The sequence below is a fragment of the Candidatus Tremblayella endosymbiont of Pseudococcus viburni genome, from assembly GCF_964031255.1.
In genome coordinates, this window is sequence record NZ_OZ035015.1 from 1 (window position 1) to 113,861 (window position 113,861).

Below are 113,861 nucleotides of genomic sequence, written 5' to 3' on the forward strand. Positions count from 1 at the left end.
TGACGGATGGTTGCTCTACAGCACCGCTGGGCTGCTCTTGCGGCGTAGACTTTGTTCATCTGAGGATGCACTCTGAGTACTCTATGCACGACGGCATGGTCAGGGTAGAGGATGCGGTGCGCGCAGCGAGGGCAGACATGCAGTGCTCGCTTGCGCTAACAGACTTAAACAACGTCTGCGGAGCGGTTAAGTTCTACAAGGCTGCCGTAAGGTCGGGCGTAAAGCCCATAGTGGGATGCCACCTGCTACTACGAGGGGCGTTCGGCGATACTTCGTCCGTGCTAGCCCTGGCCAGAAGCGGTGGAGGGTATCGCAACATGTGCCGGATACTCACAGCGGCCTGGTCAGATGCTGCGACGTGCGTTGAGGCTCGTGTTGACATGCGCTGGCTTGCCGGAAGCCCACGCATTCTAAAGGGCATCGTTGTTCTTTCTGGAGCGCTTGACGGCCCAATTGGGCGCCATATCATCGACGGCAACTATAGTGCAGCACGGCGCTCAGTGGATGATTGGCTCACAATGACCCAGGGTTCCTTCTACCTAGAACTCCAGCGCTGTGCCCACAGCGGCACTGAGGCTTACGTACATAGAGCCCTAGAGCTATCGATGTACTCAAGGGTACCAGTGGTTGCAACGCACCCCATACAGTTCATAGCGCCATCAGACTACCCTTTGCATTGCGTTCGGTGCGGCATGGCTGCTGGTGCGCTGGGTGCACGCGCTACGGGCATGTTCACAAGAGAGCAGCACTTCAAGAGCAGGGAGAGCATGTCTAGGATTTTCAGAGACATACCCTCTGCCATCTCGAACACGTGCGCTATAGCGAGGATGTGCAACCTGGACATGGATATTGGCAGGCTAAGGCGACCAGTGTTTGCCGGTTGCTCACCTTGCAATGAGGCTTCAGCGCTAGCATGCACGCTTGGCTCAGGCCTGCGAACGCGGATGATGGATGGTAGGATGCCACGATTCACGGGCCCGCGTCGTGAGTATGCTGCTAGGATTAGGGAGGAGTACAGGATAGTCGCTGGCATGGGCTTCTGCGGTTACTTCCTCATAGTTTCTGATTTCGTGGGATGGGCCAGGGCTCGTGGCATACCAGTGGGGTCTGGCAGGGGGTCTGGTGCCGGATCTCTCATGGCTTACGTGCTTGGCATAACGGACATAGACCCCATACAGCATGGGCTGCTATTCGAGCGTTTCCTTAACCCCGAGCGCGTTACGATGCCAGATCTCGACATCGACTTCTGCCAGGATGGCCGGGACAGGGTCGTGCAGTACGTCAGGCGTCGCTATAGCAACGGCAGCGTGGCTCAGATAACCACCTTCGGCACTATGGCAGCCCGTGCTTCGGTGCGCGAAGCGGCAAGGGCAATGGGCGTGAGCTACACCTTGGCAGACAGCATAGCCAGGCTGGTTCCGATCAGGCCAGGCGCTAGGGTCACCATACCGAATAGCCTCAAGGAGGTGCGCATGCTGAGGTCAAGGTATGCCTCCGAGGGAGACGTGAGGCTCCTTATTGACACGGCTTCTAGGATGGAAGGGCTGGTGAGGAACATGGCAGTGCACGCAGGGGGCATCATAATATCGCCAGCAGACATACAGGACCTGTGCCCGCTGTACCAGCAGGCGGGCAGCATTGTTCCAGTAAGCCAGCTAGACAAGGACGATGCAGAGTCTCTTGGGCTGGTGAAGTTCGACTTCCTGGGGCTTACTACGCTCACCATACTGAGCTGCGCCGCACGCTGTGTAGTTGGCACAGGGCGCGCTGTAAGCCAGCACTCCCTGTGCGGCCCACCGTGCGATAGCGCAACCTTCGGCCTACTGCAGGCTGCAGATACTGTGGCGGTCTTTCAGCTAGAGGGCATAGGCATGCAGGAGGCGCTTAGGATCACCGTGCCAGACAGGCTGGGAGACATAATAGCTCTGATATCACTGTACAGGCCTGGACCAATGCACCTTGTGCGCAGCTACTGCAGGCGCAAGCATGGCGTCGAGGCAGCTTTTGTGGTGGACGAACGCCTGCTGCCTATCCTTGGTGAGACGTACGGCGTTATGGTGTACCAGGAGCAGGTAATGAGGATAGCTCAGGCAATGGGTGGATACACTCCCGGGGAGGCTGACCTGCTACGTCGAGTGATGAGCAGGAAGCAGCCCCGGGATATGGCAGCGCATAGGATATCATTCGTAAACGGGGCGTCAAGGCTCGGCATAGGAGGATCTAGCGCTGTGGCGGTCTTCGAGCACATGGAGAAGTTTGCCAGCTACGGTTTCAACAAGTCGCACGCAGCAGCCTATGCCACCATGTCTTACCATACTGCCTGGGTAAAGGCACGCCATCCAGTAGATTTCATGGCGGCCAACATGAGCTGGTCTCTAAGAGACTACGACAGGCTCAGGCTGTTGCGTTTGGACTGCGCACGACGTGGCGTGCCACTCAGAGCCCCTGACGTAAATAGGCCATCCTATAGATTCACACCCATCTCCTGCTATGGGAGCGAAGGGCATGGGTACATAGTGTACGGGTTAGGTGCAGTTAAGTGCGGCGGTGAGGCTGTGGTGCGGGACATTGCCAGGTGCAGGGAGGATAGGCCGTTCAGAAGCCTGTATGACTTCCTTGCACGCATCAACAGTAGGATCGTCAAGAGGAGGGCTGTGGAGTGTCTGATCAAGGCCGGGGCATTCGACTGCGCTCATGGTGGCGCCAGGGCGACCATGCTGGCAGTACTGCCTGCCGCTATGCGCAATCGCCATGAGCCTACTGCACTGCTGTGGCGCATTCAGCAACCCACCAGCGCAGCTTGCCTGATTGCTGCAAGCGCCTGGCGCTTTGCTGTGCAGCACGAGAGTGAGGCGCTCGGATACTACTTCTCGATCCACCCATTCAGCAGGTGCAGGGGTGCGGCACGGGCTATTGCTGCTATGGGTATCGATGCCATAAGGCGACGGGCGCGCCCGCATGCCACTCTCACACTGTGCGGCGTAGCTTTAAGCATGGGGGCAAGGTCTGGCCCAGAGGGGCATAGCGCCATGGCTGCTATAGAGGACGACTCAGATTGCTGCACCGTATACTGCACTACGGGCTCCGTCGCAGGCCCTGTGTTGATTAGGAGCCCGCTGGTCGTAACTGGCCGGGTGTACGTTTCTAAGGATAGGGAGAGGCTGAGCGTGACTACTCTGAGGCTGGGGGTCACCTGCACTGGCGCAATGTTAGACCGGACGCCCGTGCAGGGCATCTATCGCATACCTTAGCCTCATATATGGCGTCATAATGCAGATTATGGCGCCCTGGCATGCAACGGTGCACCACTCTGACCCTGGCTCTATGTCAGAGGCGACATTGCTGTATGTGTCCTTCGCATACCGAGTCACGCCTATGGCAACGTGCCTGACGTGCGTAGGCTGCGTTGCCTGCGTTACTATTACGCACTCATAACCTAGCCTGTGCCCTGCGTATACCCTGGTGTTCGTGCCGCCGAGGCTATCTATTACACCCGTAATGCTGTGCGGTATGCCGCACTGTACGCACGCATTTGCTTGCGTGCCAGCAATGTCTAATATGTTTCCCCTACGTGCGTCACGCGCAGAGGGCACGTGCTTCATGCTAGCGGTGCGCTTGGACTGATATGGACTCTGAGTAGAATGGCCATACTCCGGTTGTGGGGTTATCCTGGGGGCTCAGTGCTTGGGTTGTACGACGAGATATACAGGTGTGGCCTTTTGAGGCACATGCCCGTAAGGTGCGAGCCTGCTGCAGCTTATGCTGCCTGCTCATCCTATGCCGCAACGCGCGCGCTAGGCTCGTGCCTCGTCACATCTGGCCCAGGAATAACCAACGCCATAACTGGCATAGCAACGGCGGATGCAGACTCGGTGGCTGTGCTGGTAATAAGCGGGCAGGTGCCATTGGCAAGCATTGGGAGGGGTTCATTCCAGGAATGTGATGCTGTAGGGCTCGCATCGCCGTGCACCAAGGGCTGCTATAGCCTGCGCAGGGTGCTTGACATAAGGAGGGCGGCATGGGAGGCTAGCCTTGTTGCCGTAACGAACAAACCATCCCCAGTCCTCCTTGACTTTCCGAAGGACGTGGTAAGGCTTACCCTGCCATGCGTTACTGCACTCAAGCTGCGGCATAGGCCCAACCACACCGCACCACTGGATGTGTGGTCAGAGCCTTGCTTGTACGTTTATGCCCATGTGGCCGCAAGGTATATAGCCTCTGCTGCAAGACCGCTGGCTTATGTAGGAGGAGGCTCTGCGCACAGCGCGCAAAGGCTGGCACATATTGCTGGGGCTGCCTGCATGCCTTTTGCAGGTAGCCTGATGGGACTCGATGCCACACCTACTCTGGGCACCGTAGGCATGGTAGGAATGTATGGCCGTCTGGGTTCAAACCTTGCGCTGCAGTACTGCGACCTTGTGGTGGCAATGGGGGCCAGGTTTGACGACCGGGTTGTGACAAGCCCGGCACGGCTTGTCTGGCGCGGCAGGGCTGTAGTATCTGTTAACGTAGCGAGCTCACTGACTCGGAACGTAGGCGTGTCGCACATGGCAATGGCTAATGTAGAGCACTTCATAGGCACGCTGTGCAGGTTGCTCTATGCCAGGGGCGCGCTTAATGGATGTTCTTTGCGCCACTGGACCATCCTACGGCGGAGCTGGCGTATACACCAGAGGCATTGCCGAATGGGATACGTCCTGTATGGCAACATGTTCAGGCGTGCAGTGATCGGCGCTTGCTCCGTTTGTTGCGACGTGGGGCAGCATCAAATGTGGTCCGCCCAGTACAACACGGCGGGCATCACTGCGCGGAGGATAAACTCAGGCGGCCTAGGCACCATGGGCTGTGGCCTACCATTCGCAATGAGTGCACAGACCCTGTCGCATGGTCTGTACTCCCTGTGCATTACTGGCAACGGATCATTGCAAATGAGCATGCACGAGCTCCCAACCCTGCGCGACATGGGTTCGAGGGTAATGGTCATCGTGCTAAACAACGGCAGCCTGGGCATGGTGCGGCAATGGCAGCAAGTAGAGCACTGCGGCAGGTACTCGCAGTCTGCTTCAGCAATGTACGCCTGCTCCTCTTCCATTGCCGAGCAGCAGGGTCATGTGGGGGTGGATGTGCTAGGTCCAGTCCATGCCTTCGCCGCCTTTGCTGAGTCTAGAAGCAGCGTACGGCACACGGCGCTACTGAACGTGCGGCACAGTAGTCATGAGTGCGTTTGGCCAATGGTGCAAGGTGGTAGGAGCATTACTAACATGATGACCAGCTATAGGGATATCAACTAGCTACGGAGGCGTTGTGAGGGTTCTTTACGAGCGCGATGGAGATGTTTCCATCATTAGAGAAAGGGTTGTGGCAGTGGTGGGATATGGATCTCAAGGCAGGGCTCATGCAATGAACCTACGGGATAGCGGTGTTGAGGTTGTGATTGGCCTCAGGCCGGGGCCATCCTTCGATGCGGCAATGAGCGATGGCTTCATGCCAAGGAGCGTACAGGAAGCAGTGAGCATTGCTGATGTGGCAATGCTCCTTACGCCCGACGAGTGCATGGCTGACGTTTATGCCAAGGCAGTTAGGGATTACCTAAGGCCGGGGGCCTCGGTAGCGTTCGCTCATGGTTTCAACGTTTGCTACAACCAGATACCCATCGGCAATGGAAGAGGAGCATTCATGGCAGCACCGAAGGCTCCTGGCCATATGGTAAGGGAGACGTACATTGCAGGGTGGGGGACCCCTCACCTTGTGGCAGCTAAGCCACAGTGCGAGCACCTAAGGGCTCTTGCGGTGTCGTATGCCATAGCAAATGGCGGTGGTGCTGCAGGCATCATTGAGACTACGTTCGTGGATGAGACTGAGACGGACCTATTCGGTGAGCAGGCAGTCCTATGTGGCGGCCTGGTAGAGCTGATCAGGGCAGGCTTCGATACTCTGGTTAGCTCTGGATATGAGCCTGAGCTGGCGTACTTCGAGTGCATGCATGAAATGAAACTCATAGTAGACGTCATGAACCGCGGTGGAGTGGCAGCGCTCAACGAATCCATATCGAACAACGCTGAGTATGGTGAGTACGTGTCAGGCCCAAGGGTAATAGGGGCAGCAGTGCGCAGTGCTATGAGGCGAGTACTGAACGACATACGTACTGGCAGGTATGCGAAGGACTTCATCATGGAGGGCAGGTCCAACTCACCCACTCTCACGGCATGCCGTAGGGCAGTTGGAGAGCATCCCATTGAGGCAGTGGGTGCTAGGCTGAGGTCACGCATGACCTGCGTACATGGCTCGTAGTAGACGTAGGCGCCTAGCCATCCTAGACACGACGCTCAGGGATGGCGAGCAGGCGCCCGGCATAGTAATGGGGCCAGAAGCTAAAGCAGAGATGGCTAGGCGCCTTGAGCTAGCGGGCGTGGATGTCGTCGAGGCTGGGTTCGCAGCAAGTTCGTCCTCAGACTTTGATGCAATCCGTCGCATATCTTGCTGCGTACGGGGTTGCGTGGTGTGCTCGCTAGCCAGAGCAGTCGGGCATGATGTCAGGAAGGCAGCCAAGGCTCTCGAGTTCGCGAGGCACCCTAGGATCCATCTTTTCATAGGGTCATCTAGTCTGCACATAGAGGAAAAGCTAAGGATGCATCCACTTGATGTGGTTGACAGGGCTGCGGCGATGGTGCGGCTGGCCCGGGCATATTGTGACGACGTTGAGTTCTCACCAGAAGATTCCAGCAGGGCTGATCCTTCGTTCCTATGCAGCCTAGCTCATGCGGCCGTAGAAGCTGGCGCCACAATAGTGAACGTAACTGACACTGTTGGCCATGGCATCCCGGAGCAGCTTAGCGACGTTGCTGGTATGCTGTGCCGCTCTGTGCCCATATCTGACAGGGTCACGCTTTCTGTGCACTGCCATAACGACGTTGGGCTGGCTCTCGCTAACACTATGGCAGCAATAGCATGCGGCGCAGGACAGGCGGAGTGTACTGTGACCGGCATAGGAGAGAGGGCTGGAAACGCTGCACTTGAGGAGGTCGTGGTTGCCGCTGGGCTAGAGTACTCGGGCGCTGGGATGGACGTTCGCGTGGACGCTAGGCACATGAGGTCCATTGCACAGCTTGCGTCCGCGATAGCACGACGGCGTTTGCCTGCAACTAAGCCTGTGGTTGGATGCCATGCCTTCGCACACGCCTCAGGTATACACCAGGACGGAGTTATAAAGAACCGCAGGACATACGAGGCACTAAGGGCTGAGGACGTTGGTGGAAGAGGCGGTAGCATAGTGCTAGGGAAGCTTTCCGGGGCGCATGCACTGAAAAATAGGCTCGAAGGCGGTGGGGTCACCATCGGTGCAATTGGTGTCCCTAGGCTGGCTACTATGATGAAAGGGCTAGCCAGCCATTTGCCCGTAGTATATGGCTCCGCACTGGCTGCGCTCCATGCCATTGCATCCCGTCCTTGCTAGCGCTGCGCCTGCTCTCTGTGCCGGCGAGCTGATGCATGGCATCTTTATAGCAACATCGCCAACATACTCCAGCACTGCAGAATATGGCGGAGGCGCTGGCAATACTGGGTGCGCTGCAGTGCAGGTAGCCTTAATGACTGAGCGTATAAACAGGCTGCGTAGGGGGCACTTTAGCATGCACGCAGGGGATAGGCATGGCCATAGGGGGCTCCAGTGCCTGATATCCAGGAGGAGAAGGCTTCTTTCTTACCTCAGGAAAAGGAGGCTCATAATGTACGCGATGGTTGTCAATCGTCTGGGCCTTAGGCGTTAGAGCAGGCTAGCCCTATGGTACAGCTAGCCATGTAGCAGCGCGGTCGTATTTGTTGCTGTGGCAGTCATAGCAATGCCGACGTGGTGAAAAACAGTAGAAAGCCATCTTGAGGTGGTGGTGGCGCATGCTGTATGAGTTCAAGTCTCATCGTCGGCATGGCAGCGTAGGCTAGCGCTGTGCGCAGCTGGTGCGGGCAGTGGGGGCGAAATGTGGCAGCCCACTTCGTAGGCTGCGTTGCTGTTGTGCACTGCCCTGCTAACGTAGGGTGAGCATGGTAGGGCATTGGCATTGCGGCATTGCAGCAGATGGAACGAGCGGTGCATGCCCAGCGCTAGTGCCAAAGCCAACGCTAGCCTACGCTGCAATGCACGAAAAACAGCCCCAAAAACAGCCTCAGCGTAAACTGGACCTTCATTGGAGCTGTTATAGGCTTAGGTTCCTCAAGGTCTGTTTAGCCTCACCGCAACACCAGACAGAAGTACTGTATAGAGTTTGATCCTGGCTCAGATTGAACGCTAGCGGCATGCCTTACACATGCAAGTCGTACGGCAGCACGGGTTTAGGCCTGGTGGCGAGTGGCGTACGGGTGAGTAACGCCCCGGAACGTGCCTTGTAGTGGGGGATAGCCTGGCGAAAGCCAGATTAATACCGCATGAAGCCGCACAGCATGGCGCGGTGAAAGTGGGGGATTCTAGCCTCACGCTACTGGATCGGCCGGGGTCTGATTAGCTAGTTGGCGGGGTAATGGCCCACCAAGGCTGAGATCAGTAGCTGGTCTGAGAGGACGATCAGCCACACTGGGACTGAGACACGGCCCAGACTCCTACGGGAGGCAGCAGTGGGGAATCTTGGACAATGGGCGCAAGCCTGATCCAGCAATGCCGCGTGTGTGAAGAAGGCCTTAGGGTTGTAAAGCACTTTTGTTCGGGATGAAGGAGGGCGTGCAAACACCATGCCCTCTTGACGATACCGAAAGAATAAGCACCGGCTAACTACGTGCCAGCAGCCGCGGTAATACGTAGGGTGCGAGCGTTAATCGGAATCACTGGGCGTAAAGGGTGCGCGGGTGGCTTGCCAAGACCCCTGTAAAATCCTACGGCCCAACCGTAGTGCAGCGGAGGTTACTGGTAAGCTTGAGTATGGCAGAGGGGGGTAGAATTCCAGGTGTAGCGGTGAAATGCGTAGATATCTGGAGGAATACCGAAGGCGAAGGCAACCCCCTGGGCCATCACTGACACTGAGGCACGAAAGCGTGGGGAGCAAACAGGATTAGATACCCTGGTAGTCCACGCCCTAAACCATGTCGACTAGTCGTCGGGGGAAGCCCTTTTTCCTCGGTGACGAAGCTAACGCATGAAGTCGACCGCCTGAGTAGTACGACCGCAAGGTTAAAACTCAAAGGAATTGACGGGGACCCGCACAAGCGGTGGATGATGTGGATTAATTCGATGCAACGCGAAGAACCTTACCTACTCTTGACATGGCGAAGATTCTGCCGAGAGGCGGAAGTGCTCGAAAGAGAATTCGCGCACAGGTGCTGCATGGCTGTCGTCAGCTCGTGTCGTGAGATGTTGGGTTAAGTCCCATAACGAGCGCAACCCCCGTCTTTAGTTGCTACCACTGGGGCACTCTATAGAGACTGCCGGTGATAAACCGGAGGAAGGTGGGGACGACGTCAAGTCATCATGGCCTTAATGGGTAGGGCTTCACACGTCATACAATGGTTGGAGCAAAGGGTCGCCAACTCGAGAGAGGGAGCTAATCCCACAAACCCAGCCCCAGTTCGGATTGCACTCTGCAACTCGAGTGCATGAAGTCGGAATCGCTAGTAATCGTGGATCAGCATGCCACGGTGAATACGTTCTCGGGTCTTGTACACACCGCCCGTCACACCATGGGAGTAAGCCGCATCAGAAGCAGCATCCCTAACCCTAGGCAGGGAAGGAGGCTGCGAAGGTGGGGTCTATGACTGGGGTGAAGTCGTAACAAGGTAGCAGTACCGGAAGGTGCGGCTGGATTACCTCCTTACAGTTCTAAGGGCTATCAGCATTGCTATCGTGCCGGCGCAGCGGCTCGCATGCCGCTGGTGTAGGATTAAGGACTTAAGTGCGCGCAATGGATGCCTTGGCGGTTGAGGGCGACGAAGGACGTGCCAATACACGAAAACACCGGCGTGCCTATTGGGGCTGCAACCCGGGGGTGTCCGAATGGGGAAACCTGGGCTCTAGGTGAGCCCGTCCTGACCTGAATATATAGGGCCAGGTCGCGTACGCGGCAAACTGAAACATCTCAGTAGCCGCAGGAGAAGAAATCAAAGAGATTCCCATAGTAGCGGCGAGCGAAACGGGAGGAGCCTGCGTAGGCGCCCCCATAGCAGCAGCCGAATGCCATGGAACGGGCAACCGTAGACGGTGACAGTCCGGTAGGCTAAGCTGCATGGGGTCAGACAACCTGCGCTTTAGAGTAGGGCGGGGCACGCTAACCCTGTCTGAATATGGGGGGCCCATCCTCCAAGGCTAAATACCCACAACCGACCGATAGTGAACAAGTACCGTGAGGGAAAGGTGAAAAGAGCTCTGGGGGAGCAGTGAAACAGACCTGAAATTGCGCGCACACGAACAGTCGGAGCCCCATAGGCTGGGGTGACGGCGTACCTTTTGTATAATGGGTCAGCGACTTATGTTTGGCAGCGAGCTTAACTCCATGAGGGAGGCGTAGCGAAAGCGAGTCTTAACTGGGCGCCGTAGTTGCCGGGCATAGACCCGAAACCAGGTGATCTACCCATGGACAGGATGATGGTGCGTTAAGCCGCACCGGAGGTCCGAACCCACTAACGTTGCAAAGTTAGGGGATGATTTGTGGGTAGGGGTGAAAGGCCAATCAAACCTGGAGATAGCTGGTTCTCTCCGAAAGCTATTTAGGTAGCGCCTCGTGTTTTTGCTCCAGGTGGTAGAGCACTGTAGTGGCCTTGGGGTCCGAGAGGGCTACCTTGCCATAGCAAACTCCGAATACCGGGGCAGCATTAGCACGGGAGGCAGACGCTGGGTGCTAACATCCTGCGTCTAAAGGGAAACAACCCAGACCACCAGCTAAGGTCCCAAAGCATGGCTAAGTGTGGAACGATGTGGGCAGGCTCTGACAATCAGGAGGTTGGCCTAGAAGCAGCCATCCTTTAAAGATAGCGTAATAGCTCACTGATCTAGCCGGCTTGCGCGGAAGATGTAGCGGGGCTAAGCCATGCACCGAAGCTGTGGACGCACGGAGTGTGCGTGGTAGGAGAGCGTTCCGTAAGCCTGCGAAGGGAGGCCGGTAGGCTTCTTGGAGGTATCGGAAGTGCGAATGCTGACATGAGTAGCAAGAAAGGGGGTGAGAATCCCCCTCACCGTAAGCCCAAGGTTTCCCACGCCATGATCATCAGCGTGGGGTCAGTCGGTCCTAAGGCGAGGCAGAAGTGCGTAGCCGATGGGTTGGCAGGTTAATATTCCTGCACCACGGTGCGCAAGCGATGGGGGCACAGGCCGCGTGTCGCAGGCTGCCCAGCGAGAACGCAGTTGCTATGCTGTGGGGATGCATTGGCAAGCCCGTGCTGGTACTAGTGCGAACTCCCCTGGGCATGGCACTCAAGCTGCGGCGTACGGCCTCAGGAAACACCCCTAAGCACCACAAAGCGCACCGTGTCCGTACCTCAAACCGACGCAGGTGGGCGTGATGAGCATTCTCAGGTGCATGGGATAACTCGGGAGAAGGAACTCGGCAAATTGATACCGTAACTTCGGGATAAGGTATGCCAGGGCGAGCCGAGCCGTAAGGCACGGTGCGGCAGCCCGGGCTGCAACGAATAGGTAGCTGCGACTGTTTATTAAAAACACAGCACTCTGCAAACACGAAAGTGGACGTATAGGGTGTGACGCCTGCCCGGTGCCGGAAGATTAATGCAGGGGGTGAGAGCTCCCTAGCAAAGTCCTGGTAAACGGCGGCCGTAACTATAACGGTCCTAAGGTAGCGAAATTCCTTGTCGGGTAAGTTCCGACCTGCACGAATGGCGTAACGATGGCTACACTGTCTCCTCCCGAGGCCCAGCGAAATTGAAGTGGTTGTGATGATGCAATCTACCCACGGCTAGACGGAAAGACCCCGTGAACCTTTACTGCAGCTTTGTACTGAGCTTTGAGGCGGGGCGCGTAGGATATGTGGGAGACTATGAAGCCGGGCAACAGCCCGGCTGAGTCGCAGGTGAAATACCACTCACCCCGCCTCAACCCTCTAACCAGCGCCATTACCTGGCGCTGGGACAGTGCATGGTAGGCAGTTTGACTGGGGCGGTCTCCTCCCAAAGTGTAACGGAGGAGCACAAAGGTACGCTAAGCACGGTTGGCAATCGTGCCGAAAGTGCAATGGCATAAGCGTGCTTGACTGCGAGACAAACGTGTCGAGCAGATGCGAAAGCAGGTCATAGTGATCCGGTGGTTCTGTATGGAAGGGCCATCGCTCAACGGATAAAAGGTACTCCGGGGATAACAGGCTTATACCGCTCGAGAGTTCTTATCGACAGCGGTGTTTGGCACCTCGATGTCGGCTCATCTCGTCCTGGGGCTGCAGCAGGTCCCAAGGGTATGGCTGTTCGCCATTTAAAGAGGTACGTGAGCTGGGTTTAAAACGTCGTGAGACAGTTTGGTCCCTATCTACCGTGGGCGTTGGATACTTGAGGGGAGCTGCTCCTAGTACGAGAGGACCGGAGTGGACAAACCTATAGTGTGCCGGTTGTCGTCTCAATGGCATCGCCGGGTAGCCACGTTTGGCAGGGATAACTGCTGAAGGCATATAAGCAGGAAGCCTACCCCAAGATTAGGTATCCCAATAATGAAGGGCCGTTCAAGACAAGAACGTTGATAGGCTGGGTGTGTAAGCGTTGTGAAACGTTGAGCTGACCAGTACTAATGCGCCCGTGAGACTTAATCCTATGTTCTATGCAGTCCTGACGCGCAATGATGCTGGACCCACAGCTGACCATTCCGAACAGTTATGTGACACAGCACGCGGCTGATGATAGTGCCGGCGTGCCCGGTGCGAAAGCAGGTTACGTCAGGACCATGGTGCAACGCGAGCACAGGAGCGTAATGATTCAGGAAGTTGTGGACAACCTCCTGACCAACACATCAGGCCTGTACATAGACGCAACCTATGGCGCCGGAGGGCATAGCACGGCTCTCCTGGGGTGCCTAGGGCCTCAGGGCAGGGTAATAGCCTTGGACTGCGACCAGAGCATAAGGTTCGAACGTACGTCCGATCCTAGGGCAGCCGCAGGTCATGCCAACTGAGCTGGATTCGCTGTAAAATGGGGCCGGCTGTAAGGCCATTCGCCTTCGTTGGTTCGAATCCAACCCCCTCCAGGCATAGCAGGACTGCGGGCGTAGCTAAATGGCAGAGCATGAGCCTTCCAAGTTTAAGGGTTCGACTCCCTTGGCCCGCTACGCCCTGTAGCTCAGCTGGCAGGCGTCTGTAGTGGTTAGCAGTGTAATCTGCTATTGGTATACATGGCACAGGGATATAGTTGATGTGGCAAAACACCAGGATCCCAAACTGGTAACAGAGGGTTCGAATCCTTCTCTCCAAGCACTAGGCTATTATCACCAAATGCAAATTTGCGTCGGTGCCATGCCATACGATTGACCACATCATGCATCAGACAAGGAGTGTTCAATCCAAGGTCAGGCTTACCATACCGGCAGGGAAAGCAAGCCCTGCCCCGCCTATCGGTCCAGTACTTGGGCAGAGGGGAATTAACATCCAGCAGTTCTGCAAGGCCTTCAACGCTGCAACATCAGCGCTGGCAGAGGGTGTTCCTGTTACAACTCGGGTAGTAGTATACGACGACAGGACTTTCGACATGAGCATAGGCACTGTGCCTACGTCGTACATGGTCAGGGAGGCGATGAGGAAGGCAGGCCGTGGTTTTATAACCCAGTCAGATGTTGCTGACATCGCCCGTGCAAAGCTGCCATCGCTGAACACAAACAGCCTAGATGGCGCAATTAGGACCATAGCAGGCACGGTAAGATCAATGCACACCGCCATTGCAGATGCAGGGCACTAAGCAATGTCAACGCGCGGCACTCTCAGTCTAAGCAATGGAGGCAAGTAATCATGAGGCTGTGTAGTAGGAAGAAGGCAGCAGTGTCGAAGGCAATGACGCTTATACAAGGCAGCGCAGCGCTAGTGCCTTCAATGTACGCCGGAATTAGCGCGGTTGACATTGCCGGGCTACGTAAGCACTGCTCTAGCTGCGGCGTTACGCTACGCGTTATGCGCAACAAGCTGCTCATTACAGCCCTAGCTGCCTCTGTGAACCGCACGGTGCTTGCACGCCTACCCTGCACGCTAAGAGGCCAGCTTCTGTACGCATTCGGACCTAGCATAGAGCGCATTGCGGGTGCCCTATCAAGCGCAAACGCCAAATGCCTAGAGCCAGTGTATGGAATGGAGCTCCCTGGAAGGATCGTTTCGCAGTGTGAAATTGCCGCAATGATGAACCTTCCCCCAATCGATGCGCTATGGGCAAGAGTAACCCACCTTGTAGCATATCCGATCACACAGCTGACCAACACGCTACGTGCAATAGCAAGCAGAGCAGAGGCACAACTATGTCGAACGATGACATAGTATCACGCATAGCGTCAATGACCGCCCTCGAGCTAAGCGACCTGGTTGGGCTACTCGAGCAGCGGTTCAACATATCGCGCCTGGCCTTGGCACCATGCCAGCCTGGCTCCAAGGCCGTCGAAGCAGAGCAAGATAGAAGGGACCGCAAGGTATTTATCACCAACTCCGGCTCCAACAAGATAGCTGTTATAAGGGCAGTAAGGGATGTTACCAAGCTGGGTCTAAAGGAGTCTAAGGGGCTAGTAGACAGCGTGCCATCTCTTGTAGCAGAGGGCCTATCAGAAGCAGAAGCAGAAGATATCAGGTCCAAAGTCGAGGCCGCAGGCGCAAAGGCAGAGGTCAGGTGACGCTACAGCACACTGCATGGCGCCTTAGGCTGGCACCCTACGCCCCATCGTCGCCATACCCCGACCTCCTTGGTGTTCAGAGGTCTGCATTCCATAGGCTCACGCAGCACAGCATCCATCCCTCAGCAAGGAATCCTTACGGCCTACAGCGGCTGCTATTCTCCATGTTTCCTATGATGTCCAACGATGGTGCTGCTCTCATAGAGCTCGTCAAGTACACAATCGGCAAGCCATGCTCGACGGATGCGGAGTGCTTACGCAGTGGGCTGACATACTCTGCCCCGCTATCGCTCACGCTGAAAATAACTTCCCGCACCCCTTCCAATGACGGCACATGGCACGTAAGGTATGCCAGATCGCACCAAGTATACCTTGGTGACATGCCAATGATGACCCGTAAGGGCAGTTTCATCGTACGCGGCACAGAAAGGACACTCCTAGTACTACAAACTCGTGCCTACGGAGTGTTTGTAGTACCTGATTTAACCTATTATAGGGCCGATACACCAACCGTTTGCAGCCTTAGGATAGTTCCGCATAGAGGCACGTGGTTGGACCTAGCAATACAGGATGGCGCAGTGCTTTTCAGGCTCAACGCTGGCGTTTTCATGCCAGCAACAATTCTACTCAAGGGCTTTGGTGCTTCGACAGATGCCATTGCAGGCATGCTAACACCAAGGGCAGGCATTGCTATAAGCCCAGGTGGCGCAAGCATTGCCATAGACTTGTCGGACATAGCTTTCGATGTGCAGCACTTCGACACAAGGCTAGGCCATGCGCGCCTAACACGTAGACTAGCAAAGTCTAGGGGCAGCCTGGAGGGGCGGCCACTCCATATTGAAGATGCGGACGTTGTTAATAAGTTCGAGCTGGCAAGCGATGCCAGCATCGGAGGACGCACAGTAGTAAGCGGCACACTGCTATCCCAGAGGGTCATATCAATGGCGAGGGCAGATAGAGAATCTTATCTTGCAGTAGTCAACCGGTGCCACCATGGAGCCTACCTGCGCCACATAGCACGTACGCTTCGCATGGACAGGACGGTCGACCCGCACGATGCAAGGGCGTGTATTGCGGGACACATTGGCATAATGCGCCACCTGGACCCAGCATCGGCGCACAGCATATTTCAAGGCATCATGGAGAACGCCCGCGCGTACTGCCTCTCGCCATGCGGGCGTAGCCAACTTAACGCCAGAACAGGAAGGCACATCAGCCAAGGCGGTGACACGTTGGACGCACGTGACATAGCGCTATCACTCAAGCTACTAATCAACGCCACAAGGCGTAACGTACGCCCTGACGACGTGGATGACATGAGTAACCGCAAGGCTAGGGATGCTTGCGATGCGCTGTGCGATGCGCTAAGGCCTGCGTTCCTTGGCTTGAAGCGCCGGCTAAGGTCCCATACCGCGAACAGTAGGCCAGGTGAGGCCATTGCAATCCTCCTGGGACTGCATGCAGTCACGCACCAAGCCTACGACGAGCTAACAAACTCCAGACTAGCACAGCCACTCGATCAGACTAATCCACTTGCAGAGGTTACGCACAAGCGCCGCGTTGCCATAATTGCAGGTAGCGATAGTGGCCCTCGTCGGGCGCCGCTGGGAGCACGCGACGTGCATGCAACCCACTACGGCAGACTATGCCCGGTAGAGACCCCAGAGGGGCAGAACATAGGCCTAATTGCCTCTCTAGCAGCGCGTGCAAGGATCGATGCGCAGGGCACTATCCTTGCGCCGTACGTTGTAACAAGACGCAATGCCACAAGGGCCGCGGCGCGTTACATTTCGCCGCAGGAGGAGGTGGGTGCAATGTCAGCTCCATCGGCAATCGTGCCGCACACTCGGCGCAGGACCATCATGGCACGCATAGGCCACGGGGTCGCAATGGTACACCCATCGGAGGTTATACTAGTCGATGGTGCGAACGAAATGGCGCTATCTGCTGCCACTGCTACGATTCCTTTCCTAGAGCACAACGACGCATGCCGAGCTCTTATGGGCTCTAACATGCAGCGACAGGCAGTCCCATGCTGCTATCCACGTAAGCCGCGGGTCCATACTGGCATGGAGCAAGCTGTTGCGCAGCATGCCATGGTCGCGATACGTGCACGGTATGCAGGTCGCGTGGCTTACGTTGACCCGCTGCACATAGCCATAGTGCCGATATGCTCGAACCAAGGGCATGCGTGCACTTACCGCCTAGCAAGGAACGCACGAACAAACCAGGGCACGCAGGCAGACCATAGGCCAACGGTAATTCCAGGCTCGTACGTACAGGCTGGCGACGTAATAGCCGACGGCCCTGCCAGCGAAGGCGGAGTGCTGGCGCTAGGCAGGGACGTGCTGGTTGCCTTCATGCCATGGGAAGGTTACAACTACGAGGACTCGGTGGCAGTATCTGAGGCGTTACTGCGCAATGGCGCCTACACATCAGTGCACTTGGACGAGGTCTCTGTAGACATGGACGGCGATGATGGCTGTGGCACGGTGCTGTCAAGGTGCGTGCCAGGCATAACGCAGTCGCAGCGCGACAGGCTTGACGAACGCGGCATAGTGAGGGTGGGCTCGAGGGTATACCCAGGGGATATTATCGTAGGCAAAATATCTCCACGCCATGCCGGCATTGCACCAAAGGGCAACAGTCTTCTACGCACAGCATTGGCAACCAGCGAGCAGGCGAACAGGGACTCCAGCATAAGGGCAACGCAAGGCATGACCGGCACCGTGGTATATGCTAGGATCGAGCCATGCAACCAGCCCGATGTGCATGACGATCTACCGGGGCAGTGCGCAGGAGAGCAGTCATTGCTGCGACGCATCCAGCACGGCGCTCGAGCAACGTACTGTTGGGCATCAGCGCGCGATCCGTACTTCTGGATGCCGCGCAACGGCCTAGCTGCTGCTCCCTATGCCAGGTCGCAACAAGCATCGCCCAAAGCAGGCCTGCACCCGTATGATAAGGCAACGCGAACACTCAAGGTCGCCATAGCATCACGCATCAATCTACAGCCAGGGGATAAGGTCTCGGGGCGGCACGGAAACAAGGGCGTCGTGTCTAAGGTTGTGCCCATTGAGGACATGCCTTACATGAAGAACGGCCGTTCCGTTGACGTTATAGTAAACCCGCTTGGAGTGCCATCAAGGATGAACGTGGGGCAGCTTCTAGAGACGCACATAGGCCTTGCATCAATCGCGCTCGAGGCACGGGCAAACACCGCAGAGCGCCTGCTGTGCTCATCAGCCTATCACGACGCTATGTGCCATGGCCTTATGGCCTGCGATGGGCGATGCTACCCTGCATGCAGCGTGGCGGACGGAGGGTCACCGGGGCATAGAGTTACGCTTTGCACGCTGTGCCCTGCGTTCGACGGCCCTAGCGAAGCAGAGATACGCAGCCTGGCTCGGGCTGCAGCAACCCAGGGCGTTAGGTTCAAGCACGGCCTGCATAGGAGGCACCAGGCGATACTATACGATGGCAGGACGGGTACACAGTACGACAGGCCAGTGACAGTTGGTTTTATGTACTACCTAAAGCTAAACCACCTGGCAAGGAACAAGGTGCACAGCAGGTCAACAGGTCCCTATTCGTCGGTTACCGAGCAGCCTCTTGGTGGCAAGGCACGCAGGGGTGGGCAGCGTGTTGGAGAGATGGAGGTGTGGGCGCTAGAGGCACATGGCGCTGCGTTCACGCTGCAGGAGATGCTGACCATAAAATCTGACGACGTAGGAGGGAGACGTAGGGTGCACGACCACATAGCGCAGGATGTGCGGCCACTGAGCTACGGCACGCCGGAGTCCATAGGTCTACTGGTAAGGGAGCTTAGGTCGCTGTGCGTGGACGTAGTGGCAGAGCAGGCGCCGGCATGAATGTAGCCGAGAGGTTCGTGCTAGGCTCTTTAAGAGGGGCTATGTCCGCACCATTCGACAGGGTAAAGGTATGCATGGCGTCTCCGCTTCAGATTAGATCCTGGTCGCATGGCGAAGTGCTGACTGCAGCAACAGTTAACCAAAGGAGCATGATACCCGAGGCGCACGGCCTGTTCTGCACAGAGATATTCGGCCCTGCAATGTGCCATGAGTGCAAATGCGGAAGGTACGCCGGTGCACAGCACAGTGGCATAATCTGCGAGTGCTGCGGGGTTGAGATAGCGCCTTCGTACGCAAGGAGGCTAAGGATGGGCCACATAGAGCTTGCCAAACCCGTAATGCACGCTTGGTTCTCTAGGCCATCCTCGCCCCATGTTGGCACTATACTTGGCTTGCCGCACAGGGAAGTCGTGCGCGTAGCAAGGCGACAGGCACGCCTGATACGCCCGCCTGGAGCCTTGCTATGCCGGGACCTGACCATGGCTTCGCTAGAAGACAGCATCGCACGCCCCGTTGGCATGCAGCATGGTCGGGCGTACTCCGGCTGTGATGGTCTGCGTAGGCTGCTTGCATCGATAAGCATGGAGCGCGAGGTGCACGACACGACGGCGCGCATAGCCTCACCGCGCGTAACTGACAGCCAGCGCGGTAGTATGATCTGTAGGCTGCGCATGCTATCGTCGCTACTGGAGTTCGGCGCCAGGCCAGAGTGGATGATCCTTACGGTAATCCCTGTGCTACCCGCCGGCCTTAGGCCCATGATAAGATCCGCAGGACGTGATGCAGCCTCCTCGGACCTGAACGACTTATACCGCGGCGTCATAAACTGCAACAACAGGCTAAGGAGGCTCATTGCACTCCGCGCCCCGCAGTCCATCGTGGCAGCCGAGCACGACCTATTGCAGAAATCTGTGGACGACCTAATCGACGGCACTGCGCGACAGGGCAACGCGCGGTCGCACTGCCGTCCAAGGTCTCTATCTGAGGCGCTGCGCGGTAAGACTGGCCGGTTCAGGCAACATATGCTGGGGAAGAGGGTCGACTACTCAGGCAGGTCTGTCATAGTTGTGGGGCCAGACCTAGGGCTACACCAGTGCGGAATACCTATTTGCATGGCGCTAGAGTTGTTCAGGCCATTCGTTGCTGGTGCCCTGATTAGGGGCGGCATGGCGGCGGAGAGGGCGAGGGCAGAGGTTTCAGCTGGGTCTACTGCTGCTGTGGCAGCGCTTAGGCATGCGATAAGGCACCATCCAGTTCTGCTCAACAGGGCGCCCACGCTGCACAGGCTGAGCGTACAGGCTTTCTACCCGACGCTGGTAGAAGGCCTGGCAATAAGGCTCAACCCACTCGTCTGCGCACCATTCAACGCTGACTTCGATGGCGACCAGATGGCAGTGCATGTTCCTTTGTCAGTTGAGGCAGCGACGGAGGCCAGGATGCTACTGCTGCCCTGCAACAACCTGCTTCTACCTGCAAGCGGATACCCAGCGTCAGCTCCCACCCAGGACATGGTGCTGGGTATATACTACCTGACATGCGGGCCTGAGGATGACTACCATGGCGAGCTGGGCATAGCAGACAGCGCAGCGTTACAGATGGAGTCAGGGTGGTCGCGTTCGCACACCAGAGCCATGGTAGTCGTAAGAGAGTCGCTAAGGCACAGGGGGTCGTACAGTGAGTTCTCAGTGCTGCACAACACGACGGTAGGCAGGGCCCTGCTGTCGCACGCTCTGCCTGCAGGAACGCCGTTTCATAGAGTAAACCGCACCATTAGCAAGGGCGTGCTGGTAGAGGTGATGAACGAGGCTGCACGCCGCTGCGCTCCGCTATGCCTTAAGGGTATGGCTGAGTCGCTAATGGTTGCTGGGTTCAATGCAGCCACGCGAGCAGGTATTTCCCTGTGCATTGACGACATGTGCGCGCCTGTCCGCAAGGGGGTTACCATAGCCGGCGCATGGCGCCTGAGCTCTCGACTTCACAGGTCGCACAATTCGGGTGTGCTGACAGGCACAAGGCTGGATCATGCAACGACAAGGCTGTGGCAGGAAACGTCGGAGCTAGTTAGCTCCATGCTGGCCTTAGAGCTGGCGAGGCAGGGCAGCACTACTCTAGCCGCAACAAACGCCGTGCATCTAATGTCCGCTTCTGGTTCAAGGGGCTCTACAGAGCAGGTAAAGCAGCTGTCAGGAATGCGGGGGCTGATGGTAAGGCCGGACGGCACGATATTAGGCACGCCTGTTACGTCGAGTTTCCGCGATGGGCTCAATGCCGTGGAGTTCGCCATGTCAGCGCATGGTGCTAGGAAAGGGCTTGCAGACACAGCGCTTAGGACTGCAGACTCAGGATACCTCACGCGCAGACTGGTGGACGCATCGCACGACGTAATAATAACAGAGCTAGACTGCGGCACGTGCGCTGGCGTAACGGTGGGCAGGCCGAAGCTTAACAGCACAGCCGTTGATAGAGCGCTAGCTTGGTGCATAGGCAGATATACTGCCTCGTCCGTGCAGTCCGATGCCGGTGATGTGCTATACCAGCGCAACACGTCCATAACTAGGGACGTGCTAGAGGATTCGCTACTGCGATCTGTAGCAGGCATAAACATAAGGTCGCCGCTGCACTGCGACTCGCAGCATGGGGTGTGCGCCATGTGCTACGGGCAAGACCTTTGCACGCTGTCACGCGTTAACATGGGCGCTGCGGTTGGGGTAGTTGCTGCGCAGTCAATAGGAGAGCCAGGCACACAGCTGACCATGCGCACGTTTCACATTGGCGGCATAGCATCCTCAAGGTCGCACGACGTAATGGCGTGCCAGCCAGGCGTAGTGCGATACAGCCCATGCACGCATAGCGTTACGCCGCACGGAGTAAGGGTAGCCTCCTCGCACAATGGAAGCGTTCAGATACACGACGGGCGCGGATGTGCCAGGGAGTCCCACGCCATACCCCATGGTTCCATACTGCACCATGCAGGCGGCGATATAGTTGCAGCAGGCGAAGTACTGCTATCTTGGGACGCCGTAACAACACCAGTTATAGCGAAGCACGACTCCCTAGCAACCAAGTGTGCAGAAGGCATACGCCTAACGCGCAGCGACGGAAGGTGCTGCACGGTGATGCTAAGTGCAGGGGCAGAGGTAGCAATAGGTGCGACGCAGTACGTTAGGCGTGGGCAGGTAATAGCAACAGAGCCAGCGCATGCCGAAGGTAACACAGACATAACGGGAGGGCTTGCCCGCATGGCAAGCCTGTTCGAGGCGCGTCAGGCGCAGCGTAGGCACAACGAGCCTGATTCCTCATGCTGGTTGCACGGCATCCTGCGTAGTAATGGTCCAACGGCGCTCCTTCAGCGCCTGCAGGACGACGTGCAGTCTATACTCGAGCCTCAGGGGGTTAGGGTTAACAACAAGCACCTGGAGATCATAGCAAGGCAGATGCTCAGGTGCGTTCGGGTGGTGAACCCAGGAGACTCAGCATTCCACGAGGGCGAGCACGTAGCCAGATTGGAGGCAGCGAGAGCGAACGCTGCGCTGCGTCTACAGAACAGGCGCACGGCAGCTTATGAGCACACGCTGCTAGGCATAACAAAGTCTGCACTAAGCACTGAGTCCTTCATATCAGCGGCCTCGTTCCAGGAAACCACCAAGGTAATTGCCACCGCGGCGGCAAGCGGCAGGCGTGACTTTCTGCGTGGGCTTAAGGAGAACGTCATAGTGGGCCGCATGATACCTGCAGGGACTGGGTTTGTCTACCACGCGCACAGGAGGCTCAATGCCGACGCTGAACCAGCTAGTAAGGCAGGGGAGGAGGAGGTTCGAAGCCAGGAGCAAGAGCCCAGCACTCAGGGGGAGCCCCCAGCTTCGCGGGGTGTGCACGAAGGTGTACACAACGACGCCAAAGAAGCCAAACTCAGCGCTCCGAAAGGTAGCAAAGGTACGGCTGTCAAACCGTCTGGAAGTCATATCCTACATCGGCGGCGAGGGTCACAATCTACAGGAGCACTCAATGGTGCTAGTACGCGGCGGTAGGGTGAAGGATCTGCCAGGGGTGCGCTACCACATAGTCAGAGGCGCACTCGACGCGGGAGGAGTAAGGGAGCGCAGGAGGTCACGCTCGAAGTACGGAGCAAAGATGCCGCGTTCAGCAGCGTAGGCATGGCCAGAAAGTGCGGTGCAGTAAGGCTTCGCGCTTGTTGTGATCCCCTGTTCGAGGCGCCGGAGGTTGGCAGGCTAGTTAACCTGGTGATGGTGTCCGGAAAAAAGACGGTTGCGGCAAGGATAGTATACACTGCGCTTGCAATGCTGAGCCCAGACAGGCGCCGTTCGTACGATATGCTCATGCAGGCGCTTCATAACATAAAACCATCCGCTGAAATCAGGACGCGACGAATGGGCGGAGCAAGCTACCGCGTTCCTGCTGAGATCTGCGCTAAGCGCAGGATGTCCTTGGCACTAAGGTGGCTCAAGTCAGCCGCGATGCGCCGGAGGGAGAGGTATGCTCACGTCAGGCTATACAACGAGATTCTAGACGCCCTGTGCCGGCGAGGCGGGGCAGTTAGGCAAAGGGACGAGGTGCACAGGCTAGCCCACGCGAACAGGGCATTCTCGCACAGCAGGCGCGGATAGCATGGCCAAGGCAACTCCCTTGGAGCACTATAGGAACATAGGCATCAGCGCTCACATAGACGCAGGCAAGACAACAACGACCGAGCGGATACTGTACTACACCGGCGTGAACCATCGGATGGGCGAGGTGCACGACGGGACTGCTACCATGGACTGGATGGAGCAGGAGCAGGAACGAGGCATAACAATTACCTCTGCTGCCACTACTACCTTCTGGAGCGGAATGGATGGCGGTAGGTGCAAACATCGCATAAACATCATAGACACGCCAGGCCACGTAGACTTCACCGCCGAGGTAGAGAGGTCAATGAGGGTGCTAGACGGAGCCTGCATGCTGTACTGTGGAGTAGGAGGCGTACAGCCACAGTCCGAGACAGTGTGGAGGCAGGCCAGGAGGTATGGCGTGCCCATGGTGTGCTTCGTGAATAAGATGGACAGGAGGGGCGCAGACTTCGACATGGTTTGCGCCCAGATGCGTGACAGGCTCGGTGCAAACCCCGTGCCCATAGCGTCCCCACTGTACAACTGCGACGCTTTTACAGGCGTAGTCGATCTAATGAGGATGAGGTGCATTGAGTGGAGCGACGCATCCAAGGGTACCGTGTTCAGATGCTGCCCCATACCGCAGTCCTCAATTGAGAGCTCAGTGCAACGTCGGCGTGCGATGCTAGAGGCAATAGTCGAGCATGACGAACGTCTCATGGAGAAGTACCTTGAGGATAACGGTAGCCCCATACCAGTTGATGAGCTAGTTGCATCACTTAGAAGGAGCACCGTCGGGTGCAAGACCCAGCCCGTACTATGCGGCAGCGCTTTCAAGTACAAGGGCGTACAGTGCCTGCTGGATGCGGTCATAGACTACCTGCCATCGCCGCTAGACTGTCTACCGGTGACTGCTGAGACCACTACAGGAGTTCCTGTAGAGCTAAAACCAACGGACAGCAGGTTCGTGGCGCTGGCCTTCAAGATAATGACGGACCCCTTCGTTGGACAGCTAGTGTTCCTGAGGGTGTACGCAGGGAGCATTAGCGCAGGAAGTGCTGTTGTTAATGTTACGAAGGGCAAGAGGGACAAGATAGCACGCTTACTGCAGATGCACGCTAACGCCAGGGAGGACATAGGGTGCATATCATCGGGTGACATTGCTGCAGTAGTTGGTCTGAGGGAGATATCTACAGGAGATACCCTTTGTAGCCCCGGTACAGACTTGGTGCTGGAGCGCATATCATTCCCCAGCCCTGTCATATCCCAGTCCGTGATCCCCGCGACCAAGGAAGACCATGACAAACTAGGCGACGTACTTGGCAAGCTGGCCCAGGAAGACCCATCGTTCCGAGTACACACAGACCAGGACACAGGTCAGACGGTCATATGCGGCATGGGGGAGTTGCACCTGGACATAATGGTTGAACGCGTGCGCCGAGAGTTCGGGGTAGATGTTAGAACAGGTAGGCCGCAGGTTGCATACAAGGAGACCATAAGGTCATCAAGCGACAGGGTAGAGGGTAGGTACGTAAAGCAGACTGGAGGGCGCGGACAGTACGGCCACGTTGTTATAGTGGCACACCCAAACCCCGGCAGTGGTTACGAGTTCATGGATAGGATAAAGGGTGGGGTGATACCAAGGGAGTACATACAGTCAGTGAACCGAGGCATTCAGGATGCGCTCAGGGCCGGAGTCGCAGCTGGGTTTCAGGTTACGGACGTGAGAATAGAGCTGGTGTTCGGGTCGTACCACGAGGTCGACTCAAGCGAACATGCTTTCAGGGCGGCCGGCGCCATGGCATGCAGGCGGGCTATACAGGAAGCTGGCCCTGTGATACTGGAGCCCATAATGGCGGTGGAAGTGGAGACGCCTCCGGATTACCTTGGGGCGATAGTAGGCGACGTGCTGGCACGGCGGGGCCTGGTCAAATCCACAGCACACCAGGGCTATTGCACCAAGGTCGTTCGGTCCGAGATACCGCTTGCGACTATGTTTGGCTACTCGACGTCCCTAAGGTCTATGACACAGGGGAGAGCCACGTATTCAATGGAGTTCAGCAGGTACGGAGAAGTAAGGCGCGAGGTGTTCGACAGGGACAGCAGCGCGCACAAGTAACCCCTACCCCTTACGCCAATGGCCAAAGCTAAGTTCGAAAGGAAGAAGGTACATATCAACGTGGGCACCATAGGCCACGTGGACCATGGCAAAACCACGCTGACTGCAGCAATGACGAGCGTGCTATCTAGTCACGGGTGCAGCGTTAAGAGGTACGAGGACATTGATGCCGCACCAGAGGAGCGAGCACGTGGCATTACCATAAACACGGCACACATAGAGTACGAGACTGAGACACGGCACTATGCCCACGTTGACTGCCCAGGCCATGCTGACTACGTCAAGAACATGATAACAGGCGCAGCACAGATGGACGGCGCCATCCTAGTATGCTCGGCAACTGATGGACCAATGCCGCAGACCCGGGAACACATCCTGCTGGCAAGGCAGGTGGGCGTACCGTACATAGTGGTATACATGAACAAGTGCGACATGGTGGAGGATAAAGAGCTTCTGGACCTGGTAGAGATGGAAATCCGGGAGCTGCTCTCAAAGTACAACTTCCCTGGAGACAGCGCTCCAGTAATAAGGGGCTCCGCAAAGCAGGCGCTCGATTGTGTGGATACAGAGCTTGGCACTAGGTCTGTGCTAAGGCTGTCTGAGGTGCTAGACAGCTATATACCAGAACCAACCCGCCCGATAGACTGCCCATTCCTTATGCCAGTTGAGGATGTTTTCTCAATATCCGGCCGTGGCACAGTTGCTACAGGGCGCATAGAGCGTGGCACGGTAAAAATAGGCGACGAGCTTGAGGTGGTTGGACTCAGGCCCACAGCAAAGACAGTGTGTACTGGAGTGGAGATGTTCCGGAAGCTCCTGGACAATGGTCAGGCTGGAGATAATGTGGGCGTATTGCTAAGGGGCCTGAGGCGTGAGGACGTAGAGCGTGGCCAGATACTCTCCAGGCCTGGCACAATAACCCCGCACACCAGCTTCGTAGCTGAAGTGTACGCCCTGACAAAGGACGAGGGCGGAAGGCACACCCCATTCTTTGCAAACTACAAGCCCCAGTTCTACTTCCGCACGACAGACGTCACAGGAAGCATAGTGCTCCCTAAGGGTGTTGAGATGGTTATGCCTGGCGACAATGTGCAAGTCGACGTCACTCTGATAGCTCCAGTGGCCATGGAGGAAGGTCTGCGCTTCGCGATCCGCGAGGGGGGCAAGACAGTTGGCGCAGGCGTTGTAACCAAGATCGTACGGTAATCCTGAGCATGAGGCTGGTGCTGAAGTCATTCAGCCCCCGCGCCGTGCAGGACACAGCAGCACGCCTGACGCGCACAATAGCAGCAGCCTGCATTGGTCGGGTGTGCACTGTGCCCCTCCCAATGAGGCGCCGCAGGTTCGACCTCCTAAGGTCGCCGCACATCGACAAGAGGGCCATGGATCAGATGGAGGTGCGCACTCACAAGATGCTCATACACATGCCTTGCCCTACGACCTGGTTAGCAGAGGAACTAATGAGCGCAGACGTTCCTGCAGGAGTAGCAATCCGAGTGAGGCCGTAGGGCAAGATGAGCGTAAGCATCATGCTGGGCGTCAAGGTAGGCATGACCCGCATATCGAGCGGGAGCGGAGGCGTTGTACCAGTGACCATCCTAGACGTAAGTGGAAACACGCCGCTGCGCAATGCGTGCCGTAGCTCTGCGCAGCGCGTCGTCCTGTATCGCAGCGCGCACAGCAAGCGTCTGTCCCGACCACAACTTTGCGCATGCCTTGGGCGTAACATGGAACCAGCGGCGTATGCTGCTTTGCCTGCGCAGCATGGCATGGCGCAGCACGGCATACTAGCATGCGGCAGGCCACATGCCAAGGCGATATTGCGAGCAGGGCAACTAGTATCAATCAAGGCAAGGTCTGTAGGCAAGGGGTTCAGCGGCGTCATGAAGAGGCACGGTTTCAGTTCGGGCAGGGCCTCTCACGGCAGCTCGAAGGCCCATCGCACCCTCGGATCCACAGGAATGTCGCAGGATCCAGGCAGAGTATTCCCAGGCAAGCGAATGCCTGGACGCATGGGGTGCAAGTACGCAACGGCAAGAAACCTGATGGTGGAGCATGTTGCACACGACTTCGTTATGGTCAGGGGCGGGATCCCAGGGCATGCAGGGAGTATCGTCGCCATACTGCCATAGGCCATCCCATGGCAGCCATGCCGGTTACCCATTACTGAGGCAGGTGCTAAACGCGTACCATGCTAGCCTCAGGCCGTCATGCAGCGCTCAGAGGAGCAGGGGCGAAGTAAGCCACAGCACGAGAAAGCCATGGAGGCAGAAGGGGCTTGGCAGGGCAAGAGCTGGCATGACGTCAAGCCCACTATGGAGAGGTGGGGGAAGGGCATTCCCCTCCAGAACCGCAGCATCCAGGCTAGTCAGGATTAACAAGCGCATGGCACGCCTGTCGCTTCACGTCCAGATAGTACGTGCGGCGCAGCAAGGACGGCTGGCTATCGTTGACGCCCTGCGGCTAGCGCCCAGCAAGACAAGGGAGCTGCGGTGTGCCAGCGCACAGCCTAGCACCATGGTCGTTGTAGGCAACAGCGAGCTATGCTACCATGCCTACCGGGCTGCAAGGAACGTCAGTGGGCTGAGCATAGTGGCACAGAGGGGCATTAGCCCAAGGGCGCTCCACCTATCGTGCCGGATCGTAATGACACGCAAGGCGGCCGAAGACATAGCAACCATGCACTCACTATGCTGAACGCAGGGCTGCTAAGCGCGCTACGAGCCAGGGGACGCGCGAGCAATGGAGCCAACTGGCTATCCCAAGGTGTGGTCATCACACTGCGCGCCGGTCCCATGGCCAGTGGGGTCATGCGCCTGGCCATGTTCATGAGCGCAGGCGCTTCTGAACGCCTCGCATGCGTTCAGGCAACGCGACATATACGCACGGCGGTACGCTTAGCCTGCCGTGCTAGGAGGGACGGGTGGCGTATAGGAATAACCCGCTGAGGTCTCTGCTAAGGAGGCACCACAGGAGCTCGGGCAGGAACAATTCGGGCGTCATAACGGTACGGCACAGGGGCGGAGCGCACAAGAGGCGGTACAGGGTCGTTGATTTCCACTACCGCACCGGGTGCTATAAAGGCAGGCTGGAGAGGGTAGAGTACGACCCCAACCGCAGCGCTAGCATAGCTCTGGTGCTGTACGGAAGCGGTAGTAGGAGGTACATCATATCGCCCCAGGGTGCCATGGTAGGCATGGAGGTAGCATCAGGAAACGATGCCCCAGTCAGGCAAGGCTGCAGTCTGCCTCTGTGGAAGGTTCCAGTGGGTACCTGCGTACACAACCTGGAGATGCGACCTGGTGCAGGGGCGCAGCTTGCTAGGGCTGCAGGCGCTTATGCCACAGTAATATCTGCTAATGGCGCCAACGTTACAGTAAGGCTTAGGTCTGGTGAGGTAAGGTCTATTGACGGGCGCTGCTATGCCACTGTGGGTGCGGTAGGAAACGCAGGCCACTCCCGCACAAAGCAGGGCAAGGCTGGCAGGATGAGGTGGCGCGGCGTCAGGCCTACGGTTCGCGGCGTGGCCATGAACCCTGTGGATCACCCGCATGGTGGTGGTGAGGGCAAGACAACCGCAGGCAGGCATCCAGTAAGCCCTTGGGGACAGCATACCAAAGGCATGAAGACCAGGCGTAGCAAGGGCGGGCGAAGGGTAATCCTACGACGCAGGGGATATGAGTAGATCAGTAAGGAAGGGCCCCTTCTGTACGCTGTCGCTCAGAAGGTGGATCAATGGCTCGAGCATACGGCATGCCTTCAGAACCTGGTCCAGACAGTCAGCCATAACGCCTGGCATGGTAGGCAGAACTGTGCACGTCCATAATGGAAAGCGCCACGTTGCTGTAAGGGTGCATGTCGACATGGTAGGGCACAAGCTGGGTGAGTTTGCGCCAACAAGAACGTTCAGGTGCCACTCTCGGGAGAAGCAATCCAGGGTACGCGACAGGACGGCGCAGCCATGACAGCCATGCATTTCAGCAGTGCAGTAGAGCTAAAGGTAGCTGCGTGCCGCTGCAGCTCGTCTTTGCGCAAGATTCACCCTGTATTGCGTAGCATAATGGGTCTACCATTATCGTCAGCAATAGGTGCGCTGTATCTACACGCGCGAAAGGCTGCAAGGATAGTGCACAGAGTGCTGCACAGAGCTATGCCAAAGTTAGCACTAGCGGGGCTAAGCCCAGCTCGCGCAGTAGTGGCATGCTCAAGCGTAGGGTCAGCAGGCATTTTAAGACGAGTAAGCCCTCGGGCAAAAGGGCGAGCTTGCATAATAAGGCGCAGGATGTGCCACATAACCATAACACTCCGGAGCTTACAGTGGGACAGAAGGTGCACCCAAGGCTTTTCAGGCTGAGCGCTAGGTATGACTGGGATGCGCAGTGGTATGCGGAGAGCCATGCATTCGCGGCGCATCTAGCCCAGGACATGATGCTAAGGAGGCTTGTTGGTTCGAAGATGTCAAAGGTGCCCATGGGTCCAATGGCAGTGACTAGGACGTGCAAAGGGTGCGCCATCCACCTAAGGTGCCCTAGGGTTAGCCAGGTGCAGGGCAGGCTTGCGGGCGAGGCAGCGCGGGATATAGTTAGGTTGCGGTTCGGGGATTGCATCGACGTGGTGTTGGATGATATGAGGCGCCCTGAGCTGAGCGCACACGTCATAGCTAGACGCGTCGTAGATCAGGTGGAGAGGAGGGCGCACATAAAGCGAACAATAAGGCGCGCAGCAAGTGCAGCTGCAAGGCATGGTGCACGTGGCGTCAAGGTGATGTGCTCCGGGCGCCTGAACGGTGCAGAGATAGCGCGTACAGAGTGGCACATGGAGGGCACCGTGCCGCTGCACAGCATAGGCGCCGAGGTGGACTACGCAGCCACATGCGCAAAGACAGTGTACGGCACGGTGGGCGTAAAGGTATGGGTGCACGGAGCCACGGAGGTCCGTCATGCTCAAGCCTTGTAGGAGAAAGTACAGGAAGGAGCACAAGGGGCGCAACAGGGGGCTTGCCAGGAGCGGGAGCACCATTGTACACGGCGCACTCGCACTGCGCGCTCTATCAAGGGGCAGGTTGAGCTCGTCGCACCTAGAAGCTGGCAGGCGGGCCATAACGCACAGCATCCGCCGCGCGGGCTCGGTGACAATACGAGTCTTCCCGGACAAGCCCATATCGAGAAAGCCTGCTGAGGTTAGGATGGGAAACGGCAAGGGCAGCCCAGATCACTACGTCTTCGAGGTAAGGCCAGGCAGGATTATATACGAGGTGGGGGGTGTGGACGACCACATAGCGCGCTCTGCACTAAGGCTCGCCATGCCTAAGCTCCCCATTAAGACAGCGCTTGCATGCCGGTGAGCAAGACGTATCGCAAGGGTAACGCAACCCAAGCGTGCAATATGTGCGCACGATTCATGGCGGCCGAGCTTGGGTCACTAATGCTACGCCATGCAGCTGCCGAGGCATGCAAGGCCCAGTGCGGCAGGCGCGGGGCCTTGTTCCCAAGGGCTGGCGCAATGGCCGCGCGCTCTGCACATGCCCTGATTCACCTAGAGGGCCTGGGCTGTGGCTCGACGTAGGCAAGGGGTAGTGGTGCGCAAGGTCTGCCCAACCACGGCCGTCGTGGCACTGCTCAGCGTTCGCAGGCACAGGCTCTACAAGAGGCGCACCGTTACAGTGCTTAGGGTCTTCGCACACGACCCACTGCGCACAACTTCTGCAGGCCGCACTGCAACGGTGCGCGAGTGCAGGCCTGTGTCTAGGACAAAGTTCTGGGCAGTGGAGTACCCTGCATGATCCAGGCTGGCACCGCGGCTTTCGTTGCAGACAATTGCGGCGCAAGGGTGGCAGTGTGCATCAAGGTGCTCGGCGGTACCAGGAGGAGGTACGCCAGAGTGGGCGATCTGGTTAAGGTATCAATTCAGGAAGCCTCCACTCGGGGTAGGGTCAGAAAGGGAGAGGTGCATGCAGCCGTGGTAGTAAGGACCAGACACCCCATACAGAGAGGTGATGGTACCTATGTCAGGTTTGGCGACAACTCTGTAGTTCTGCTCAACGCAAAGCATGAGCCCATAGGCACGAGGGTATTCGGACCTATTGCCAGAGAGGTTAAGCGGTCGCGTTTCATCAAAGTAGTGCCCCTAGCACCGGAGGTTGTATGATCCCCTTGGCAGGCGATGGTGGCCATGCGGCCGACAATGGTCACGATGGACTCTACAGGTACTATGCAGCAAGCGTTGCTCCTCGCCTCCTAGGTCCATCCGCAATGGAGGTGCCTAGGCTATGGAAGGCCACCCTGAGTATGGGCATTGGCAGACTCAGGGGCAGCGCACCAAGTGTGCGTGGCATGTCTGAAGCGCTTGGCTCGATAGCAGGCCAGCGCCCCATGCCAACCCGCTCGTCTAGGTCAATATCAAACTTCAAGGTCCGGCGTGGTGATACCGTGGGGCTGAAGGTAACGTTAAGGAGCCGCAGGATGCACGAGCTAACGGACAGGCTCATACACCTGTATCTGCCTAGGGTGAGGGATTTCCGGGGAGTGCCAGCAAGCTCCATCGACGCAGGAGGCAGCATTAGCGTCGGCATGCGTAGCCTGTCTGTTTTCAACGAGGTTGAGAACACGGCCCCCGAACCGTGCGGGCTGTGCGCCAGCATTACCGTTCGCGCAACCTGCGGCGCCCAGTCTGCGCGCCTACTGAGGCGCATAGCCTTCCCACTCATCCCGCAGTGATGTCGAAGCTTTCCGTAGTCGAGAGGGAGAGGAAACGCAGCGCTCTGAGGCTGAGATACCTTAGCAAAAGGCGACTCATGCTAGCGCTGCTACGGTCCAGCGCAGTGCCCGAGTGCGATAAGCGCACGGTGAGGGACAGGCTGCACCGTCTGCCAAGGGACTCCAGCCCTGTGAGACACAGGAACAGGTGCCTTGTGACAGGACGCGGGCGCGGCTACCTTAGGCTATTCGGCCTGTCCAGGATATGTGCCCGCGAGATGGCTGCCCGGGGTGAGATCCCCGGCGTAACAAAGGCCAGCTGGTAGAATATGGGCACGGTGCGCATGTCTGACACCCTGGCTCACATTAGGAACTGCATGGCAGTCCATAGGCGCGTAGCGCGCCTACGCATTACATCAGCCAACGTATCGCTCGCCAGGGCCCTCAACCGTGCAGGGTACGCGCCTGGGTTCTGCATAGCTCACGACCTGGCGCCAGGAGGCAGGCAGCGTAGGTCGCTGCGGCTAGAGCTGCGCCGCGCTGACGCAGCACCAGCAATGCGTTCGCTCGTGCCAGCGTCTAGGCCTGGGCTCAGGGTGCAAGCCAGTGCTGCAAGCCTCATGCCCAGCGTATACTGCAACGGTATGGCTATAATCAGCACAACAAAGGGAATTTTGACTGGTAGCCTAGCCAGGCGCCTTGGCATAGGTGGCGAGGTGGTGTGCTATGTCGTGTAGGCGCGCTATTGCACCTCGCCAGGCTAGCAAGGCTGCGCTGGCCATCCCATCTGGCTGCAGCATTGCCCTTGCAGATGGTGCCTTGGAGGCATGGGGGGCGGGTGGCTCCATGCGCATTGCTCTAAGCGCATCAGTTAGCGCGTGCGTTGCAGGTGGGTTCGTACAGATAGAGCCACGGCTGCGGTCCAGGAGGGCAGGGGGCATATGTGGCACCACCATTGCTCTAATAGCTAACATGGCGCGCGGTGTAGTTAGCGGGCACAGCAAGACTATAATTCTTTCTGGCGTAGGGTATAGGCTGGAGCTAAGGGGCTGCAGGCTAACCATGTTTATTGGCTACTCCCACCCAGTGCAGTACGCGGTGCCAGAGGGTCTGGCAGCGTCGCTTCCATCTCCAACAGAGCTGACCATATCAGGCACGGACAAGCAGCGCGTGGGTGAAGCGGCTGCACAAGTTAGGAGGCACAGACCCATGGAGCCATACAAAGGCAAGGGGTTCCGCTATGCAGACGAGGCGATGAGGCTCAGGGTGCGCAGGAGGTCAAAGTGAGTCAGCTAGCAGTGCACGAGCAGAGCAGGCCAGCACTGCTTGTCCGTAGCACGCACAAGCACGTCATGGCTATGGTGAAGCCATTTCGTGCAGTTGGCGCCGTTTCAACTGCATCTACGCATGGCATGGATAAGATCATGCAGCCAGCGCTCGGAGGCCTTGTGCGCGCTGCTGCAGTTGGCGCACTCGTTGCGCGCCGTGCAGTTGCATCCGGCATGGGCACTGTGTGGCTATGCCGCGGCAGCCTTAGGTACCTAGGCATTGTTAGCGCGCTGGCTGACTCTGCTAGGCTTCATGGAATGATGCTATGACCGCAAGCACAGCCCACGGCACTGCTGCAAGGCCGTGCACTGACAGGCTCATAATGCTTCGGAGGGTTTCCAAGGTTGTCCGGGGCGGGCGCGTACTTGGCTTCTCTGCTCATGTGGTCGCCGGAGATGGCAATGGAAGCGTGGGCTTAGGGAAGGGCCGCGGCAAAGACTTTTCAACCGCGCTGCAGAAAGCTGGCTGCGACGCGCGTAAGAACATGGTGCGAGCGCGTATTGGCAAAGGCACACTAGCACACGAGTCCAGGGGTAGGCATGGTGCTACCAAGGTTGTGCTCTTGCCAGCAAGGGCTGGGCGCGGGATCGTTGCAGGCAACCACGTTAGGTCAGTGCTCGCAGCAGCGGGCATAACGGACGCAGTCGCAAAGCGGCACGGGTCAAGTAACCCGATGAACGTTGCAAGGGCTGCAATAGATGGACTTCTAAGGCAGCGGCCGCGAGGTGAGGTATGATCATTGCGCGAGAGGGCAGAACGCGGGGGCACATAAGGCTGCAGCTAGTCAGGAGCCCCATATCGTCGCCGCGTAGGCAAAGGCTGTGCGTAAGGTGCCTTGGGCTGCGCAGGATGTGGTCCATGCGCACGCTGCCTCTAACGCCGCACACCATAGGCGCGGCGTCGTGCGTGCAGCACTTGGTTCGAATACTGTGAACCCAGCTGAGCGGTACCCCTTACGCCAGCCTTCGCACCGTAGTACGCGAGTTGGTAGGGGCATTGGATCGGGTCATGGAAAGACGTGCGGCAGGGGTCACAAAGGTCAGCTCTCTAGGTCGGGCGGATTCAACAAGGTGGCGTTCGAAGGAGGGCAAACTCCGCTACACAGAAGGCTTCCGAAGCGCGGTTTCGCAAGGCGGGATAGGCTGGGTCACGGCGTCCGGATGTGCCAGCTACAGTGCGTTGCACAGCACAACGGCAGAATCAATGCGCCCACGCTGCGCATGCATAGTCTGCTTGGCAGCTGCGGCTGGGGCTTGAAGGCCTACGGTACCCGCAGCGCCACGCTCACTGTGCACGCTCGACTCGCGGCTCCATAGCTTCACCGCGAGCACAGTATGAACACACACACGTCGGGAGGCATGCACAACGCTGGCTTTTCGCAACGCCCACCAATGCAAGTGGGCAGAGGCACGCTGCGCTGCACAAGACGCAGGGGCGGGGCTCATAGGCATGATGTCGAGCAGGCGCAGGGCATAGTAATGGAGAGCCTCTCCAACGCAAACTTCAGGGTCAGACTAAGGGATGAGCGCATGGTAACAGCCTATGCATCAGGTAGGATGAGGTTGCACTCGATAAGAATACTACCTGGGGACAGCGTAGTGGTAGCGCTGACGCCATACGACCCGGCGCGTGCTAGGATAGTGTTCAGGCTGAGGTAGGCAAGTGCGGGTTGCCTCGTCGGTAAAGGCCATTTGCAAGTCGTGCAGAGTGCACAGGAGGCACGGTGTTCTTAGGGTAACGTGCAAACACAACCCCAAACACAAGCAACGCCAGGGGTAGGCATGAGGGCGATGGGCGTGGACATACCGGGGAACTTAAGCCTTGAGATGGGGCTAACGCGGATACATGGCATAGGGCGCGCATTGGCCGCTCGCACGTGCCTCGTTGCACGCGTCGATCTGCGCAGGGCGGTCCGTACGCTCAGGGATGCAGATATTCACAGGCTCAGGCAGGCGCTGGGTCGGCTAACGCTTCAGGACGAACTGAGGCGTCGCGTCTCAATGAGAGTAAGGAGACTCGTGGATATAAACTCCCTAAGAGGCCTTAGGCACGGTAGGCATCTACCAGTAAGGGGGCAGAGAACAAGGACGAACGCAAAGACGTGCAAGAGGCGCCGACCTGGCTGCGCGAGGGCAGCAACATGATTGGCCAGAGCATCGCACAGGGCCTGGATAACATGGGCAGGGATGGCGCGCCGGATGGGGTTGCACATATCCGCACCACTTTCAATAACACCATTGTAACCATTACCGACGTGCACGGCAACGTGGTGTTCTGGACAAGCTCCGGCAAGCAGGGGTTCAGGGGCTCGAGGAAGTCAACGTCGTTCGCTGCGCAGTCGGCAGGCGAGAGCGCTGCTAGGGCTGCCATGGAACGCGGCATGAGAACGCTTAGGGTCAGGGTAAGCGGCCCTGGGACGGGTAGGGAGTCAGCAATAAGGGCCTTATACGGCTCAGGGATCAAAATAGCCTCTTTGGAGGACGTTACTGCCACACCGCACAACGGATGCAAGCAGCCCAAGCGCAGGAGGGTGTAGCATGGCTCGATACCTAGGGCCTAGGCAGAGGCTCTCGCGACGGGAGGGGGTCGATCTCCTCCTGAAGAGCGGTGCAAGGCCGTTCGAGGAAAAGTGCAGGGCTGGCGCCAAGCCTGGGCAGTGCAATAGGCACAAGGGACATAGGCCATCAACATACGGCATGCAGTTCAGGGGAAAGCAGCGGATTAAGAGGTACTACGGCGTGCTAGAGCGACAGTTCTCCGCCTACGTTAGGCGTGCTGCAAGGGTGCCGGGGCACGCTGGAAGCAGGCTTCTTCAGGCCCTCGAGTCGCGCTTGGACAACGTTGTCTACCGTATGGGCTTCTGCACTACTCGTCCAGCTGCTCGTCAACTCGTGTCGCACAGGCACGTAACTGTTAACGCCGCAGTGGTACACTCGCCGTCCTACGCTGTGCGGGCGGGGGATGTAGTCGCAGTACGCAGCGCGCTATGCTCAGCAGCGCGCTATATGGAGCACGGCTGCCCCTACGCCTGGCTGCACGTGCGCTGCGACATTGCTGAGGGTGTGTTCAGGCGCGCACCAACCGCTGCTGAGCTGCCGCACGGGCTTCATACCGAAAGGGTAGAGGATCTGTACTCGTGCTGAGGCCAAGGGTTACTGCGGTTGTACGAACTGGCCTTCATGCCGCCACTATAGCAATTGAGCCGCTGGAGCGTGGCATGGCCAGCACCCTAGGTTGCTACGTCAGGCGTGCGATCGTGGCACATGCTCCTGGTCATGCAGCGTCTGCGCTACGCTTGCATCATGCTGTGGGTGAGCTAGACCACATGCCGGGTCTAGCTGAGGACGTGCCGGGCCTAGTGCTAAACATCACTCGCATTGTGTTCAGGTGCCACAGGCCGGGCGCAGTGCGCCTGTGCCTTAGCACCAGCGCCCATGGAAAGGTTGCTGCCTGCGATATACCAATGCCGCCACGTTGCGAGGTCGTAAACCCCGAAGCAACGCTTGCGTACCTTTGCGGCGGAGTGCTAGGGCTGACTATAACCCTAGAGCGTGGCCGTGGGTGCCTCAGGCCAGGCGTACGACACGATCCCACCCCTGGCCTGTTCCATCTGGAGGCAGCCTTTACGCCAGTGCGCTGTGCGTCTTACGCAGTAGAGACGACGAGGCTGGGGAGCGGCCGCGTTTGCGAGAGGCTGGTGGTTTCCATAGAGACCAATGGCTCAGCATCGCCACTCGCCGTCCTTACGGAGAGCGTGCGCGCCCTAAGAGCGCAGCTTGGCCTGCTGGTGCGCAGCGCATGAACCATAGGCGTAGCCAGCCCAAGCTTGGCAGGGGCGGACCCCATAGGCTAGCAATGCTGAGGAACCTCTCCAGATCTCTAGCGCTGCACGGGAGAATACGCACCACCATGGGCCGTGCCAAGTCTCTACTGCGCCTCGTGGGGCCAGCAATTGCTGCCAGGGCCTGCGGCTTGGCGCAAACTGATGGTTCCATAGGTAGAGCGCGCTTCGCACGCGTCATAGTGAGGAAGGATTTTCGCAGGCGTGGCGACCAGGCACCAATGTGCAGCGTTGTGCTAGCGTGATGCGCCCGCATGCAATCTCCACGCACCAGGTGGAAGGCTGGCGCACAGCCATTGCGCTGGTGGGACCAATGGGTGCTGGTAAGACAACCCTAGGCTGCATTGTATCGCGCGCGCTTCGAGTGCAGCGCACTGACACTGACTTGTCACTGCAGGCATGCCTGGGTGTTCGCATATGGCTGGTGTTTGCGCACGTGGGAGAGTGGCAGTTCAGGAAGTGGGAGTTCCAGGTTGGAGCATGCGAGTTCGCCCCTGTGAACTCGCATGGAGGTGGCATAGTATCGCTGTCGCAGTGCAGGTGCAGGCTTATGCACGCGCTGGGCGTGCACCTCGATAGCAGCCCTGGCGACATTGCTCGAAACGTCGGGGCATCGTGCAGGGAGCGACCGCTGTACCGTGCGTTCGACAGGTCGCTGCGCGCACTGCGCGACCCCATGTACAGATCTAGCACAACGGCATCATTGGTGCGAGGTGGGCTGACTGCGCCCCAGGCAGCATGCAACCTTCTGCTATCTGTGCAGCCATGATGAACGCTATGCGGGCCGTGCCAGTGCGTAGTGGCCGTGGCACTGCCTGGGTGGCATACCACGCAGGGTCGTCGCAGCCAGCATGCCTGCAACTGCGCCCTGGGGCTGGACTGGTAATGGTCACTGACATCAACGCAGGCGCTATGGTAACCTGGGGCAGGCGCCGGTACGGCGCTTACGGTATGGCAGGTCGTAGGCTTAGGGTCGTGCTTGGAACTGGCGAGAGCTACAAGGGATTTCTTTACCTAAGGCTCATACTACGGGCAATGCTGCGTGCGGGCCTGGGCCGCGATGCAGTTGTGCTATCGCTTGGCGGCGGAGTCGTGGGTGATGTCGCAGGGCTAGCCGCCGCGTGTTACATGAGAGGTGTGAGTATAGTGCAGCACCCCACCACGCTCCTTGCCTGCGTTGATTCATCAATGGGCGGCAAGGTGGGCATAAACACCGGGGACTTCAAGAACGCTGTGGGTTGCATACACCCACCACGCTACATGGAAGCGCAGATGGGCAGGGTGGCTGCACTTCCATCGCGGCAGTGGAGGGCTGGTTTGGCTGAGGCTGCCAAGATTGCCGCGGGCCTCGACCGTGGCTTCTACTGCTGGCTGGCTGTGCATGCGCATGACGTGGCAAGACGAGCAGCGCCTGCTGTTGCTAGCATGGTCACGCGCTGTGCCGAGCTGAAGTCCTACGTTACGGCGCGTGATGACGTTGAAGCAGGCGCTCGCGCCTGCCTCAACCTGGGTCATACCATTGGCCATGCAGTTGAGTCAGGCTTGAGCTATATGCACTGGCTTCATGGGGAGGCAGTTAGCCTGGGCATAGTGCTAATGGCAAAGGCGTCACACAGGCTGGGCCTGCTGCCTAGGGCTGATGCTGCTCAGATAGTGCGTATCCTTGCATCGCTGCGACTGCCGGTGCGCTGGCCGCTGGGGGTTGATGCGGCTAGGCTAGCCGATGCTCTATCTGCTGATAAGAAGAACCGGGGCGAATCAGTCTGCGTGGTGCTGCTCAGAGGGATAGGCGATTGCGTTGCGCTGGAGGTCCCTCGCGACGCAATGCTATGGGCATGGGCCGGTGCTGTCCATCGCCTTACCTAAGGGTCGGATATCTGAGCAGGCTGGGGATGTGCTGCTCATGCTTGGCGTGGGGGTAAGGCGCTCTGAAACTGGGATGCAGAGGAGGGCACTCATTATGCGCACAACATCCCGCAGCGTTGCAGTGGTGGTGCTTCGTTGCCATGACATTGTAGGGGTTGTCATGAGGGGGTATGTTTGCGCTGGCGTGGTTGGAGGAGACGTCGTGCGTGAGTCGCGCCTCGGTGTGCCTTCGCCTGTTGATTTAGGCATATCCTCATGCCGGTTGTCCCTAGCTCTACGCAGGCAGAATGCAGTATGGCACCCACGCAAGCTCAGGGTCGCAACTAAGTACCCTAACGCAGTCAGGGTATTCCTAGGCTACAGGGAGAGCGTAGCTTACGTTGCGCTGCGAGGTGGGATGGAGGCTGCTCCGCTCCTCGCAGCAGCGGAAGTGGTAGCAGACATAGTGGACACTGGTAGCACTCTGGCAGCCCACGGGTTGTCGGAGGTCAGGCGCATGGCGCCTGTGACTGCGCGCATAGTGCTGAACGCATGCATTGCCAGGCTTAGGGCCCGGGCAATGAGGGTAGTAACTGACATGCTGAGGCTGGCTACTGCTTACCTCTAGCACAGCGCAGCCTTCTGCAGCGCTCCTTGACGCTCGGAGCTGAGATGTTCAGGCAGTCACGTGAGACGAAGGTGCACATGACGCTGGCCCAGAGCGCCAGGCGCCGTGAGTGCATAGCCACGGGCGTTCCTTTCTTCGATCACCTGCTCCAGCAGTTGGCCTTCCATAGCGGACTTATGATGCAAGCAAGTGCAATGGGCGATTGCTTCCTAGACAAGCACCATGTAGTCGAGGACGTGGGCATAGCCTTCGGTATAGCCCTTGCGCGGCTGCTGTGCAACCTGGCGCGCACCAACAGGTACGGTCACTTCTACGCACCGCTGGATGATGCTCTAGCGCGCGCAGTTGTTGATTTGTCGGGCAGGCCAACGCTGTGCGTCGGAGCTGGAAGTGCTGGGAGCGTGTGTAGCTTCAACGCTAACCTGGTCGTAGAGTTCTTCCGCGCTGTTTCTCGTGCGGTGGGAGCATCGTTGCATATTGACGTGGTAAGAGGCCTCGAGCGCCACCACAGAACGGAAGCCGTGTTCAAGGCATTCGGGAGAGCGATGAGACAAGCAACAAGCGCGGATGCAAGCAGAGCAGCATCAACTAAAGGCTTTCTGACAAGCGACAACGAGGATGGACGTCGCAATAGTTAGCCTAGGCGCAGGCAATGTGCACTCCCTTTACCGTGCATTCAGGCGCGTGTCAGGCGGCACGGTAGTGGTAACGGACTGCCCAATGGTAGTGCGCGCGGCGGACAGGGTAGTAGTCCCAGGACAGGGCAGCACGCTGGCATGCCTGTCGTACATGCAAGCACGGCCTGGCCTGCGCACCAGTGTCATGCACGCGCTTAGGACAAAGCCTGCGCTTTGCGTTTGCCTTGGCCTGCAAATGATGGCAAGGGGGACGGACGAAGGCATGGGGGCATGCCTTGGTATTATGGATGGCTATGCCATTCCCCTACCACATTGCACCAGGGTGCCGCACGTCGGATGGCGCACGGTGCGGCTAACCGAGCGGCATAGGGTGATGGACGGCCTGCCTGCACGTCCGCGGTTCTACTTCGCGCATAGCTACTTCGTCAGCCCTGGCCTGCGTGGTCGAACCATTGCGGTCGCAGTACATGGTGGGCTGCCATTTCCCTCAGTTGTAGTGAGAGATAACATAGTGGCAACGCAGTTTCACCCAGAGAGGAGCTCGCGCGATGGCATGGCCTTATGTGCCAACTTCCTGAGATGGCAGCCATAGGGATCCTGGTTCCGGCAATCGACGTGCGCCGCGGGTATTGCGCAAGGCTGCTCAATGGTTCTCCAACCATGCCAACCTTGGTGCGCGCAGCGTTCAGGGAGGCCGAGCGCCTTGCACTACAACGCGCGCGCCGAGTGCACATCGTAGACCTCGATGGCGCAATGGGGTCAACGCGATCTGCCGTAGTCTGGCTGCTGTGCCGGCGCTTGTCTGCCACAGGCTCCGCTGCTCAGGTAGGCGGCGGTGCGAGATCAATCAGTGCAGTCGAGCACTACCTTAGGTGCGGAGCTGCTTACGTCGTGCTAGGTACTGCTGCCGTTCTGCGGCCGTGGTTCCTCCTGTCTGCTTGCGCTGAGTTCCCAGGAAGCATCGCTCTGGCTAAGGACGTAAGGCATGGCGCATCTCTTACGCACGGCTGGCTCAGGCGATGCGGTGTGCCCATCCGCCGCGCCTGCCTGTTTCAGAACCATGGTGGCCAGGTGCACACAGCAATGACAGACGCAACGTCGGACGGCACCATGCAGGGCATCATGGCACATGCTGGCGCTTTTCATGCTGGGGCTACGCCTGCAGTCATCGGAGGGGGGCTTTCGTGCGCTGAGGAGCTTGCAGAGCTGCTCTGCACAGGGCGCTCACTGGCATCAGGTTTCATATGCGGTAGCGCAGCTTACAGTGGGCACGTTCCGCACTGGCCGCCCTGCGCCAGCGCCATGGTGGGATAGACACCATGCATTCGCGGGTAGTTGCATGCCTTGACGTACTGCACAACAGGGTGGTCAAGGGCGTGCGCTTCGTGGGTCTGAGGGTTATGGGTGGACCGGTTCGCACGGCCCACGCCCACATCCTCAGCGGCGTAGAGGAGGTGGTTGCGCTGGACATAGGCGCCACGGTTGGCCACCCCAGCGACATGATGCACGTCGCGCATGGAGTATCCGTGCACGCCAGCGTTCCCGTAACGATAGGCGGCGGCATACGCCAGGCAAGCAGCGTACGGGCTATGATGGGGGCCGGGGCCGATAAGGTCAGCGTCAACACGCACCTTGCTTGCGGGCTATGTCTGCTGCCCAAGCTTGCAACCAGGCACGGAGCGCAGTGCCTTGTAGGCTGCGTTGACGCACGAATGGACAGGGCCAGCATGGCATGGAGCGCAGCATGCAGGGGTGGCAGCATTGGTCTGCGAGCCCGTGCTCAGGACTGGTCGCGCGCAATAACCAGCAGTGGTGCAGGTGAGGTGGTGCTAACTAGCATAGACAGGGATGGCACGCGTACAGGGTTCGATGTGCCACTAGCGAGCTGCGTTGCCGGTAGAACGCATGCTCCCCTCGTCATATCAGGAGGCGCTGGTGGGGCTAGAGACTGCCTGGATGCAGCCGGCCTCGCTACGCCAGCTGGCGTACTGCTTGCCAGCGCGCTCCATGAAGGGACCGTGCGCGCTGATGCCCTGAGGGCATACATCAGGTCGTACGCCCTCAATGAGTAGCTCAGGTTACTGCTGGTGGGCAGCAGTAAGATGGCATGGCGCCGTGGTGTCGGCAGTGGTGCAGGATGCCAACACTGGCACGGTCATCATGCACGCAGCTCTGAACCGCGACGCGCTGGTTGGGTGCCTTACCACAGGGCGTGCCGTATACACTGCGCGCGCATCGGGTGCAGCATGGCGCAAGGGCGCCGGCTCTGGGCAGGTGCACCATGCAGCCTCAGTGCGCATGGACTGTGACCGTGACTCCATGCTGCTCATGGTGCACGCAAGCTCCGCATCGTGCCACATGGGGTCGTTCTGCTGCTACAACGGGCTGCTTGGCTGCCCCTATCATCTTTGCACAGGAAGCGTGCTGAGGGGAGTAGCCCTTGCGCCATGCTGCACGTCCCATACGGCAGGGCTGGTACGTATTGGCGGGCATGGTGCACTTAGGAAGCTGCACGAGGAGCTTGCGGAGCTATCTGCAGCTGCGAACCCATCAGCCCCGCCCATCCTTGCAGTCAAGGAGGCTGCTGACGTATGCTACCATGCACTAGTGGTACTAATGGCGCGCGGGGTTCACCCGCATGCAATGAGTGCAGAGCTTGCCTCACGTGCAGGCATTCCTGGGGTGAGGGAGAGGTGCTCTAGGGTCTGTGTTTAGGGGCATGCCAGCACAGGCCATGGCGCTATGCGCTGTGTGCCTGTGGTGCTACGACAACTGCAGTACGCCGTGCCTGGTGTTCCGCAGTTACCTGGTTAGCCGCGCGCCGGGTGGCTGCATGGTGGTAAGCCTAGGCCAGCGCGCCGTAATGAATCTAACGCTGCACTGGGATGCGGCTACCTTCGTTGCAACGTTCTCTGGGGATGCTAGGCACTTGCGCATAGTCTACAGCAGCATGGTTGCAGCTTTCGCACTGGAGACAGGGTGTGGGCTCCTGCTGCACGGCGCTGCGTACCAGCCAGAGCGCCGTGCTGGTGCCCAGCGCAGCGCCGGGGTAGCCTTGCGAGCGGAGCATGCCGACTTAGCTCATAGGTAGAGCGGTTAGAGTGTAAATAACAGGGCGTAGGTTCGACCCCTACAGTAGGCATGGAGCGTGAGTGATTCGAACACTCGGCGCGCGGATTAAGAATCCGCCGCTCTGCCGCTGAGCTAACGCTCCATGCACGCAATGGCACCAATGATCGGCGGAATGTCCTCGTCATAAACAAGGCCACTCTAATAGGAAACCTGGGCTTGGATCCTATGCACCGGACCTGGACAAGGGAACTGTGGTGTCGAACATAAGGGAAGCAACGTCCGAGAAGGCACAAGGACAGGAGCACGGGGGAGCTAAAGGAGGAGACGGAGTGGCACAACGTGGTACTCTTCGGCAGGCTTGCTGAATCGTGCAGAGCATGCTCAGGCGAGGACGTGGAGGGTAGGATAAGGACTAGGCGATGGAGGGGCAGGGACAGGTACACCACAGCAGACATGCAGGGCTCAGTCCTTAGGGTTCTGGGCGGAGGGCGCTCCTATGGCTCAGTGCGCGTGCAGAGCGCCGGTCTGCAGAGCATGGCAAGGATACAGCAATACCTAGGTTCTAGCACCGCAAAGCCATGCTAACGCCTTGCTGACCATTTGCAGCAAGCTAGGCACGATGGGCAGACCGGCGCTCTGCACCCTAGCAGCAAGGCTTAGGCCACTCTGCTTCGACGACATTGTGGGGCAGGATAGCGCACTGCGCACACTACGGGCTAGTATACATGCCGGCTGCGCACAGAGCGTGTACTGCTTCATTGGGCCGAGGGGCACAGGTAAGACGAGCCTGTCACGCATCCTGTCCAAGTGCCTGAACTGTACGCGCGGCGTAACAACAGCCCCATGCCACTCATGCCCCCCATGCCAAGACGTAGAAGAGGGTAGGAGTGTGGACTACGTTGAGGTTGACGCAGCCACAAACCGTGGGGTCGACCAGATGGGCGCACTGCTATCCTGTAGTGCATACGCTCCCGTAGCATCGCGCCATAGGATATATGCCGTAGACGAGGCGCACATGCTTACATCGCACGCCCTGTCCTCGATGCTCAAGACGCTAGAGGAACCGCCGGCGCATGTGAAGTTCATGCTATGCACCACAAATGCCGCCAAGATACCACACACAGTGCTATCAAGGTCCCTGGCGCTACGACTGTCGCCCTTGACCACTGAGGCCCTGTGCCGTCTGTTGCGCAGGGTTCTTCGCTCTCATGGCGTGCCGTTCAGGAGCTCTGCTCTTGGGTCGATTGCCGAAGCCTCTTGCGGCAGTGCGAGGGATGCACTAGCCATAGCAGAAGGCGCTGCTGCGATGGAGCGTGGGCGAGTGACACGCGCCGCTATGTGTGGCTCAGAGGCATGCCTGGCGCTACGCATGATCGAGGCAATCGCCTGTCTCGATGCAGTGGGTGTACAGGCTGCGCTGCACGCAGCCATCGAGCAGTGCTCCAGCCCATCCATCCTACTAGACCTGATGATGCGGTCGCTCAACGAAGCTGCGCGGCTCCAGTGCTCGCCTGGCCTAACCCCGCCCCATAGCTCTGACCTCAGGGCTGCGTCGCGCGTCACTCGCACAGTCGGCGAGCGCTGGGTGCAGGCAATGTACAGGACACTACTGTTCGGGAAGAGAGAGTTGAGGTTCTCTTGCAGCGAACACATAGGCCTAAGCATGGTGGCGCTACGTGCACTGGCAGCATGAACACTGCGCGTGGAATGTTAGAGCTTCACGGTGTTCATCATAAAGCCAACGCTGTAGGAAGGGGGCTGGTGCGCGCAGTGCATGCAATGCAGGCACTGAGGATGATGCGCCTGCCGGCCATTCTTCGACCGACTGAAGGTGTTCATGACGTCTGGTCTTGTGGTTGTAAGGTCCTGTGCGGCACGACTAGTGCGCAGGCATAGGGAGCTTATCGGCAGCACTAGGCCGTGTGAAGCAGCCGCTTGTTCCATTCGTAGGCGCTTCAGTACAAGCGCAGAGGCAAACGCCATACACAGCTCTGACAGCACAGCCGCTGCGTATCGCTCGCTGAGCGTTGTGCTGGCGCTGCTGTGACGTTGCGCTGTCTTATGGGTTACGTTGGCGTGCGCATTGCGCCCTGCGTGTCGTGTAAGCGGCTGTCTACTGATGGGACGCTTAAGGCATCCTGCACAACGAGTAGGGGCCTTTGCCTAGAGAGCGTACTAATGCCAATGGAATGGTCGCGCTCACTAACGCTCTGCGCATCGACGCAGGTAGGATGCGCAGTTAGGTGCAGGTTCTGCGCAACCGGCAGGAGGTCTTGCGCGCAGAGCCTGCACGGGTCGGAGATAGCAGGTCAGGCTCTGAGGGCAACCAGCATGCTGAGCCCGGCTCTGCGCAATGGCGTAACTTATGGCTGCATCGTGCTGATGGGGATGGGTGAGCCAATGCTGAACTACGGCGCCATGGTTAGGGCCATGGCTGTAGTCACAGCGTGCGGGCTGCACGGGGTTCGATCGGCAAAGGATATAACCGCATCGACGTCTGGCATTACGCCTGCGCTTTACAGGCTGTGCCGGGACCTGCCAGTATCCATTGCGCTCTCGCTACACCTGCACGACGGCCTTGCAAGGCGGCTTTTAGTGCCATGCTTCTCTAGCGCTGCGGTGCTGTCCATGGTTGATTCCTGCTTCTACTACCTGAGGGTCGGCGGAGCTGGCAGGGTCACCATCGAGAGCTGCCTGGTTCGGGACATTAGCGACAGGCTGAGCCAGGCAAATGGCATGGCTCGCTTCCTGGCACGGCTCGCGTGCATGGTAAACCTTATCCCTATGAACAGCATTGGCGGTGGGGTGTACTCTCCGCCGCGCAGCAGGTGTACCGCAGGGTTCGCCCTAGCTGCAGTGCAAGGGCACTCTGCCATAGTTCCCAGGATTCCGCGCGGCCGGGACGTGCGGGCGGCGTGCGGGCAGCTAAGGGCATGACAGCCTAGCGCCGTCCCGGGTAGCGGCAGCTCAGTGCCATAGAAGGAACCTAACTGCCCAGGCTTCGATGGGCTTGGCCAGCAGAGCCCTAAGATACGAGGGCGCTGCGGCATAAGTCAGCTCACCTGTTGCAGCGATGGCGCCAGCGCATCTTTCACCGCAGTATGCTGGTGCTTCATGGGAGCTGACTTAGCAGCGTAGCAGTAGCGCAGCTAGGAAACGTAGCCGGCAAGCCGCCCTCGTTGGCTGTGTACACAGGAGCACGGCGCGTCGATGGGACGTACTGGTTGCGCGCACGGTGCTGAGTGGGTCCTGTCGGCGTAGCAGCATACGTTTGTTACCCAGTGTGCCACATGCACCGTCGCAGCACTAGCAGTGATACCAGTGATATCCATCGTTGGTGCACCCAACGTCGGCAAGTCGTCGCTGTTCAACCTGGTAACGCATGGCGACTGCACACCGGTTAGCCACATACCAGGCACCACGGCATGCAGTAGGTACGGAGCTGGTAGGCTGTACAGGAGGGCCTTCGGTGCTTACAATGTCGTAGACACTGAAGGGTACGGTGCAGTCAGCCACAGTGCGTGCGCTGCCTTAGATTACCATGCAGCCATAATGGTGCTGGATGCTTCAGTAGGTGTATCCGCAGAGGATGCAGCAGTGGCAAGGCGTGCGATAAGAGAGGGGCGGGTGCTGTACGCTGCAGTGAACAAGTCTGACCCCGGGCGCCGCGTTAGCAGGCCAGCTGCACTTCCTGCGCATGGTGTGTTCTACACGTCGTGCACCCATAACACTGGGGTGCGTGAGCTCATGATTGCGGTACTGATCTCACTGTCACGGTGCCTGAACCCATGCTGCCAGGCACGGCATGCCAAGATGCTGCTGTGCGACGTGCGCGTAGCAGTTGCGGGCAGGTGCGAATCAGGCAAGGCAGCCCTACTGTCAGCACTTGCGGGCGCCGTACCGGCGCGCAGCGAGGGTCTATGGTGCAGGGCTTTGCACGTCATGGTAGGCAAGCACACTTGCTTGCTCCAGGAAGTACCATGTGTTGCAGCATGGGCGCACGGCGCAGGCACGCACAGGCTGCCTCTTCTGGCAATGCTTCGGGCCATAGCGTCGTGCGACGTGGTGCTTCTCGTAATAGGCAACCCGAGCAGGCTACATCCCCAGGACGCCCTAGTGCTCGGATACTCGAGGAGGCGGAGGAAGCCCGTTGTTGTTTGCTCCCATGGCGTCGGTGCCAGGGCAGCAGCGCAGCGAAGAAGCACTGCTTTGCGCACAAAGGCCGGAGCACTGGTGCGTGCCTTGCACGGAGTAGCGTGCAAGGCACGCAGGCTATCTCGGCAATCTCTGGAGAGCCTGCGTGCGGCGATCAACTTGCGCCTAAGGTCCGAGGGGATCAAAGGAAGGGCTGGGTGCGTAAGGCAGGGCGGCAGCATACCGCTGAGGCTCATAATAACGTGCCGCAACGCAGGCACTATGCGGCGCAGGGCAGGGTGCATTAGGGCAGCTGCACAGGACGCTCTGCCAGGGTGTTCGCACGTTGCTCTCCTAGATATCAGGGAGGATCGTTGCACACTGGCACGGGCATAGCACGGAGCGCTGCAGCCATGGTTTCGGCATATCTTTCAAGCATGGGGTACCTGTTGGTACGACCCCGCCTTGCTGGCTGCACTGCGGGCGGCATGGCAGAGGCCTACCTATCCTCGCAAGTGGCCTTCCTGCAGGTGCCGCAACCCTACATTGGTGCACCATGCAGGCGTCAATACTACATGACGCCCGTCCGCATAGCGCACCACGATGGTCGCCGGAGGATGGCGAGGCAGCTGGGCATAGAGCTGCTGAAGGCGCGCGGCATGTCCGATGCTTCGGAGGCAGTGCAGGTTGCAGCAGACGTCATGGCGCTGTGCGGCGTACGAAACCCCGCGCTCAGCATTAGCGCACCAGAAGTTGCGTGCACGCTGGTTAATGCGCTCGGAGGCAGCCTAGCCGCATGGAGGGCCTTCCTTACGCAGGACCTGGGCAGCATTGCGCACCGGCGCTGCGCTACCGCCCTGCCTTGGCTTGCATCAACATACCGCGACATGTATGCAACCCCCCTCGTTGGCCGTTTCGAGGTGCTGCGTATGGCGAACATGGCGGCGCAAGCTGCAGATTGGCCCTGCGCGCCGGTGCTGTGCTTCATCGCACGCATTGCAGTACGCGCGCTGCAGGGTCGCATTCTGGTGGACTATACGCAGGATGCAGGCTTCTTCAGGCATGGAAGCCTGGTGCTGCGTGCGTACTGCGGCAAGAGTGCAGCGCCAATGGTACAGGGTGGGAGCTATGCTGCCTGCGATGGTAGGCTGTCTGTCGGTGCAATAGGCCTTTCCCTGCCCCTTGACCTCCGATGCACCCACACCCCATCGTAGCAGTAGTATTTGAACCTACTGCCTTATGATACCAAATCAGAAGCGCTGCCCGGCTGAGCCACGCTCCGCCCCCCCAGCGCAGCCGTCCTTGCTCAGCGGCAGAGCAGCGGGCCACACCAACGAATCGTGTAGGACGGGAGGGCGCGCTGCATGTTGCTCCGCAGCAGCACAGCCGGCCCAGATGATCGTAAACCTGCAGGCTCAGCCATACTGCAGCAGCATCCAGAGACTATGGCTGCGCACTGCCTTAGGTGCAGCATTGCTGTGCGGGATAGAGCAGCTAGGAAGCTCACCGGGCTCATAACCCGGAGGCCGTGGGTTCAAATCCTACTCCCGCTACATTGCGGCACTTGCGTCTTTGTGACACCGGAGCGCCGTCGAGGCCAGGATGCCACTAGTTAGGAAACCGTGGCTGGCAGGCATCTGCCTCGGCGCGCTGGGGCAGGGGTATTGTTCCTACTGGCCTACAGGCAGTTCTTATCGGGTCGTATCATCCAGGCTGGCATAAGCACTTCAGGCTGGATGTGCAGCTGGATTGCAGGAGGTTAAGCGTCCTCCATATAACGACCGCATAACGCTGCCGTTAATCATACTCAAGGTTCGTATTTCAGAGGGTAGGAGACATCATATGGGCCTCAGGCGACATGCGCAATAGGGGGTTTATCATTGGCGGTACGTAAGGCAGGACAACGCTATGCTGCGAGTTGCCTCTGGCCCACCCCAGCTGCCTAGGCCTGCCGCAGTAAGGACGCTTTTCTGCTACGTCGCCCGGCTCAACACCCGCCCCATACAGCACGGTTCGCCAGGGGAGCTGCGAGGAGACTGTGGATCTGGTTAGATCCGGCCAGTGGTTGCGCTGCGTGGGTGGTAAGGGCTGGCGCCTTAGCTCGACCAGCTTAACCTAGCTGCTGTGCGATGGAGCGCCTTGCGCCACGCCAGGCGAGCATCTGAGCTAAGGCGCCAGCCCAGCAGCAGACTACACCAGCCTTTAAGGCCAGGCCTGCCATGCACGCAATGCTCGGCTGTACGGACCTGGTACGGGCGCTCAGAGGTCCGCGCAGGCTTATTCGGCAACGGCAGCAGGTGCAGAGTGGCGACGGCCCGGCGTGCGCGCAGCGACTACGGTGCAATGAAGCCAAGGTACTCGCCAGGCGCGTGATGTCACTCCGCGCCACGCCTGCTAGGGAGCGGGCGCGAAGTATGCCAACTCACGCCCTGTGCCGGGGTGCGCTGAGCGATATGGTGTGGGTACTTACGGAACAGCAGGCGTACCGCGCCGCGCCGTGCTGCGAGGCTGAGGATGGGCAGCAGGCTTGCCAGTGGGCGCGGTACGCCTGCTGTTGCTGATGTAACCGTGGGCTGAGAGGTTTAGGGCCAGGGTGAACTCTGCATGGACAGGTTGCGATGCAAGGCTCAGCATGCTGTGCATAGTGATAAAGGCAGTAGCGCTATCCATTGCTGCATTCGGGCTCGCAGCGTCACTGCTAGCCTCTGACGCGCATGGTGCTGTGGATCCTAGCTTGGGGTTCGTCGTGTATGCAGGGCACTTGCTAGTCGTGCCGGTGGTACGGCTAGCGCATGATAAAAGGCATACTGCGCATAGCGCTGGATGTGGCAACGATCAGCAGGGCACCCAGGCCTGGCACCTGCCTGCGTCACGCGGCTCCTGCTGCCGCGTCGGTTGTGGGTTCTTCACTTCGCTGCTCAATGCGCCAGAGTCCTGCACCCTAGGCCTGGCGCTAGCCTGGGGGCACTGCTGGTTAGTGCCGAGGGTCATGCTGCCCATGTCGCTAACATCACTAGCGCTTACGCTCTGCGCTTCATGAACCGCGTTGCATTGCTTATGTCGGATGTCAAGCGCGGCTGTAGCAATAAGGCCTGCGCGCGCTTTGTGGTAAGGATCCAGCAGCGAGGGCTTGGGGGTAGCATCGCAGTTTCCAGGGTGCATGTGGGCACGCTGCTGGCAAATGGCAAGCAGCTTGTTTCGCTGGAGTCTGACAATAAGACCATAGAAGTCCCGTGCTGCCTGGCACTGGATGGGTGCTCGGTTGCCGAGGTCTACGTGCTTGCAGAGGTGGCCAGCCTCCCTGCTCGTTGGCGTGCAGCATTACGAAAGCATTGCTGGAGCTCTGCTCTGCCATTGCCCGCAGGCAATGGAGCCCTAGGTGCTCACGCCCGCAGGATCGCAAGAGCTGCAATATCGCACCGCTCTGCGCCTGAGCGCAATGCTACGGCATCAATGCTGCGCGCCCTGGCTGCATCAGGCCCGGTGGTGCGTCCTGATCGTGCTGCCGGAACTGCATACATCGGATGGCGTAGCTCCTGCGTCGACTGCTGTGCACGAGCAGCGCAGTGCGCTGGTCCGAGGGCTGCAAGGCGAGACGACCTGGCGTTAGCGCAAAGGGCTGCCCGGTCGCATGGATATAGGCTGCCACTGAGCATGAGGCCATGGCTAGTTGCACTCTGCTCAGGCCAGGCGGTGTCGGAATATATTGACGCCCGCGCGCTTATAATTTGGTGGGCTGAGCTGAGAGGAACGCCAATGGGTGCAAGGCTAGCCCCTGGCAGCAATGGGCTGGGCTGGCGGGCAGTCAGCACTGCGCTGCTGTGCACTCAGCCAGGCTACGAGCACATATCGGCGTGGGTATGCGCGGAGCTTCTCTGCGTGCTGGTGCAGCCTGCCACTGTGCTGGTGTTCTATGCGTGCACTGGCCGGATAGTGTGGTGTGGTGTCGTTGGGTCGTGGGCTGAGCTACTTACCAGTTCGGTGGCGCTAGGAGCTGAGCTGGCCGAAATGCTGTGCTCGCCAGCGCATTGGCACTTGCGAGCTGGCGCAGTGCAGTGAGGCTGCCAGTATATATGGACCACGGTGCGTCTACGCCAGTGGACCCGACCGTGGTGGCAAGGATGCTGCCTGCGCTGTCTGAGGTGTACGGCAACCCTTCCTCTGATTCGCACTCGCACGGATTGCTTGCTCGTGGCGCTGTTGAGTCTGCGTGCAGGCTGGTTGGCACCTTCCTCGCAGCCGATGTGCATGGGGTCATTTGGACCTCCGGAGCAACTGAGTCGAACAACCTGGCCATAAAGGGCATAGCCCAAGCGCACACGAGCAAGGGCAGGCACATCGTTGCATCAGAGGCAGAGCATGAGTCTACTCTGAGCGTCCTTGAGTTCATGGAGTCCGAGGGCTACGTAACGTCCAGTGTTGGCGTTGACAGGCGAGGCGTAATTGACTGCGGCGCGATCCTTAGGGCTGTGCGAACTAGCACCGTCCTTGTGTGCATGTCGCTCGCCAATCATGAGACGGGGGTGTTGCAGGATGTCGTGCGCGTGTCTAGGCTGTGCAGGTCGAATGGCGTTGCGCTGCACATAGACGCCGTACAGGCAATTGGAAGGCTGCGGTGCAGGGTGGATGCGCTGGGCGCATCAACAGTGTCCCTGTCAGCACATAAGTGCTACGGCCCGAAAGGGGTAGGCGTGCTGTATGTTTCAGGTGAGTACCTGTCTTACATCAGGCCTCAGATGCATGGAGGCGGGCAGCAGGGCGGCATCCGAGCTGGTACGTTGCCCACCCACCAGCTCGTTGGCATGGGCGAGGCGTTAAGGATGGTGGCCCTTTGCGGCGCTGCGGACAACAACATGGCACGGGTAATGTCTACGAGGCTAGTTGGCGGTGTGCTGACACTAGGTGCAACCAGGCTGAACGGTAGCGCTAGGCGCAGGGTACCTCACGTCGTGAATGCCAGCTTCGGAGGAGTAGAGGGCGAGTCGCTCATAATGTCTATGCGCAACGTGTCCGTGTCTACTGGGTCTGCATGCACCTCTAGCTCCCTTAGCCCCTCCCGCACCCTGAGCGCCATGGGCAGGACGTGGGGCGTGCATAGCTCACTCAGATTCGCGATCGGTAGGTTCACCAGCGCGTCCGAGGTAGAGTACACCATAGAGGCCGTAAGGAAGAGAGTCATGGAGCTTAGGACTTTGTCACCTACCTACCTAGGTGATTGGCGTGTATAGCAAGAGGGTCATGCGTTACTGCAACGACCGTAGGAATGTAGGGTCGCTCCCTGAGCACGCAAGTGATGTCGGAACTGGGGTGGCAGGCTCGGAGGCATGTGGCGACGTAATGAGGCTGCAGGTTCGCATAAGGCACGGCATGGTGGATGAGGTGAGGTTCCAGACGTACGGCTGCGGCTCAGCTCGAGCAGCGAGTTCACTGGTTGCGCGGTGGATAGAGGGAAGGCCACTGGCAGAGGCGCTCGAGGTCAGGAACAGCGCGATAGCCCACGAGCTAGGACTGCCTCCAGTGAAAATCCACTGCTCAATACTTGCAGAGGAGGCACTAAGGGCAGCGGTGGCGGACTATAGGAGCAAGAACGCCAAGCAATGTGGAGGTTAGGCCTAACGCACGGCGCAGCACAGCTCATAGGCGACTCGCTTGGCGCTGGGCGGCTGGTTGGCGCGCACATTGCACCGGGCGGGTGTAGTGGCATGCTGTGCCTACTAGCTACTGATGGCTCTGTGTGCAGATATGACGTTCTGTGCATATCGCATGGCATGGTCGCAGCGGTACGCAACAGCGCTGCTGTTCCACCGCCACAGCTTACCGTTATAGTCACTGGACGTAGCGCCGGCTGCCTTGAGGTGCAGGCAAGCGCGCGCTATGGCATATGTGGTTGTGGCAGGTCGTTCTGCGCATAGGGTGCTGGGGAGGCGGGTGAGGATGCTACAAAGCATACGCGCAGCTGTTATAGCTTAGGCTGCGCGTGCAAAGGCATGAGCATGCGGGCGGTGTGCCCATGCCGATGCAGCTTGCTCGCCTGGAATGCGCGCCAGCTTTAGATGCCCTTGCATCTAGCGCAGACTACCTTCCAATTCGCGCGCAGCACGTTCGCTTGCAGGGTGGTGGCGCCTAGGGAGCCATGCTGTCATACTGCAGCGCTGCACTGGAGACCCCCTGGGACGGCTGGAGCTGCTGAGGCAGCCTACGCCAATATCTTGGGCTTGGCAGTGTCCTGCCATCCGCACCCGCTCCTCTAACCGCGCGGGTTACCATGACGTGCAGGCACATTCAACAGCATTGACCGTTGCTGCATCCGACGCTAAGCGGCTTACATGCCAACACAGCTCATTGGCTATGCATGCTCTCAGCTTTGCTATACATTGTAGTCGGTTTATCAGCCAGTGCGGTGCACTGCACCATAATCGATAGCTGACTGTGTGTATGCCAGTCTATGCCATGCACACCCTGCTCCTGCCAGATATAGGACTGTGCCCGTTCGGGTGGTGCGCTTTCTCTAATGGGGGGTCCATATGCAGCACTCTGGCTGTGTGCGGCGTTCTTCTGCGTCAACAGTGCGAGATGCAGGGTGGATGCGCTACCTGCAGGGTGTCGATAAGGCACGGTTCTGTGGCACTAACTCCACGCTCCTCCGTTGAGAATAGGCTGCTTGGTTGCGCTCGTGCTCTGAGGCTAGCGTGCCAGTGCCATGTCCGCTGCTGCGCTGGCTTGGTAGTTGTTGATGCAGTGTAGCGCCAGAAAGGTGCGGTCGTTGTATACAGCAATAGTGCTGTTGCTGTTGCAGCACTCCTTGCTATAGCTGCACTGTGTTTATGGGAATCTGCGCGTGCGTTGCAGTAGAAGCTTATGCATTGCCCTGTGCACAGTTGTAGCAGGAGCGCTTATAGTCATGTGCTGACACGAAGATATACCAATGCCGGCTGACTTAGGTAGTCGCAAAGGCAGTAGGCGTAGAGCGTAGAGGAGTATGCGATGGCATGGAGGGACCGTGCTGCGATTGAGGCTTTTTAGCTACTGAGGGGCAAATGGCGCATTGCGCACCAGCGGCATGGGCTGCGCCCATGAGTCTTGGCACTATGAATACGTCAAGTTCGCAAGATAGAACTGCCTGCGATGCTGCGCTAGTGCGCAGAGCCGAGTCCTTACGGTGCCTAACGCAGCTGCTTGGGCTTAGCGCTCGTCGCCTATGAGCTGTGCTGCGGCGAGCGCGTGTCTGCTCGATTCGTCAGCGTTGACCATGTGCCGTAGGACCTTCCGTGCAGCCTCCTTGTTCCTGTGCTGTGACCTATCACTCTGGCACTGCACTACAATCCAGGTAGGGCGTTGCCCTGACAGCAGAGTCAGTCTTGTTCACATGCTGCCCGTAGGCCCCCGAGGACGGAAGGTGTCTATTCACCCGTCGGCTAGGTCTATACAACGACGACAGTTGCTCTGGTGTTGGCTCGATGCGTGCGCCATGGTAGTCTGCCTAAGGTTGGCTGAGCTGTAGGGACCTTCTGATCATCGGGTTGCAGCCTGACTCAAGCCGGAGGTAGCATGTGGCGCCACATGCAAGGTTGCGCACATTGTGCCTACGCACCCGTCGCCCTCTCTACGACGTCCACCCTCCATCCACTCCGGGCAGCATAACGCGCGTACTCTGCTTCCGTCGCACGCATCGAGCCAACCGGCGCACGGCATGACCGTGGCACCACAGGAAGTACTCGGGGGGCGCACAGGTGAACGGCACCTCACCGCCTTCGCATTGCGCCTCGCCCATGGAGCATGCTAGCCGCACCACCCGAACGGACGTGCCCGTTATGGTCCCGTCCGAGCACCGCAGTGCTGCTAGCAGTGCTCGCAGGTAGTGGTACTCGCGCGCATGTGCCTGGACGCTTGGCCTTGCGTCCGCGCGATGCGCTACGGGGCGACCATGCTGCCGCGGCGCTGTGCGCCTATGGTGCATGCGTCTTTACGTGCACACCTGCAGGCAGATAGGTTGCGTCATGTCAGCATGGTGGTGTTAACACGGGGTTGTACTAAGTCCGTAGCATAGCACGTATACCCTGGGCTGCCAGTCGGCTGCCTTGGCGTAGCCTGCACGTGAGCATACCTAGCGCAGCGGTCATTACATCGACGGGCGTAGCGCCATGCCAGAACGACGCTGCATGACATGCTGGATGCGCGCCCCGCGTAATGTTCTGCGTGTGCAAACCATGCACAGGTTGCGGTAGGGTAGCCCATGCGGCAATGGTAGCTGAGGCCAGCGCAGGCACGTTGCAGCAGTCGCACTGTAACCCAAGGACTTCAGCCATGCAGCTAGTGCACGGGGTAATAACGGCAATAGTAACGCCTATGATGGAGGATGGCGCCATCGATATCGAAACGTTCCGGGAGCTTGTGTCGTGGCAGATAGAATTAGGCGTGAGGGGCCTTGTCGTCGCTGGAACCACAGGCGAGGTTTCAACCCTATGCCATGGCGAGCACATTGCGCTGGTTGGGGAGGCAGTGCAGATAGCACGGGGCAGAGCATGCATCATTGCCGGAGCGGGCAGCAACTCAACCAACGAGGCCATTGAGCTTACGCGGCATGCGAGGGATGTTGGCGCTGATGTTGCCCTGCAAGTCGTGCCGTACTACAACAAGCCCACGCAGGATGGCCTCTACCGTCACTTCAGAGCAATTGCCGAGGCGGTAGACATGGATCTGGTCCTGTACAACGTGCCGTCTAGGGTTGGTGTAAAGCTGCATCCGTACACCACTGCCCGTTTGTCGCAAGTGCCGGGGATTGTTGGCGTCAAGGACACAGAGCAGAGCATGCTCTCAATGTACAGGATGCTTCGAATGCATGGCGTAAGGCATGGGTTCAAGGTGTATAGCGGCGACGACATGACGTCCCAGGGGGCCGTGCGTCTTGGAGCACATGGCGTTGTGTCTGTTGCCTCCAACCTAGCGCCAGCGCTATGCGTGCGCTGGCACGAAAACGGCTCTTCCGGGGCGCCGAGCGATGATGCGTTCGTGCTAGACTCGTTGCGAAAAAGCATGTTTGCGCACGCAAACCCCATGCCAATCAAGCATTCGCTGCACGAGGCAGGCCTGTTAAGGCGCGGCATTAGGCCGCCGCTCACTTGGCTGCCATGCACCCTAGGCATAGAGCTGTGCAGCATGGCACGCAGGGCGCAGAGCATGCAGCGTTGGGGATGGCGATGAATCCCCAAGTCTGCTACTCACTTGACTGGATGTTTGACGCCTGCTTGCCCTTTGGTCCCTGTATAACGTCGAACGACACCTTCTGTCCCTCCTTGAGTGTCTTGAACCCCTGAACGTTAATGGCCGAGAAGTGTGCGAACAGGTCCTCACCGCCTTCATCTGGTGTTATGAATCCAAAACCTTTAGCGTCGTTGAACCACTTGACTGTGCCTGTGGCCATATAGTGTAGCCCGTGTAATTTGGTTGCGCAGCGTTGCCGTGTGCCTATCTTTCCTTCTTCTCGGTATACCAGGTGTGCTTTCTTATCTTTGGATCGAACCGCAACACCATAAGCCTACCCTGCCGTGACCTCCTACTCCTAGTTGAGTAGAAGTGACCTGTTCCGGCGCTGGAGATTAGCCTTATGACAGCGCTGCTTGGCCTAGACATGAACTAGCGACATGCCTGCCTTGATGTACGTCCTTAATCCAGCGCCGGATAGCCTGGCCCTGATCAACCTACGGCTTATAGCGCACCAGATCCTCCTACGATGTGAGTTGACCATGAAGCGCCTACGTGCCTTGTTCTGAGCGTGCGAGACCCTGTTTCCTAGCATGTGTACCTTGTGTGCGATGGCGCAGTGCAGTGTCATCGTAGTGTGCTGACGCATAGCTGGCGCTGTGGCGAGTCTGGGTATCGAACCCAGGGCCTGCGGATTATGACCCCGCCGCTCTGCCTCTGAGCCAACTCGCCATGCGTTGCTGTGCGCCGACGCTCCAGCGCTACCCCATAAGCACGCCGATGCCCATCCATCCTGGTCCGCACGCTATGCGTGGCGTGCTCTGCCAGCGCTACAGTGTCCACCCAACGCATGGTTGCTGCCTGGAAAGCGTGCGAATGGACTGCCCGACAGCGACCACCAACTAAGCGGCTCCAATAGCACCAGGCGCCGTGCAACAATGCGCGCGCTCTTCGCATATACCAGACTCCACCACCACGCACAAGCCTTTGATAGACGTTACATTTCGTCTGAGGCTGCACGGAAGTCAGAAAGGAACGTGCGCCGATCTCTGCTGTTTATGCCAACGACGCTCGGAGCCCGCGGTGCAATCTTGGCAACGTCGGCATGGGCGTGCACCTCGTACAGCAACCCCAGCACTGCGTTGGCAGGCTCGCACCGAGCGTATATTGTTGATACCGTGCATTGATGCGATTAGCAGCACCGGCGTCTGCCCTAGCCATCATTCCTAAGGATGGGCGCTCCGACCATGCGCCCAATCGACCTGCCAGGCTGCCATGCCCGCCGAATAGCCTATGCTCCGTAAGGACGCATCTGCCCTCTTAAGCCTAAGCCAGCGCGACACACCCTATAACCGCCGCGCTTGCTTACCAGCTTCACCTACGACACTACGTCTGCACAACCTGCTGCAATGCGCATTATAAATCTAGCAAAGCAGCGGCCATGCCAGTGCGTGCTCCGCTCTGTGCAGTAGAGAGGTGTCGTGCGTGTTGCTCAAGGCGCCCTTGCGAACTCTGTGGCAACCCTGTACGCCACCCATCGCGCAGCGCCTTGATAGCTGCGCTATCCGCATGCATTTTTCTATAGGACGAGTTTACCAAGCATGCCTCAGCAAGACCGCGCACTGCACTGCAAACGTGCAGCATAGCCGGATGTTCAGCCCCGCACAGTATGGTAAGCTGGGCATCGACGTGCCGGATGGGAACTGCTCGCCACGGCATGCCTCTGCCCAACCCAAGGAGCCTGGGATATGTGCGTCCACGCACTGCTCCAGAGAACATGTGCACAATTCGCGTCCCACCATGTACCGACACCTAGTCAACCGCGCCGGCTCCATGCAAGCACAGCGTGCTAGCACATCCAGACCGTGCTGACACTGCAGCCATGCTCCGCATAAGCCCAAGGCTATACGTGCCAAGCACCGTTGCGGCAACCCTGGAACCCCAGGTTAGTGGTGCAGCTGAGCTAACAAGGCCAGGCCGGCGAGCTTTTCTCCTAAGGCGCGCCGTCCTGTAGGCGTGCGGCAGAGCTGCGCGTGATAGCATGAATCCACACCCCGCCTCAATGAGCCGCAAGGCGTACGTGCAGTCCGTTGGTGCATAGCCCAGCAGCCCCATTGCGTTAGCACTACCATGCCTACGCGTTACGCCATCGCCCCCGTGCTTAGCAGCAAGGGCTCCCATTGAAGCAATTGCCACTGAAGCTAGCGTTGACTCGTTCAGTCGCCGCGCCCTTCCGCCCCCAGTGCCTACAGCGTCAATCGACGGGGCGCGAATGTGTGCTCCATCCCTGCTCGGTCCTATATATCTAAGGATACGCGCAGCCCTAAGTAGCCCATCAGATAGGCCGCAGGCATGCAGCGGTCGCGCCATAGCCTGCCGCGAGTACTGTGGGGAAACGTGCACAAGCAACGCTAGCTTGCTGTAACCAATGGCGTGCATAGATGGTCCATGCACGCATAGCGGGAGCTAACGCTGCTGCTCACGTCGAAACGAGAGCTGGGCTGACCATGTTGGCAAAAATGGCGCCCCTGTACTGCGTGAACTCGGACTCTGGGTGAAACTGCACGCACTGCGTTGGCAGGCTAGCATGCCTAACTGCCATGACCTCGCCAATGCGTTCCATGCGCATACCCTCATGCCATGTGCAGGATAGCGCCGTACTGTTAGGGAGTTTACCGTGCCGCCATGAAGCCTTGCGGCACACCGTAGAGCAGGCCCGCACCGTCGTGGAAAAACGCTGCATGGCCTACCATGTACCGAGTACCTGCGGTCGACACTCTGCCTCCAAGAACTGAGCACACAACCTGGTGGCCTAGGCACACGCCCATAAGAGGCACAACGCCTTGCAGTGATGCGAACAGTCTACCAAGGTTCGCATAGTCACCAGGTGAGCCGGTCCTGGTGACATGCACACGAGGCCTGGGCGCAGTGCAAGCACCCTGTCCTGCGTTGCATCGCATAGCCCTACGGTAATCACAGGGCAACCGGTTGCGGCAACGCAGGCTGCTATATTGCTCGTGAATGAGTCCCGTGCATCTATAAGTACGACCATTGCCTACGATGCGCCTACTGCATAGCAGCAGAGCTCTGTGCATGGCAAGAGCGCCATGGTAAGCTTGTTGCACACCTCTCTTAGCTCGCTCTCTGGAACGGAGCCGGATACTATGCCCGCAGCTGCCTGTGCATACACTCGTAGCCCATTGACTATTGGCAACCTGATGGCAAGTGATAGCTCGGCGCAGCGCGACGTCACTAGGCCTGCTGCGCAGCCATATACGCAGCGCCTAACGCCCTCCGCCCTGCGCGTAACGCGCAACGCAGCAGATCGAGGAGCGCCAACTACTGTCCAAGCCGGGAAAGTAGACGCGAGCGTTGGTGCAATAGACAGTCGCATTGCCGTGCGCCTCACGCAGCTTACAACATGGTTGACGTGCGCCCTAGACAAGAGAGCAAGGCTTGCATCAGGCACGCCTGGGTGGTCTGCATGCGGGTGGTTGCATCCTGCATAGGCACCGTCGTCCCACATGGCATCGTGCCCCAGGATGCCAAGCGCCCCAGCTGCAGCGCGGTGAGCTTGCGTAGCGGCCCTAGTGCGTAGCCCTAGCCTGCCAGCCCACCTGCAAACAGCGCGCCCCGTGTCCCCATAGGAAGAGGATGTGCACAGTTTTGGCGTACGTAGCTTCGTGCCCCTGCCACAGCGTTCGAGCACCGGGGCATGGCTGCGGGCGCTTACGTGTTTGCCTAGCACAGAGCCAATAGCTGCGCACAGTCTGCCGATGCCTACAGTGCGAGCAGGCGCTGCGCGTACCATGGCCCTTCCGTAGAGCGTGCGGGTATTAGTGCAGCGACACCCGACCATTGGTGTACAGTCTTCTCTGTCCAGCTCGGATGTGCTTGAATCATGGCCATTGCCGGGCATGTAGCTCAGCGGTAAGAGCAGTCGACTTTTAATCGACCAACGGTTGTTTCGACCCCAACCAGGCCAACGTAGGGGGTATAGCTCAGTGGCAGAGCGTCTGCTTTGCACGCAGAGTGCCGTCGGTTCGATCCCAACTACCTCCAGTGTGGAGAGATGGATGAGAGGTCTAAGTCGCACTATTGGAGGTCGTGTATAGATCTATCGGGAGTACCCCTCTCTCCGCACCATGCGGCGCAGCAGGTGCCCATGATTTGCGCATGGTGCCTGCAACGACATCCGCCGTGCGACACTAGCATACTACGCATGCCCACATACTATGCTACAAAGTCCTGGTACGCTGGGGCTGATGCATGGCGCCAAGGCGCCATAATATGCATCCACGACACTGCGGCAAAGCGCATAGCTCAGCTGGCAGGTCGTACGCGCGGTTTCGCCAGCTTATACACTTGTGGCATGACAGCACGAGGGCAGTGCCACCTCGGGCACTGCCGCATGCTTGCACTGTTCGATATGGCTAAGCGCTGGGCTGCCGAGGCTGGGATACACTACATTCACGCCAGGAATGTGACCGATGTTTACGCCCTACGCACCATGCGCCGCCCTGATGCACGCTTCTTGCTTCAGCGCGCTTCGTGCATAGCTTGCACACACAGTCGCTTCATTGGCTGGCTTAACGTAGCTAGGGCTGACTTCGAGCCTATTGCCTCTCGGTTCATGGAGCCTATGCTCTTCTCTGCAAGGCAGCTAGTAAAGCGCAAGCACGCACGACTGTCCTATACTGGCGGTTTGGACTTCAGGTCAGCCAGGTGCCCGGGCTATGGCGAGGCCCTAGGGTTGTCATCACGCACCATAGGCACCCACCATACAGATTCAGACTTCGCGCTATGGCAGAGACGTAGTGGTATGGCTCCGCCTCTGTGGCATGCTCCCTATGGGTCAGGTAGGCCCGGATGGCACACAGAGTGCGTAGCAATGTGTGGCGGCATATTCGGCGGATGTGCCGACGTGCAAGGTGGGGGGCAAGATCTCAAGTACCCGCACCATGAGAACAGCGCAGCGCAGGCCAGATGCCTTGGCTGCTACATCGGCGGCACGCTCTGGGTTCACAACGGCCACGTAATGCTTGGAGGGCGCAAGATGTCGGGCTCGCGCTCGAACGCAACAGGGTGTTACGTACGCTATGGGAACGCAGGAGCGTACGCTGTGCGCCTGTGCCTTCTGCTAACGCACTACAGGGCGCAGGCAAGCTGCGGACCTGGCTGCATGAGGCTAGCCCTACGTGCGTTAGAGCGCATGGGGGTAGGCTTCCCTTACCCAATTCTGACGCCATACGCAGCCGATTGGACCGATGAGCGGGCAGCATTGCTGAGGGAATGCATGTCCAACGACCTCAACTCGCAGCGTGCTACGGTGAACGCCATTGGCCTAATGCAACGGTCGTGCTGCGGCATCAGAGATAGACTTCAGATTGCTGCGATAACGGCTGCAATGGGCCTAGGTTGCTACTGCGGCGCAAGCACCCAAGCAATTGGCAACGCCAGGCTCGCTAGACGTATCGGCATGGGCATAATAATCCTGCGCCGCTGTGGCTGCCGGGCAAGCGGAGCCTACTTCTACGCCGACATGCTGAGACATACCGCAATGGCGGGAGGGGGACATGCAGACGGCACGCGCTACGGAGGATCGACGCGAATGCGCAGAGCCTAGCACTCATGGCATGGCTTGGCGATAGAGCTCCTAGCAGGCACACAGCCATTGGTACTATGCGCAGGCGTATGGCGTGAGGGCATGCCAATGCATGGCATTGTGGTGCGCAAGTTCGGCGGCACGTCCGTTGCCGGTGCGTCGAGGCTGGCAAGGATAGCCTCTGCAGCCCAACGGCGCCAGCTGTCTAGGCGTAAGGCTGTTGTCGTAGCATCGGCAATGTCTGGCGAAACCAACAGGCTAGTTAATGCGCTCAAGCGAACGGTGCGCGAGCCTGAGCCTATTGCTGCTGATGCAGTTGTGTGCACTGGTGAGCAGGTAACCATTGGTCTCCTGTCCGCCGCGCTATGGGAGCGTGGCGTGAGCAATGCTGCGCTAACTGGGTGGCAAGTCCCCATCGTAACCAATGGCGCCCATACGCGCTCACTAATATCATCAGTGCGCGCAAGACGCATTTACACCGTGCTCAGAGCGTCAGCTGCAACTATGGTTGCTGGTTTCCAGGGCGTAAACGCGCTCGGATGCTCGTCTACGCTAGGCAGGGGAGGTTCTGACACAACCGCAGCCGCCCTGTCCAGCGTTCTGCGGTCGCCGTGCTTGATTTACACTGACGTAGATGGAGTGTGCACAGGAGACCCCAGGCTAGTACCAAGCGCGCGTGTCATCCTTAGAATATCCTATGAAGAGATGTGCGAACTTGCTGGGTTTGGCTCCAGGGTAGTGCATGACAGATCGCTTACATTGCAGGGACGGAGCGCAGTTGGCATGTCCGTGCTGTCTAGCTCGTCCGGCACATGCAATAACGAAAAGTTACGCACGAGCGTTTTCTTCAACCTCGGCAGGCTTATGCCCATGGACAGGCCGCAGGTCACCAGTGTATCCTACAGGAGGTGCAGAGCATACGTTTACTTGCGCACATCGGGGGGTGGCGACGTCATCCTAACGCTTGGCGCATTGGGTGGTGAGAAGATTGAGCTGCTTTCGTGCCTGCACTCCGGCGCGCGAGGCGTGCGCGCAGCTATGACGTCGCCAGCCGCTGCCGCACCGGGGCTTGAGGGCGCCCTGTGCCATCTCCGTTGCTGCACCAGGCTACGCAGGTCCCAGTGCGACGCGGCGTCGTGCGACGTTTCCACTGTGGGCCTGGGCATACGCTACGCCCAGGTTGCATGCAGCATAGCCCTCCCCATGCTCCGCCGCGCCCATGCCATTGCGACGTCAGAAATCCGTCTCTCGCTCTGCCTAAAAGAGAGGGACCTGCGCTGTGCTGTTGGCCGTATGCACCTTGCCTGCCTGCACGGAGACTGGAGACGTGCACCTCGCTGACTCGGCGCTACTTGGCTATAGTAGTACCCATGACCAGGTGTGGGTTCGAATCCCACCGTCTCGCATGGCAGTCCTGCTACGGCATGCCGTAGTCTACTTCGTCTAGCGGTCAGGACGACACCATTTCACGGTGTAAACAGGGGTTCGAGTCCCCTATGAAACAAGGGAGCGGTAGTTCAGTTGGTGAGAGCATCGGCCTGTCACGCCGAAGGTCACGGGTTCGAGTCCTGTCCGCTCCGCTCCGCAAGGTGCTGCAAGTAGGCCTAAGCCTGAACAGGGGCGGCGGATGCTATGGCTGCGAGACTATGCAGCACTGCGCATCGAGGTTGGAACAAGGGCCGCATGGCACGGCGCCCGCTTGCTGTGCGGCAGCGGCAGGCGCACCTGCGGTATGCGGCGCACCGGGCAACTAGGTAGCCCGTGCGCAGCAGTTGCTGCTAGATATTGCGCATGGGCAACGAGGCGCTAGCAAAGGCTGCGGAGAGCATCGTTAAGGGAGACCTTTGACGCTGTCCTGCCGTCGACCCTCTTGACTACCACGGCGCAGTTCAGTGCGTACCTCGCGTTCCTTATGATACCCCCTGGCACCACAACAGAGCGCGGTGGTATGCTGCCATAGCTTACGCTATCCCCCTCCCTATCGTAGACCTTGGTGCTCGAGCCTAGGTGCAGACCCATTGCCAGGACTGAGCACTCGCCGACCAGCACTCCCTCTGCTACCTCTGACCTAGCGCCGACGAAGCAGCCATCCTCGACTATCACGGGCCGAGAACCTATGGGCTCTAGTACGCCGCCTATGCCCACGCCTCCCGATATGTGCACGTTCCTGCCTATCTGGGCGCATGATCCAATGGTAGACCAGGCGTCCACCATTGTGCCCTCGTCTACGTATGCGCCAATGTTAATGAAGGAAGGCATTAGTACTGCGCTGCCTGCAACGAAGGCGCCCGACCTGACCATGCACGGAGGAACACACCTAAATGCAGGTAGCACTCTGTTCGCTAGGGCCAGCTTAGGCATAACTTTATCGCGGTACGTCAGATCACCGCACCTTATGGTGCACGAGGCCTCCGACATAAAGTACAGCAAAATAGCCCTCTTGATCCAGCCGTGAACCACCCACCGCCCCGACTCCCTAGAGCACACCCTCAACCTGCCTTTACCTAGGAGCGATACCACGCTCCTGAGTACCTCTAGGGCCTCCCTGCTCCTATGGACAGAGCAAAGCTCCTCTCTCCTATCCCATACGCTTTCCACTACCCCTGCCAGTTCATGCTCAGCATATAGCATTTACGCTGCCCAGTTGTGGTTAGTTACAACAAAACAAAGTCGCAAGGCCAGCGGTGCAACAGTCCCCAGTGGCGGATACGGTAGCGATGCACTGCACGCGCGTAGTGCATGCCGTCTGCGCCCTACACGATGCATGGCCCTAAGCCCAGGCATTGCTTGCATGCTGCCTGGGCACAACCACAACCCCTACTACAATGAGGCATGGCATCATAAGGAAGTTTCTAGAATTCGGAGCTCACATAGGCCATACAAGTAGCACGCTGCGTAGTGGCATGGATAAGTACATCCTATGCCTTCGCGGCCCACAATGCATCATAGACCCTGCAAAGGCTGTGCTCAGGCTACGGTTGGCTGCTTCATTCCTCAGAGGGCTGGTTTGGGAGGGCAAGGTTGTGCTCTTCCTGTGCACTGACTTAGGACACTCTCAACACGTGGCACGCGTTGCAAATCGACTGGGAATGCCCGCTATAACTGACCGATGGCGTGGCGGCACTCTAACCAACTTCTCCACTCTCGCGCCTAGGCTCAAGGCATACTCACCTCGCCTGAACAGAATGCCAGATGCTCTGTTCATTGTCGGCCTCCGTCGGCATGCTATAGCACTACGGGAGGCTAGGAAAGTTGGCGTGCCTGTTGTTGCCGTAGTTGACACAAACTGCTCTCCATGTGGCGTCGATTACCCCATACCGGGCAACGACGACTCAGCACAGGCAGTCAGAATGTACCTTTCTAGCCTTGCTCAATACATTGACCGCTGCCATGCATTGCACCAACCATGCGAGCGCTATGCGGGAGCTGCGGGCAATCACCGGCACTCCACTGCGGCATGAGCAAACGCACTCGCTAATGCTAGCTACGACTTGAGCGCAGCTATTGCGTCGTCACTCTCAGACCATATTTACTAGCAATAGCTGCGCTACGATTACCCGCGCGATGCGCTGCATCCGTTCCGGATGTGCAGCCGTGCTGGTTGAGGCACGGCTGCACCACAGACTTCGCACGGAGCAGGGAGGCCGAATAATAGCCCTTCTGGCCGGCTGTGCGCACACTTCCATGCCTCACAGAGCTGCTCCCTGCTCCGTGCCGCGACCACGCAGGCACCACAACGGCAGGGCAGCCGGCCGTGCTCTAAGGCAGCCTGCCGCAGCATTGCTCACCACTTGGCTGCCATGCACCCAGGCATAGAGCTGTGCAGAGCTCCTATGCCGTGCCGCGCCAGACTACGCTGCAGTGCTGGAGTACCAGGCCTACGAACCAGGCACATCCGAGAATGTTGGCGCTGCGGCAGGCGACAAGGGCTAGGCGTTGCTTGCTACAAGCCGCGGTGCTATTGCCTAGCTGCTTGGCAGAGCAGCGCCTACCGACAGAAGCCAAAGCAGCATGGCTATTCCCCGCCGCCCAGTACGCAACGGTTGAGGCAGCATGCTACCCCGGCACGCACAGAGCACAGAATTCGGTGCTGTGCCCCTGCTGCTGCTTTACTGGCCCGAGTGCTGCCAAGGATGCGCTAGCGTAGGCCAATGCAGTCGTGCAGTGTAGCGCCGCTAGTCGTATACCTGGCCAGCGCAGCAGCATAGCGCTCGCTGACGTTGCCGTGTGTCGTACTCCTATGCCTCCTGCCAACAAGGATAAGGCACTTGATGTACCCACCTTTGTCGTAAAAGGCCGCAGGCATGGCGGCATACCCCTTGCGCCTTAGGATAACGCCATGCGTATAGCCTCTGTCCTGTGGAGCAGCAGAGGTATGGGCCTCGCGCTGCGTGCACAGCTGGCGCAGGTGGGGCGTGGCGTTATCCTAATCCGACCAGCACAGGCCGCCCAGCGGCAAACCGTACGCTGGCACAGAGCAGGCTTGCCGACGATGCCCTTATAGAGCTGACCTCCCACCCCCGCAGCGCCATCCCTGCCTCGTAGCGTGCAGATACGGCAATGCGTTCGCTGCATTGTTGGTTTTCTGCTCAAACACCCTGCTAATATGTGACATTTGGAAGTGTATGGCTTCGCTGGCCTGCTGCGCGTTTGCTACTAGCCCAGTGCTTTAGCCTTGCGCAGCAGCGGCCCTCTGCTACAGGGCCTGCAAGGCTTCTGCCTTCGATGCTCAGCGGTACTGGTACCGATAATGCCACCAGACCCTGCGCTCCGCGCACAGCCTTCGGCGCCTCGGAGCTCGCTGGTAGGCGGCTGCGGTTGCATGCGCAACAGTTCCCACCAGTACACACGCAGTAGCGTGGCATGCAGCCCGATGGCTCTGCTACCTTAGGCAGGATAGAGCGCTAGTATGGCCAGCGAAGCATGCGCGTAGGGATCGAGCGCAGTTCAAGCAGAAGGATACCACGCGGTGCCAGTTGCTACTGCAGACCCACGGGCACTTCTAGCAGGAGCGCACACTTCGCGTGGCATCCTGCTGCTCTATTTTGCGAACATCCTACGATCAAGGATGTGGTGCGTTGCACATACCCCAAGGCAGCATGAGCAACACGTTCGGTTGCACATTTGCGGTATCGACTTTCGGCGAGTCTCATGGTCCGGTTGTGGGGTGCGTGGTAGATGGTTGCCCGCCCGGCGTGCGCATGGTCGACGTCGGAATACAGGCTGAGCTCGATAGGCGCAGGCCTGGCAGTTCCCAGTACGTCACCCAGAGGGCGGAGGCTGACAGAGCAGTCATAATGTCCGGCGTGTTCAGAGGGGCTACAACTGGCGCACCCATTGCTCTCGTGATGCGCAGCACAGACCAACGCAGCTCCGACTACCGCGGCATACGGCATGCATTCAGGCCAGGCCACGCAGACTATCCTTACCATGCAAAATACTACCACCGGGACTATCGAGGGGGAGGCAGGGCGTCAGCAAGGCTAACGGCGCCTGTGGTAGCGGCAGGAGCCATAGCCAAGGCCTACCTATCATGGGCACACGGCGCTAGAGTAAGGGGCTGCATGATGAGGGTAGGCACAAGGCGCGCGAGGTATGCTCACTGGTGCTACGTACGATCAAACCCGTTCTCAAGCTGCGACGCCAGGGCATCTGGCACTGCTGCACTGTGCATGCTGCGTGCGCTGCAGCATGGCAGCTCTGTCGGAGCTACGGTTCTAGTGTGGGCGGAGGGCCTGCCTGCTGGCCTAGGTGACCCCCTGTACGCCAAGCTTAGCTCGTCCCTGGCACACGGCATGATGTCAGTGAACGCAGTGAAGGCGGTACGTATTGGACTTACTGGCATGGAGGCGTGCGGGTACCGTGGCGACATGCTCACGCAGCGCGGCTTCTTGTCGAACAGGCTTGGTGGCATTGCAGGAGGCTTATCTACTGGGCAGGACATCGTAGCTGCAATTGCACTGAAGCCCACCCCCAGCTCGTGCAATTACCGCAGATCAACAAGCCGGGCTGGCTTGTCGGTATTCATGAGGACGAGGGGCAGGCACGACCCCTGCGTTGGAATGCGTGCTCCGCCCGTCCTGGAAGCCATCGCTGCGTTGTGCGCAGCTGGTGCGTCCATAAAGTACCGCGCTTCTATATCCGGGCATCGCATCCCGTCCCAGCACCCAGCATCGTACCTTTACTAGCGTTGCTCAGGGTGCGATGTCGCATTGATAATACGGAGGACGCTGGTTCGATACCAGCCAGGCCCATTGTACTGCCTAGGGTGCAGAGCTACCGCTATGCCTGCCTGCCGCTGAGCTAAGCTCTGCAGGCACACCATCGCCTCCTGTCCAATGCATGCACACGGGGCTTGACGGCAGGCATAGCGCCATCCATAGCCCAGCAGCGCAGATCATACGAATACAAGATTCGGCGCTGCTTGCAGTAAAAAAACAGCGCTGCTGGATGAGCGACGATGCTCTGGCTCCGCTGGCATGGCCGTTGTGCATGCTACTGCACCAGATTGCGGCGCAACCAATACAGTATACGTCAGCAATGCTGTCGTATACTACACCAAGGCATAGGAGGGCACATTAGCACTGGCAGGACAACGTACCGTGTCAATGATGACATCGCGGCGAAAATGGTGAGGGTAATAGGCCTGGACGGCAAGCCTATGGGCGTCATGAGCACAGAGCGGGCGCTGCGCGCATCAAGGGAGCTCGGCACGGATCTGGTGGAAGTGGCGCACAATGGTGCACCTCCAGTGTGCCGTATGATGGATGAAAGTAAACACAAGTATCAGGTATCCAAGAGGCAGCACAGAGTTAGGTCAAGACAGAGGGTCGTACAGGTCAAGGATATGAGGTTCTCTATCTGCATTGGCGCAGAGGACTATAGGATTAAGGTGTGCAAGTGCATAGGAATACTCAGGTCAGGGGATAGCGTCAGGGCAACGGTGCATTTCAGGGGCAGGGAAATGCGTCACCAGGGTGCAGGATCGCAGCTCTTGCACCGCATAGGCACAGACCTCTCGCCCCATGGCATCGCACGCGGCAACGTGAGGAGGGAGGATAGGCACATATCTCTAATGATAACACCGCTCAGCAGCTCTACAGTGCGCGAATGCCTGGGCTAGGATGAGGAGCAGCATCTCTAAGAGACTGAGGCTAAGGCCCAGCGGCTCCGTCAAAAGGGGCTCAGCAGGCAGGAGGCACCTTATGACGGACAAACCAATGCAACGGAAGCGGAGGCTGAGAGGTGCTCACAGTGTCCATGGTAACGACATGACGCGGATAAGGCGCGCCATGTTGGCCTGACGCAGCTTAAACATGCCTAGGGTCAAAAGGGGCGTCGCAGCTAGGTCGAGACACAGGCGTATAGTACGACTTGCGCGCGGTTACAGAGGCCGTAGGGGCAGTGTCTACAGGGTAGCTATGCAGGCGGTAACCAAGGCCCGGCAGTATTCTTACTCCGACAGACGGCTAAGGAAACGCTTCTTCAGGGCGCTATGGATTCTGCACATAAGCCTAGCTGCACGAGAGGCTGGAACAAACTACAGCACGATCATGGGGCGCATGGCGCGCGAGAGGCATGGCATATCCCGCCGTACGCTTGCTGCCATCTGAGGCTTTGCAGTCTGATGGCTAAGCTCACCGCGTAGCAGCTGGTTCTAATAAACGCCATTACGACAGGGCTTGTGGCAACGCGCGCTCCAGCTAGTGCTCAGAGCTCATGCCTACTGCTCCCATCCAGCAAAACCTGCAGCAGCATACGTTAGCCCAACGGGGCTGGAGTTATATAAGCAGCCCCTGGCAACCTCGGTACTGCTGCAAAGCAGGTGAGCCAAGGTGCCTAGACGCACTGTCCTTCTTGTGCGCATGGGGAGCAGCCGAATGCTCACAAGCGCTGCAGGGCATAGGGCACTCTGCCGCGCAGCTAGGCTGGGGCGCATGTCACTGCAGCCTACATAAGCAGAGGGTAAGCAACGGGCATAGAGCCGCCCTGTATATTTCAGGATTGCACAAGGCAGCAGGCGAAGCAGCGCAGTATCAGCAAAGCTGCCGGGGCTGGTATATTTTAGGACCTTGTACTGCTTTTAGTAGTCACAGCACCGCCTGTATGGCATGTGCGCCGCAAGTCATAGTAATCACTCTGAACAGTATCTTAGGCTGCAGCGACGCAAGTGGTGCCATTCAACATGCTACAACGAAGAGAGTATAATTCGCAGCACTGCCTGGCTAGGGCTACCTACAGCAGAAGCATGGTGCGGATAATATGCACCGGCGAGCTTAGCCTTACGCTCACATAGTTACCGTAGGCTAGTGTAAACACCATCGGTATATTAAGCAGCGCTATGATCTACTTTCTGATAGTACCTTAAAGCATTCCTACGGAACAAAACCAGGCATTGCGTTCAGCATCACTACATAAGACCTTCAGTGCATGCTTCCTTCTTGGCAGACGTCATGAATACACCGATATTTGCAGGCAGCATAGCATTGCACTGTAAGAGCCGGAGCTAATGATAAGCGAAGCGTAAGGAGGAGTGTGCAGCACAGCTAACAGCACAGAGGCAGACTTCTATCGGCGGGGCTATAGTTGCCATGGCATGTGCAAGGCATGCACCAGTAGAGCATAGCAGCCTACAATGCCATGGTGCGTGCGTAGCACGGGGGCTCTAATAGAGAGGGGCATGTTGGCGCTAGTAACCTAAGCCGATGTGGTGAAATTCAGTTCTGACGTAGGTATCTATGGTGCTGCTATAAGCAAGGCATGCGACCAGGCATCCAGCTCCGAGCCCACGTTAGAACCAAGCACGCTGTTTCATGCGAACAGCCGAGCGGAGCGCTGATGTAGCGCATAACCCCTGAATCAGGCAAAGAGGCACTGAGCTACACTTTGTGCGCAGCAGCGTCCAAGTCCAGCGCCAAGGGCATTGCAAGCATACAGGCTTGCAATTGCGCCAGGCGTTCGTGTAGTATATTACGGAGCAAGCCAACAATGCTGCAAGGAAGTTCAATGCTAGGCTTCACGGACTGTAAGAGCAGCGCAGCACGCAAGAGCCGTAGCCGCCTCAGATGCATGGTCGGCTCGTGCGGTCGAACCATGGGTTTCATGCCATGCTGCCTGTGGGTGCACGGAGGTGGCATAGCAATGGGCATACGCTCAGGACAGCGATCAGTGCAGGCAAGAGAATGCTCCGAACTACAACACCACTTGTCACGGATTCTGGAGGTAGCAGGCGTGCGATGCAGCAGCCTAACGGTATCGGCACACAGTCCTGCCGGTGCCCGACGCCACCCTCCGGCCAGTATTGCGGCTTGCGACGTACGTTCAGTCTTCGCGCCGAGGAACTCGTGCATTTGCCGGCTCGGACACCTGCAGTGCCGATAGACCCACGGTACTTGGCAGGCGCCCCTGCTGGTGTGGCATCGATTGCACGTAGGCCAGCCGTAGTAGCATTCGCAGGACACGTAGATCATGGCAAGACGACCCTCATGTCAGCACTTGCGGGCGCCGTACCGGCGCGCAGCGAGGCTGGGGGCATAACGCAGAACGTCTGCGCATACGACACAACTGCCCACGGCGCAAAGTTCGTACTTGTGGATACGCCAGGGCACAGCGCCTTTGCCCCATCGTCTCGGCGCGGCATCGCCCTTGCTGACATCGTAGTGCTTGTTGTTGCGGCTGACTCGGAGCCTGATGAGCGTAGCGTGCACAGCGTGCTAGCAGCCGCAGGTAGGGATAGGCAACTCGTGGTTGCCATAACCAAAGCTGACAGGGACGCAGCTCGCACAGGAGCCCGTCGAGTCCTGCGCCGGTGCGAGGCACTGATTAGTGCAGGCAAAGCTCGTGTGCGAGCACGATTCGTGTGCGTATCAGCTCATAGTGGCGAGGGCATGCCGGAAATGCTGCAGGTGCTTCGCGCGGCATCAGGCAACCTGCGACTATTGACCGTGCGCCGTGCTCCTGGGCATGGCGTGATCTTGGATGCAACAGTGTCTGGACGGGCTGGCGTAGAGGTTACAATGCTCGTACAAATGGGCGAGCTCTCTATAGGAGACAGGCTCACAATACGCGGCGCATGCTGCTGCATTCGATCACTCACTAGCACCAGCGGCTTGCCGGTAGATCGCGCATTACCGTACTCAGTTGTAGTGGCTCAGTGCATGTCACGGGCGCCGATCCCGGGTCAGCGGTTCATGTCAACATCGCGCCGGCAGGGTAGGCAACAGGTGTACAGGGCTACATACAGATGGCATCGCACACCTAACGCCAGCGCAATGCGGTACGCGCTCTCGCAGCGCGTACGCTACGTTGTTAGGGCCAGGAACCATGCGCTGCTTGGTGCAGCGTTGCGAGTGATCCGCGCAGTGCCAGCACACCCACCAGCGCCCTTGGTGGTACGCGCAGGCCTGGGTCCTGCCTGTCCCAGCGATGCAGCCATCGCCGCTGCAACAGGCGCTGTCATAATTACCATAGGTATGACCGAACAGTCAAATCGCCCATCCTGCGAGCCATGCGTTCAGCGCTTCTGTACAGTGTATGAGCTGCGCAGCGCGCTGATTGCACGGAGCGCGCAGCATAACGTTCGGCTAACCTCTCCAGCCTGTAAGGCAGGCGTGGTGCGCCTATTTGGCCATGCAGTACGTGGAGCCATACTGGGCTGCAGGGTACTGTATGGTACGCTAAGGGTTGCATGCCATGCTAGCATACTGAGGTCAGGCGCTGAGGTAGGGCGGTGCGAGATAGGCTCCCTCCGGCTGTTCAGGGAAGATGTCATGGAGGTCCAGTGCGGTGACGAGTGCGGAGTGTGCGCCCAAGGCATACGCCCCGCGGCGCTAGAGCTCTCCATAGGGGACGAGCTAGTTGTGAACAACAACAATTGCGATGCGCGCACATAGGGATAGGCATGGGCCTCGGCACAAGGCGCGCGCAATACTGGCGCGAGCGCTGCGGGGCTCGTGCGGCCTAGGCTCTAGCTTCGTAGCCATGCACGGCGCAGCAGCGCACTCGCACTGCGCGCTATGTGTGCGATATAGCGCTGCGTTTGGCGACAGGGAGAGCCTAGAGGCACGCCTGTCTGCGGAGGCTTCCAGGGTTGCAAGGCATGCAAGGGAGCAGCGTGAGCCAAGGCTAACATTCCACCCGGCAGAGCAGCATGTCACTCCTGCTATATAAGCAGAGGGTAAGCACTCGCCCCGCAGAGCGTAGCTTGCCATACTGGCAACAGCCACCGTCGCACTTGTAGCCTTGCAGCATTCCATGCCAAAGCTAACGCTGGTACGGCAATGCGTACCACGCCCAAGCGCATGCGGCTGCCTTACGTGCACCGTGGATTGCTAGTGTACGTCACGAGCCTAGGCCTAGTTAGCTGCTGCGCAGCCTGCCATTGGGCAAGCCTGCTGCGCCGCATAGGCTGCTTGCGTATGGCTGTTAACAGGGCCAGCGCAGCAGGCAACCCCCCTGCTTGGCTGAACGTAGGCTGCATACCATCAAAGGCGCTGCTACACTCCTCAGTAGCAGCAGTGGCAGCTGCGTATGGTCTGGCATGGCATCATGCTGGGATGCGTTTACCTGAACGTGCGCAGGCAATGCTAAGGAAGCGCAGGGTGGTAGATAGGATCCAACGGCAATGCGCCTACGGCATCATACGATAGGCTACTCCGCAAAGGGTGCGCACCCAACACCCAATGCCGCGGTGCCTCAGGCCAGGTAGGGTGGTCGCCCTGGTCATCGGCACCTGGCGCATACGCAGTTTGCGATGCAGTGAGGGGACCAATGCTAGCCAACAAGGCATCTGATGAGGCCACATGTTGGCAGTGGCAATGGGCCTAGACACAAGCGTAGACTAAGCCTGCATATCGCACGGTGATAGACACCGAGGGTTGGCATAACAGGGCAGAGGGGTTCGTTAAGGTGGTGGCATGCGCAGCATCGTACGTTGTGCTGGGCGCCTATATAGCGGCACAGCGCATCCGAGCTCATAGCCACCTTCGTGCTTGCAATGGCGTTCGGCGCCACAGCCACAGACAGAGCGCGAGGTTCGCCCACTCCACCATAGCCGAGTTGATTAAGGAGGTGGCGAACCTCGCGCTCTCTAAGGCGTACCAACATCAACAGAAATGACGTACTACGACATAGCGTACATAGTGGATCCTAGGTCACAGGATCCGGCCTTACTTGAGAGCGACATAACCAGGCACGTAACTGCCTGTGGCGGTGTCGTGCATGGCCTAGAAAACTGGGGCGTAACGGTGCTCGCGCACCCTGTAAATGGTGCAACGCGAGCGGTGCGGTGCCAAGCTGGCATAGAATGCAACAGCCGAGCTCTTTCATCCATCAGGAGGTGCCTAGCGCGCTACTCGCTGAGACACCTGGTCATGAAGAGACGTCGCAACATAGAGGATGCTCTGCTACTGGCCCTAAGGGCCGCTGCGGAAGGCAACAGCCCAAGGAGGCTCAGGTGACGTCGAGCAGGGGGCATGCTGCTACTGTCACGCAGGACGCAGACACGTCGCCGCACAGCCTGCGCGAGCTGCTGACAAGCGTGCCCAACCCTAGGAGCGCCCGCGTTCTCAGGTCTTTCCTTACTGAGTACGGCAAGATAATGCCAGCAAGGATGACAGGCCTGCCGGCTACCCTTCAGAGGAGGCTAAGGGTTGCCATAAAGAGGGCGCGGTACATGGCACTGCTACCATACACCAGCCGCCATGCGATAGCACAACTTCGATCGGATGGTGGGTAGTGTGGGGAGCGTCAGGGTGATATTACTGTGCGCCATAGTAGGACTGGGCAGCGCTGGGGATGTGGTAACAGTGCGGCGCGGCAATGCCATCAATCGCTTGATACCCTCAGGCGCAGCGGTCCCATGCTGCAGGGCGCTCCGCGCACTCGTAGCAGCGTCTGATAGGATCGTCTGCGCGGCAGCCCAGCATATCCCGCGGTACCTGTTCTTCAGGAGGGTCGGCGCGCATGATGCGGCGTGGGACGTAGGCATAAGACCCCATGACGTCGTGTCGCTGCTCAGGGCGTTCGGCGTGAGTGTATGGCTTGACCAGGTGGAGGTCATAAACCCTGCGCCGCGCGCCGTAGAGCACACTGCGCTAATACGGTCCACGCAAGGCTCTACACGCAGCGTCAGGGTAAGGGTTACGTGCTCGGTCAGGGCGTGAGTGCGCAGCCAGTCCAGGACGAGTCGTGCATGGTGTGTGCTGCAGCGGAGCGCATTGTATTGGGCCGGCTACTGCAGGATGCTGGACTGGTGGCTGCTGTGTCGGCAGTCCTGTGCTCGGAGGACTTCTGCACCGCACGACATAGGCTCATATACAGGTGCATAGGCAGCGTTGCGGCCAAGCACCGCATTACTGATCCGCTCCTTGTATACGACGCCGCCCTGTCCCACGGAACCGAGGGCATAGGCGTGATGGGATACCTTGCCGAGCTTGCTGTAAGCGCGGACAGTTCGGCAGACGTCCGCCGGTACGCCGAGCTCGTTAGAGACAAGGCCATAGCGCGACGGCTTGTGTCGGCGCTAGATGGGGCGCTACGCGATGCCATGAACCCACAGGGCAAGGGTGTGTGCGAGCTTCTCGCAGGGGCGGAGGCTCGACTAGCCGACGTGCGCAGAGAGCACGACCTCAGGCACCATGCAGGCACGGACGTCAGGGGCATACTGCAGGATATAGTGGCACGTGCCGGGCAGCAGCAAGGTCAGAGCCCAAGCAGTGCAAAGCGTGTTACGGGCCTGCCTACTGGGTTCGACGAGCTGGACGACATGACTCTTGGACTGCAGAACGGAGAGCTCGTGGTCATAGCCGGCCGGCCCTCAATGGGCAAGACTGCGCTACTTATGAACATAGTTGAGCACGTCGCCATAAGGGAGAAGCTGCAGGTACTGGTGTTCTCGATGGAAATGACGTCAGGGCAGCTCGTCACTCGCATAGTAAGCTCGGCTGGCATGATAAGGCAGAGGAGCATATGGGCTGGCGGGCTTGATGGTAGGGAGCTCACTAACCTCGCTGAGTCTGCCAGGGTTGTGGGAGAAGCAAGGATTCTCATTGATGACAGGATCAACCTCAGCCCAATGGACGTCCGGAGCAGCATAGTCAGGATGACCGAGCTGCACGGCAAGATAAGCCTGGTTGCCATAGACTACATACAGCTCATGGTCAGCGCTAACTGTGCTGGCAATAGGTATGTCGAGGTGTCTGACATCTCGCGCTCCCTAAAGAACATATCGCGCGAGCTGAGCGTGCCTGTGGTAGCAATCTCGCAGCTCAACAGGGGTCTTGAGCAGCGTGCAAACAAAAGGCCCGTAATGTCTGACCTTAGGGAGTCTGGCGCAATAGAGCAGGATGCAGACCTCATACTCTTCATATACAGGGACGAGGTATACAACCACTACACAAAGGACAAGGGCGTGGCAGAGATAATTGTGGGCAAGCATAGGAACGGCCCAACTGGCTCCATAAGGCTAAACTTCCTGGGGGAGTACATGAAATTCGTAACCCCAGGCAGGCCCAAGGAAGATGGCTAGGCTAGTGCCCCTGACCATCCTGGGCTATGGCACGGTAGGAAGGGGCGTACTAGAGGCACTGCATGCCTGGGCTCCCTTTGCGCCTGGCGTTGATGCCAGGGCATGCACAGTTTGTACCAGGTGCACAGGTTCCGCCCCTTCCAGAACACACAGGTCACGTGCGTCCTGTGCTCTGGAGCGGTTAGAGAAAAGGTCCTGCGTGGTCGTAGAGGTCATGGGTGGCACCAGCGCCGCACGTTGTGCAGTGCACGCAGTGCGACAGGCGACCACCCCCTTCGTCACTGCGAACAAGGCACTCCTGTCGTGCTACGGGCCAGAGGCACGCCTTTGCGGGCTTGGAGTTCTTGCAGAGGCTGCTGTTGCAGGAGGCCTGCCTGTCATTGCCGTGGCCCATAGAAGCACACCAGCGGCTCGCCTGTCGCACGCAGTGGGAGTGCTAAACAGCACCGCTAACTGGGTCCTAACGAGCATGTGCCGGTACGGCCTCCCCATTAGGCGCGCTATGCTTGAGGCCTTCGCACGAGGATACGCCGAGGCAGACTGCGCGTGCGATGTTGATGGCGCAGACGCGGCCCAGAAGCTAGCAGTGCTAGGCTCGTGGTGCCCTGGAGCTCACATAATGCCAAGGAGCCTGTATGCAGAGGGCATGCGTTGCGTTAGTACGCAAGAGTGTGCTTGCGCACTAGCTCTAGGTCTTGATGTCAAGCTACTTTCGCTTGTGTCACATGGCGGCGCTATGGTAGGGCAAGTTCGCCCCTTCCTGGCATCATCGCGCTGCCCTGCCGCATGCTGCGTAGGGGTTACAAACGCGGTGTTTTTGGCAGGAGATAGCACAGGGGGAATGTGGCTATACGGCCGGGGCGCAGGCAGGAGGCCAACTGCTGCGGCAGTGTGCTCGGACGTCGTAGCTGCTGCGCAAAGCGCCGCTGCTAGGGAGCGGGCGCCAGCGCGGGCATCATACGGGCGTCGCGTCAGTGCTCGACTGAGTTGCAAGTCCTATTTACGCGCATGCTTCATAACGCAACCTGCATGCAAGGCTGCGCTGGCCCGGTGCATGCGCAGCCAGACCATCACCGCTCGGCTCGTGCGGTCGCACTGCAGCACGGCGTGCGTTGCGTTGCTTGGAGCGACGCACGATCTTGTCCTGATGTCGCTAGTGGCAGATGACCTCGATGTACGCTACGCTCGTTTCATGAGGGTCGTCCTGTAGTGTACACTTCCACACGCACAGGGCCCGCGCAGCCTTGCATGTACTTCTCGCGAGCCCTGCTTGCCGGCATGGCATGGGATGGAGGCCTGTACATGCCTGCTGCCTACCCCACGCAGATTGAAGCGCCAGCATGGCGTTTCATGGCGTACAGCGAGCTTGCCTTCAGGGTGCTCAGACGTTTCGCGCGAGGTACGAGCCGCACATTGCTCAGGGCCGTGTGCAGGACAGCGTACCGCCGTGGTTTCGGGTGCGCTGACGCAAACGGGTGCGCAAGGGATGCAGTAGGCGCATCGTGGATATCGGGGCACCTATACCTGGGTGGTCTATCATGGGGGCCATCACTATCATTCAAGGACCTAGCAATGCAGGCGCTAGGAGTTGCCTTTGCGTGCGTAGTTTGGCGCCACTACTACATCGTGAGCGCTACGTCTGGTGACACTGGAGGAGCAGCATGCCGCGCCATCGCAGGTAGCAGGAAGGTTGGGCTCCTGGTGCTTTCGCCTGCTGGAGGCGTGTCTGCGTTCCAGGCTGAGCAGATGTATGGCACCATGGCCGGAAATGTTGTAAATGCATGCCTGCACGGAGGGTTCGACTGCTGCCAGGACGTAGTGAAAGCGCTCCTATGCATGCGCCGCAGGGACGTAGGCACAGCAAACTCCATAAACCTGTCCAGGCTGCTCCTGCAGTCTGCGTACTACCTGGCACTGCGTGAGAGGCTGGTTACCTGGACGGGTGAACGCTTGTGCTACCACATACCATCGGGCAACTTCGGGAACACCTTCGCATGCCACATGGCCATGATCTGTTGCACGCATTGCTTCCATGCCACCGTAGCCACGAACGAGAACAACGTACTAGACTGCTTCCTGAAAGGAGGCGTATGCCTCCCGCGCAGCGAAACGGTAGTTAAGCGCACTCATGCACCGAGCATGGATATATCTTGGGCCTCCAACATTGAGAGGCTGCTGTACGATGTACTGGGCCGCAGTGGCAGTATGGCAGGGCGGGCAGCTCGCACTCGAGGCAACTCCGCGTGGGTTCTGCTAGCGCACGCTAGCCACAGGTGCCTGAGGTCGTGCGGCGTTTCATCGGACGCCTCGTTGCACGTAGAGAGGTCCATGCTTGTCGAGCTGATGTACCGACGGCATGGCGTGGCAGTAGACACTCACACCGCAGCAGCACTAAAGTCTGCCATGCTTGCAGCAAGGGGTGACGTCCAGGTTGCTCTTGAGACCGCTCGGGACATCAAACTGAAGGCAGAGCTGCACGGAACGTATGGCAATAGCTATAGGCACGCAGTTCCTCGGCGCGCAAGGCATGCCCGGCACGTGAGCCCGGCTTGTGCTCACGTTAGCCGGCTCCTTGGTATACCCGCAGTGCCTGGTCAGCGCAGGCGCCTAGTGTGAACGACTGGTCCGCGCCTGGCATAGGCGCAGTGCGTGGACGATGTCACATCTATCTTCAACATGGGGTACGCGGCACAACCAATGTTAATCGACCCCTTTGGCGCCAGTGTGGACCTGGTCAGAAGCGTCAGGCATCCAGCGGCGTCGTGGAACGTCGTTGGCCTGTACCTCGCGTCCTGCATTGCCTCACGCCCTCCTCATGGCCCTGAAGGACCACTTGGGAGACGTGGACCCAGTCGCATCTTTTCGGAACGCTGAGCACCGAGCGTCGGGTTGCGCTATGCGTGCCAGCCGTGCAGCAAGCAGGGGCGGCACTACGCCCCGCGAACACAGGGGCAGCGCGCGGAGTCCTGCATGCCCAGCTCGAATAGCTACCCCTACTGCCCTGGCTACGGCCTCGTGAGAGTCGCGGAACGTCATGCCATGCCATACTAGGCTATCCGCAAGGTCCGTCGCTACGGCGTAGCTGGAGTCCAATCTTCTGCGCAGCCTAGACTTGTTAAGACGCAGGCTTCGTACAGCCATAGCCATCACCGATAGCGACCTGGTAACTGCGCGCGATGCGCCCAGAAGGACGGCCTTGTCTTCCTGGTTGTCCCTGTTGTATGCCAGCCCCTGTGCCTTCATTACAGCCATGATACCCATGGCGCCACCAATTAGTACGGCAGCCTTGGCCCTGACAAGCTCAAGTATGTCAGGGTTCTTCTTCTGTGGCATGATGGACGACCCTGTGCAGAGCGCGTCTCCTAGTACTGCAAAGCCGACGATAGAGCTGCTCCAGGCAATCATGTCCTCAGCCAGCCGAGACATGTGCACCATGAGTACGGCACAACACAGCGCGTACTCCATTACGAAGTCCCTATCTGACACGGCATCCAGGGAATTTGGGGATACGCAATGGAGCCCCAGCATGTCTGCCGTGGTGTACCTGTCTCCTCCGTGGTTAGTCCCAGCGAGCGCGCCAGATCCAAGAGTCAGAACACACGCTGCTCGTGTGCAGCGTACTAGCCTAGAGCGGTCTCGTGCTAGCATGCAGCGATACGCAGTTAGATAGTGGGCGGCGGTTACAGGTTGCGCTACCTGCATATGTGTTAGCCCGGGCATCATGGTGTTTAGGCATGCGCGGGACCTTGCTGCAAGGGCCAGCTCTAGCTCCTCCACCCGGCATATGGCTGCGCCTGCCATGTGCCTAAGCCATACCCGGGCTGTTGTGGATACCTGGTCGTTGCGCGACTTGCCCGTGTGAGCCATCCTGCCAGCCTTGCCAACGAGTTCAGTAAGGACGTGCTCCACGTTCCTATGGACGTCCTCCAGCTCCGGCCGCCATGATATCGCTCCGGCCCTAGCACCCATCGCTACTTCGCTAAGCCCTCTCTCAACATCGGCAAGATCTGCGATGCTCATTACGCGCCTCATGTACAGAGACCTGCAGTGTGCCGCAAGCACCGCAGCGTCGCAGTGGCACATAGCCCTGTCGAAGCCCACCGAGGCTGTAAAACTCTGCACTGGCGCACATACTGGGCTGGAGAATCTGCCCGACCACATAGTGCATAGTAGTAGTCCAGGTGGCTTCACGGTATAAGCGCTAGTCTCAGGAACTAGTAAATCTCACGATTTATGGAGGTTCAACTCCTCCCTGGACATATGGTCTGTAGGCATGCGGCACGCAGGCTAGTCTGCGGGTTCCATGCGGTGTCTCGCTGATAAGGAACAGCCATGGCTCATCGCAACCCTCTGCACGATGCTCTGAGGCGTACCGCAGTATCGCTGCGCCTGGCGCTTCTTGGCATTTGCCTGAGACTAGCGCTTGACTGGCTGCAGGACCTGCGCAACGGCAGCTCTGGCAGTAGATTCTACAGGCGAGTTCTGCGTGCAGGCCTTCGTTGCACGACCCGCGCTCTGCAACAATCAGCTACCAGTCCTTCCACGCTGGTTGCACCGTCAGGCTCTACAGAATAGGCAGCTGACTACGCTCGCCACGCTGCCATTGCTCTACTGGCCTAAGACGTGCTGATGCCTCTATCGCATTGCCTGCTCTTCTATACACCGCTTACCAGTGCCTTCCTCTATCTTTCTGATGACCATGCAATATACCAAGCCTTTACCCTTTCATCATATGCCTTCGCATGATTCCATGCCTTATTCCTGATGGCATGCCTTCACTACACCTTTACCCTAGGCTTCAACATCGCACGTCTTGGGGTCAACAGGCTCTTCCGGTGGCTGTAGCTCAGTTGGCAGAGCTCAGGATTGTGGATCCTGCAGGTATGGGTTCGAGTCCCATCAGTCACCCACGCACAAAAGGTATGCCTCCGAATTGAATGACCTTGAGGACGCATCCCTATACACTTCTACGCTAGAAAAGTGCCTTTCCATTACGCTAGCTATGTGTTCGGCTCGAATAACGAACGTCTTGTGCAACAGCGCTCCTCCATATAACAGAAACCGGCGCGACACCATTAGAAGCGTCTCCGCAACTTTGGCCGTAGCTATGCTGTCCAGGTACCGATCGCAACTCGTGGATGGGCATATGTCGGACAATATTAGCCCTACACCGCTTGGCACCCTCGACGACACCATGGCAATTGTTTCTGCCTCTGTTATGTCCCCATGTACGAAACTTACGCCTCGGACGCGCACCATGGCTCGTGTGTCTACAGACACCGTGCGCCACGCCATCCCCGACACGCGCCTTTCGTACGATATGTACTGGCTCCAATCCCCGGGGCTTGAGCCTAGCTCCAGAACGTCGCACTGGCGCGACATTAGTCCGTACTTGGCGTCCAGACGCTTGAGCTTGCACGCTGCCCTAGCCCTGTAACCCCAGGCCTTTGACGTGCGTACGAACGAATCTCCAACGTGCCTAGCGTACCACGAGCTTGTTCTACCCATGTCAGACCCTCCGCGCTATGCGCAGCTCTTGCAGCCTTAGAGGTAGCATATCAGACGGGCTGCACAAGCCCCTCCATGAGCGCAAGGAAGCCCTTATGGTAGAGCACACCAGGGATGTGTGCGGCCTGGCTGGGTGCGATTGTTGCTCTCCACTGCCATCCTCTGGATCAAGCACCAGGCGGCGACCACTTGCGACGCCCCGGCGCACCATTACGCCCTTGCTGTAGACTGCCCGGTACTGCGCTCTGTGCAGCACAGCTCTACGCCAGCCTGGCGCATTAGCCGCGCAGCCTGAAGCATTGCTGTCGTGCTACCTAGCAGGCTGTAAGCGCCTCTGACCTGGCGCCCTTCCGCCACCCCACCGCTGCCCTGCGACTTAGAAGGAGCAACGGCGCACATGACCTTCCCGTAGCTCCGGATCTACGGGACTGCGAAGGGTTTGCGCACGGGAACCTGGATAATGCGAACACAGCCTCCTTCGACTGAGTACCGTCGGAGCATCCTGGGATTGGATACTCCCTAGGCCCAGCATGCCGCTGGAATGTTGGCCATGCAGGCCTTGGACACGAAGGGCACCGTCATCGATGCTCTGGGCTCTATGACATAGACCGCCTCCGGTGCTGGGCCTAGGGAGTATGGCGGCGTGCAGCATGGAGTCACGGTCACAGTCCATGTCGCACTGAGGCTCAGCCTAGGAACTGCCCCCGCTCTGCGCATTACCTGCATCCACCGACAGCTCAGAACGTACGAAGGGCGCACTATGCTGGGAATAACCACTCGCTCGGATACGGCTGCGCATCCTCTGGCCCCACATTATGCAGCCCAGGGGGCTGTGCGACACAGGCTTCGTCTAGCACAGCCTTGAACCTCAACCTATCTTACGCCGAGGCTATGGTGTCCGCAGGGTGCCGAGGATGCGCAGCAAGGAGGCTTAGCGGTGTCTGCCCTCCGAACTGCAGCACTGTACCCAGCGGCCGTGCGTATAGCGCCACCTCTATGTCATCCAGGGTCAGAGTGGCGCATGCTCTGCGTCGAAGTCAGTGGACACTGTCTAGGTGTTGCAGTTTACCATTACCGTGCTGTGCCCTACATGACAGCGGTGGCTGTTGCATGGACGCAGCAGTCGTCGAACTCGATGCCCTGGCCTATTGTTACGGACCGCACCTAGCACGGCAACCGATCCCACGTCGCTACCTAGGCATTCAGCCAGAGGTATCTGCGCGCATCCTGAGGGCCTGCGCACCACTTGCATGCAGCTGGATCGCGCAAACCCTGAATGGTCTGCGCTCTCAGAGATATGTGCGTCACCTTTACGCCATCGCCTAGGGTGCTGGGGTCAGTGGCTACGCCATGGTTCTGCGTCACTACAAGCACCGCACGGCAGCACAGGTACAGTGCTGGGTTGTTGGCGCCGCGGTGACCTTGCCCTGCAGGGTGTGGCGCACTGCACACAACCTGGTGGCCTAGGCACAACGCCGTGCAGTGATGCGAGCCATGCTGCAACGCTTCGCGCGGGCTGCCATGGCCATTAGAAGCAACGGGCGCAGTGGCACAGGTACGTCGCATCGTGGGGACGCAGGCACGAGGGCAATGCAACAAACGCACAGCCAGTAGAGGCTAGCATTCTGGATATGCCATCTTAGCCCCCATGTCCAGCAGCCTAGCTCTGGGTCTCCCAGCTTTGAACATGCTTTCGCATGGCATGGCATGTAGCAATGGGGCGCAGAGTGGTGCAGCCTTGCTATTGACAGAAGGACCGCCCTGCACTAGCCGGCGTGGTTAGGCGTAAGCAGTGCGTCCTAGGGACCTGAGGGACAGAACGAGCGCCCTAGTATCCATCGCGTTCAGCAGTATGGCACTACGAGCTCGCAGGATGGCAACGTTGGAGCAAGCGCTCGTGTCTTCCGCCGCAGCTTTGCTGATGCTGCGTGTGTGCGAAGATTCAGCATGGTACGCGCTTGCTCCAACGTTGCCACGTTTGGCATGCCAGCACTACGACCTGACGCTGAGCTGGGGTCCGTAACTATCTCAAGGTATCCTGATGGGAATGGTTGAATACAGCATCGCCGAACGCAACTCACTCAGCACCGCGGCCCCTGCATGTCTGCCACGTGTCAAGCACCATGGATTCAAGGTGGCTACGCCGCATGATGTTGCCCGTGGTGTGTGGACTCAGACTTTACGTTGCGGCACTACAGCCTATGACGCCACCCGGAGCTCAACGATGCACACACGTTACGTAGTGCTGGACACTGAGACCACCGGCCTCAGTCCTCGCTACCATAGGCTTGCAGAGGTGGGGTGCGTGGAGATTGCATGCGGGCGCATCACTGGAAACTACTTCCATGCATACATTAACCCGCGGCAGCGCATGACTAGGGGTGCCCAGGCTGTGCATGGACTGAGGGACGAGTTCCTCGCTACGCAGCCCACGTTCCGCGCAATTGCCCAGCGGCTGCTATTCTTCCTGTGCAGATCTACACTAGTTGGACACAACCTGTCGTTCGACCTGAACTTTCTGGATGTAGGGCTAGCAACAGCCGGCTTCATGCCTGCTGCGAGATACTGCCATGGCGTCATAGACACTATGCTTCACCTTGCGCAGCGCGGCCGCAGGCGTAGGTTTTCACTGGATGCCTGCTGCGATATGCTTGGAGTACGGAGAGGGGATAGGGCAAGGCACGGCGCCCTGGAGGACGCCGTGCTTCTTGCAGAGGCATTCGTCGTGGCAAAGCGAACCCTACCACCAATCGGCTACCATTGCGCCACCATGGGCCTGCACTGCCTAGGGCTACACCCCGGTCTTGCAGAAGTGCAACCTGGCGCTGATGACTAGAGGGCGCACGACGCTCTTGTACGTCGCATACGATGGCCTGCTGTATGACGTTGCAGGCTGAGATGGTGCAATGCATACGGATGGCAGAACAGAACCATGGCCGGCCGATGCATTGCCGAGCGTGAAGCCGAACGATAACCTGCACAATAGCATCAGATCCTCCATCTGAAGCTGTGCAATGACGCTCTCCCTGCTACAAAAGCTAAAGACTCTGTGTTTACCCAAACACCCTCACTAGATCATATAGTGGCCAATGCCAGGGGTTAAGCACAGCATCGACAACAATGCTAAGCAAGCAATCATCTTGCTCAGCTACCATACAGGCCGCAAGCAGACCAGCCGAGTATACCATAGTGAATAACCTGCGCCCATACGCTCGGTTGACACTGTAGCGGGGCTAGGCATACCTGTTTACGGCGACCGTGCGGCTATTGCCTCGCCATCCGAAGCGTACGGTGCCTGGCACGAGGGCGTACAGCGTGTGGTCCCTGCCAATGCCTACGCCTGGCCCGCTGTGGAACCTGGTTCCCCTCTGGCGCACTATGATGCTGCCTGGCGTGACGTAGGAGCCGCCCAGCCTCTTAACGCCAAGCATCTTGGCATGCGAGTCCCTACCGTTCCTGGTTGTGCCTCCTGCTTTCTTCTGTGCCATCGTTCGGGTATGCTGCTTGGCCTACTACAAGAGCGGTGCTATGCTGCTGGTGCGTCATGCTGCGGCGGTGGTGCTTCCTGCGCCTGTGCTTCGTTATAGCAACCCTGGGGCACTTAGGGTGACCCAGGACTGTGGCCAGGGCGTAGCCGCTGTGGAGGCGTACTGATGTTGATGCTACAATTGGCTCCAACGTTCTTACGTAGACTTCCATTCCTACCTCGATGTCCAGCCTAGGGAGCACAAGAATCAGGCCTGCGCGCACCATGCGCTGCGTCCCTGTTATCATAGCCACCGTGGCAGGATGGTGCTGCGAGGGAGACATATGGCTTGCGTGCATTGCTGCAAGTGGAACAAACGCGCACTTAGGGACGCGTATGTTGTGGTGCTGCGGAGCGCGGGTTGCCAGTGCGACGCAACACGTGCAGCAGAGAAGACCGAGCGCCGGGGTTGGTGGCTACCTCACGTTGCGTTGGGGCAACGGTGCGCATGAGGACGAGGCTGCTAGCAAGCTCGATGGAGGCTCTAACCATGCGCTCGCCGTACGAGTCGAAGGTTAGGATAAGGAGTCTACCCCCAGGCTTCAGCACAGCGGGCGCCTGGCGCACTAGCGACCTTAGGCACTGAGGCTCTGAGTTGGCCATGGACCTAAGTGCCCTAAAAGCGTCTGCTGCCATGTGCATGCCTTGGTTGTGCAAGCAGCATGCTGCTGTGGCAACGTCAAGCGTAGTGGTGTAGTGCGCTTGGCGCACTATGTGCAGTATGCGAGATGCTGCTGCCTTGGTGCGCCCAGAAAATCCATGACATCTTAGCGATTCGTGCAGGGTGCCAAGCCCGGTGCGCATGAGACGGCCTGATAGCGGTGCGCTACGCGTTGGGTCTACCCTCATGTCGATAGGGCCAGGGTGCAGGTAGCTTAGGCCGCGCTGCGCATCGTGTACCTGGGTGGCAGAGGTGCCCAGGTCTGCTACAATTCCATCGGCGCCGTATATCTCTGCACAGCGAAGGTACGAATCCAGCGATCGGAAGTTGGCATGACCTGCGGCTGCCCTAGGATCGGACGTACGTTCGAACCTTATGCTCTGGTCGCAGTCCAAGGCTATTACCCTGCCCTGAGGCCCTAGGCACCCCAGGAGAGCCGTGCTATGCCCTCCGGCGCCATAGGTTGCGTCTATGTACAGGCCTGATGTGTTGGTCAGGAGGTTGTCCACAACTTCCTGAATCATTACGCTCCTGTGCTCGCGTTGCACCATGGTCCTGACGTAACCTGCTTTCGCACCGGGCACGCCGGCACTATCATCAGCCGCGTGCTGTGTCACATAACTGTTCGGAATGGTCAGCTGTGGGTCCAGCATCATTGCGCGTCAGGACTGCATAGAACATAGGATTAAGTCTCACGGGCGCATTAGTACTGGTCAGCTCAACGTTTCACAACGCTTACACACCCAGCCTATCAACGTTCTTGTCTTGAACGGCCCTTCATTATTGGGATACCTAATCTTGGGGTAGGCTTCCTGCTTATATGCCTTCAGCAGTTATCCCTGCCAAACGTGGCTACCCGGCGATGCCATTGAGACGACAACCGGCACACTATAGGTTTGTCCACTCCGGTCCTCTCGTACTAGGAGCAGCTCCCCTCAAGTATCCAACGCCCACGGTAGATAGGGACCAAACTGTCTCACGACGTTTTAAACCCAGCTCACGTACCTCTTTAAATGGCGAACAGCCATACCCTTGGGACCTGCTGCAGCCCCAGGACGAGATGAGCCGACATCGAGGTGCCAAACACCGCTGTCGATAAGAACTCTCGAGCGGTATAAGCCTGTTATCCCCGGAGTACCTTTTATCCGTTGAGCGATGGCCCTTCCATACAGAACCACCGGATCACTATGACCTGCTTTCGCATCTGCTCGACACGTTTGTCTCGCAGTCAAGCACGCTTATGCCATTGCACTTTCGGCACGATTGCCAACCGTGCTTAGCGTACCTTTGTGCTCCTCCGTTACACTTTGGGAGGAGACCGCCCCAGTCAAACTGCCTACCATGCACTGTCCCAGCGCCAGGTAATGGCGCTGGTTAGAGGGTTGAGGCGGGGTGAGTGGTATTTCACCTGCGACTCAGCCGGGCTGTTGCCCGGCTTCATAGTCTCCCACATATCCTACGCGCCCCGCCTCAAAGCTCAGTACAAAGCTGCAGTAAAGGTTCACGGGGTCTTTCCGTCTAGCCGTGGGTAGATTGCATCATCACAACCACTTCAATTTCGCTGGGCCTCGGGAGGAGACAGTGTAGCCATCGTTACGCCATTCGTGCAGGTCGGAACTTACCCGACAAGGAATTTCGCTACCTTAGGACCGTTATAGTTACGGCCGCCGTTTACCAGGACTTTGCTAGGGAGCTCTCACCCCCTGCATTAATCTTCCGGCACCGGGCAGGCGTCACACCCTATACGTCCACTTTCGTGTTTGCAGAGTGCTGTGTTTTTAATAAACAGTCGCAGCTACCTATTCGTTGCAGCCCGGGCTGCCGCACCGTGCCTTACGGCTCGGCTCGCCCTGGCATACCTTATCCCGAAGTTACGGTATCAATTTGCCGAGTTCCTTCTCCCGAGTTATCCCATGCACCTGAGAATGCTCATCACGCCCACCTGCGTCGGTTTGAGGTACGGACACGGTGCGCTTTGTGGTGCTTAGGGGTGTTTCCTGAGGCCGTACGCCGCAGCTTGAGTGCCATGCCCAGGGGAGTTCGCACTAGTACCAGCACGGGCTTGCCAATGCATCCCCACAGCATAGCAACTGCGTTCTCGCTGGGCAGCCTGCGACACGCGGCCTGTGCCCCCATCGCTTGCGCACCGTGGTGCAGGAATATTAACCTGCCAACCCATCGGCTACGCACTTCTGCCTCGCCTTAGGACCGACTGACCCCACGCTGATGATCATGGCGTGGGAAACCTTGGGCTTACGGTGAGGGGGATTCTCACCCCCTTTCTTGCTACTCATGTCAGCATTCGCACTTCCGATACCTCCAAGAAGCCTACCGGCCTCCCTTCGCAGGCTTACGGAACGCTCTCCTACCACGCACACTCCGTGCGTCCACAGCTTCGGTGCATGGCTTAGCCCCGCTACATCTTCCGCGCAAGCCGGCTAGATCAGTGAGCTATTACGCTATCTTTAAAGGATGGCTGCTTCTAGGCCAACCTCCTGATTGTCAGAGCCTGCCCACATCGTTCCACACTTAGCCATGCTTTGGGACCTTAGCTGGTGGTCTGGGTTGTTTCCCTTTAGACGCAGGATGTTAGCACCCAGCGTCTGCCTCCCGTGCTAATGCTGCCCCGGTATTCGGAGTTTGCTATGGCAAGGTAGCCCTCTCGGACCCCAAGGCCACTACAGTGCTCTACCACCTGGAGCAAAAACACGAGGCGCTACCTAAATAGCTTTCGGAGAGAACCAGCTATCTCCAGGTTTGATTGGCCTTTCACCCCTACCCACAAATCATCCCCTAACTTTGCAACGTTAGTGGGTTCGGACCTCCGGTGCGGCTTAACGCACCATCATCCTGTCCATGGGTAGATCACCTGGTTTCGGGTCTATGCCCGGCAACTACGGCGCCCAGTTAAGACTCGCTTTCGCTACGCCTCCCTCATGGAGTTAAGCTCGCTGCCAAACATAAGTCGCTGACCCATTATACAAAAGGTACGCCGTCACCCCAGCCTATGGGGCTCCGACTGTTCGTGTGCGCGCAATTTCAGGTCTGTTTCACTGCTCCCCCAGAGCTCTTTTCACCTTTCCCTCACGGTACTTGTTCACTATCGGTCGGTTGTGGGTATTTAGCCTTGGAGGATGGGCCCCCCATATTCAGACAGGGTTAGCGTGCCCCGCCCTACTCTAAAGCGCAGGTTGTCTGACCCCATGCAGCTTAGCCTACCGGACTGTCACCGTCTACGGTTGCCCGTTCCATGGCATTCGGCTGCTGCTATGGGGGCGCCTACGCAGGCTCCTCCCGTTTCGCTCGCCGCTACTATGGGAATCTCTTTGATTTCTTCTCCTGCGGCTACTGAGATGTTTCAGTTTGCCGCGTACGCGACCTGGCCCTATATATTCAGGTCAGGACGGGCTCACCTAGAGCCCAGGTTTCCCCATTCGGACACCCCCGGGTTGCAGCCCCAATAGGCACGCCGGTGTTTTCGTGTATTGGCACGTCCTTCGTCGCCCTCAACCGCCAAGGCATCCATTGCGCGCACTTAAGTCCTTAATCCTACACCAGCGGCATGCGAGCCGCTGCGCCGGCACGATAGCAATGCTGATAGCCCTTAGAACTGTAAGGAGGTAATCCAGCCGCACCTTCCGGTACTGCTACCTTGTTACGACTTCACCCCAGTCATAGACCCCACCTTCGCAGCCTCCTTCCCTGCCTAGGGTTAGGGATGCTGCTTCTGATGCGGCTTACTCCCATGGTGTGACGGGCGGTGTGTACAAGACCCGAGAACGTATTCACCGTGGCATGCTGATCCACGATTACTAGCGATTCCGACTTCATGCACTCGAGTTGCAGAGTGCAATCCGAACTGGGGCTGGGTTTGTGGGATTAGCTCCCTCTCTCGAGTTGGCGACCCTTTGCTCCAACCATTGTATGACGTGTGAAGCCCTACCCATTAAGGCCATGATGACTTGACGTCGTCCCCACCTTCCTCCGGTTTATCACCGGCAGTCTCTATAGAGTGCCCCAGTGGTAGCAACTAAAGACGGGGGTTGCGCTCGTTATGGGACTTAACCCAACATCTCACGACACGAGCTGACGACAGCCATGCAGCACCTGTGCGCGAATTCTCTTTCGAGCACTTCCGCCTCTCGGCAGAATCTTCGCCATGTCAAGAGTAGGTAAGGTTCTTCGCGTTGCATCGAATTAATCCACATCATCCACCGCTTGTGCGGGTCCCCGTCAATTCCTTTGAGTTTTAACCTTGCGGTCGTACTACTCAGGCGGTCGACTTCATGCGTTAGCTTCGTCACCGAGGAAAAAGGGCTTCCCCCGACGACTAGTCGACATGGTTTAGGGCGTGGACTACCAGGGTATCTAATCCTGTTTGCTCCCCACGCTTTCGTGCCTCAGTGTCAGTGATGGCCCAGGGGGTTGCCTTCGCCTTCGGTATTCCTCCAGATATCTACGCATTTCACCGCTACACCTGGAATTCTACCCCCCTCTGCCATACTCAAGCTTACCAGTAACCTCCGCTGCACTACGGTTGGGCCGTAGGATTTTACAGGGGTCTTGGCAAGCCACCCGCGCACCCTTTACGCCCAGTGATTCCGATTAACGCTCGCACCCTACGTATTACCGCGGCTGCTGGCACGTAGTTAGCCGGTGCTTATTCTTTCGGTATCGTCAAGAGGGCATGGTGTTTGCACGCCCTCCTTCATCCCGAACAAAAGTGCTTTACAACCCTAAGGCCTTCTTCACACACGCGGCATTGCTGGATCAGGCTTGCGCCCATTGTCCAAGATTCCCCACTGCTGCCTCCCGTAGGAGTCTGGGCCGTGTCTCAGTCCCAGTGTGGCTGATCGTCCTCTCAGACCAGCTACTGATCTCAGCCTTGGTGGGCCATTACCCCGCCAACTAGCTAATCAGACCCCGGCCGATCCAGTAGCGTGAGGCTAGAATCCCCCACTTTCACCGCGCCATGCTGTGCGGCTTCATGCGGTATTAATCTGGCTTTCGCCAGGCTATCCCCCACTACAAGGCACGTTCCGGGGCGTTACTCACCCGTACGCCACTCGCCACCAGGCCTAAACCCGTGCTGCCGTACGACTTGCATGTGTAAGGCATGCCGCTAGCGTTCAATCTGAGCCAGGATCAAACTCTATACAGTACTTCTGTCTGGTGTTGCGGTGAGGCTAAACAGACCTTGAGGAACCTAAGCCTATAACAGCTCCAATGAAGGTCCAGTTTACGCTGAGGCTGTTTTTGGGGCTGTTTTTCGTGCATTGCAGCGTAGGCTAGCGTTGGCTTTGGCACTAGCGCTGGGCATGCACCGCTCGTTCCATCTGCTGCAATGCCGCAATGCCAATGCCCTACCATGCTCACCCTACGTTAGCAGGGCAGTGCACAACAGCAACGCAGCCTACGAAGTGGGCTGCCACATTTCGCCCCCACTGCCCGCACCAGCTGCGCACAGCGCTAGCCTACGCTGCCATGCCGACGATGAGACTTGAACTCATACAGCATGCGCCACCACCACCTCAAGATGGCTTTCTACTGTTTTTCACCACGTCGGCATTGCTATGACTGCCACAGCAACAAATACGACCGCGCTGCTACATGGCTAGCTGTACCATAGGGCTAGCCTGCTCTAACGCCTAAGGCCCAGACGATTGACAACCATCGCGTACATTATGAGCCTCCTTTTCCTGAGGTAAGAAAGAAGCCTTCTCCTCCTGGATATCAGGCACTGGAGCCCCCTATGGCCATGCCTATCCCCTGCGTGCATGCTAAAGTGCCCCCTACGCAGCCTGTTTATACGCTCAGTCATTAAGGCTACCTGCACTGCAGCGCACCCAGTATTGCCAGCGCCTCCGCCATATTCTGCAGTGCTGGAGTATGTTGGCGATGTTGCTATAAAGATGCCATGCATCAGCTCGCCGGCACAGAGAGCAGGCGCAGCGCTAGCAAGGACGGGATGCAATGGCATGGAGCGCAGCCAGATATAGGCTTAGGCCAAGTAGCGCGGTTGCTGGGGATGGAAGCTCACCACCGCCCGGCTTATTTTCAGTCCGCTTCTCTTACCGCTGAGCTACCCAGTCAACCTTTTTTGTCTATGTCATGCCATGTCACACCACCACAGCTCTGCTCTAGCGCACGTTGACCTGAGGCGCAGCTATGCAAACAGCAGGCATTGCTCTCATCGCATGGCCTCATCAACACTGCTGCACGCAGGCGCCTTAGATGCGCCCATCGGCAGCTGTGGCACTGGTTAGCGCAACAACTTGGTTAGTACCGCACTCCCCCAATAACCGCACCAGATTGAAGTAGGGGAATAGCTAAGCGGGTCAAGGCACCGGAGCTCCCGGATACCGAAGGTTCGAATCCTTCTTCCCCTGACTGCATAAGATGCCCACATTGCTGCCAGGCACAGGTACCATAGGACTAGCGCGCAGGATATCACGCCATTGCGGCATCAGGGTCGGCCTTATGGAGTGCGGGCGCTTTGCGGACGGAGAGAGGTACGTCAACATAGCGCAAAACGTGCGCAACAACGATGAGCTCCTGCTGCACACCCTGTGCAGCCCAGTAAACAGCATCGTCGAGATAATCCTGGCGCTGGCTTCTAGCGTCACGCTAGTGCTGCCCTACGTAGCTTATGGCAGGCAGGAAAAGCATGCCCAAGGAACCAGGGCTACGCTCTCAGCAAGGTGCGTTGCATCAGTGCTATCACGCACCATAGTGGCAATGGACCTCCACTTAAGCAAGAGGCACGTCTTCTTCGATGTGCCCACACAACTCTTGAGCATGCGTCATGCCGAGTACCTGCTGCCAGGGAGCGCACGTAGCACAGCAAGAGTATCACCAGACGCAGGCGGGGCGATGGATGTAGTAACAGACACAATCCACCACGACCCGCGCGACCTAGGCCCAAGTGCTAGGGTACTTGCCTCAGCCTGCGTAAGAGCTCGCGCCATAGGAGCGAGCCTACCATGCTGACGTACGTCGCCATAGACCGTGCGGGTATCGGCACCGTGCCATCCAGGAGGAGCCGACGCCATGGGTACACGCCGTGCAGGCTGCGTATTAGCGGCACAATATCTGCGGTGGCCATAAAGGATGCAGAGGCACAAGACATGATGCGCCGCGCATTAGACCGATCGGCAGCACATGTTTTATCGCTACGCAGGCACGACATCCTTGTGCACGTAGAGTCCATCCGAAGGCACTGCGTTAGCTCGTGCCTGCTATGCCTTGACCTGGTAGCCATCGCCCCGCCTGCAATGCCTCTGGCCTATAGCAAGACCGCAGCACAGGCAGCGGTTGGCCGATAGGCTCACCCTGCGCTGACCGGTGCCCCATAGCCCATAGCCTACTTCCCCACGCCGAACCCTTCGAACATGCAGCGAAGCGAGCATCACCCGCCCCCCATGCCTAGCATGCTTCTGCCTGCGCTGCACCTTGGCCCGCCCATCAGTAACTGCAGCAGTGCACGTTCCGTACAAGCCAGCATACGGCGCACGATCTAACCACATCGCACACCAGGAAAGGACCTCATGCCCGCCTCGCTGGCATCAACGCGAGGCCTCCTAGCGCTGCGCTGGCCTGGCAATGCGCCTTATTCCCACCCCCTGTTTGCTAAGACTACAGCGCACGTGGTTAGTATGCGCCTGCGAACCCCAAGTAACCTTGGTCTCCACGCGACGATTGCCAATACCCAGTATGGCGCAGCAAGCACAACCCAGGGGGGTTGCAGAGCGCCTGTTATGCCAACAGCCCTGCCGACGCTTAGCTCGTCCACGTGCCCAAGCGCCCATGCAGGCCGCAGTGTCGATCAGCCTGACCATCGCTCCAAAGGCGTGCATGCTTGCCGGATCTCGCGTTGTCCAGGCTGCATGCGATGCCAAGGAAGCAGAGCGCACCACCATAGCGTTCATCTGCTACGACTTGCCAACGTTGGGCGCGCCAACTAGCACTACAGCGCCATCCTCTGCGGTAGCCCCCTCTATTATGGCAGACCTCACTGCGAGCGCAATTGCGGCAGCAACCCCAGGGGGCGCACACCAATAGATGCCGGCACCCCTTGCGTCGACGCCTTTGCACCAACCATGCGTTCGCTATGCCGTGCATCTCAGAGAGCATGCTCCTCATGCTGCCACAACATCTCAGCCCATGACCTAGTCTGATTGCAGTGCGTCCATCTTGCCGTTTCGCAGAGCTCTGAGCGTAAACTCACCAGCCTCGGCTCTTCTTGCTCCGACGGCCTCCCCAACGCGTAGCATGCGCCTAACGACCACCCTTACAGGGATGCCAATCCTTGGGACAATGGACTCTCAGGTTACGAGCACGGCGCCTGAATAGAATCGCCAGGCCTTGCGAGCTGCATGATCTTGCATGCCGTGAACCCTAACGAGTAGGCAACCCTGCGACCATTGTGCCAGGCTGAATAGGGGGAGCGTAATGGGGCTAACCATACCAGCCTCGTGCACGTCGCCGAAGCTCCTCCTGACAACGCAGACCGCGCAGCGCCAGCTCCTGCGTATGGGTCTGCTTATCATGGCAGTACGCACAGCGCTGCACTCCTGTCGCGTAGCATGCGCTCCCTGATGTCCAATGCCAGCTCAATTAAAAGACCCGGGCCACAAGCTAGACCCATGCTTGGCGCTGCGCGGCACAGCACGCAGCGAGCTTGCGCCCAGCCCAGGTTTGCCCTTAGTAGCCATGCTGCCCTGCGGCGTATGCTGTTCCTGGCACAAGCGCAGCGCACATGTCGCTTGTGCACAACTACGCCCCGCAGCCCACAGCAATAGGCAATGATGACATACTGAGCCCGCGAGCTGCACACTGCGCAGGCAGCATGGACGACGCGCCGACGTAGCAGCGCCGTTGACCTATGCCGCAAGCCTGGCTCGCCCCTTCCTGATCCTGCGCATCACTATGCAACGCCCTGTCCTTGACCCCATCCTTGCCATAAAGCCCAGTTTACGCTTACGCCTAGCCTTAGACGGGTGGAATGTACGGCCCATGGTGCCATGACTTAAGGTAGGAGGGCGCTGCTTTGATCGTTGCGCTAGTCGTCGAAGCCAGTGCGAACAAGGGGCAGGACGTGACGGTGGGACACGGGGGCAGAGTGCCCAGCTAGCATTACGCTCAGCCTATCCGTGCACACGTGAAAGCTAACCAGGTACGGGCACGCGTCGGTAAGAACTTCCCGCACCCTGTCAGCGTTGACAATCAGCTCAGATCCAAGCATGCCGTAGTTCAGTCCTGCTGGAACGATTACCTCCTCCATCTTCTCACGCACAGTGTTTGCCGCCCTGACCAGAAGTAGCCCTGGCGCAACCAGTATGCTGAGGTCCCTTATCCTATTCTCCATTAGTATAGTCGCACGCCTAAGGATGGACTCCAGCCTTCTGCGGCCTAGGCAGAAAGCGAAAACGTACCTGCGTGCTAAGACGAAGCCAGCATCCATTGAATAGGCATCGGACAGCCTGCATGCAACCTCCGTCTGGCCGAAAGCGATGCCCAGAACGCCGCCCAGCCTGTACATGCGAACAATGCCGCCGTGTCCTAGCAGCCTAGCTACCGAGCGAGCTGTGTCTACAGGCACCGCAGCGCTATCGTTGCTCCAGCCGTCCCTGCATGGCGCAGCAGCGCATGACATCCTAGAACCATCGAACGATGCGCATAGCGCCAGCCCTCTGCTTATCGACAGGTGCACATCGGGAGGCGCGCTGCCGCAATCGAGGCAGCTAATTGGCTGGCATGCAGCCATGAGGATCGTCCGGAGCTCCATCACTGCCAAAGATGCAACGTGCGCAAGGCGAGAGCATGTTGCAAGGTCGCAGTGCTCTTCAGGCACTGCAGTCCTGATGTGAAAGCACGCATCTCCGGTGAACACGGTAAGGTACCCATCGCTTGCAATGAGTGACAGGGACTTTGTACTAACTGACCTGACTACCTCAACCAGCAGCCGCAGCTGAACCACCGCAGGCTCAATGGCAGCAGGTGTACAGCCATCGATGCCCATGGTAACCTGCATGCCAATACCTTTTGTAGTGAAGTACACAAATGCGCCACGCTTAGACACGCAAACAGTGCACGTTCCGTCCAAGGAGCCACGCAGCCCTACGCCAAGCACGTGCTTCAACAACCTGTTCAAACTATGCCCTGGTGCTATCAAAAAAGCACGCGCGCTATCCATCCATCGTGTGTTGTTGTACTGCTCAGCAAATGTGCCAGCATGGGAGGGCCGGTGCCTTGACCCGTGTGGCTGTGCAAACCCGCACCGCACAGGCAGCACACGCTTCAGAATGCTTGCCATTGATGTGTTCACGCATTGCGTCAAGGCGCGTGCCAATGTTAGCTTCGTTGGCAGAGCTGCCTCGCGCTACCTTAACGCCGTGCATCTTTACTCCAATCGGCCGGCTAACGCGCTGTCATACCGCGCACCTGACATACGAACAGCCGGGGCAATGGTCGTGCTGTGCACGGCGTGTGCTGCCAGCCTCAGTATCCGTGAGCGCACTGACTCCTTCGACAGGTCGGCGTCTCCGTGGCATGACGTACTACGTACAGCGCAGCACTACACGGCGCTATAGGGGTACTCACACATTCTGTGGAGCGGGAGTATATGCTTTGCTGGCGACGAGGGACATATTGGTCGGCGAAGGTACATAACCTCCTGACGTTCATATGCGCATCAGCGAAGAGTGCAGAATTGCAGGGCGGCCTTGCTGGCCGCTGCTTGCACAGCACCAGCAGTAGCAGATTACCAGCACCAATATAATCGCTGCAGCTGCGTAAGGCTCTCAGTTGGAGCCACCCCAAGCGTTGTGCTTACTGCTGTAAGGCATGGCAAGTGATTCTTGAGTATACCTCTAACGTGCTTCAGCAGTAGGGGCTGCGTAACCTGCGAACCCATCCATCGTAGATTAGGCGAACTGCCTAGATAGCGCAAGAATGTTCTTGCCGCAATTGCGCAGACCAATCACTTACATATTGCTACGTTTACCTAGCGCCGGAGCTAGAGATGTCCTTGTACACCCCGACGAAAGCAACAACAGCGGAATCAGGATACTCCAGATGGCTATCAGGTAGATGAGCGCTAAGTTGCATGCTACGGCCTAGCCCTACCGGCGTACTAGCTGGTGCTGATTGCATGCTGGTTGTTCCACACGCTAGACGCAATGATGGCGCTAACGCACCCGCTAGCGGGTGCCTGTTGGACAGGGTCTCATGCGTCTAGTACAGAGGCACAGAGCATTTTTGCGGCCGTGTATCCAAAGCCTGCGCCAAGGAAGCAGTGTGCCATGCTTGCCATGCTCTTCCTGAGCAACCATACTGCACGTCAGCACTGGTGGTATGCAGCATACCGCCGGTCAACCTGTGCAAAGGAATGACGTGCATAGAGCTGTCCATTGCGGCGAGCTAAGCACAACAACTCGCCGGCTCACCCATAGCATCCGCCGCCGCAGTATGCAAGCACGCCTTTCCTAGTGCCCTGTAGAAGCGACGCCGCAGCACAGCCGTTGGGCAATAGCATGCTGCCCGTCATGTAGTGCGAAACCGGCATGGTTCTTCTTTTAGCGCCTACCTGCACGCTGGTGCAGAATGCGCCATGCACATCCCCAGTAACTGCAGTCTGCGCGCCCTAGGCCAATGGCAGTGAGCCATTGTTATATAATAGTGCGTAGTAAGTACTGCGCTCCTCTATCGAGGCATTCTGTATAGGTGATAGCAATGCAGGTGCAGCAGAGGCCTGTGCTAGCGCTGCGCAGAGCAATGCTGGTGTTTAGCTGCTTTGCTGCGCAGTCACTAGGCATGCAATAGCACTGTGTGCACAGTGCTATTGCCTTGGCGCAGTCCAGCTCCCCGGTTGAGCCAGCGTGGACTGCGCCTTGCTCGTCTTATACCATGAAGGACATCCTCCCCGCATGTTGCGCGTTGGTGTTTATCATTATTCTACACGAGATGATGTACGTAAGGTGGCCTACGATGACGAGGTATGCCCTAGCACCTGAAGCACGTCTGCCACCATTAGGTCTAGGTTGGAGCAAACCCTACTCCGTGCTATTGATGCCAGGCGCGGATATACCTCTATCGCAACGACCGGCAGACTATACTCCTGGCTATGTGCCTCGTTAGCGCACCATGCCCGCAGTACTCCACAACGACATCGTTATATCTTCTATGACCGCTGCCAAAACCAGAAAGGACTGGGACAGTCAACGCAATGGTCTATGCCCTGACCGCATTTGGTGCACTATGACTCACATAACACTCGACACGGCATTCAGGTCGCCGCTTCATGTTGCTGATCTTAGCTGTAGTACCCTATATGCTCCATCATTAATGCCCCCTTACCTCATTGCACCACAAGTCACAATGTGACATTGCATGCCGTATGGCATGACAGCTTTTCTTCTACCCCACCCTCTGACTCCGACATTTGCTTCCTTGCTAGCTCGCTCCTACGGCGCAATTGGCCGCTGTGGAGCCAAATACACCATTTACCCTTGGAGGTTACTATGGTCAGCAGCGCCCTGCAATTCCTATCCCACCACTCTGAACTTTCAATGGACAGCGCTCGCTTCCTCGAAGCGCTCAGGTTCAGACCAACACACGCCACCACTAACCCTTCTCTCATCCTTAGCGCCTGCCAGAATAATGAGTACAACTCATTGGTTAATGAGACCATTCGCCTTCATAGAAACGAAGGCTACCGCAACATTGCTGACCATATTAGACTGCGGTTCTGCACAGAACTGCTCGACAGAATACCCGGTATGGTATCTATTGAAATCGATGCTAGCTGTGCTTTTAACGTGGACGCTAGCCTTGCTCACGCTAGGCGCATTGTGCAACTGTGTAGGCACACAGACGCACGCGACAGAATCTTAGTCAAAATACCTGCAACATGGCAGGGCGTGCAAGCTGCCGCTGCCCTTCGTGCCGAAGGCGTACAGTGCAACATGACGCTCGTTTTCTCCATGCTACAGGCACTGGTATGCGCTCGAAATGGTGCCTACCTCATATCGCCATTCGTTGGTCGGCTGTCTGATAGAATGCCAGCCATGCAGGGTAGCTCTGCCACTCAGGACCAGGGCATTGCACTCGCTCTCAGAATCTACTCACGCCTTAGGCAGGAAGGACATGCAACAAGGGTCATGGCTGCAAGTTTCAGGTGCTCGCAGCAGGTCATTATGGCTTCAGCGTGTGGTATGGTAACCGTAGGCGAGCACATCATGCGCAGGCTTGCTGCTATGCGCGCTTCTGCCATGCCTAAGCCATGCCAGCAATTCAGCGAAACCATGCAGCACTGCCCTACGCCGCGCGACTTGCATGGCTTCGAACGTGCACTGGCCCAGAACCGTACGGCATGGCTAGAGCTAAAGCACGGCATCGAGGCGTTCGCCTGCAATGAAACGCAGCTCTCGCGGCTCATAGCGAGACGCCTGCCATAGCGGCCCACGCTTGCCATTGCTGGCAAGCTAAGCCCTAGCTGCAGCGATGCTTGCAATTCAATGCCGGCATGGAAGCCTGCTTTGCTGTTACTACTTAGCTTGGCTAGCGCCATAGCATGAAGCACGTACAGCGATGCCCGGAGCATAAATAGCGCCCTTCTTAAAGCGCCCACCCTCACTGCTAGGGTGGCAGCAAGCCTAACCCCTCCTGCTCTACCAGTACTAACAAGTACTGCCACACGGCATGCTATGGCGCTAGCCATGGTGCACTGGGCACAGCTGCTTACGCTGGCTACCATGGCATAGCGCTAGCTGCACTATGGTGCACTACGGCATGCTATACCAGCCATATTTCCTTGCATTGCTCTGCGCTAGCACACCTCGAAGCAGCGACCCCATACCGGCCAGGCGGTGCGACAGGGAGCATGCCATCCAGAACCCTAGCCATGCACCGGCGCATATTACAAGGCCAAATACAGAATATCTGCGTGCCATTGCACCTGCAGCAGGCTAACATGCAGCGCAACACGCGCACGCCCTGCCATGTTGCAGCCCATGCCACTGCGCACTCCAACAGGCGGTGTGGGTGCATGCTGGCCCTACTTACTGCAATGCAGGCTGGGCATGGAGCTCAACTCTTGGTGTACCATTCTCGTTGCGCGCAGCTTGTGTTAGTGTCATTGCGCCGGTAGAATTGCACGAGCCATGCCCAGCCTGTGTGTTTTGCAGTGAAGAGCAGCCCTAGGCATTGCACAATGCTGTGGGCTGCAGCAATGGAGAAATGTTTTGCCGGCATACCAATAAGCATGCGCAATGGCCTATGCTAGCCATGCGTACTGCATGGCAGTGTGCCGAGATACGATGCCTGAAGAGCAGTGCGTGCTGGCTGGTTGCCAGCGTAAGCAGTGCCAACGGCACTAAGGCGCGGTGGAGAGCCCTAGCACCCCTTGCATATCGTACAGCCCATTGCCAATAGAGCATAGTCGCACTGCGGCTTCGACAGCACCTGTTGCGAAGTGAAGTCTAGTAGTTGACCTGTGCTCTATAACAACCACGTCGCTCTCGCCCAAAACAAAGACGGCATGGTCTCCTACTACTCCGCCACCTCGTAGTGAGCATATACTGACTCCATGCTGCGTGGATGCAACGCAATGTCGGAGCGCAATCGCAGTGCCGGATGGAACGTCTCGCTTGTGCCTGTGGTGCACCTCGACAATCCCGAAGTCGTACCCTGCGTATAGCCTTGCTGCATACGAGCAAAGCATGCGGAATAGCGTAACGCCGACGCTAGTGTTTGCTGACATAAGGATGCCAATTCTTTGTGCTGCAGTTCGTGCATATGAGGCCTCGCACTGGCAAAGCCCCGTAGTGCCTATGACCATGCGACTGCGTAGTGCTGCAGCACACCGCAGGTATAGCATAGTGCACCGTGGGCGGCTGAAGTCCACCAATGCATCGGAGGCGCCAATAGTACGGGCATCGGCATGGCGTGTCCGTATAGCACAAGGGCCAGGCGCCATGCGCCTGCACTCACCGGACATAGCTAGCGGTGCCACTAGCTTGGCATGTTGGTGCCGCCCAAGTATCGTCCTGATTAGGGCGCCCATACGACCGGCACAGCCAGCGAGCGACAGAAGAACGTATTGCGCGCGCTGGCTATGCTGTGCCTGGCCTAGGCGCATAGAATGCCTGATGCCTCATTGCGCTCCGATACGAGCTCTGCTATGGTCGCGCGCAGCATATCATGTGCAGCGCCTTCGAACTCGATGCCCGTTACCACATCGTACGATCCCATGCCAATGCACCGCACCGGCACTCCAAACACTATGCCGTCAGGCACCCCGTACCAGCCCGTTGATTGTACTGCCATAGAGGTCCACTCACGCTCCGTGCCGTTTATCCAGTCCCTCATGTGCTCGACTGCAGCCACTGCAGCGGAGAGGGCAGAAGAGGAGCCCCTAAGGCTTATCACCTCTGCCCCCCTGGCCCTAACGTGCGACACTAGGCCTGTATCTATGCCGCACACCGAGGCATGCTGCACAGGCAAGCCTCCTACGGTAATGTTCCTAAGGTCTGGGAAAACGGTAGTGGAGTGATTGCCCCACACGGCGAGCCTGTCGACTAGACTGGGGCTTACATTGTGGCCGGACGACACGTACTGCAGCGCCCTGTTGTAGTCTAGCCTCAGTAGCCCTGTTACGTTCTCCCGCTGGATGTTGGGTGCATACCTAGCCAAGACGTAGGCGTTTGTGTTAACAGGGTTGCCAACTACGAGCAGCTTAGCATCGCAACTGCCTACGTCCCTCATTGCCTGTCCGTGCTCCCTAAATATTGCGGCGTTACGGGCCAGCAAGTCGCGCCGCTCCATTCCTGCGCTCCTTGCTGCAGCTCCTACGAGAAACACCGCATCAGCCTCGCAGAATGCTGCCCTAGGATCAGTGGTGACGTCTACGCGTGCAAGGAGCGGTGAAGCACAGTCCTCAAGCTCCTTTCGCATGGATACAAGCCTAGGCTTGTGGGGCTCTAAGTCCATTAGTACAATGTGGACAGGCACGCCATCCCCATACAGCTCACCCCTGACTATGTGCGTGGATATGGAGTACCCTATGCTCCCAGTCGCCCCTGTGATTGCCACTACCCTACGTCGTGCCATGCCGATCGGTGGCGGTGCTGTTCCGATGCGCGTGCACCGGGCCTACTGCTAAGCAAACTTTACACTACACGGCGCGGCTCAGCCACAAGCCCCCGACGCGCGCCGGACACGCGCTGCAGGACATGGTTACGGTGCGCGCCGGGGGCCAAAAGTCGCGGCACGAATACAGGCATGATAGCGTGCACACTGTATGACAAGCTATGGAACGCGCATACCATCCGCGTTTATGATGATGGCACAACCCTCCTGTACATAGACGAACACTTTATACACGAAGTAACGTCGCCACAGGCATTCGGCCTACTTAGCCGGGAGGGGCTGGACGTGCACGATGGCAGGTCTACCGTAGCCATGCCCGACCACAACGTTCCTACGGACGAAATGCGCAGGCGTAGAGTATGGCCATGCGGTCAGGTAGCCAGGCTGCACAGCAACTGCGAGAAGCACTGCATAAGGTGCTCCCCGGTGCACGGCAGGCGACAGGGCATAGTGCACGTTTCTGGCCCTGAGCAGGGCGCAACGCTTCCATCTGGCAGCGTTGCGTGCGGGGACTCCCACACTTCTACGCACGGCGCGCTTGCCGCACTGGCGCAGGGCATAGGTACGTCTGACGTTGCAAATATCCTCCTAGCACGGGCTATTCGCCAGAAGAGGAATCGAAGCCTGCTCATCTCGCTGGAAGGCAGGCTGAGACCAGGGTGCTGCGCAAAGGACGTAGCGCTACACATGGCGTCGATGGTAGGAGCAGGGGGTGGTGCTGGCTACTGCATGGAGCTAGGCGGAGGATCTATTGGACGCATGCCGCTTGAGGGTAGAATGTCAGTGTGCAACATGTCCATAGAAGCAGGCGCCAGGTTCAGCCTATCTGGCGCAGACAACCCCATGCTCAACTACATGCACGCCAGGGGGGCGCGCCGACATTGCCATCGCGCGCCATGCAAGATGCCTATGGATGCGACATCCGATGCGCTGGCCCAGCATAGCCGGATGGTTGCTATGCGCGCAGACCGCATAGAGCCACAGATAACATGGGGCACAGCGCCGTACATGTCTTCCTCAGTTCGCGGTCGTGTACCAGACCCCCTAGCAATTCCCGACCCAAGGGATAGGAGCGAAGCAGAGGCTGCGCTGGACTACATGTCCCTCGAGCCTGGGATGCCCATTGCATGCCTGGGGGTAGACTTCGTCTTCATAGGGTCGTGTACAAATGCACGAGCAGAGGACATAAGAATGGCAGCGCGGGTTGTGAGCATACTTGGCGGCAGGGTGCATAGGAGGATCAGGGGCGCCATTGTTGTCCCAGGCTCCATGGCATCGAAGGCACAGCTTGAGAGGGAGGGGGTTGGTGGCATACTGACAAGGGCTGGCTTCGAGTGGCGGGAGCCTGGGTGCTCCATGTGTATAGCAATGAACTCAGACCAGCTGGCGTACCGTGAGAGATGCGTGTCAACGTCCAACCGGAGCTTCGAGTGCAGGCAGGGCCCCATGAGCAGGACGCACCTAGCAAGCCCAGCAACGGCCGCGCTCGCTGCCATTACTGGATCCGTCTGCGATCCAAGCTCACTCGCATGGACGTAGCATGAGGCAGGCACAGCATAGGGGCATTGCAATGCCTTTAATGAGAGACAACATCGACACGGACGTAATAATACCTAAGCAGTTCCTTTCGTGCGCCGGTAGGGAAGGACTAGGGAGGTACCTGTTCAACGAGTGGAGGAGGTGCAACAGGTTCGGGGCATGCAGCCCATGCCGCAGCAAGGCAACGGTGCTGCTCTCAGGCTCAAACTTCGGGAGCGGCAGCTCTAGGGAGCACGCTGTGTGGGCCCTATCACGGCACGGGTACGCTGCCATAGTGGCATCAAGCTTCGCTGAGATATTCCACCTGAACTGCATCAGGAATGGCATCCTGCCCATACCACTAGGCAGCCATCTTGCGTCAGAGGCTGCCCTGATATCCGGCTGCGCAGCTAGGCGAAGCGTCCATGTTGACCTCGTAGGCGCCAGGGTGGTGTTCTGCTCAGGGCGTGCGTCATCTTTCGGCATGCCGGCGTTCTACAGGATGGCACTTGCGCGCGGGGTAAGCGCAGCGCGCATAATCCTTGCCAACATCAGCGACATACTGGAGCACGAGGCGGCTAAAAACCCCCATCAGTACACCCTTGCGGCGTTGATAAGGGCAGGGCGATGAGGATTACCGCGATTCCGGGCGATGGAATAGGGCCGGAGGTAATGCGCGAGGCGCTAAGGGTGCTATCCTTCTTCGGCGGACGCGAGCTAAAGGTTGACGTGGGACATGCGGGCAGGACTGCCCATGATGCCTCTGGGCACGTGCTGCCTGAGATAACCGAAAGGCTCGTATTAGATTCAGATGCAGTACTCCTTGGCGCAATTGGAGACAATAAGCCGGGCGACCACGAGGACGGCCTTAGGCCTGAGACGGCCCTCCTGGCTCTTAGGAAGATCATGGGCTGCTCAATTAACCTCAGGCCCATACTGTGCACGGCGCAGCCACTAGGCTCACGGTATAGCCATGCCGCAGGTTCTGACATCCTGATCGTAAGGGAACTCAATGGCTGCGCGTACTACGGGAGGCCAAGGGGCACCAGGCTTGTGCACGCGACAGGTGCCATAGTTCCTGAGGGCTTCGACACCATGCGCTACTCGGATGCGGAGGTAAGGCGCGTAACAAGGTTCGCGTTCGAGGCTGCCAGGCATAGGCGCGGCAAGGTTCTGTCTGTCGACAAGGCGAACGTACTGAGCACATCGCGGCTGTGGAGGGACAGCGTTGCATCCACAGCGTGCGAGTACACTGACGTACACCTAGAGCACTGTTACGTTGACAGTGCCTCGGTTGAGATAATGTCCAGCCCGCACGACTTCGATGTTGTGCTAACTGGAAATCTTTTTGGCGACATACTTTCGGACCAGCTGTCTATGCTGCCAGGGTCGCTTGGCATGCTTCCTTCCGCCGCGGTAGGCCACAATGGCAGGGGTCTGTACGAGCCAGTGCACGGCTCAGCGCCATCCATAGCAGGCCTTGGCGTAGCGTGCCCCATAGCCGCTATCCTTTCCCTAGCAATGCTGCTCAGGCACGCACTTGGTTGGCACGCCGAGGCTGCCCTCGTTGAGGCTGCCGTTGAGCGTGTTGCTAGGGCTCTGCCAGCGCAAGGCGTCCCTTATGGCAAGGCCAGCTGTGCTAGCACATCAGAAGTCGGCGATGCAGTAATGGCAGAGCTGAGGTACATGTCGTGACCATCGCACCCCATGCTGTGTGCTACGGCGTAGTGGGGTGGTCTGCAGCTAGATGGCCAGCCTTAGGCGCCATGCTGCCTTGGCTAGAGGGCAGCTCTGGCTAGCTGTGCCTGCATCCCCCGTAACCACACGTCACGAGCACAACGCGCGCTGCACAGCTGACATGCAGGGCGCGCTACAGGACGGCATAGATGCCGTTTTCGTTTGATCGACCTTGGTTGCCGCAATACGCAGCTGCGCAATGCCATACGGCATCGCAACTGCCAACGTCACGTAGCGCATGGTTGCCGGAGGGCTATCGCACTGCGCGCAGTGTGCTTAGGCCTGGTTGGGGTCGATCAACGGCCGCTACCCCGTGGTTATAGCGCTCTACAGCTGAGCTACAGGCCTGCGCAGCATGGCAGCATTGGCCGGCGAGCCCTCTTGAGCACCCTCGCCTCTATCTGCCTAACACGCTCGCGCGTTATGCCAAACCTCCTGCCTATGTCGCCTAGCGTGAGCCGTGCTCCGACCCATGCACCAAGCCTCAGCCTCAGGATTGACGCCTCCCTGACCGTCATTGCAGCTACGCTTCCGACATTGCGTGCACCGCTTGCCTCACGCGCAGCAGCCGCGTTGCGGGCATGCACCTCGCCCATACAAGCAACCAGGTCCGCCACGGCACCAGGCATAGAACGGCCCCCATGGTATGCCGATAGCGCGAGCAGAGCGCTATCGGCAGCGTGTGCAGGTATGCCAAGCTCGCGAGCCACGAGAGAAGGGGTGGGTCTATGTCCGTTGCGATGTATGAGGCTTGCTGCCACCATCCTTATTCGGCACAGCATGCCATACAGGGCGGGGGGGATTCGACCATCCCACTGGCGCGCTAGGGATGCGCGCACGACGTGCTGCCTAACCCACCAAGAAGCGTATGTCGTGAACTGACAGCCGCCCTTGCACCTGTACCTATCCAAAGCCCTCACTAGCCCCACAACCCCCTCCTGAATCAGGTCGCCAAGTCGCATACTCCTGGCTGCATGCCTTTTTGCTATGCATCTTACCAGCTCCATGTGCAGGCAGACTGCCTCGTCCTTTAGACATCTGGCCCTGGTCCCGATGGTGTCTACAACTGCACAAACGGTCGCAGTTGAGCAATGGACGCAGGTTAGAGAGAGCGCTGGCACGCTGGGCCGCAGCGCACTCTCTAGCATAGCAACTGCGCGTGGGGCTAGCTTGAAAGCGGTGATACGGGAGCCGATGCGCCAAAGGATGCACGCCTGACCCATCCCCGAAGCCTGTGGCGCAATGCGGTCGTGCAGAGCGCTGGCTATGCGGCGCAGACGTGACAGCACTGAGCCCCATGCTATCGCATGCCTAGGTGCATGGCAGCACAGCACTGGTCGCATGGCGCCTGCGCTGAGGCCCTCAATGCAGAAGCGTGCGCGTGAACTTCCCCGAGCTACGGCAAACGCCGAAGCACGCAGCGCGTGCAGCACGGACCCTGGATGCGCCAGCGCAACGCGGAGGCCGCACGTCGTAAGGCCTCTCAGGACCGACGGTGAACATGGCCTCCGCGTTGCGCTCTGCGCCCTGCGTTCCATGCGGCACGCAGTCCTGGGGTACAGGCAGCCTGGCTGGGCTATCGCGCAGATCGCCGCCTAATGCTCCTCTTGATCGCCGCAGCTCTCTTCCTCTTTCTCCTTGCGGTTGGCTTTTCGTAAGCAGCCCTGCGCCGTAGCTCAGACTGCATACCACTCCTCTCGGCCAAGCGCCTGAACCGCCTTAGCGCAGCCTCGAACGTCTCAGTGTCTCTTACAACTACTGTGCTCATATAACCGCATGGTTGTGTTTGCGCGCCACGACTGCACCATAGGCCTGCGGTGCAGTAGTGCTTAAGCCAGCTTCGCAGGCGTGGAGAGCTCCTTCGACGACGCGTGCATGGCAGTCTACGACTTGCAGCTAGGGCTGGTGTCTAGCGAGTCCTCACGCAATGGCGCCATGCCACTGCGCCATGGCTGCGTTGTGCCAGAGCTTGCCGCCCAGTCCCACCTTCACCAAGCAAACCGCCGGCAAACCACTGCGGTTTGCTTCAGCGTGCTCGTGCTGGCGGCAATAACATCAGCGATTGCACCGTGAGCCCAGGAATTGGGACAGCAGTGGAGGTAGGCCTTATCCGAGCGCTATCGCCACTGGAGAACCGTAGGTGCAGTGCTGTAGATCATACATCGGCGCACGTTGCAGCGATAGGATGGACAATGGCTGCTATTGTTGCCTCAGGATACACGACGCGCGTCATTGGAGGCATTGGAGCGCAAGGCGGCAGCGCGGTGCCTCAGCTCGACGATGCCATGGGGGAGTGCATCGACAAGGCGGCACGTGCAATTAAGCCCAACCGTGCCATGCACCGCAGCCTGGCGTACATGGCAGAGGCTGCATGATGGCTGTGTTCACGGCTTTACCGCGCTCGGCCATAGGAAGGTGCGTGCATGAGTTCGGTCAGGGTGGGGTCAGGAGCATCCGGGGGACTGTGCTGGGCTCCGAGAACAGCAACTTCTACGTTCACACCTTGGAACGGCGGCTTGTCGCTACGGTGCTAGAAGCAAGCTCGGTTGCTGCGCCAAGCTTCAGCGCGTGCCTGGCTTATGCGCTGTGCCTGAACGGGCTACCAACCCCGTCGCCATGCTGTTGCACGAATGCCCCGTTGTGCGCAACAGTGGGTGGCATGATATTAGTAGCAGGTGCTAACCTGGTTGGCAGAGTTGCGTTACTTGCCGGCAAGGCTGCGGCCTCACGCGCAGCAGCCGCGCTTGCAGTGCTGCACTTGGCATGCTGGGGGTGTATGTACTACTGCCCTCATATACACGGAGAGGCCTGGGTGCGCTCGAGCGCTAGGCTGGCCGCCTCGCACTCACCGCGAGGCTCGCAGCATGCTCTTGAGCACGAGACGTCGCTCCTTGCACGCCTAGTGCTATCTCCGGGGTACGATAGGCTGCCTCGGGGGCTGTGCCACTACGACCTCTTCCAGGACAACGTATCACTGGTGGCACCGAGCCGTACTGCCAGGGAGAGGCTAAGCGGGTGCTTCGACTTCCACTTTGCCGGCTGCGGGCAGATGGTCATGGATACAGCCATACTGTCCGAGGCTTGGCGTGCGCACTGCGCAGGCCGAGAGCGCTGGGACATGGCAAGGGCTACTCTCCATGCTTACCAGACGCTGCGTCCACTTGCGTGTAGAGAGCGGTCGTGCATAATAGAGGCGCTAAGGGCTGCATCCATAAGGTTCTGGACGTCGCGGCTATGCGGCTACTATAGGCACAGGGTAGCAGGCATGCGAAGTCTGCATGAGCCAAGGGCCTTCAGGCCAGCGTGGCACGTGCGCATCGCCAGAGGCAGTGGATAAGCGTGGCACCATGCGCAATGTGTGCTGAAAGTCTCGAACTATCGACCTGCGCAGCGTAAGGACGCCGCTCTGCCGCTGAGCTAAGCACCAGATGGTGTATAGGCATGCGCCCTAGGTGCATGCTATATGGGGCGTGGGTATAGCATGAATGGACCCCTCATAGCACGGACGACGCGCTCATCAAGCAGTATGCCATAGGTGCTGCCATGGGCAATTGGTATCTCGTACATTGCGTCTACGAGTAAGTGCTCCATAATGGACCTCAGGCCCCGTGCTCCTATGCCGAGCAACATGCACCTGTGCGCTATGCGCCTGAGTCCGGAAGTCGATATGGCAAGGCAGGCGCTTTCGAGGCCGAGTAGCGCACTGTACTGCCATAGTAGCGCGGAGCTAGGCTCTACCATTATCCTAATGAGGTCGTCCTCAGTAAGCTCCTGAAGCACCTCAACCACTGGAAGCCTGCCAACAAGCTCCGGTATAAGGCCGTGCTTGATGAGCTCTCGTGCCGTCATGGGCCTGCGCGCTCTAATGGCAATCGGCCTTGTGAAGCCTACGCAGCCAGGGGGTGTGGACATGGAGGCAGCCCTTGTCGCTGCCTCGAACGAGCCGCCGCATATGAACAGTATGTCGGTTGTGTCCAGGTGTATATAGTCTGCATCGGGGAACCTCTTGCCGCCAAGGCATTGAACTACGGCTACTGTGCCGTCCAGGAGCTTAAGGAGCGCCTGCTGCACGCCTTCGCCTGATATGTCGCGTGTCGCCATGGGGCTGCCTTGCTTCCTGGAGATCTTATCGATCTCGTCAATGTAAACAATGCCCCTCTGCGCCATGTCCACATCGAAGTCGCAGCTGTGCAGGAGCCTTAGCAGTATGCCCTCTACATCCTCTCCAACATAGCCCGCCTCCGTTAGGGTTGTTGCATCAGCGACCGCGAAGGGCACCCTTAGAAACCGGGCCATTGTCTGCGCTATGAGTGTCTTGCCTGATCCGGTGGGGCCAACCAGTAATATGTTGCTCTTTGATATGCCGTGGCGCTCATTGCAGCAACCATCGGCTTCGATGCGCTTGTAGTGGTTGTACACTGCGACCGATATGATGCGCTTTATCCTATCCTGCCCAATTACATTCCTGTCCAGCTCAGCCAGTATTGCATCGGGGCGCGGCTGGCACGGCGTGCGCATCCTTGTCTCAGCAGCTTGCGCTAGGATGCAGCCTGCCTTTATACACCCCGAGCATATCGATGCTGCCTTGCTGGCAAGCATGGTCCCATCGGGAGTAAGCCTGCCTCCACAGAACGAGCAGGCACGCACGGCCCTGTCATTGCTACACACGGCTATCCACCCAGGACAAAGTCCACTATGCCATAGGCCCTAGCCTCATGGCTAGACATGAAGTAATCCCTATCGGTGTCTGTGGTGATCCTCGACACGCTCTGTCCGGTGTTCATGGCAAGGAGCTGGTTTAGGTGTTCCTTCTGCGTGAGGATCTCCCGGGCATGTATCTCGATATCCGATGCCTGTCCCTGCATACCGCCCAGTGGCTGGTGTATCATTATGCGCGAGTTAGACAGTGCGTACCGCTTACCCCTCGCACCTCCTGCAAGTAGAAAGGCAGCCATGCTTGCAGCCCGCCCTACGCACAGCGTAGAAACGCACGGCCTGACATGCCGCATGGTGTCATATATACACATGCCAGACGATATGTACCCACCTGGGCTGTTTATGTACAAGTGTATATCCCTTGTTGGATCTTCGCTTTCCAGTAGGAGGAGCTGAGCAACTACCACGCTGGATAGGTTGTCATTAATCTCGCCAGTTAAAAAGATGATTCTCTCCTTAAGTAGGCGTGAGAATATGTCCACGCTCCGTTCGCCTGAGCGTGTGCTCTCAGTAACTATTGGTATGGTTATAGACCTAGTAATCATCGCCAGCCCAATTTGCGTTGGTGGTAATGGGCGCGGCTGCCTCCATAAGGCGTCGCCCGTGCCCGGCATCTGCCCTCTACGCTGCTGCGCAGCCCTAGCATCAGCGCACGGCCCACAACCAATCCCCTGCTGCTGAGACTCGAGCGAACACTGCCTGGAGGAGCGCATATCCAAGCGAAGCTATATGGGAACTGACGGCGTTGCATCGTAGGAATGGCCAGGATCATTAGCCATGTGCCAAGGGGAGAACGGGTCGGCGTTGCATTTTCCGGTGGCCTAGATACTTGTGCAACCTTGTGCTGGATAAGGCGCGAGGGCGCTATGCCCTATGCTTACTTAGCGCATACAGGCCAGCCTGACGAGCCTGACCTAAACCGAATGGCTGAGAGGGCCATTCCATTCGGAGCAGAGAAGGCAGTGCTGGTAGACTGCAGGGAGCACATTGCGTGTGCCGGCGTTAGTGCAGTGCGCTGTGGCGCCTTCCATATTAGCACCGCAGGCTCTTACTACCTCAACACCACACCCATAAGCCGCGCCATCATAGGGGTTGCCATATCCCGGCGAATGGAGCAGGATGGCATACACATTTGGTGCGATGGAAGCACTTACAAAGGCAATGACATAGAGCGCTTCAACATATACAGCTCACTGTGGCACCCGGGACTTAGGGTCTACAAGCCGTGGCTCGACACAGGCTTCGTCTGCTCCATGGGAAGCAGGGACATGCTCGAGGGGTTCGTATCGTCGTGCGGGCTGGCCTGGGGCGTACGCCAGGCGCTCCCATACTCCATGGACGCAAGCCTCCTTGGCATCAGCTACGAAGGCAAGACCATTGAGAGGCTAGACTCTGGCCCGTGCGACGTAAGGCCGAGCACCCCGAGCCGTAAGGGCACAGTTCCTCGCACAAGGCGCCTGACGCTAACGCTAAACGAGGGATGGCCTATAGGACTGGATGGCAAGCCCTATGCTAGCACAGCTGAGCTGCTACAGGACCTAAACCGCCTTGGGGGATCTTACGGCATTGGCATGAGTGACCAGGTAGAGGATAGGATCCTGTGCTTCAAGAGCAGGGGCGTGTACGAGGCGCCAGGGTTGACTATCCTCTACGCCGCGTACGATAGGCTGCTTACATGCGCGCACGATGCGAGTGCCATAGCCTACTACAGGCGCTGCGGATCTTGCCTGGGCCGGTCTCTATACGCCGGGAGGTGGTATAGCCCTTCGGCCATGATGCTACGAGACTCCATGGAGCGCTGGATAGCACGCTTCGCAACTGGAGACGTTACGCTGACGCTACGCAGGGAAGCCCCACACACACCGGCGGACACGTTCTCAACAGCCCTGGCCTATGCTTCTGACGTTGCTACTATGGACGGAGAAACCACGTCTCTACGACCATGGGATAGGGCAGGGCAGCTCAACGTGGCGGACCTTGCTTCCAGCGTCAACGCATGCACAGTGGTAAGATATGGGCTACTGGGCATCCTGGAGCTCACGGGAACCGGTGTGCCCACTATGCCCCTAGGGCAGCTGTGAAAATGGTGGGATTCAAACCAACTGCGATGGTAACCAAGCTTAGAGTTTGGCGAAATAGACCACTCTGCCACCTTTACCTTACGGCGCGCAGGGCAGCCACGGAGCGCAGTAACGCTTTCGTTCGGGCACTGCTGCTAGCTCTAAAGTACTGCACACAGCCAGCCCAGATCCGTTGAACATGTGCATCAGAGGCACGGCGCGCAGTCCAGGCTCAGGCTGTAGCAACGAGGTGTTGGAGCAGCTTTAAAGCTGCCTGTGCATGCTAGCGCTGGGCATCCCGCATCGATATCATACGTCTTGGCCGCTCATCCGCCCAGATCTCGCTGAGCGCTACCACAAGGTCGCGCAGGCCGAGAGCCTCAGCACGCACTCTGCCTGGCCTAGCAGCCTCGGCAGCATGGCATGCTTGTTGGCGGCTGCGCGTTAGGGGAATTCTCCACCTTGTCGAACTGGTGCATGCGCTGCATCCAGCTGTTTGCATAGCAATGCTAGCACGGCGTGTGCGCATTGAGCCTGCGTTCAGGTTTGCCATTTCAGCATCTGATGTAGGAATGATGTACCTACTGCACGGCGGTATGCCAGGAGCTGTCGCAGCCATTTCTGCCTCGAATCTGACCTCCTAAGCACAGCTGCCCTAGCAACATACGGCGCGTGCACCTCAGAGTATCCGCCCAGGCAGCATGCGCATCCAGCATTTGCTGCTAGATAGCGCACCTGAGCATAGATAGCGGAGCTAGATGGAGCGCGCTGCCATAACTAGCGCTAGTTATGGCAGAACTAGGCTAGCTGCGCAATGCGCAAAGGCGTGCGACGGGCGCAGCTCCCCATAGCTCGCAGAATGATTGGCTGCAGTAGCCCTGTGTGCATTGAGCAGCACTGTGAACCTAAGTCGAACGGTAGGCCAGCCTTAGAATGGCCTCTGCGTATCCCTGACGTCGTGCGATATGGCCTGATCATAGCGTAGGGGCGTACAAGCCCTAGCCTATGTTCTTATGACTCAATGGGCAGCAGTGGGGTATGGTCAAGCAGGCCTAACGGCAGCGCAGCGAAGGCCTGCCTAACCACCGCGCTACGCACTG

The 113,861-nt window shown here is 58.5% G+C and carries 99 protein-coding genes, 13 tRNA genes, 6 rRNA genes and 12 pseudogenes; 96 read left to right on the plus strand and 34 right to left on the minus strand.

The window, feature by feature from the left end; all coding sequences use genetic code 11:
• Nucleotides 1–83: 83 nt before the first annotated feature.
• Nucleotides 84–3,251 carry a DNA polymerase III subunit alpha gene (gene dnaE, locus AAHM87_RS00005; RefSeq protein ID WP_457913179.1) on the plus strand — a complete coding sequence of 1,056 codons (3,168 nt, stop codon included), beginning with the start codon at nt 84–86 and terminating at the stop codon, nt 3,249–3,251.
• Here the strand turns inward: dnaE and AAHM87_RS00010 are convergent.
• Nucleotides 3,210–3,602 carry an RsfS/YbeB/iojap family protein gene (locus AAHM87_RS00010; protein WP_457913180.1) on the minus strand — a complete coding sequence of 131 codons (393 nt, stop codon included), beginning with the start codon at nt 3,600–3,602 and terminating at the stop codon, nt 3,210–3,212. The genes dnaE and AAHM87_RS00010 overlap by 42 nt on opposite strands.
• Between AAHM87_RS00010 and AAHM87_RS00015 the strand changes: the two are divergent.
• Nucleotides 3,594–3,941 (plus strand): annotated as a pseudogene (locus tag AAHM87_RS00015) (thiamine pyrophosphate-binding protein); the annotation flags it as partial. The gene AAHM87_RS00010 and the pseudogene AAHM87_RS00015 sit on opposite strands and share 9 nt — an antisense overlap.
• Before the next feature lie 38 nt (nt 3,942–3,979).
• On the opposite strand, the gene AAHM87_RS00020 reads toward AAHM87_RS00015, so the two are convergent.
• Nucleotides 3,980–4,123 carry a hypothetical protein gene (locus tag AAHM87_RS00020; protein WP_457913260.1) on the minus strand — a complete coding sequence of 48 codons (144 nt, stop codon included), beginning with the start codon at nt 4,121–4,123 and terminating at the stop codon, nt 3,980–3,982.
• Between AAHM87_RS00020 and AAHM87_RS00025 the strand changes: the two genes are divergently transcribed.
• The 52 genes and pseudogenes from AAHM87_RS00025 (at nt 4,086) to AAHM87_RS00280 (ending at nt 43,489) form a co-directional block, all read left to right on the plus strand.
• On the plus strand, nt 4,086–5,291 hold the full coding sequence (locus AAHM87_RS00025; RefSeq protein ID WP_457913258.1) for a thiamine pyrophosphate-dependent enzyme: 1,206 nt from the start codon (nt 4,086–4,088) through the stop codon (nt 5,289–5,291). The two genes, AAHM87_RS00020 and AAHM87_RS00025, sit on opposite strands and share 38 nt — an antisense overlap.
• 13 nt (nt 5,292–5,304) lie before the next feature.
• On the plus strand, nt 5,305–6,291 hold the full coding sequence (ilvC, locus tag AAHM87_RS00030; protein WP_457913181.1) for a ketol-acid reductoisomerase: 987 nt from the start codon (nt 5,305–5,307) through the stop codon (nt 6,289–6,291).
• Nucleotides 6,281–7,453 carry a homocitrate synthase/isopropylmalate synthase family protein gene (locus AAHM87_RS00035; protein WP_457913182.1) on the plus strand — a complete coding sequence of 391 codons (1,173 nt, stop codon included), beginning with the start codon at nt 6,281–6,283 and terminating at the stop codon, nt 7,451–7,453. The genes ilvC and AAHM87_RS00035 overlap by 11 nt, the downstream gene beginning before the upstream one ends.
• 31 nt (nt 7,454–7,484) lie before the next feature.
• Nucleotides 7,485–7,766, plus strand: a complete 282-nt coding sequence (gene rpsO / locus AAHM87_RS00040) for a 30S ribosomal protein S15 (protein ID WP_457913146.1) — start codon at nt 7,485–7,487, stop codon at nt 7,764–7,766.
• A 74-nt stretch (nt 7,767–7,840) separates the two neighbouring features.
• A tRNA-OTHER gene (locus AAHM87_RS00045) sits at nt 7,841–7,922 on the plus strand.
• A gap of 324 nt (nt 7,923–8,246) precedes the next feature.
• Nucleotides 8,247–9,794: ribosomal RNA gene (locus AAHM87_RS00050) — 16S ribosomal RNA — on the plus strand.
• A 64-nt stretch (nt 9,795–9,858) separates the two neighbouring features.
• Nucleotides 9,859–12,726, plus strand: a 23S ribosomal RNA gene (locus AAHM87_RS00055).
• A 13-nt stretch (nt 12,727–12,739) separates the two neighbouring features.
• Nucleotides 12,740–12,855: ribosomal RNA gene (gene rrf, locus AAHM87_RS00060) — 5S ribosomal RNA — on the plus strand.
• A 1-nt stretch (nt 12,856) separates the two neighbouring features.
• Nucleotides 12,857–13,084, plus strand: coding sequence for a 16S rRNA (cytosine(1402)-N(4))-methyltransferase (mraW, locus tag AAHM87_RS00065; protein ID WP_457913183.1), 228 nt, complete (start codon nt 12,857–12,859; stop codon nt 13,082–13,084).
• A gap of 359 nt (nt 13,085–13,443) precedes the next feature.
• Nucleotides 13,444–13,860: a 50S ribosomal protein L11 gene (gene rplK, locus AAHM87_RS00070; protein WP_457913184.1), complete on the plus strand. Its 417-nt coding sequence runs from the start codon at nt 13,444–13,446 to the stop codon at nt 13,858–13,860.
• 50 nt (nt 13,861–13,910) lie between these two features.
• The gene (locus AAHM87_RS00075) at nt 13,911–14,426 is read left to right on the plus strand and encodes a 50S ribosomal protein L10 (RefSeq protein ID WP_457913185.1); all 516 of its coding nucleotides are present in this window, start codon (nt 13,911–13,913) and stop codon (nt 14,424–14,426) included.
• Nucleotides 14,408–14,773 (plus strand): 50S ribosomal protein L7/L12, encoded by a 366-nt coding sequence (gene rplL, locus AAHM87_RS00080; RefSeq protein ID WP_457913186.1) that lies wholly within the window; start codon nt 14,408–14,410, stop codon nt 14,771–14,773. The genes AAHM87_RS00075 and rplL overlap by 19 nt, the downstream gene beginning before the upstream one ends.
• Nucleotides 14,770–18,645 carry a DNA-directed RNA polymerase subunit beta gene (gene rpoB / locus AAHM87_RS00085; RefSeq protein WP_457913187.1) on the plus strand — a complete coding sequence of 1,292 codons (3,876 nt, stop codon included), beginning with the start codon at nt 14,770–14,772 and terminating at the stop codon, nt 18,643–18,645. Before rplL ends, rpoB begins: the two co-directional genes overlap by 4 nt.
• A gap of 41 nt (nt 18,646–18,686) precedes the next feature.
• A pseudogene (locus AAHM87_RS00090) lies at nt 18,687–20,549 on the plus strand (DNA-directed RNA polymerase subunit beta'); the annotation flags it as partial.
• Nucleotides 20,550–20,690: 141 nt separating this feature from the next.
• Nucleotides 20,691–22,187 (plus strand): annotated as a pseudogene (locus AAHM87_RS00095) (hypothetical protein); the annotation flags it as partial.
• Between the two features lie 229 nt (nt 22,188–22,416).
• Nucleotides 22,417–22,797, plus strand: a complete 381-nt coding sequence (gene rpsL / locus AAHM87_RS00100) for a 30S ribosomal protein S12 (protein ID WP_457913188.1) — start codon at nt 22,417–22,419, stop codon at nt 22,795–22,797.
• A 2-nt stretch (nt 22,798–22,799) separates the two neighbouring features.
• Nucleotides 22,800–23,270, plus strand: a complete 471-nt coding sequence (gene rpsG / locus AAHM87_RS00105; protein WP_457913189.1) for a 30S ribosomal protein S7 — start codon at nt 22,800–22,802, stop codon at nt 23,268–23,270.
• 1 nt (nt 23,271) lies between these two features.
• A complete protein-coding gene (gene fusA / locus AAHM87_RS00110) occupies nt 23,272–25,371 on the plus strand; it encodes an elongation factor G (RefSeq protein ID WP_457913190.1) in 2,100 nt (699 codons plus the stop codon).
• Between the two features lie 18 nt (nt 25,372–25,389).
• A complete protein-coding gene (gene tuf / locus AAHM87_RS00115) occupies nt 25,390–26,577 on the plus strand; it encodes an elongation factor Tu (RefSeq protein WP_457913191.1) in 1,188 nt (395 codons plus the stop codon).
• Nucleotides 26,578–26,585: 8 nt separating this feature from the next.
• On the plus strand, nt 26,586–26,879 hold the full coding sequence (locus AAHM87_RS00120; RefSeq protein WP_457913192.1) for a 30S ribosomal protein S10: 294 nt from the start codon (nt 26,586–26,588) through the stop codon (nt 26,877–26,879).
• Nucleotides 26,880–26,900: 21 nt separating this feature from the next.
• A complete protein-coding gene (rplC, locus tag AAHM87_RS00125; protein ID WP_457913237.1) occupies nt 26,901–27,503 on the plus strand; it encodes a 50S ribosomal protein L3 in 603 nt (200 codons plus the stop codon).
• A complete protein-coding gene (gene rplD / locus AAHM87_RS00130) occupies nt 27,472–28,068 on the plus strand; it encodes a 50S ribosomal protein L4 (RefSeq protein ID WP_457913193.1) in 597 nt (198 codons plus the stop codon). The genes rplC and rplD overlap by 32 nt, the downstream gene beginning before the upstream one ends.
• Nucleotides 28,069–28,288: 220 nt before the next feature.
• A pseudogene (gene rplB, locus AAHM87_RS00135) lies at nt 28,289–29,056 on the plus strand (50S ribosomal protein L2); the annotation flags it as partial.
• Complete coding sequence (gene rpsS, locus AAHM87_RS00140; RefSeq protein ID WP_457913194.1) at nt 29,049–29,336, plus strand: 30S ribosomal protein S19; 288 nt, start codon at nt 29,049–29,051, stop codon at nt 29,334–29,336. The pseudogene rplB and the gene rpsS, both read left to right, overlap by 8 nt.
• 95 nt (nt 29,337–29,431) lie before the next feature.
• On the plus strand, nt 29,432–29,725 hold the full coding sequence (locus AAHM87_RS00145; RefSeq protein ID WP_457913195.1) for an uL22m family ribosomal protein: 294 nt from the start codon (nt 29,432–29,434) through the stop codon (nt 29,723–29,725).
• Nucleotides 29,701–30,327, plus strand: a complete 627-nt coding sequence (gene rpsC / locus AAHM87_RS00150; protein WP_457913238.1) for a 30S ribosomal protein S3 — start codon at nt 29,701–29,703, stop codon at nt 30,325–30,327. The genes AAHM87_RS00145 and rpsC overlap by 25 nt, the downstream gene beginning before the upstream one ends.
• Complete coding sequence (rplP, locus tag AAHM87_RS00155; RefSeq protein WP_457913196.1) at nt 30,311–30,715, plus strand: 50S ribosomal protein L16; 405 nt, start codon at nt 30,311–30,313, stop codon at nt 30,713–30,715. Before rpsC ends, rplP begins: the two co-directional genes overlap by 17 nt.
• A gap of 234 nt (nt 30,716–30,949) precedes the next feature.
• Nucleotides 30,950–31,153, plus strand: a complete 204-nt coding sequence (gene rpsQ / locus AAHM87_RS00160) for a 30S ribosomal protein S17 (protein WP_457913239.1) — start codon at nt 30,950–30,952, stop codon at nt 31,151–31,153.
• Nucleotides 31,150–31,518, plus strand: coding sequence for a 50S ribosomal protein L14 (gene rplN / locus AAHM87_RS00165; protein WP_457913197.1), 369 nt, complete (start codon nt 31,150–31,152; stop codon nt 31,516–31,518). The genes rpsQ and rplN overlap by 4 nt, the downstream gene beginning before the upstream one ends.
• Nucleotides 31,519–31,622: 104 nt before the next feature.
• A complete protein-coding gene (rplE, locus tag AAHM87_RS00170; protein ID WP_457913198.1) occupies nt 31,623–32,087 on the plus strand; it encodes a 50S ribosomal protein L5 in 465 nt (154 codons plus the stop codon).
• Nucleotides 32,087–32,392, plus strand: a complete 306-nt coding sequence (gene rpsN / locus AAHM87_RS00175; protein WP_457913199.1) for a 30S ribosomal protein S14 — start codon at nt 32,087–32,089, stop codon at nt 32,390–32,392. Before rplE ends, rpsN begins: the two co-directional genes overlap by 1 nt.
• Nucleotides 32,393–32,410: 18 nt before the next feature.
• Complete coding sequence (gene rpsH / locus AAHM87_RS00180) at nt 32,411–32,803, plus strand: 30S ribosomal protein S8 (RefSeq protein ID WP_457913240.1); 393 nt, start codon at nt 32,411–32,413, stop codon at nt 32,801–32,803.
• 109 nt (nt 32,804–32,912) lie between these two features.
• The gene (rplF, locus tag AAHM87_RS00185; protein ID WP_457913200.1) at nt 32,913–33,353 is read left to right on the plus strand and encodes a 50S ribosomal protein L6; all 441 of its coding nucleotides are present in this window, start codon (nt 32,913–32,915) and stop codon (nt 33,351–33,353) included.
• 11 nt (nt 33,354–33,364) lie between these two features.
• Nucleotides 33,365–33,664 (plus strand): 50S ribosomal protein L18, encoded by a 300-nt coding sequence (locus AAHM87_RS00190; protein ID WP_457913201.1) that lies wholly within the window; start codon nt 33,365–33,367, stop codon nt 33,662–33,664.
• Nucleotides 33,665–33,717: 53 nt separating this feature from the next.
• Nucleotides 33,718–34,131 carry a ribosomal protein S5 gene (locus tag AAHM87_RS00195; protein ID WP_457913202.1) on the plus strand — a complete coding sequence of 138 codons (414 nt, stop codon included), beginning with the start codon at nt 33,718–33,720 and terminating at the stop codon, nt 34,129–34,131.
• Entirely contained in the window at nt 34,128–34,328 is a 201-nt protein-coding gene (locus AAHM87_RS00200; protein WP_457913203.1) for an uL30 family ribosomal protein, read from the plus strand. The genes AAHM87_RS00195 and AAHM87_RS00200 overlap by 4 nt, the downstream gene beginning before the upstream one ends.
• Complete coding sequence (gene rplO, locus AAHM87_RS00205; protein WP_457913204.1) at nt 34,325–34,711, plus strand: 50S ribosomal protein L15; 387 nt, start codon at nt 34,325–34,327, stop codon at nt 34,709–34,711. Before AAHM87_RS00200 ends, rplO begins: the two co-directional genes overlap by 4 nt.
• Before the next feature lie 75 nt (nt 34,712–34,786).
• Nucleotides 34,787–35,053 carry a translation initiation factor IF-1 gene (infA, locus tag AAHM87_RS00210; protein WP_457913205.1) on the plus strand — a complete coding sequence of 89 codons (267 nt, stop codon included), beginning with the start codon at nt 34,787–34,789 and terminating at the stop codon, nt 35,051–35,053.
• Between the two features lie 4 nt (nt 35,054–35,057).
• Nucleotides 35,058–35,174, plus strand: coding sequence for a 50S ribosomal protein L36 (rpmJ, locus tag AAHM87_RS00215; RefSeq protein ID WP_457913206.1), 117 nt, complete (start codon nt 35,058–35,060; stop codon nt 35,172–35,174).
• An 11-nt stretch (nt 35,175–35,185) separates the two neighbouring features.
• Nucleotides 35,186–35,539 carry a 30S ribosomal protein S13 gene (rpsM, locus tag AAHM87_RS00220; protein ID WP_457913241.1) on the plus strand — a complete coding sequence of 118 codons (354 nt, stop codon included), beginning with the start codon at nt 35,186–35,188 and terminating at the stop codon, nt 35,537–35,539.
• Nucleotides 35,536–35,931 carry a 30S ribosomal protein S11 gene (gene rpsK / locus AAHM87_RS00225; RefSeq protein WP_457913207.1) on the plus strand — a complete coding sequence of 132 codons (396 nt, stop codon included), beginning with the start codon at nt 35,536–35,538 and terminating at the stop codon, nt 35,929–35,931. Before rpsM ends, rpsK begins: the two co-directional genes overlap by 4 nt.
• A 1-nt stretch (nt 35,932) precedes the next feature.
• Nucleotides 35,933–36,538, plus strand: a complete 606-nt coding sequence (rpsD, locus tag AAHM87_RS00230) for a 30S ribosomal protein S4 (RefSeq protein ID WP_457913208.1) — start codon at nt 35,933–35,935, stop codon at nt 36,536–36,538.
• Nucleotides 36,532–37,197 carry a hypothetical protein gene (locus AAHM87_RS00235; protein WP_457913209.1) on the plus strand — a complete coding sequence of 222 codons (666 nt, stop codon included), beginning with the start codon at nt 36,532–36,534 and terminating at the stop codon, nt 37,195–37,197. Before rpsD ends, AAHM87_RS00235 begins: the two co-directional genes overlap by 7 nt.
• Before the next feature lie 352 nt (nt 37,198–37,549).
• A complete protein-coding gene (locus tag AAHM87_RS00240; RefSeq protein WP_457913210.1) occupies nt 37,550–38,005 on the plus strand; it encodes a shikimate kinase in 456 nt (151 codons plus the stop codon).
• A 116-nt stretch (nt 38,006–38,121) separates the two neighbouring features.
• On the plus strand, nt 38,122–39,102 hold the full coding sequence (locus tag AAHM87_RS00245; RefSeq protein WP_457913211.1) for a 3-dehydroquinate synthase: 981 nt from the start codon (nt 38,122–38,124) through the stop codon (nt 39,100–39,102).
• Nucleotides 39,103–39,139: 37 nt separating this feature from the next.
• The gene (hisG, locus tag AAHM87_RS00250) at nt 39,140–39,709 is read left to right on the plus strand and encodes an ATP phosphoribosyltransferase (RefSeq protein WP_457913242.1); all 570 of its coding nucleotides are present in this window, start codon (nt 39,140–39,142) and stop codon (nt 39,707–39,709) included.
• Between the two features lie 44 nt (nt 39,710–39,753).
• Nucleotides 39,754–40,347, plus strand: coding sequence for an imidazoleglycerol-phosphate dehydratase (locus tag AAHM87_RS00255; RefSeq protein ID WP_457913212.1), 594 nt, complete (start codon nt 39,754–39,756; stop codon nt 40,345–40,347).
• On the plus strand, nt 40,328–40,939 hold the full coding sequence (gene hisH, locus AAHM87_RS00260) for an imidazole glycerol phosphate synthase subunit HisH (RefSeq protein WP_457913213.1): 612 nt from the start codon (nt 40,328–40,330) through the stop codon (nt 40,937–40,939). Before AAHM87_RS00255 ends, hisH begins: the two co-directional genes overlap by 20 nt.
• A complete protein-coding gene (locus AAHM87_RS00265; protein ID WP_457913243.1) occupies nt 40,927–41,661 on the plus strand; it encodes a HisA/HisF-related TIM barrel protein in 735 nt (244 codons plus the stop codon). The genes hisH and AAHM87_RS00265 overlap by 13 nt, the downstream gene beginning before the upstream one ends.
• A 5-nt stretch (nt 41,662–41,666) precedes the next feature.
• Nucleotides 41,667–42,419, plus strand: coding sequence for a HisA/HisF-related TIM barrel protein (locus tag AAHM87_RS00270; RefSeq protein WP_457913214.1), 753 nt, complete (start codon nt 41,667–41,669; stop codon nt 42,417–42,419).
• 88 nt (nt 42,420–42,507) lie between these two features.
• Nucleotides 42,508–43,062: a phosphoribosyl-AMP cyclohydrolase gene (locus AAHM87_RS00275; RefSeq protein WP_457913215.1), complete on the plus strand. Its 555-nt coding sequence runs from the start codon at nt 42,508–42,510 to the stop codon at nt 43,060–43,062.
• A gap of 355 nt (nt 43,063–43,417) precedes the next feature.
• Nucleotides 43,418–43,489 (plus strand) — tRNA-Tyr (locus AAHM87_RS00280).
• Here the strand turns inward: AAHM87_RS00280 and AAHM87_RS00285 are convergent.
• Nucleotides 43,490–43,561: transfer RNA gene (locus tag AAHM87_RS00285), tRNA-Lys, on the minus strand.
• Nucleotides 43,562–43,713: 152 nt separating this feature from the next.
• Between AAHM87_RS00285 and AAHM87_RS00290 the strand changes: the two are divergent.
• The 11 genes and pseudogenes from AAHM87_RS00290 to AAHM87_RS00340 form a co-directional block, all read left to right on the plus strand.
• Nucleotides 43,714–44,004: pseudogene (locus AAHM87_RS00290) on the plus strand (single-stranded DNA-binding protein); the annotation flags it as partial.
• Nucleotides 44,005–44,038: 34 nt separating this feature from the next.
• Nucleotides 44,039–45,112 carry a DNA polymerase III subunit gamma/tau gene (dnaX, locus tag AAHM87_RS00295; RefSeq protein WP_457913216.1) on the plus strand — a complete coding sequence of 358 codons (1,074 nt, stop codon included), beginning with the start codon at nt 44,039–44,041 and terminating at the stop codon, nt 45,110–45,112.
• A 126-nt stretch (nt 45,113–45,238) separates the two neighbouring features.
• Nucleotides 45,239–45,466, plus strand: a pseudogene (locus AAHM87_RS00300) (nucleoside-diphosphate kinase); the annotation flags it as partial.
• 341 nt (nt 45,467–45,807) lie between these two features.
• Nucleotides 45,808–46,356 carry a hypothetical protein gene (locus AAHM87_RS00305; protein WP_457913217.1) on the plus strand — a complete coding sequence of 183 codons (549 nt, stop codon included), beginning with the start codon at nt 45,808–45,810 and terminating at the stop codon, nt 46,354–46,356.
• Nucleotides 46,357–46,740: 384 nt separating this feature from the next.
• Nucleotides 46,741–47,949, plus strand: a complete 1,209-nt coding sequence (locus AAHM87_RS00310; protein WP_457913218.1) for a GTPase — start codon at nt 46,741–46,743, stop codon at nt 47,947–47,949.
• A gap of 92 nt (nt 47,950–48,041) precedes the next feature.
• Nucleotides 48,042–48,767 (plus strand): ATP phosphoribosyltransferase regulatory subunit, encoded by a 726-nt coding sequence (locus AAHM87_RS00315; protein ID WP_457913219.1) that lies wholly within the window; start codon nt 48,042–48,044, stop codon nt 48,765–48,767.
• A 265-nt stretch (nt 48,768–49,032) separates the two neighbouring features.
• A tRNA-Met gene (locus AAHM87_RS00320) sits at nt 49,033–49,106 on the plus strand.
• 263 nt (nt 49,107–49,369) lie between these two features.
• Nucleotides 49,370–49,447 (plus strand): annotated as a pseudogene (locus AAHM87_RS00325) (hypothetical protein); the annotation flags it as partial.
• Nucleotides 49,448–51,626: 2,179 nt separating this feature from the next.
• On the plus strand, nt 51,627–52,781 hold the full coding sequence (locus tag AAHM87_RS00330) for a cysteine desulfurase family protein (protein WP_457913220.1): 1,155 nt from the start codon (nt 51,627–51,629) through the stop codon (nt 52,779–52,781).
• A 10-nt stretch (nt 52,782–52,791) separates the two neighbouring features.
• Complete coding sequence (locus AAHM87_RS00335; RefSeq protein WP_457913221.1) at nt 52,792–53,163, plus strand: iron-sulfur cluster assembly scaffold protein; 372 nt, start codon at nt 52,792–52,794, stop codon at nt 53,161–53,163.
• Between the two features lie 840 nt (nt 53,164–54,003).
• The gene (locus AAHM87_RS00340) at nt 54,004–54,297 is read left to right on the plus strand and encodes a 2Fe-2S iron-sulfur cluster-binding protein (RefSeq protein WP_457913222.1); all 294 of its coding nucleotides are present in this window, start codon (nt 54,004–54,006) and stop codon (nt 54,295–54,297) included.
• Nucleotides 54,298–54,809: 512 nt separating this feature from the next.
• On the opposite strand, the pseudogene AAHM87_RS00345 reads toward AAHM87_RS00340, so the two are convergent.
• Nucleotides 54,810–54,943, minus strand: a pseudogene (locus AAHM87_RS00345) (peptide chain release factor-like protein); the annotation flags it as partial.
• Between the two features lie 914 nt (nt 54,944–55,857).
• Here AAHM87_RS00345 and dapA point away from each other — a divergent pair.
• Nucleotides 55,858–56,754, plus strand: coding sequence for a 4-hydroxy-tetrahydrodipicolinate synthase (gene dapA / locus AAHM87_RS00350; protein WP_457913223.1), 897 nt, complete (start codon nt 55,858–55,860; stop codon nt 56,752–56,754).
• Nucleotides 56,755–56,767: 13 nt separating this feature from the next.
• Here the strand turns inward: dapA and AAHM87_RS00355 are convergent, their stop codons facing one another.
• From AAHM87_RS00355 to AAHM87_RS00390, 8 genes and pseudogenes are all read right to left on the minus strand, one after another.
• Nucleotides 56,768–56,974: a cold-shock protein gene (locus AAHM87_RS00355; protein WP_457913224.1), complete on the minus strand. Its 207-nt coding sequence runs from the start codon at nt 56,972–56,974 to the stop codon at nt 56,768–56,770.
• Between the two features lie 44 nt (nt 56,975–57,018).
• A complete protein-coding gene (rpmG, locus tag AAHM87_RS00360; protein WP_457913225.1) occupies nt 57,019–57,183 on the minus strand; it encodes a 50S ribosomal protein L33 in 165 nt (54 codons plus the stop codon).
• Complete coding sequence (locus AAHM87_RS00365; protein WP_457913226.1) at nt 57,176–57,403, minus strand: bL28 family ribosomal protein; 228 nt, start codon at nt 57,401–57,403, stop codon at nt 57,176–57,178. The genes rpmG and AAHM87_RS00365 overlap by 8 nt, the downstream gene beginning before the upstream one ends.
• A gap of 11 nt (nt 57,404–57,414) precedes the next feature.
• Nucleotides 57,415–57,486 (minus strand) — tRNA-Met (locus tag AAHM87_RS00370).
• Nucleotides 57,487–58,566: 1,080 nt separating this feature from the next.
• A complete protein-coding gene (locus tag AAHM87_RS00375; RefSeq protein WP_457913227.1) occupies nt 58,567–59,193 on the minus strand; it encodes a hypothetical protein in 627 nt (208 codons plus the stop codon).
• 40 nt (nt 59,194–59,233) lie between these two features.
• Nucleotides 59,234–59,497 (minus strand): glutamine amidotransferase-related protein, encoded by a 264-nt coding sequence (locus AAHM87_RS00380; RefSeq protein WP_457913228.1) that lies wholly within the window; start codon nt 59,495–59,497, stop codon nt 59,234–59,236.
• Nucleotides 59,427–59,806: pseudogene (locus AAHM87_RS00385) on the minus strand (glutamine amidotransferase-related protein). Before AAHM87_RS00385 ends, AAHM87_RS00380 begins: the two are co-directional and overlap by 71 nt.
• 3 nt (nt 59,807–59,809) lie before the next feature.
• Nucleotides 59,810–60,673: a chorismate-binding protein gene (locus tag AAHM87_RS00390; protein WP_457913229.1), complete on the minus strand. Its 864-nt coding sequence runs from the start codon at nt 60,671–60,673 to the stop codon at nt 59,810–59,812.
• On the opposite strand from AAHM87_RS00390, the gene AAHM87_RS00395 reads away from it, so the two are divergent.
• From AAHM87_RS00395 to AAHM87_RS00415, 5 genes are all read left to right on the plus strand, one after another.
• Nucleotides 60,668–60,739: transfer RNA gene (locus tag AAHM87_RS00395), tRNA-Lys, on the plus strand. The genes AAHM87_RS00390 and AAHM87_RS00395 overlap by 6 nt on opposite strands.
• Nucleotides 60,740–60,744: 5 nt before the next feature.
• A tRNA-Ala gene (locus AAHM87_RS00400) sits at nt 60,745–60,816 on the plus strand.
• Nucleotides 60,817–60,976: 160 nt separating this feature from the next.
• Nucleotides 60,977–62,380, plus strand: a complete 1,404-nt coding sequence (locus AAHM87_RS00405; protein ID WP_457913230.1) for a hypothetical protein — start codon at nt 60,977–60,979, stop codon at nt 62,378–62,380.
• Nucleotides 62,381–62,467: 87 nt separating this feature from the next.
• Nucleotides 62,468–63,700 (plus strand): aspartate kinase, encoded by a 1,233-nt coding sequence (locus AAHM87_RS00410; RefSeq protein WP_457913244.1) that lies wholly within the window; start codon nt 62,468–62,470, stop codon nt 63,698–63,700.
• Nucleotides 63,701–63,865: 165 nt separating this feature from the next.
• A tRNA-Asp gene (locus AAHM87_RS00415) sits at nt 63,866–63,939 on the plus strand.
• A 226-nt stretch (nt 63,940–64,165) separates the two neighbouring features.
• Here AAHM87_RS00415 and AAHM87_RS00420 read toward each other — a convergent pair.
• Complete coding sequence (locus AAHM87_RS00420) at nt 64,166–64,990, minus strand: 2,3,4,5-tetrahydropyridine-2,6-dicarboxylate N-succinyltransferase (protein ID WP_457913231.1); 825 nt, start codon at nt 64,988–64,990, stop codon at nt 64,166–64,168.
• A 194-nt stretch (nt 64,991–65,184) separates the two neighbouring features.
• Here AAHM87_RS00420 and rpsB point away from each other — a divergent pair, with 194 nt between their 5' ends.
• The gene (gene rpsB / locus AAHM87_RS00425; protein ID WP_457913232.1) at nt 65,185–65,820 is read left to right on the plus strand and encodes a 30S ribosomal protein S2; all 636 of its coding nucleotides are present in this window, start codon (nt 65,185–65,187) and stop codon (nt 65,818–65,820) included.
• A gap of 960 nt (nt 65,821–66,780) precedes the next feature.
• On the opposite strand, the pseudogene AAHM87_RS00430 reads toward rpsB, so the two are convergent.
• A pseudogene (locus AAHM87_RS00430) lies at nt 66,781–66,936 on the minus strand (SsrA-binding protein); the annotation flags it as partial.
• 522 nt (nt 66,937–67,458) lie between these two features.
• Between AAHM87_RS00430 and aroC the strand changes: the two are divergent.
• The 12 genes and pseudogenes from aroC (at nt 67,459) to AAHM87_RS00490 (ending at nt 79,502) form a co-directional block, all read left to right on the plus strand.
• Nucleotides 67,459–68,547 carry a chorismate synthase gene (aroC, locus tag AAHM87_RS00435; RefSeq protein WP_457913233.1) on the plus strand — a complete coding sequence of 363 codons (1,089 nt, stop codon included), beginning with the start codon at nt 67,459–67,461 and terminating at the stop codon, nt 68,545–68,547.
• 272 nt (nt 68,548–68,819) lie between these two features.
• Nucleotides 68,820–69,482, plus strand: a complete 663-nt coding sequence (infC, locus tag AAHM87_RS00440; RefSeq protein ID WP_457913234.1) for a translation initiation factor IF-3 — start codon at nt 68,820–68,822, stop codon at nt 69,480–69,482.
• Nucleotide 69,483: 1 nt separating this feature from the next.
• Entirely contained in the window at nt 69,484–69,663 is a 180-nt protein-coding gene (locus AAHM87_RS00445) for a large ribosomal subunit protein bL35 (protein ID WP_457913235.1), read from the plus strand.
• Between the two features lie 12 nt (nt 69,664–69,675).
• Nucleotides 69,676–69,972: a 50S ribosomal protein L20 gene (gene rplT, locus AAHM87_RS00450; RefSeq protein ID WP_457913236.1), complete on the plus strand. Its 297-nt coding sequence runs from the start codon at nt 69,676–69,678 to the stop codon at nt 69,970–69,972.
• 1,623 nt (nt 69,973–71,595) lie between these two features.
• A pseudogene (locus tag AAHM87_RS00455) lies at nt 71,596–72,258 on the plus strand (GTP-binding protein); the annotation flags it as partial.
• Nucleotides 72,259–72,969: 711 nt separating this feature from the next.
• A complete protein-coding gene (locus tag AAHM87_RS00460) occupies nt 72,970–73,251 on the plus strand; it encodes a hypothetical protein (protein ID WP_457913259.1) in 282 nt (93 codons plus the stop codon).
• Nucleotides 73,252–74,472: 1,221 nt separating this feature from the next.
• Nucleotides 74,473–74,817 (plus strand): 30S ribosomal protein S6, encoded by a 345-nt coding sequence (locus AAHM87_RS00465; protein WP_457913134.1) that lies wholly within the window; start codon nt 74,473–74,475, stop codon nt 74,815–74,817.
• A gap of 107 nt (nt 74,818–74,924) precedes the next feature.
• A pseudogene (gene rpsR / locus AAHM87_RS00470) lies at nt 74,925–75,095 on the plus strand (30S ribosomal protein S18); the annotation flags it as partial.
• The gene (locus AAHM87_RS00475) at nt 75,085–75,522 is read left to right on the plus strand and encodes a bL9 family ribosomal protein (RefSeq protein WP_457913135.1); all 438 of its coding nucleotides are present in this window, start codon (nt 75,085–75,087) and stop codon (nt 75,520–75,522) included. The pseudogene rpsR and the gene AAHM87_RS00475, both read left to right, overlap by 11 nt.
• A gap of 29 nt (nt 75,523–75,551) precedes the next feature.
• A complete protein-coding gene (gene dnaB / locus AAHM87_RS00480; protein ID WP_457913136.1) occupies nt 75,552–76,886 on the plus strand; it encodes a replicative DNA helicase in 1,335 nt (444 codons plus the stop codon).
• Nucleotides 76,879–78,096 carry a homoserine dehydrogenase gene (locus AAHM87_RS00485; RefSeq protein ID WP_457913137.1) on the plus strand — a complete coding sequence of 406 codons (1,218 nt, stop codon included), beginning with the start codon at nt 76,879–76,881 and terminating at the stop codon, nt 78,094–78,096. Before dnaB ends, AAHM87_RS00485 begins: the two co-directional genes overlap by 8 nt.
• The gene (locus AAHM87_RS00490; RefSeq protein ID WP_457913138.1) at nt 78,096–79,502 is read left to right on the plus strand and encodes a hypothetical protein; all 1,407 of its coding nucleotides are present in this window, start codon (nt 78,096–78,098) and stop codon (nt 79,500–79,502) included. The genes AAHM87_RS00485 and AAHM87_RS00490 overlap by 1 nt, the downstream gene beginning before the upstream one ends.
• A 186-nt stretch (nt 79,503–79,688) precedes the next feature.
• Here AAHM87_RS00490 and argH read toward each other — a convergent pair whose 3' ends face one another.
• Entirely contained in the window at nt 79,689–81,047 is a 1,359-nt protein-coding gene (gene argH, locus AAHM87_RS00495) for an argininosuccinate lyase (RefSeq protein WP_457913139.1), read from the minus strand.
• Between the two features lie 14 nt (nt 81,048–81,061).
• On the opposite strand from argH, the gene AAHM87_RS00500 reads away from it, so the two are divergent.
• Nucleotides 81,062–81,145, plus strand: a tRNA-Leu gene (locus AAHM87_RS00500).
• A 576-nt stretch (nt 81,146–81,721) separates the two neighbouring features.
• Nucleotides 81,722–81,794 (plus strand) — tRNA-His (locus AAHM87_RS00505).
• Here AAHM87_RS00505 and AAHM87_RS00510 read toward each other — a convergent pair.
• A complete protein-coding gene (locus AAHM87_RS00510; protein ID WP_457913140.1) occupies nt 81,786–82,394 on the minus strand; it encodes an SAM-dependent methyltransferase in 609 nt (202 codons plus the stop codon). The genes AAHM87_RS00505 and AAHM87_RS00510 overlap by 9 nt on opposite strands.
• Before the next feature lie 1,194 nt (nt 82,395–83,588).
• A complete protein-coding gene (locus AAHM87_RS00515; RefSeq protein WP_457913141.1) occupies nt 83,589–83,960 on the minus strand; it encodes a glutamine amidotransferase-related protein in 372 nt (123 codons plus the stop codon).
• 658 nt (nt 83,961–84,618) lie between these two features.
• Between AAHM87_RS00515 and AAHM87_RS00520 the strand changes: the two genes are divergently transcribed.
• The gene (locus AAHM87_RS00520) at nt 84,619–85,230 is read left to right on the plus strand and encodes a DNA polymerase III subunit epsilon (RefSeq protein ID WP_457913142.1); all 612 of its coding nucleotides are present in this window, start codon (nt 84,619–84,621) and stop codon (nt 85,228–85,230) included.
• Between the two features lie 397 nt (nt 85,231–85,627).
• Here the strand turns inward: AAHM87_RS00520 and rpmA are convergent, their stop codons facing one another.
• The 7 genes from rpmA to rpsO (AAHM87_RS00555) form a co-directional block, all read right to left on the minus strand.
• Nucleotides 85,628–85,882, minus strand: a complete 255-nt coding sequence (rpmA, locus tag AAHM87_RS00525; RefSeq protein ID WP_457913143.1) for a 50S ribosomal protein L27 — start codon at nt 85,880–85,882, stop codon at nt 85,628–85,630.
• Complete coding sequence (locus tag AAHM87_RS00530; protein ID WP_457913144.1) at nt 85,842–86,219, minus strand: bL21 family ribosomal protein; 378 nt, start codon at nt 86,217–86,219, stop codon at nt 85,842–85,844. The genes rpmA and AAHM87_RS00530 overlap by 41 nt, the downstream gene beginning before the upstream one ends.
• Before the next feature lie 25 nt (nt 86,220–86,244).
• Nucleotides 86,245–87,132, minus strand: coding sequence for a 16S rRNA (cytosine(1402)-N(4))-methyltransferase RsmH (gene rsmH, locus AAHM87_RS00535; RefSeq protein WP_457913145.1), 888 nt, complete (start codon nt 87,130–87,132; stop codon nt 86,245–86,247).
• A gap of 1 nt (nt 87,133) precedes the next feature.
• Nucleotides 87,134–87,249, minus strand: a 5S ribosomal RNA gene (gene rrf, locus AAHM87_RS00540).
• Nucleotides 87,250–87,262: 13 nt separating this feature from the next.
• Nucleotides 87,263–90,130 (minus strand): 23S ribosomal RNA (locus tag AAHM87_RS00545).
• 64 nt (nt 90,131–90,194) lie between these two features.
• Nucleotides 90,195–91,742 (minus strand): 16S ribosomal RNA (locus AAHM87_RS00550).
• Between the two features lie 480 nt (nt 91,743–92,222).
• Nucleotides 92,223–92,504 (minus strand): 30S ribosomal protein S15, encoded by a 282-nt coding sequence (gene rpsO, locus AAHM87_RS00555; protein ID WP_457913146.1) that lies wholly within the window; start codon nt 92,502–92,504, stop codon nt 92,223–92,225.
• Between the two features lie 396 nt (nt 92,505–92,900).
• Between rpsO (AAHM87_RS00555) and AAHM87_RS00560 the strand changes: the two genes are divergently transcribed.
• Both AAHM87_RS00560 and AAHM87_RS00565 read left to right on the plus strand, forming a co-directional pair.
• Nucleotides 92,901–92,970, plus strand: a tRNA-OTHER gene (locus tag AAHM87_RS00560).
• Nucleotides 92,971–92,980: 10 nt separating this feature from the next.
• Entirely contained in the window at nt 92,981–93,571 is a 591-nt protein-coding gene (locus AAHM87_RS00565) for a ribose-phosphate pyrophosphokinase-like domain-containing protein (protein ID WP_457913147.1), read from the plus strand.
• 1,892 nt (nt 93,572–95,463) lie between these two features.
• Here the strand turns inward: AAHM87_RS00565 and rpmH are convergent.
• Both rpmH and AAHM87_RS00575 read right to left on the minus strand, forming a co-directional pair.
• Nucleotides 95,464–95,598: a 50S ribosomal protein L34 gene (gene rpmH / locus AAHM87_RS00570; RefSeq protein ID WP_457913148.1), complete on the minus strand. Its 135-nt coding sequence runs from the start codon at nt 95,596–95,598 to the stop codon at nt 95,464–95,466.
• Nucleotides 95,599–95,642: 44 nt separating this feature from the next.
• On the minus strand, nt 95,643–96,122 hold the full coding sequence (locus AAHM87_RS00575; protein WP_457913149.1) for a hypothetical protein: 480 nt from the start codon (nt 96,120–96,122) through the stop codon (nt 95,643–95,645).
• 3,028 nt (nt 96,123–99,150) lie between these two features.
• On the opposite strand from AAHM87_RS00575, the gene AAHM87_RS00580 reads away from it, so the two are divergent.
• Complete coding sequence (locus tag AAHM87_RS00580) at nt 99,151–100,038, plus strand: transaldolase family protein (protein WP_457913150.1); 888 nt, start codon at nt 99,151–99,153, stop codon at nt 100,036–100,038.
• Between the two features lie 917 nt (nt 100,039–100,955).
• On the opposite strand, the gene AAHM87_RS00585 is transcribed toward AAHM87_RS00580, so the two are convergent.
• Both AAHM87_RS00585 and AAHM87_RS00590 read right to left on the minus strand, forming a co-directional pair.
• Nucleotides 100,956–101,720 (minus strand): 4-hydroxy-tetrahydrodipicolinate reductase, encoded by a 765-nt coding sequence (locus AAHM87_RS00585; RefSeq protein WP_457913151.1) that lies wholly within the window; start codon nt 101,718–101,720, stop codon nt 100,956–100,958.
• On the minus strand, nt 101,711–102,691 hold the full coding sequence (locus AAHM87_RS00590; RefSeq protein WP_457913152.1) for a malate dehydrogenase: 981 nt from the start codon (nt 102,689–102,691) through the stop codon (nt 101,711–101,713). Before AAHM87_RS00590 ends, AAHM87_RS00585 begins: the two co-directional genes overlap by 10 nt.
• A gap of 174 nt (nt 102,692–102,865) precedes the next feature.
• Here AAHM87_RS00590 and AAHM87_RS00595 point away from each other — a divergent pair, with 174 nt between their 5' ends.
• The 3 genes from AAHM87_RS00595 to leuB are packed head-to-tail and all read left to right on the plus strand — an operon-like array spanning nt 102,866 to nt 105,943.
• The gene (locus tag AAHM87_RS00595) at nt 102,866–104,269 is read left to right on the plus strand and encodes a 3-isopropylmalate dehydratase large subunit (protein WP_457913245.1); all 1,404 of its coding nucleotides are present in this window, start codon (nt 102,866–102,868) and stop codon (nt 104,267–104,269) included.
• Nucleotide 104,270: 1 nt separating this feature from the next.
• The gene (leuD, locus tag AAHM87_RS00600; RefSeq protein ID WP_457913153.1) at nt 104,271–104,879 is read left to right on the plus strand and encodes a 3-isopropylmalate dehydratase small subunit; all 609 of its coding nucleotides are present in this window, start codon (nt 104,271–104,273) and stop codon (nt 104,877–104,879) included.
• The gene (leuB, locus tag AAHM87_RS00605) at nt 104,876–105,943 is read left to right on the plus strand and encodes a 3-isopropylmalate dehydrogenase (RefSeq protein WP_457913154.1); all 1,068 of its coding nucleotides are present in this window, start codon (nt 104,876–104,878) and stop codon (nt 105,941–105,943) included. The genes leuD and leuB overlap by 4 nt, the downstream gene beginning before the upstream one ends.
• 319 nt (nt 105,944–106,262) lie before the next feature.
• On the opposite strand, the gene AAHM87_RS00610 is transcribed toward leuB, so the two are convergent.
• The 3 genes from AAHM87_RS00610 to rpsU all read right to left on the minus strand — a co-directional run bounded on the left by AAHM87_RS00610 (nt 106,263) and on the right by rpsU (nt 107,753).
• Nucleotides 106,263–106,333: transfer RNA gene (locus tag AAHM87_RS00610), tRNA-OTHER, on the minus strand.
• The gene (locus tag AAHM87_RS00615) at nt 106,324–107,523 is read right to left on the minus strand and encodes a sigma-70 family RNA polymerase sigma factor (protein WP_457913155.1); all 1,200 of its coding nucleotides are present in this window, start codon (nt 107,521–107,523) and stop codon (nt 106,324–106,326) included. The genes AAHM87_RS00610 and AAHM87_RS00615 overlap by 10 nt, the downstream gene beginning before the upstream one ends.
• Nucleotides 107,524–107,561: 38 nt before the next feature.
• Nucleotides 107,562–107,753, minus strand: coding sequence for a 30S ribosomal protein S21 (rpsU, locus tag AAHM87_RS00620; RefSeq protein WP_457913156.1), 192 nt, complete (start codon nt 107,751–107,753; stop codon nt 107,562–107,564).
• Between the two features lie 301 nt (nt 107,754–108,054).
• Between rpsU and AAHM87_RS00625 the strand changes: the two genes are divergently transcribed.
• Nucleotides 108,055–108,360: a hypothetical protein gene (locus AAHM87_RS00625; protein WP_457913246.1), complete on the plus strand. Its 306-nt coding sequence runs from the start codon at nt 108,055–108,057 to the stop codon at nt 108,358–108,360.
• Entirely contained in the window at nt 108,360–109,322 is a 963-nt protein-coding gene (locus AAHM87_RS00630; protein WP_457913247.1) for a homoserine kinase, read from the plus strand. Before AAHM87_RS00625 ends, AAHM87_RS00630 begins: the two co-directional genes overlap by 1 nt.
• Before the next feature lie 17 nt (nt 109,323–109,339).
• Here the strand turns inward: AAHM87_RS00630 and AAHM87_RS00635 are convergent.
• The 3 genes from AAHM87_RS00635 to AAHM87_RS00645 form a co-directional block, all read right to left on the minus strand.
• A tRNA-Val gene (locus AAHM87_RS00635) sits at nt 109,340–109,412 on the minus strand.
• Nucleotides 109,413–109,444: 32 nt separating this feature from the next.
• Nucleotides 109,445–110,659, minus strand: coding sequence for an ATP-dependent Clp protease ATP-binding subunit ClpX (gene clpX / locus AAHM87_RS00640; RefSeq protein WP_457913248.1), 1,215 nt, complete (start codon nt 110,657–110,659; stop codon nt 109,445–109,447).
• Nucleotides 110,656–111,246 carry an ATP-dependent Clp protease proteolytic subunit gene (locus tag AAHM87_RS00645; protein ID WP_457913157.1) on the minus strand — a complete coding sequence of 197 codons (591 nt, stop codon included), beginning with the start codon at nt 111,244–111,246 and terminating at the stop codon, nt 110,656–110,658. Before AAHM87_RS00645 ends, clpX begins: the two co-directional genes overlap by 4 nt.
• Nucleotides 111,247–111,459: 213 nt before the next feature.
• On the opposite strand from AAHM87_RS00645, the gene argG reads away from it, so the two are divergent.
• Complete coding sequence (gene argG / locus AAHM87_RS00650; protein ID WP_457913158.1) at nt 111,460–112,782, plus strand: argininosuccinate synthase; 1,323 nt, start codon at nt 111,460–111,462, stop codon at nt 112,780–112,782.
• Nucleotides 112,783–113,861: the final 1,079 nt, after the last annotated feature.

Bases quoted from the DNA above. Each gene is read 5' to 3' on its own strand.
- rpmG (WP_457913225.1), bottom strand. From the start codon at position 57,183: ATGTCTAGGCCAAGCAGCGCTGTCATAAGGCTAATCTCCAGCGCCGGA.
- fusA (WP_457913190.1), top strand. From the start codon at position 23,272: ATGGCCAAGGCAACTCCCTTGGAGCACTATAGGAACATAGGCATCAGC.
- AAHM87_RS00145 (WP_457913195.1), top strand. From the start codon at position 29,432: ATGGGTCTACCATTATCGTCAGCAATAGGTGCGCTGTATCTACACGCG.
- AAHM87_RS00585 (WP_457913151.1), bottom strand. From the start codon at position 101,720: ATGCGCCTAGGCCAGGCACAGCATAGCCAGCGCGCGCAATACGTTCTT.
- rpsH (WP_457913240.1), top strand. From the start codon at position 32,411: ATGTCTGACACCCTGGCTCACATTAGGAACTGCATGGCAGTCCATAGG.
- rpsD (WP_457913208.1), top strand. From the start codon at position 35,933: ATGGCTCGATACCTAGGGCCTAGGCAGAGGCTCTCGCGACGGGAGGGG.
- AAHM87_RS00355 (WP_457913224.1), bottom strand. From the start codon at position 56,974: ATGGCCACAGGCACAGTCAAGTGGTTCAACGACGCTAAAGGTTTTGGA.
- AAHM87_RS00275 (WP_457913215.1), top strand. From the start codon at position 42,508: ATGCACGCAGCTCTGAACCGCGACGCGCTGGTTGGGTGCCTTACCACA.
- rpsG (WP_457913189.1), top strand. From the start codon at position 22,800: ATGGCCAGAAAGTGCGGTGCAGTAAGGCTTCGCGCTTGTTGTGATCCC.
- AAHM87_RS00510 (WP_457913140.1), bottom strand. From the start codon at position 82,394: ATGGGTAGAACAAGCTCGTGGTACGCTAGGCACGTTGGAGATTCGTTC.
- rplN (WP_457913197.1), top strand. From the start codon at position 31,150: ATGATCCAGGCTGGCACCGCGGCTTTCGTTGCAGACAATTGCGGCGCA.
- dapA (WP_457913223.1), top strand. From the start codon at position 55,858: ATGCAGCTAGTGCACGGGGTAATAACGGCAATAGTAACGCCTATGATG.
- AAHM87_RS00120 (WP_457913192.1), top strand. From the start codon at position 26,586: ATGAGGCTGGTGCTGAAGTCATTCAGCCCCCGCGCCGTGCAGGACACA.
- rplD (WP_457913193.1), top strand. From the start codon at position 27,472: ATGCAGGGAGTATCGTCGCCATACTGCCATAGGCCATCCCATGGCAGC.
- rpsL (WP_457913188.1), top strand. From the start codon at position 22,417: ATGCCGACGCTGAACCAGCTAGTAAGGCAGGGGAGGAGGAGGTTCGAA.
- AAHM87_RS00255 (WP_457913212.1), top strand. From the start codon at position 39,754: ATGTTCAGGCAGTCACGTGAGACGAAGGTGCACATGACGCTGGCCCAG.
- AAHM87_RS00520 (WP_457913142.1), top strand. From the start codon at position 84,619: ATGCACACACGTTACGTAGTGCTGGACACTGAGACCACCGGCCTCAGT.
- rsmH (WP_457913145.1), bottom strand. From the start codon at position 87,132: ATGGTGCAACGCGAGCACAGGAGCGTAATGATTCAGGAAGTTGTGGAC.
- AAHM87_RS00575 (WP_457913149.1), bottom strand. From the start codon at position 96,122: ATGTACAGGCTGGGCGGCGTTCTGGGCATCGCTTTCGGCCAGACGGAG.
- AAHM87_RS00265 (WP_457913243.1), top strand. From the start codon at position 40,927: ATGGCAGCCATAGGGATCCTGGTTCCGGCAATCGACGTGCGCCGCGGG.
- AAHM87_RS00580 (WP_457913150.1), top strand. From the start codon at position 99,151: ATGGACAGCGCTCGCTTCCTCGAAGCGCTCAGGTTCAGACCAACACAC.
- AAHM87_RS00245 (WP_457913211.1), top strand. From the start codon at position 38,122: ATGGTCACTGACATCAACGCAGGCGCTATGGTAACCTGGGGCAGGCGC.
- AAHM87_RS00515 (WP_457913141.1), bottom strand. From the start codon at position 83,960: ATGCGACGTACCTGTGCCACTGCGCCCGTTGCTTCTAATGGCCATGGC.
- AAHM87_RS00405 (WP_457913230.1), top strand. From the start codon at position 60,977: ATGCCCACATACTATGCTACAAAGTCCTGGTACGCTGGGGCTGATGCA.
- dnaB (WP_457913136.1), top strand. From the start codon at position 75,552: ATGGTGTGTGCTGCAGCGGAGCGCATTGTATTGGGCCGGCTACTGCAG.
- mraW (WP_457913183.1), top strand. From the start codon at position 12,857: ATGGTGCAACGCGAGCACAGGAGCGTAATGATTCAGGAAGTTGTGGAC.
- rplL (WP_457913186.1), top strand. From the start codon at position 14,408: ATGTCGAACGATGACATAGTATCACGCATAGCGTCAATGACCGCCCTC.
- leuD (WP_457913153.1), top strand. From the start codon at position 104,271: ATGAGGCAGGCACAGCATAGGGGCATTGCAATGCCTTTAATGAGAGAC.
- rpmA (WP_457913143.1), bottom strand. From the start codon at position 85,882: ATGGCACAGAAGAAAGCAGGAGGCACAACCAGGAACGGTAGGGACTCG.
- infA (WP_457913205.1), top strand. From the start codon at position 34,787: ATGCAAGTGGGCAGAGGCACGCTGCGCTGCACAAGACGCAGGGGCGGG.
- rpsB (WP_457913232.1), top strand. From the start codon at position 65,185: ATGAGGCATGGCATCATAAGGAAGTTTCTAGAATTCGGAGCTCACATA.
- rpsO (WP_457913146.1), bottom strand. From the start codon at position 92,504: ATGCATGGCATCTTTATAGCAACATCGCCAACATACTCCAGCACTGCA.
- AAHM87_RS00645 (WP_457913157.1), bottom strand. From the start codon at position 111,246: ATGATTACTAGGTCTATAACCATACCAATAGTTACTGAGAGCACACGC.
- AAHM87_RS00380 (WP_457913228.1), bottom strand. From the start codon at position 59,497: ATGCAGCGTTTTTCCACGACGGTGCGGGCCTGCTCTACGGTGTGCCGC.
- rpsN (WP_457913199.1), top strand. From the start codon at position 32,087: ATGTCGAAGCTTTCCGTAGTCGAGAGGGAGAGGAAACGCAGCGCTCTG.
- rplT (WP_457913236.1), top strand. From the start codon at position 69,676: ATGCCTAGGGTCAAAAGGGGCGTCGCAGCTAGGTCGAGACACAGGCGT.
- hisG (WP_457913242.1), top strand. From the start codon at position 39,140: ATGCTTGGCGTGGGGGTAAGGCGCTCTGAAACTGGGATGCAGAGGAGG.
- AAHM87_RS00630 (WP_457913247.1), top strand. From the start codon at position 108,360: ATGGCTGTGTTCACGGCTTTACCGCGCTCGGCCATAGGAAGGTGCGTG.
- AAHM87_RS00530 (WP_457913144.1), bottom strand. From the start codon at position 86,219: ATGCACGCAAGCCATATGTCTCCCTCGCAGCACCATCCTGCCACGGTG.
- AAHM87_RS00270 (WP_457913214.1), top strand. From the start codon at position 41,667: ATGCATTCGCGGGTAGTTGCATGCCTTGACGTACTGCACAACAGGGTG.
- dnaX (WP_457913216.1), top strand. From the start codon at position 44,039: ATGGGCAGACCGGCGCTCTGCACCCTAGCAGCAAGGCTTAGGCCACTC.
- infC (WP_457913234.1), top strand. From the start codon at position 68,820: ATGCTCTGGCTCCGCTGGCATGGCCGTTGTGCATGCTACTGCACCAGA.
- rpsM (WP_457913241.1), top strand. From the start codon at position 35,186: ATGGGCGTGGACATACCGGGGAACTTAAGCCTTGAGATGGGGCTAACG.
- AAHM87_RS00200 (WP_457913203.1), top strand. From the start codon at position 34,128: ATGATCATTGCGCGAGAGGGCAGAACGCGGGGGCACATAAGGCTGCAG.
- AAHM87_RS00340 (WP_457913222.1), top strand. From the start codon at position 54,004: ATGCACACCCTGCTCCTGCCAGATATAGGACTGTGCCCGTTCGGGTGG.
- rpmH (WP_457913148.1), bottom strand. From the start codon at position 95,598: ATGGGCCGTACATTCCACCCGTCTAAGGCTAGGCGTAAGCGTAAACTG.
- AAHM87_RS00035 (WP_457913182.1), top strand. From the start codon at position 6,281: ATGGCTCGTAGTAGACGTAGGCGCCTAGCCATCCTAGACACGACGCTC.
- rpsU (WP_457913156.1), bottom strand. From the start codon at position 107,753: ATGAGCACAGTAGTTGTAAGAGACACTGAGACGTTCGAGGCTGCGCTA.
- rpsO (WP_457913146.1), top strand. From the start codon at position 7,485: ATGCATGGCATCTTTATAGCAACATCGCCAACATACTCCAGCACTGCA.
- AAHM87_RS00305 (WP_457913217.1), top strand. From the start codon at position 45,808: ATGGGTGAGCCAATGCTGAACTACGGCGCCATGGTTAGGGCCATGGCT.
- AAHM87_RS00410 (WP_457913244.1), top strand. From the start codon at position 62,468: ATGCATGGCATTGTGGTGCGCAAGTTCGGCGGCACGTCCGTTGCCGGT.
- AAHM87_RS00330 (WP_457913220.1), top strand. From the start codon at position 51,627: ATGGACCACGGTGCGTCTACGCCAGTGGACCCGACCGTGGTGGCAAGG.
- AAHM87_RS00565 (WP_457913147.1), top strand. From the start codon at position 92,981: ATGCCCACATTGCTGCCAGGCACAGGTACCATAGGACTAGCGCGCAGG.
- AAHM87_RS00445 (WP_457913235.1), top strand. From the start codon at position 69,484: ATGAGGAGCAGCATCTCTAAGAGACTGAGGCTAAGGCCCAGCGGCTCC.
- AAHM87_RS00485 (WP_457913137.1), top strand. From the start codon at position 76,879: ATGGCTAGGCTAGTGCCCCTGACCATCCTGGGCTATGGCACGGTAGGA.
- AAHM87_RS00195 (WP_457913202.1), top strand. From the start codon at position 33,718: ATGCTTCGGAGGGTTTCCAAGGTTGTCCGGGGCGGGCGCGTACTTGGC.
- rplE (WP_457913198.1), top strand. From the start codon at position 31,623: ATGGAGGTGCCTAGGCTATGGAAGGCCACCCTGAGTATGGGCATTGGC.
- rplF (WP_457913200.1), top strand. From the start codon at position 32,913: ATGCGCATTGCTCTAAGCGCATCAGTTAGCGCGTGCGTTGCAGGTGGG.
- AAHM87_RS00335 (WP_457913221.1), top strand. From the start codon at position 52,792: ATGCGTTACTGCAACGACCGTAGGAATGTAGGGTCGCTCCCTGAGCAC.
- rplK (WP_457913184.1), top strand. From the start codon at position 13,444: ATGCATCAGACAAGGAGTGTTCAATCCAAGGTCAGGCTTACCATACCG.
- argG (WP_457913158.1), top strand. From the start codon at position 111,460: ATGGCCAGGATCATTAGCCATGTGCCAAGGGGAGAACGGGTCGGCGTT.
- AAHM87_RS00390 (WP_457913229.1), bottom strand. From the start codon at position 60,673: ATGCCCGGCAATGGCCATGATTCAAGCACATCCGAGCTGGACAGAGAA.
- AAHM87_RS00075 (WP_457913185.1), top strand. From the start codon at position 13,911: ATGAGGCTGTGTAGTAGGAAGAAGGCAGCAGTGTCGAAGGCAATGACG.
- rpsK (WP_457913207.1), top strand. From the start codon at position 35,536: ATGATTGGCCAGAGCATCGCACAGGGCCTGGATAACATGGGCAGGGAT.
- AAHM87_RS00590 (WP_457913152.1), bottom strand. From the start codon at position 102,691: ATGGCACGACGTAGGGTAGTGGCAATCACAGGGGCGACTGGGAGCATA.
- AAHM87_RS00615 (WP_457913155.1), bottom strand. From the start codon at position 107,523: ATGGAACGCAGGGCGCAGAGCGCAACGCGGAGGCCATGTTCACCGTCG.
- AAHM87_RS00475 (WP_457913135.1), top strand. From the start codon at position 75,085: ATGGTGGGTAGTGTGGGGAGCGTCAGGGTGATATTACTGTGCGCCATA.
- leuB (WP_457913154.1), top strand. From the start codon at position 104,876: ATGAGGATTACCGCGATTCCGGGCGATGGAATAGGGCCGGAGGTAATG.
- AAHM87_RS00465 (WP_457913134.1), top strand. From the start codon at position 74,473: ATGACGTACTACGACATAGCGTACATAGTGGATCCTAGGTCACAGGAT.
- AAHM87_RS00010 (WP_457913180.1), bottom strand. From the start codon at position 3,602: ATGAAGCACGTGCCCTCTGCGCGTGACGCACGTAGGGGAAACATATTA.
- rplC (WP_457913237.1), top strand. From the start codon at position 26,901: ATGCTGGGCGTCAAGGTAGGCATGACCCGCATATCGAGCGGGAGCGGA.
- hisH (WP_457913213.1), top strand. From the start codon at position 40,328: ATGGACGTCGCAATAGTTAGCCTAGGCGCAGGCAATGTGCACTCCCTT.
- AAHM87_RS00420 (WP_457913231.1), bottom strand. From the start codon at position 64,990: ATGCTATATGCTGAGCATGAACTGGCAGGGGTAGTGGAAAGCGTATGG.
- aroC (WP_457913233.1), top strand. From the start codon at position 67,459: ATGAGCAACACGTTCGGTTGCACATTTGCGGTATCGACTTTCGGCGAG.
- dnaE (WP_457913179.1), top strand. From the start codon at position 84: ATGCACGACGGCATGGTCAGGGTAGAGGATGCGGTGCGCGCAGCGAGG.
- rpsS (WP_457913194.1), top strand. From the start codon at position 29,049: ATGAGTAGATCAGTAAGGAAGGGCCCCTTCTGTACGCTGTCGCTCAGA.
- AAHM87_RS00365 (WP_457913226.1), bottom strand. From the start codon at position 57,403: ATGCGTCAGCACACTACGATGACACTGCACTGCGCCATCGCACACAAG.
- AAHM87_RS00240 (WP_457913210.1), top strand. From the start codon at position 37,550: ATGGGTGCTGGTAAGACAACCCTAGGCTGCATTGTATCGCGCGCGCTT.
- AAHM87_RS00375 (WP_457913227.1), bottom strand. From the start codon at position 59,193: ATGCACGCCATTGGTTACAGCAAGCTAGCGTTGCTTGTGCACGTTTCC.
- tuf (WP_457913191.1), top strand. From the start codon at position 25,390: ATGGCCAAAGCTAAGTTCGAAAGGAAGAAGGTACATATCAACGTGGGC.
- AAHM87_RS00315 (WP_457913219.1), top strand. From the start codon at position 48,042: ATGGCAGAGGCCTACCTATCCTCGCAAGTGGCCTTCCTGCAGGTGCCG.
- rplP (WP_457913196.1), top strand. From the start codon at position 30,311: ATGCTCAAGCCTTGTAGGAGAAAGTACAGGAAGGAGCACAAGGGGCGC.
- argH (WP_457913139.1), bottom strand. From the start codon at position 81,047: ATGTGGTCGGGCAGATTCTCCAGCCCAGTATGTGCGCCAGTGCAGAGT.